The organism is Aeromonas sp. V90_14 (assembly GCF_029967615.1).
GTDB lineage: Bacteria > Pseudomonadota > Gammaproteobacteria > Enterobacterales > Aeromonadaceae > Aeromonas > Aeromonas hydrophila.
Genome location: NZ_JASCAS010000028.1, coordinates 1 through 94,849, shown reverse-complemented (window position 1 = coordinate 94,849; position 94,849 = coordinate 1). Strand labels below are relative to the sequence as shown.

84 protein-coding genes, 1 pseudogene and 1 riboswitch are annotated in these 94,849 nt (G+C 62.3%); of the genes and pseudogenes, 37 read left to right on the top strand and 48 right to left on the bottom strand.

Going from position 1 to position 94,849, the window contains the following annotated elements; translation table 11 throughout:
• Window positions 1-270: 270 nt before the first annotated feature.
• The gene (locus QLG02_RS10750) at window positions 271-1,125 is read left to right on the top strand and encodes a lytic transglycosylase domain-containing protein (RefSeq protein ID WP_282465149.1); all 855 of its coding nucleotides are present in this window, start codon (window positions 271-273) and stop codon (window positions 1,123-1,125) included.
• A gap of 108 nt (window positions 1,126-1,233) precedes the next feature.
• Window positions 1,234-2,070 carry a 5'-methylthioadenosine/S-adenosylhomocysteine nucleosidase gene (gene mtnN, locus QLG02_RS10745; RefSeq protein WP_282465148.1) on the top strand — a complete coding sequence of 279 codons (837 nt, stop codon included), beginning with the start codon at window positions 1,234-1,236 and terminating at the stop codon, window positions 2,068-2,070.
• Window positions 2,071-2,178: 108 nt separating this feature from the next.
• Here the strand turns inward: mtnN and QLG02_RS10740 are convergent, their stop codons facing one another.
• Together QLG02_RS10740 and QLG02_RS10735 are read right to left on the bottom strand one after the other, a co-directional pair.
• Window positions 2,179-2,688 carry a YgjV family protein gene (locus QLG02_RS10740; RefSeq protein ID WP_166463283.1) on the bottom strand — a complete coding sequence of 170 codons (510 nt, stop codon included), beginning with the start codon at window positions 2,686-2,688 and terminating at the stop codon, window positions 2,179-2,181.
• A gap of 57 nt (window positions 2,689-2,745) precedes the next feature.
• Window positions 2,746-3,321 carry a Crp/Fnr family transcriptional regulator gene (locus QLG02_RS10735; protein WP_171282226.1) on the bottom strand — a complete coding sequence of 192 codons (576 nt, stop codon included), beginning with the start codon at window positions 3,319-3,321 and terminating at the stop codon, window positions 2,746-2,748.
• 240 nt (window positions 3,322-3,561) lie between these two features.
• Here QLG02_RS10735 and ettA point away from each other — a divergent pair, with 240 nt between their 5' ends.
• The 3 genes from ettA to QLG02_RS10720 all read left to right on the top strand — a co-directional run bounded on the left by ettA (window position 3,562) and on the right by QLG02_RS10720 (window position 7,339).
• A complete protein-coding gene (gene ettA / locus QLG02_RS10730) occupies window positions 3,562-5,229 on the top strand; it encodes an energy-dependent translational throttle protein EttA (protein WP_268030140.1) in 1,668 nt (555 codons plus the stop codon).
• A 163-nt stretch (window positions 5,230-5,392) separates the two neighbouring features.
• On the top strand, window positions 5,393-5,728 hold the full coding sequence (locus tag QLG02_RS10725; protein WP_282465147.1) for a hypothetical protein: 336 nt from the start codon (window positions 5,393-5,395) through the stop codon (window positions 5,726-5,728).
• A 267-nt stretch (window positions 5,729-5,995) separates the two neighbouring features.
• Complete coding sequence (locus tag QLG02_RS10720; protein WP_005304142.1) at window positions 5,996-7,339, top strand: NCS2 family permease; 1,344 nt, start codon at window positions 5,996-5,998, stop codon at window positions 7,337-7,339.
• Window positions 7,340-7,405: 66 nt separating this feature from the next.
• Here the strand turns inward: QLG02_RS10720 and djlA are convergent, their stop codons facing one another.
• The 3 genes from djlA to QLG02_RS10705 are packed head-to-tail and all read right to left on the bottom strand — an operon-like array spanning window position 7,406 to window position 9,931.
• Window positions 7,406-8,236, bottom strand: a complete 831-nt coding sequence (gene djlA / locus QLG02_RS10715; RefSeq protein WP_011704885.1) for a co-chaperone DjlA — start codon at window positions 8,234-8,236, stop codon at window positions 7,406-7,408.
• A gap of 19 nt (window positions 8,237-8,255) precedes the next feature.
• Window positions 8,256-8,924: an N-acetylmuramate alpha-1-phosphate uridylyltransferase MurU gene (murU, locus tag QLG02_RS10710; protein ID WP_282465146.1), complete on the bottom strand. Its 669-nt coding sequence runs from the start codon at window positions 8,922-8,924 to the stop codon at window positions 8,256-8,258.
• Window positions 8,921-9,931, bottom strand: a complete 1,011-nt coding sequence (locus tag QLG02_RS10705) for a phosphotransferase (protein WP_282465145.1) — start codon at window positions 9,929-9,931, stop codon at window positions 8,921-8,923. Before QLG02_RS10705 ends, murU begins: the two co-directional genes overlap by 4 nt.
• Window positions 9,932-10,105: 174 nt before the next feature.
• Here QLG02_RS10705 and lptD point away from each other — a divergent pair, with 174 nt between their 5' ends.
• Genes lptD through QLG02_RS10675 form a run of 6 tightly spaced genes read left to right on the top strand, consistent with a single transcriptional unit; the run spans window position 10,106 to window position 16,874 of the window.
• Entirely contained in the window at window positions 10,106-12,538 is a 2,433-nt protein-coding gene (gene lptD, locus QLG02_RS10700; protein WP_282465144.1) for an LPS assembly protein LptD, read from the top strand.
• A gap of 30 nt (window positions 12,539-12,568) precedes the next feature.
• Window positions 12,569-13,867 carry a peptidylprolyl isomerase SurA gene (gene surA, locus QLG02_RS10695; RefSeq protein WP_011704881.1) on the top strand — a complete coding sequence of 433 codons (1,299 nt, stop codon included), beginning with the start codon at window positions 12,569-12,571 and terminating at the stop codon, window positions 13,865-13,867.
• Entirely contained in the window at window positions 13,867-14,862 is a 996-nt protein-coding gene (pdxA, locus tag QLG02_RS10690) for a 4-hydroxythreonine-4-phosphate dehydrogenase PdxA (protein WP_282465143.1), read from the top strand. Before surA ends, pdxA begins: the two co-directional genes overlap by 1 nt.
• Window positions 14,852-15,679: a 16S rRNA (adenine(1518)-N(6)/adenine(1519)-N(6))-dimethyltransferase RsmA gene (rsmA, locus tag QLG02_RS10685; RefSeq protein ID WP_044799293.1), complete on the top strand. Its 828-nt coding sequence runs from the start codon at window positions 14,852-14,854 to the stop codon at window positions 15,677-15,679. The genes pdxA and rsmA overlap by 11 nt, the downstream gene beginning before the upstream one ends.
• A gap of 4 nt (window positions 15,680-15,683) precedes the next feature.
• Complete coding sequence (gene apaG, locus QLG02_RS10680; RefSeq protein WP_282465142.1) at window positions 15,684-16,046, top strand: Co2+/Mg2+ efflux protein ApaG; 363 nt, start codon at window positions 15,684-15,686, stop codon at window positions 16,044-16,046.
• 6 nt (window positions 16,047-16,052) lie between these two features.
• Window positions 16,053-16,874, top strand: a complete 822-nt coding sequence (locus QLG02_RS10675) for a symmetrical bis(5'-nucleosyl)-tetraphosphatase (RefSeq protein ID WP_011704877.1) — start codon at window positions 16,053-16,055, stop codon at window positions 16,872-16,874.
• 151 nt (window positions 16,875-17,025) lie between these two features.
• On the opposite strand, the gene QLG02_RS10670 is transcribed toward QLG02_RS10675, so the two are convergent.
• Entirely contained in the window at window positions 17,026-17,526 is a 501-nt protein-coding gene (locus tag QLG02_RS10670; RefSeq protein WP_252376567.1) for a 2TM domain-containing protein, read from the bottom strand.
• 237 nt (window positions 17,527-17,763) lie between these two features.
• Complete coding sequence (locus QLG02_RS10665) at window positions 17,764-18,753, bottom strand: luciferase-like monooxygenase (RefSeq protein ID WP_016349616.1); 990 nt, start codon at window positions 18,751-18,753, stop codon at window positions 17,764-17,766.
• 136 nt (window positions 18,754-18,889) lie between these two features.
• Here QLG02_RS10665 and QLG02_RS10660 point away from each other — a divergent pair, with 136 nt between their 5' ends.
• The 3 genes from QLG02_RS10660 to QLG02_RS10650 all read left to right on the top strand — a co-directional run bounded on the left by QLG02_RS10660 (window position 18,890) and on the right by QLG02_RS10650 (window position 22,768).
• Window positions 18,890-21,862, top strand: coding sequence for an HD domain-containing phosphohydrolase (locus tag QLG02_RS10660; protein WP_282465141.1), 2,973 nt, complete (start codon window positions 18,890-18,892; stop codon window positions 21,860-21,862).
• Window positions 21,863-21,994: 132 nt separating this feature from the next.
• Window positions 21,995-22,345, top strand: coding sequence for a hypothetical protein (locus QLG02_RS10655; protein ID WP_024944334.1), 351 nt, complete (start codon window positions 21,995-21,997; stop codon window positions 22,343-22,345).
• 69 nt (window positions 22,346-22,414) lie between these two features.
• Entirely contained in the window at window positions 22,415-22,768 is a 354-nt protein-coding gene (locus tag QLG02_RS10650; protein WP_282465140.1) for a hypothetical protein, read from the top strand.
• Window positions 22,769-22,810: 42 nt separating this feature from the next.
• Here the strand turns inward: QLG02_RS10650 and QLG02_RS10645 are convergent, their stop codons facing one another.
• The 5 genes from QLG02_RS10645 to rplU all read right to left on the bottom strand — a co-directional run bounded on the left by QLG02_RS10645 (window position 22,811) and on the right by rplU (window position 28,419).
• The gene (locus QLG02_RS10645; RefSeq protein WP_282465139.1) at window positions 22,811-24,505 is read right to left on the bottom strand and encodes an AMP-binding protein; all 1,695 of its coding nucleotides are present in this window, start codon (window positions 24,503-24,505) and stop codon (window positions 22,811-22,813) included.
• A gap of 170 nt (window positions 24,506-24,675) precedes the next feature.
• Window positions 24,676-26,046 (bottom strand): YjiH family protein, encoded by a 1,371-nt coding sequence (locus QLG02_RS10640; RefSeq protein WP_282465138.1) that lies wholly within the window; start codon window positions 26,044-26,046, stop codon window positions 24,676-24,678.
• A gap of 393 nt (window positions 26,047-26,439) precedes the next feature.
• On the bottom strand, window positions 26,440-27,642 hold the full coding sequence (gene cgtA / locus QLG02_RS10635) for an Obg family GTPase CgtA (protein ID WP_011704870.1): 1,203 nt from the start codon (window positions 27,640-27,642) through the stop codon (window positions 26,440-26,442).
• Between the two features lie 190 nt (window positions 27,643-27,832).
• Entirely contained in the window at window positions 27,833-28,090 is a 258-nt protein-coding gene (gene rpmA / locus QLG02_RS10630) for a 50S ribosomal protein L27 (RefSeq protein ID WP_005339028.1), read from the bottom strand.
• Between the two features lie 17 nt (window positions 28,091-28,107).
• Window positions 28,108-28,419, bottom strand: a complete 312-nt coding sequence (rplU, locus tag QLG02_RS10625; RefSeq protein ID WP_005304210.1) for a 50S ribosomal protein L21 — start codon at window positions 28,417-28,419, stop codon at window positions 28,108-28,110.
• Between the two features lie 242 nt (window positions 28,420-28,661).
• Here rplU and ispB point away from each other — a divergent pair, with 242 nt between their 5' ends.
• Entirely contained in the window at window positions 28,662-29,633 is a 972-nt protein-coding gene (ispB, locus tag QLG02_RS10620) for an octaprenyl diphosphate synthase (protein ID WP_101149452.1), read from the top strand.
• 86 nt (window positions 29,634-29,719) lie between these two features.
• Here the strand turns inward: ispB and QLG02_RS10615 are convergent, their stop codons facing one another.
• The 10 genes from QLG02_RS10615 to QLG02_RS10570 all read right to left on the bottom strand — a co-directional run bounded on the left by QLG02_RS10615 (window position 29,720) and on the right by QLG02_RS10570 (window position 40,496).
• Window positions 29,720-29,908 (bottom strand): DUF2065 family protein, encoded by a 189-nt coding sequence (locus QLG02_RS10615; protein WP_011704868.1) that lies wholly within the window; start codon window positions 29,906-29,908, stop codon window positions 29,720-29,722.
• 111 nt (window positions 29,909-30,019) lie between these two features.
• Window positions 30,020-30,904, bottom strand: coding sequence for a protease modulator HflC (hflC, locus tag QLG02_RS10610; protein WP_011704867.1), 885 nt, complete (start codon window positions 30,902-30,904; stop codon window positions 30,020-30,022).
• A 3-nt stretch (window positions 30,905-30,907) separates the two neighbouring features.
• The gene (gene hflK / locus QLG02_RS10605) at window positions 30,908-32,059 is read right to left on the bottom strand and encodes an FtsH protease activity modulator HflK (protein ID WP_077097471.1); all 1,152 of its coding nucleotides are present in this window, start codon (window positions 32,057-32,059) and stop codon (window positions 30,908-30,910) included.
• 91 nt (window positions 32,060-32,150) lie between these two features.
• Entirely contained in the window at window positions 32,151-33,437 is a 1,287-nt protein-coding gene (gene hflX / locus QLG02_RS10600; RefSeq protein WP_011704865.1) for a ribosome rescue GTPase HflX, read from the bottom strand.
• Between the two features lie 63 nt (window positions 33,438-33,500).
• Complete coding sequence (gene hfq, locus QLG02_RS10595; protein ID WP_011704864.1) at window positions 33,501-33,764, bottom strand: RNA chaperone Hfq; 264 nt, start codon at window positions 33,762-33,764, stop codon at window positions 33,501-33,503.
• Between the two features lie 70 nt (window positions 33,765-33,834).
• Window positions 33,835-34,752: a tRNA (adenosine(37)-N6)-dimethylallyltransferase MiaA gene (miaA, locus tag QLG02_RS10590; protein WP_282465151.1), complete on the bottom strand. Its 918-nt coding sequence runs from the start codon at window positions 34,750-34,752 to the stop codon at window positions 33,835-33,837.
• A gap of 92 nt (window positions 34,753-34,844) precedes the next feature.
• Entirely contained in the window at window positions 34,845-36,716 is a 1,872-nt protein-coding gene (mutL, locus tag QLG02_RS10585) for a DNA mismatch repair endonuclease MutL (RefSeq protein WP_282465137.1), read from the bottom strand.
• Window positions 36,717-36,946: 230 nt separating this feature from the next.
• Window positions 36,947-38,512: an N-acetylmuramoyl-L-alanine amidase gene (locus QLG02_RS10580; protein WP_270800563.1), complete on the bottom strand. Its 1,566-nt coding sequence runs from the start codon at window positions 38,510-38,512 to the stop codon at window positions 36,947-36,949.
• On the bottom strand, window positions 38,503-38,976 hold the full coding sequence (gene tsaE / locus QLG02_RS10575) for a tRNA (adenosine(37)-N6)-threonylcarbamoyltransferase complex ATPase subunit type 1 TsaE (protein WP_011704860.1): 474 nt from the start codon (window positions 38,974-38,976) through the stop codon (window positions 38,503-38,505). The genes QLG02_RS10580 and tsaE overlap by 10 nt, the downstream gene beginning before the upstream one ends.
• A gap of 8 nt (window positions 38,977-38,984) precedes the next feature.
• A complete protein-coding gene (locus QLG02_RS10570) occupies window positions 38,985-40,496 on the bottom strand; it encodes an NAD(P)H-hydrate dehydratase (RefSeq protein ID WP_282465136.1) in 1,512 nt (503 codons plus the stop codon).
• Between the two features lie 174 nt (window positions 40,497-40,670).
• Between QLG02_RS10570 and queG the strand changes: the two genes are divergently transcribed.
• Both queG and ppgK read left to right on the top strand, forming a co-directional pair.
• Complete coding sequence (gene queG, locus QLG02_RS10565) at window positions 40,671-41,798, top strand: tRNA epoxyqueuosine(34) reductase QueG (protein ID WP_024944326.1); 1,128 nt, start codon at window positions 40,671-40,673, stop codon at window positions 41,796-41,798.
• An 83-nt stretch (window positions 41,799-41,881) separates the two neighbouring features.
• Window positions 41,882-42,628: a polyphosphate--glucose phosphotransferase gene (gene ppgK, locus QLG02_RS10560; protein ID WP_282465135.1), complete on the top strand. Its 747-nt coding sequence runs from the start codon at window positions 41,882-41,884 to the stop codon at window positions 42,626-42,628.
• A gap of 97 nt (window positions 42,629-42,725) precedes the next feature.
• On the opposite strand, the gene QLG02_RS10555 is transcribed toward ppgK, so the two are convergent.
• Window positions 42,726-43,181, bottom strand: a complete 456-nt coding sequence (locus QLG02_RS10555) for a hypothetical protein (RefSeq protein WP_026080396.1) — start codon at window positions 43,179-43,181, stop codon at window positions 42,726-42,728.
• A gap of 471 nt (window positions 43,182-43,652) precedes the next feature.
• On the opposite strand from QLG02_RS10555, the gene metN reads away from it, so the two are divergent.
• From metN to rfaH, 4 genes are all read left to right on the top strand, one after another.
• Window positions 43,653-44,696, top strand: a complete 1,044-nt coding sequence (gene metN, locus QLG02_RS10550; protein ID WP_024944324.1) for a methionine ABC transporter ATP-binding protein MetN — start codon at window positions 43,653-43,655, stop codon at window positions 44,694-44,696.
• A complete protein-coding gene (locus QLG02_RS10545) occupies window positions 44,677-45,330 on the top strand; it encodes a methionine ABC transporter permease (protein WP_011704854.1) in 654 nt (217 codons plus the stop codon). The genes metN and QLG02_RS10545 overlap by 20 nt, the downstream gene beginning before the upstream one ends.
• A gap of 25 nt (window positions 45,331-45,355) precedes the next feature.
• A complete protein-coding gene (gene metQ, locus QLG02_RS10540; protein ID WP_011704853.1) occupies window positions 45,356-46,156 on the top strand; it encodes a methionine ABC transporter substrate-binding lipoprotein MetQ in 801 nt (266 codons plus the stop codon).
• A 96-nt stretch (window positions 46,157-46,252) separates the two neighbouring features.
• The gene (gene rfaH, locus QLG02_RS10535; protein ID WP_016349600.1) at window positions 46,253-46,753 is read left to right on the top strand and encodes a transcription/translation regulatory transformer protein RfaH; all 501 of its coding nucleotides are present in this window, start codon (window positions 46,253-46,255) and stop codon (window positions 46,751-46,753) included.
• A 119-nt stretch (window positions 46,754-46,872) separates the two neighbouring features.
• On the opposite strand, the gene QLG02_RS10530 is transcribed toward rfaH, so the two are convergent.
• The 6 genes from QLG02_RS10530 to arcB form a co-directional block, all read right to left on the bottom strand.
• Complete coding sequence (locus QLG02_RS10530; RefSeq protein ID WP_282465134.1) at window positions 46,873-48,849, bottom strand: methyl-accepting chemotaxis protein; 1,977 nt, start codon at window positions 48,847-48,849, stop codon at window positions 46,873-46,875.
• A 38-nt stretch (window positions 48,850-48,887) separates the two neighbouring features.
• Window positions 48,888-50,099: an EAL domain-containing response regulator gene (locus tag QLG02_RS10525; RefSeq protein ID WP_029301722.1), complete on the bottom strand. Its 1,212-nt coding sequence runs from the start codon at window positions 50,097-50,099 to the stop codon at window positions 48,888-48,890.
• Window positions 50,080-54,357 (bottom strand): transporter substrate-binding domain-containing protein, encoded by a 4,278-nt coding sequence (locus QLG02_RS10520; RefSeq protein WP_282465133.1) that lies wholly within the window; start codon window positions 54,355-54,357, stop codon window positions 50,080-50,082. Before QLG02_RS10520 ends, QLG02_RS10525 begins: the two co-directional genes overlap by 20 nt.
• A gap of 148 nt (window positions 54,358-54,505) precedes the next feature.
• Window positions 54,506-54,709 carry a hypothetical protein gene (locus QLG02_RS10515; protein WP_011704847.1) on the bottom strand — a complete coding sequence of 68 codons (204 nt, stop codon included), beginning with the start codon at window positions 54,707-54,709 and terminating at the stop codon, window positions 54,506-54,508.
• Between the two features lie 322 nt (window positions 54,710-55,031).
• A complete protein-coding gene (dgt, locus tag QLG02_RS10510) occupies window positions 55,032-56,387 on the bottom strand; it encodes a dGTPase (protein WP_282465132.1) in 1,356 nt (451 codons plus the stop codon).
• A 28-nt stretch (window positions 56,388-56,415) separates the two neighbouring features.
• A complete protein-coding gene (gene arcB, locus QLG02_RS10505; protein ID WP_282465131.1) occupies window positions 56,416-58,728 on the bottom strand; it encodes an aerobic respiration two-component sensor histidine kinase ArcB in 2,313 nt (770 codons plus the stop codon).
• A 207-nt stretch (window positions 58,729-58,935) separates the two neighbouring features.
• Here arcB and QLG02_RS10500 point away from each other — a divergent pair, with 207 nt between their 5' ends.
• Window positions 58,936-59,934, top strand: a complete 999-nt coding sequence (locus tag QLG02_RS10500) for a DUF2860 family protein (protein ID WP_282465130.1) — start codon at window positions 58,936-58,938, stop codon at window positions 59,932-59,934.
• Between the two features lie 68 nt (window positions 59,935-60,002).
• Here QLG02_RS10500 and QLG02_RS10495 read toward each other — a convergent pair whose 3' ends face one another.
• From QLG02_RS10495 to QLG02_RS10480, 4 genes are all read right to left on the bottom strand, one after another.
• Window positions 60,003-60,701 (bottom strand): DUF3334 family protein, encoded by a 699-nt coding sequence (locus QLG02_RS10495; RefSeq protein ID WP_016349593.1) that lies wholly within the window; start codon window positions 60,699-60,701, stop codon window positions 60,003-60,005.
• A 98-nt stretch (window positions 60,702-60,799) separates the two neighbouring features.
• Window positions 60,800-61,237, bottom strand: a complete 438-nt coding sequence (locus QLG02_RS10490; RefSeq protein WP_282465129.1) for an HIT domain-containing protein — start codon at window positions 61,235-61,237, stop codon at window positions 60,800-60,802.
• 72 nt (window positions 61,238-61,309) lie between these two features.
• Window positions 61,310-61,951: a DUF2057 domain-containing protein gene (locus QLG02_RS10485; protein WP_282465128.1), complete on the bottom strand. Its 642-nt coding sequence runs from the start codon at window positions 61,949-61,951 to the stop codon at window positions 61,310-61,312.
• 72 nt (window positions 61,952-62,023) lie between these two features.
• The gene (locus QLG02_RS10480) at window positions 62,024-62,923 is read right to left on the bottom strand and encodes a LysR family transcriptional regulator (RefSeq protein WP_282465127.1); all 900 of its coding nucleotides are present in this window, start codon (window positions 62,921-62,923) and stop codon (window positions 62,024-62,026) included.
• Between the two features lie 98 nt (window positions 62,924-63,021).
• Here QLG02_RS10480 and QLG02_RS10475 point away from each other — a divergent pair, with 98 nt between their 5' ends.
• Window positions 63,022-63,624: a short chain dehydrogenase gene (locus QLG02_RS10475; protein ID WP_016349590.1), complete on the top strand. Its 603-nt coding sequence runs from the start codon at window positions 63,022-63,024 to the stop codon at window positions 63,622-63,624.
• A gap of 142 nt (window positions 63,625-63,766) precedes the next feature.
• Here QLG02_RS10475 and QLG02_RS10470 read toward each other — a convergent pair whose 3' ends face one another.
• The 3 genes from QLG02_RS10470 to dapA form a co-directional block, all read right to left on the bottom strand.
• On the bottom strand, window positions 63,767-64,870 hold the full coding sequence (locus QLG02_RS10470; protein WP_024944314.1) for a phosphoribosylaminoimidazolesuccinocarboxamide synthase: 1,104 nt from the start codon (window positions 64,868-64,870) through the stop codon (window positions 63,767-63,769).
• A 65-nt stretch (window positions 64,871-64,935) separates the two neighbouring features.
• Window positions 64,936-66,060, bottom strand: coding sequence for an outer membrane protein assembly factor BamC (gene bamC, locus QLG02_RS10465; RefSeq protein ID WP_011704837.1), 1,125 nt, complete (start codon window positions 66,058-66,060; stop codon window positions 64,936-64,938).
• Window positions 66,053-66,940 (bottom strand): 4-hydroxy-tetrahydrodipicolinate synthase, encoded by an 888-nt coding sequence (gene dapA / locus QLG02_RS10460; RefSeq protein ID WP_282465126.1) that lies wholly within the window; start codon window positions 66,938-66,940, stop codon window positions 66,053-66,055. The genes bamC and dapA overlap by 8 nt, the downstream gene beginning before the upstream one ends.
• 283 nt (window positions 66,941-67,223) lie before the next feature.
• Here dapA and QLG02_RS10455 point away from each other — a divergent pair, with 283 nt between their 5' ends.
• The 3 genes from QLG02_RS10455 (at window position 67,224) to QLG02_RS10445 (ending at window position 69,157) form a co-directional block, all read left to right on the top strand.
• The gene (locus QLG02_RS10455; RefSeq protein ID WP_219311814.1) at window positions 67,224-67,757 is read left to right on the top strand and encodes an ACT domain-containing protein; all 534 of its coding nucleotides are present in this window, start codon (window positions 67,224-67,226) and stop codon (window positions 67,755-67,757) included.
• A gap of 21 nt (window positions 67,758-67,778) precedes the next feature.
• Entirely contained in the window at window positions 67,779-68,243 is a 465-nt protein-coding gene (gene bcp, locus QLG02_RS10450) for a thioredoxin-dependent thiol peroxidase (protein ID WP_024944312.1), read from the top strand.
• Window positions 68,244-68,656: 413 nt separating this feature from the next.
• A complete protein-coding gene (locus QLG02_RS10445; RefSeq protein WP_011704833.1) occupies window positions 68,657-69,157 on the top strand; it encodes a YfbU family protein in 501 nt (166 codons plus the stop codon).
• 55 nt (window positions 69,158-69,212) lie between these two features.
• Here the strand turns inward: QLG02_RS10445 and yfbV are convergent, their stop codons facing one another.
• Window positions 69,213-69,653 (bottom strand): terminus macrodomain insulation protein YfbV, encoded by a 441-nt coding sequence (gene yfbV, locus QLG02_RS10440; RefSeq protein WP_011704832.1) that lies wholly within the window; start codon window positions 69,651-69,653, stop codon window positions 69,213-69,215.
• 302 nt (window positions 69,654-69,955) lie between these two features.
• Here yfbV and QLG02_RS10435 point away from each other — a divergent pair, with 302 nt between their 5' ends.
• Both QLG02_RS10435 and pta read left to right on the top strand, forming a co-directional pair.
• The gene (locus QLG02_RS10435) at window positions 69,956-71,158 is read left to right on the top strand and encodes an acetate kinase (RefSeq protein WP_011704831.1); all 1,203 of its coding nucleotides are present in this window, start codon (window positions 69,956-69,958) and stop codon (window positions 71,156-71,158) included.
• A 51-nt stretch (window positions 71,159-71,209) separates the two neighbouring features.
• A complete protein-coding gene (gene pta, locus QLG02_RS10430; protein WP_017410280.1) occupies window positions 71,210-73,381 on the top strand; it encodes a phosphate acetyltransferase in 2,172 nt (723 codons plus the stop codon).
• A gap of 404 nt (window positions 73,382-73,785) precedes the next feature.
• Here the strand turns inward: pta and ilvN are convergent, their stop codons facing one another.
• From ilvN to QLG02_RS10400, 6 genes are all read right to left on the bottom strand, one after another.
• Window positions 73,786-74,280, bottom strand: coding sequence for an acetolactate synthase small subunit (gene ilvN / locus QLG02_RS10425; protein WP_011704829.1), 495 nt, complete (start codon window positions 74,278-74,280; stop codon window positions 73,786-73,788).
• A gap of 91 nt (window positions 74,281-74,371) precedes the next feature.
• Entirely contained in the window at window positions 74,372-76,090 is a 1,719-nt protein-coding gene (locus QLG02_RS10420; protein WP_011704827.1) for an acetolactate synthase 3 large subunit, read from the bottom strand.
• 389 nt (window positions 76,091-76,479) lie between these two features.
• Window positions 76,480-76,632: a hypothetical protein gene (locus QLG02_RS10415; RefSeq protein WP_011704826.1), complete on the bottom strand. Its 153-nt coding sequence runs from the start codon at window positions 76,630-76,632 to the stop codon at window positions 76,480-76,482.
• Between the two features lie 36 nt (window positions 76,633-76,668).
• Window positions 76,669-77,778: an MJ1255/VC2487 family glycosyltransferase gene (locus QLG02_RS10410; RefSeq protein ID WP_282465125.1), complete on the bottom strand. Its 1,110-nt coding sequence runs from the start codon at window positions 77,776-77,778 to the stop codon at window positions 76,669-76,671.
• Window positions 77,778-78,278, bottom strand: a complete 501-nt coding sequence (locus QLG02_RS10405) for a phosphatase PAP2 family protein (RefSeq protein ID WP_024944309.1) — start codon at window positions 78,276-78,278, stop codon at window positions 77,778-77,780. Before QLG02_RS10405 ends, QLG02_RS10410 begins: the two co-directional genes overlap by 1 nt.
• A 125-nt stretch (window positions 78,279-78,403) precedes the next feature.
• Window positions 78,404-79,027, bottom strand: a complete 624-nt coding sequence (locus QLG02_RS10400) for a TetR/AcrR family transcriptional regulator (RefSeq protein ID WP_011704823.1) — start codon at window positions 79,025-79,027, stop codon at window positions 78,404-78,406.
• A gap of 407 nt (window positions 79,028-79,434) precedes the next feature.
• Here QLG02_RS10400 and leuA point away from each other — a divergent pair, with 407 nt between their 5' ends.
• From leuA to QLG02_RS10375, 5 genes are all read left to right on the top strand, one after another.
• Entirely contained in the window at window positions 79,435-81,009 is a 1,575-nt protein-coding gene (gene leuA / locus QLG02_RS10395) for a 2-isopropylmalate synthase (RefSeq protein WP_017410276.1), read from the top strand.
• A 2-nt stretch (window positions 81,010-81,011) separates the two neighbouring features.
• Window positions 81,012-82,097 (top strand): 3-isopropylmalate dehydrogenase, encoded by a 1,086-nt coding sequence (gene leuB / locus QLG02_RS10390; protein ID WP_282465124.1) that lies wholly within the window; start codon window positions 81,012-81,014, stop codon window positions 82,095-82,097.
• A gap of 32 nt (window positions 82,098-82,129) precedes the next feature.
• Window positions 82,130-83,527 (top strand): 3-isopropylmalate dehydratase large subunit, encoded by a 1,398-nt coding sequence (gene leuC / locus QLG02_RS10385; RefSeq protein WP_282465123.1) that lies wholly within the window; start codon window positions 82,130-82,132, stop codon window positions 83,525-83,527.
• 15 nt (window positions 83,528-83,542) lie between these two features.
• Complete coding sequence (gene leuD, locus QLG02_RS10380) at window positions 83,543-84,142, top strand: 3-isopropylmalate dehydratase small subunit (protein WP_282465122.1); 600 nt, start codon at window positions 83,543-83,545, stop codon at window positions 84,140-84,142.
• Between the two features lie 118 nt (window positions 84,143-84,260).
• Window positions 84,261-85,190 (top strand): transglutaminase domain-containing protein, encoded by a 930-nt coding sequence (locus QLG02_RS10375; RefSeq protein WP_282465121.1) that lies wholly within the window; start codon window positions 84,261-84,263, stop codon window positions 85,188-85,190.
• A 99-nt stretch (window positions 85,191-85,289) separates the two neighbouring features.
• On the opposite strand, the gene QLG02_RS10370 is transcribed toward QLG02_RS10375, so the two are convergent.
• The gene (locus tag QLG02_RS10370) at window positions 85,290-85,580 is read right to left on the bottom strand and encodes a PilZ domain-containing protein (protein WP_017410271.1); all 291 of its coding nucleotides are present in this window, start codon (window positions 85,578-85,580) and stop codon (window positions 85,290-85,292) included.
• A 91-nt stretch (window positions 85,581-85,671) separates the two neighbouring features.
• Window positions 85,672-85,762, top strand: a riboswitch (TPP riboswitch).
• A gap of 51 nt (window positions 85,763-85,813) precedes the next feature.
• Here QLG02_RS10370 and thiB point away from each other — a divergent pair.
• From thiB to QLG02_RS10350, 4 genes and pseudogenes are all read left to right on the top strand, one after another.
• Entirely contained in the window at window positions 85,814-86,794 is a 981-nt protein-coding gene (gene thiB, locus QLG02_RS10365) for a thiamine ABC transporter substrate binding subunit (protein WP_282465120.1), read from the top strand.
• Window positions 86,791-88,413, top strand: coding sequence for a thiamine/thiamine pyrophosphate ABC transporter permease (gene thiP, locus QLG02_RS10360; RefSeq protein WP_282465150.1), 1,623 nt, complete (start codon window positions 86,791-86,793; stop codon window positions 88,411-88,413). The genes thiB and thiP overlap by 4 nt, the downstream gene beginning before the upstream one ends.
• A 65-nt stretch (window positions 88,414-88,478) precedes the next feature.
• Window positions 88,479-89,186, top strand: coding sequence for a thiamine ABC transporter ATP-binding protein (thiQ, locus tag QLG02_RS10355; protein WP_085734595.1), 708 nt, complete (start codon window positions 88,479-88,481; stop codon window positions 89,184-89,186).
• Window positions 89,187-89,224: 38 nt separating this feature from the next.
• Window positions 89,225-89,367, top strand: a pseudogene (locus tag QLG02_RS10350) (thiamine ABC transporter ATP-binding protein); the annotation flags it as partial.
• A gap of 67 nt (window positions 89,368-89,434) precedes the next feature.
• Here QLG02_RS10350 and QLG02_RS10345 read toward each other — a convergent pair.
• From QLG02_RS10345 to QLG02_RS10330, 4 genes are all read right to left on the bottom strand, one after another.
• Window positions 89,435-90,805 (bottom strand): PhoH family protein, encoded by a 1,371-nt coding sequence (locus QLG02_RS10345; RefSeq protein ID WP_017410267.1) that lies wholly within the window; start codon window positions 90,803-90,805, stop codon window positions 89,435-89,437.
• 208 nt (window positions 90,806-91,013) lie between these two features.
• Window positions 91,014-91,694: an NrdJb gene (locus tag QLG02_RS10340; protein ID WP_282465119.1), complete on the bottom strand. Its 681-nt coding sequence runs from the start codon at window positions 91,692-91,694 to the stop codon at window positions 91,014-91,016.
• A gap of 10 nt (window positions 91,695-91,704) precedes the next feature.
• The gene (locus tag QLG02_RS10335) at window positions 91,705-93,852 is read right to left on the bottom strand and encodes an adenosylcobalamin-dependent ribonucleoside-diphosphate reductase (RefSeq protein ID WP_045528183.1); all 2,148 of its coding nucleotides are present in this window, start codon (window positions 93,850-93,852) and stop codon (window positions 91,705-91,707) included.
• A 207-nt stretch (window positions 93,853-94,059) separates the two neighbouring features.
• Window positions 94,060-94,512, bottom strand: coding sequence for a pullulanase (locus QLG02_RS10330; RefSeq protein WP_011704809.1), 453 nt, complete (start codon window positions 94,510-94,512; stop codon window positions 94,060-94,062).
• Window positions 94,513-94,849 lie beyond the last annotated feature (337 nt).

The following is a 94,849-nucleotide window of genomic DNA, read 5'->3' as shown; positions in this document are numbered from 1 at the left end:
GGGCCGATGGGGCCGATGGGGCCGATGGGGCCGATGGGGCCGATGGGGCCGATGGGGCCGATGGTGGCCAGGGGCAACTTATCTAGCAACCCCTTTGTTGGCGGCGACCCTTATGAGCCGTCGCCAACCCCTGCCGCATCAGCCTCGGCCATTGGTTCCATACCGTTTTGATCTCTGGATACCCGGATCCATAACAACAGGATCCACTAGATTAATGGCAGAAAAGGCCATGTTCCCCTATATCTTCTGTACCCCAACAGGAGAGAATCCATGTCGAGTTCCAGCGAAAACAGGCTGTTTTTGCTGCTTTTTTTATCGCTGTTGCTGGCCGGCACCGGGCTGGCAGCGGCGCAAAGCAGGGATTTCAGACAGGCACCCAAGGCGCTCAGCGCACTGAAGAAAGGTCAGCAGGCACAGAGTCAGGGCAACCTGACCCAAGCCATCCACTTCTACTGCGCCGCCGCCACCACGGGTAGCCCGGAAGGTTACTTTCGCATCGGCCGCCTGCTCGCCACCGGCCCCGGCTCGGTTCGCAACCCCCGCATGGCCAACGCCTACCTGGCCATGGCGATCCGCCTTGGCAACCAGCAGGCCGCCCGCTACTACAACAGCCGGGTCGGCAATGCCGTGATGGGGGATCAGTGCGGCAGCGGCGTCGGTGGATCCGGCGGCTACTTCGCCGCCATCCCCACCACCCCCTTCAATCTGGAGGCCTATCTGGCCCGCCAGTCGCCCGCCAAACAGAAGCTGGCATCCATGCTGCGCCACGCCGCCAAGCGCCACCGCATCGACGAGAGGCTGGTGCTGGCCATCGCCATCGCCGAGTCCAACCTCGACAGCCGCGCCGTCTCCCCCAAGAATGCCCAGGGGCTGATGCAGCTCATCCCCGAGACCCAGCAGCGCTTCGGGGTGACCCGCCCCTTCGATCCAGAGCAGAACATCAAGGGAGGCGTGGCCTACCTCAAGTGGCTGCACACCCATTTCGATGGCAACTGGACCCTGATGTCGGCGGCCTACAACGCCGGCGAAAAATCGGTGGAGCAGTATGGCGGCATCCCCCCCTATCAGGAGACCCAGCAGTATGTGCGGCGGGTGCTCTACTTCGCCGGCCACAAGCAGCCCTGAGCCCGGGCCTCTGCCGGCCCGCTATTGACAAAAATCACACCCGCATTTGCGCAATCGTTTGCCTTTCGGTAGGATCCGGCGCTTTCTCGCTCGTTCTACAGGTAATCCATGAATTTCATCAAACGCTGCTCGCGCATGCTCACCCTGTTTGCCCTCTTCTCCTCCGCCGTCGTGGCGGCCAACCCGGCCCCCGCCCCCATCCTGATCCAGGGGGCGATGGACGTCGAAGTCGAGACCCTGGTGGCCGCCCTCAAGGACAAGCAGGAGCTGACCGTCGGTTCCTGGACCTACTGGCAGGGTACCCTCTCGGGTTATCCGGTGGTCGTCTCCCGCACCGAGGTGGGACTGGCCAATGCCGCCGCGGCCACCACCCTCGCCATGGAGCGCTTCCAGCCACGCCTCGTCATCAATCAGGGCACGGCGGGCGGCCACGATCCGGCGCTGCACCGGGGTGACATCGTCATCGGCACCAAGAGCTTCAACATGGGGGCCTACCGCAGTGACCTAACACCCGCCGAGCAGGGCGTCGACCCGAGCAGATGGCACAACTTCGAGGTCACCATGCGCCTGCGCGACAACGGCAAGCTGGTGGAACACACCGCCTTTGCCGGCGATCCCGAGCTGGTCGGCCGCGCCCTCGGCATGGCTGACCGTTATCGTCACGGTCGGGTGGTCCCCGGCATCATAGGCACCGCCGACGAGTGGAACCGCCAGGTCGCCCGCATCAACTGGCTGCACCAGACCTACCAGACCGCCGCGGAAGAGATGGAAACCTCCTCCGCCGCCCTGGTGGCAGAGGCCTACAAGGTGCCCTTCGTCGGGATCCGGGTACTCTCCAACACCGATCTGCACGGCGAGGAGTTCGATCCGCAGACCGCCATCCACTGCCAGCAGTTCGTCATCGATTACGCAAAAGTGCTCATCAACGGCTTCAACAAAGCCTGATAAGCCTGATAAGCCTGATAAGCCAGAGAGGCCGTCACTATGGCGGCTTCTTTTCTTGGTAATCCCTATCAGGCGGGACTTGGCCCACGGTTTCTCCCGCAGCCGATATCAACTCCCCGGACATGCCCTGCGCCCATAGTGGCGGTAGTAACCCACCAGATTGCTGACCAGAAACAGCCCCTCCATCAGTGCCGCCACGGGCGACCCCACCAGCAGGTTGTTGGCCAGCCAGCAGAGGGTACCCAGCAGCATCCAGCGCCGCAGCAGGCGATCATCTAGGCAAAACGCAGCCCGGGTCTGCAGCAGGCTGGCCAGCAACCCCAGCAAGGCGAGCGGTCCCTGATAGGTGGCGAGCACCGCGAGGCAGGACAACCCCATAAAAAGCCACATCAAGAGGCGACGCGTGGCCAGCATGCTGACCACGAAGCGCAGACTCGCCAGCCAGAGCAGCAGGGCGGCCGACGCTTGTCCCAGCAGCGCGAAATGGGCGCCATTGAGGGCGCAGGAGAGCGCCAGGCAGGCCAGAATGGCCCGGCGCGTCCGCAGCTGAAACGACAGCAGATCCAGCAGCAGCGCCAGGCTCACCACCAGTTGTGACCACAAAAACAGCGACATCATCCCCACTCCAGGCTTGTTCGAGAGGCCCAGCATGGCGGGAATGGGCGCCGCGCGGCATTAACCCGTGTTAATGCGCCGGCGGATCCGCGACAGGGTGACCGGGCTGATGCCGATGTAGTTGGCGAGCTGCACCTGAGTGAGCCGCGCCGGCCAGTGGGGGAAGGTGCGGCAGAGCTCCCGGTAGCGCTCTTCGGGGGAGTGCAGCAGCAAGAAGGCCTCCTTGCGCTCCTTGTAGCACAGCTGCTGGCGCAACAGGGCCATGCAGACCGGCTGCCAGGCGGGCTCGTCCAGCAGGGCGAGCGGTACCCGCACCAGCTGCAGCGCCGTGACGGCCTCCAGCTGGTAGCGGGCAGGCGACCCGGTGAGCCAGCTGTCGTAGAGCAGACAGAGCTCCCCTTCGAAGTAGAACTCCTTGCAGCGCTCCTGCCCGTCCCAGGCGTAGTGACAGGCGCGGGCGATGCCTCGCTCGAGGTAGAAGGCCGACTCCTGCATCGCCCCCTGGGCCAGCAGCGGCTGACCCGGCTGCAAGGTCAAACGGGGCAGGCTGGCGGCAAGCGGCTCACCGATGACGGGTGACAGCCCCATGGCGGCGAGGGTGGCCGCCAGAGGCGGGGCTGAAGGCAGGCTGGTCATGCAAACTCCGGGGCAAACAGGGCCTTCATCATGCCAAGTTTGGCGCCCCGTTGCAGCAGGCTGTGATGGCCCCGGCAAAGGGAATGGCCGACCGGGTGCCACCTTTGCCCCCCCTCGCCCATTGGTTTACAATCGACGGGTTTTTTGGAACCCGGTTGACCTGCGTCGACCTGGCCCCACCACGACATCAGTCTGTTAGTGCCAAGACATTAACCTGCTGAAAAGGAAGAGAATTAGCCAATGGCTCAATTTATTTACACCATGAACAGGGTCGGCAAGGTAGTGCCGCCCAAGCGTCATATTCTCAAGAACATCTCCCTCTCCTTCTTCCCGGGCGCCAAGATCGGCGTGTTGGGTCTGAACGGCGCCGGTAAATCGACCCTGCTGCGTATCATGGCAGGGCTAGATACCGAGATCGAAGGGGAAGCCCGTCCGCAGCCCGGCATCAAGATCGGCTACCTGCCGCAGGAGCCGAAGCTGGATCCGGAGCAGACCGTGCGCGAAGCGGTCGAAGAGGCGGTCGGCGAGGTGAAACGCGCCATGGCCCGGCTGGATGAGGTCTATGCGGCCTACGCCGACCCGGATGCGGATTTCGACAAGCTGGCCCGCGAACAGGGCGAGCTGGAAGCCATCATCCAGGCCCAGGGCGGCCACAACATGGAAAACCAGCTGGAGCGCGCGGCCGACGCCCTGCGCCTGCCGGCCTGGGATGCCCAGATCAAGCACCTCTCCGGTGGTGAGCGCCGCCGGGTGGCGCTGTGCCGCCTGCTGCTGGAAAAACCGGACATGCTGCTGCTGGACGAACCGACCAACCACCTGGATGCAGAATCCGTGGCCTGGCTGGAGCGCTTCCTGCACGACTACGAGGGCACAGTCGTGGCCATCACCCACGACCGTTACTTCCTCGACAACGTGGCCGGCTGGATCCTGGAGCTGGACCGCGGCGAAGGGATCCCGTGGGAGGGCAACTACTCCTCCTGGCTGGAGCAAAAAGATGCCCGTCTGGCGCAAGAAGCCAGCACGGAAGCGGCTCGTCGCAAGTCCATCGAGAAAGAGCTGGAGTGGGTTCGCCAGAACCCGAAAGGCCGTCAGGCCAAATCCAAGGCCCGTATGGCGCGCTTCGAAGAGCTCAACACCAATGACTACCAGAAGCGCAACGAGACCAACGAGCTGTTCATTCCGCCCGGACCGCGCCTCGGCGACAAGGTGGTGGAGGTGGCAAACCTCTGCAAGTCCTACGGTGACCGCCAGCTGATCGACGATCTCTCCTTCTCCATTCCGAAGGGAGCCATCGTCGGCATCATCGGTCCGAACGGTGCCGGTAAATCGACCCTGTTCCGTATGATGTCGGGTCAGGAGCAGCCGGACTCCGGTTCCATCACCCTGGGTGAGACCGTGGTGCTTGCCTCGGTGGATCAGTTCCGCGACAGCATGAACGACAAGAAGACAGTGTTCGAGGAAGTCGCCGACGGCCAGGACATCCTGCGCATCGGCAATTACGAGTTCCCGAGCCGGGCCTACATAGGCCGCTTCAACTTCAAGGGTGCCGATCAGCAGAAGCGCGTCGGCGAGCTGTCGGGTGGTGAACGCGGCCGTCTGCACCTGGCCAAGCTGCTGCAGACCGGCGGCAACGTGCTGCTCTTGGATGAACCGACCAACGATCTGGACATCGAAACCCTGCGCGCCCTCGAGAACGCCCTGCTGGAGTTCCCGGGTTGCGCCATGGTCATCTCCCACGACCGCTGGTTCCTCGACCGCATCGCCACCCACATCCTGGACTACCAGGACGAGGGCAAGATCGCCTTCTTCGAGGGCAACTTCACCGAATACGAAGAGTGGAAGAAGAAGACCTACGGCGCCGAGGCCGTCCAGCCGCATCGCGCCAAGTACAAGCGCATCGCCAAGTAACAGGGCAAACAAGTGCGGCTGCTGCATCAGCCGCACCGTTCCCACCACGACAAGCGAATCGCCAAGTAAACCGGTACATGCGACAAGGGGAGCCCAGGCTCCCCTTTCTTGTGCCCGATCGCTTACAATCCAAGACGGATACCTCATGCATGGATGTAGCAAGATGACGACCCAGCCCACCACAGAGAAGAAACTGACCATCCAGATCCGGGTCGAGCCCGGTTGCCTCGGGCCGGACGGCAAGGCGCACATCGAGACCTTCTGCGCTGCCGCCGCCAAGATCTTCGCCGCCGTGGAGCCGGAGCTGGTGAACTGGACCCTGCTGCCCCGCTATGACAAGCAGTTGCCGGAGCAGGAGTTTTTCATCGACGGCCGCAAGCTGACCGAGAAGCAGGCCAGCCTGTTTCTGCGCCGCCTGGGGCGGGAGCTGGGGGAAGTGCAGGATACTCTCGACTCCGTGCTGGCCCAGCTGGTGGAGCGCTACTTCAAGACCCTCTGAGATTTGCCCTCTCTGCGCCAAAAAGGTTCTCCGACGAGAACCTTTTTTGTTGGCGAAAAAGCAAACGTTTGAATTTTTACTCTATTCATTGATCCGCCTCGCAGATCCGGGGTTTGTAAACGGCGCCGCCTGTGTAAAAATGTGCGCGCTGTCACGGTATCAGGACGAGTCTGGTTATTTAACCACCAGAAACAGGGCGTCACGCCCGCATGGATGGGACCGGCTCTTCGCCTGCTGCTTATTTCAAGTCACCTATTGGAATCCAACATGAATCAACCACACCAGGCCCCCGCACAGGCCGCCGGGCAAGGATTGCTTGAGCGTCTGTTTGCCCTGAAGGGCCATGGCACCAACGCCCGCACCGAAGTGATCGCCGGCATCACCACCTTCCTGACCATGGTCTACATCGTCTTCGTCAACCCGCAGATCCTCTCTGCGGCCGGCATGGACACCCAGGCCGTGTTCGTCACCACCTGCCTCATCGCCGGCATCGGCAGCATCCTGATGGGTCTGCTCGCCAACCTGCCCATCGCGCTGGCCCCGGCCATGGGCCTCAACGCCTTCTTCGCCTTCGTGGTGGTGGCCGGCATGGGCTACTCCTGGCAAGTGGGCATGGGCACCATCTTCTGGGGTGCCATGGGCCTGTTGATCCTCACCCTGCTGCGGGTACGCTACTGGCTCATCGCCAACATTCCGCTCACCCTGCGGGTCGGTATCACCGCCGGCATCGGTCTGCTGATCGCCCTGCTCGGCCTGCACAACGCCGGTATCGTGGTCGCCAGCCCCGCGACCATGGTGACGGTGGGCAACCTCACCTCCCTGCCCTGCCTGCTGGGGCTGCTCGGTTTCTTCCTGATCTGCATCTTCTCCGCCCGCGGCGTCCACTCCGCCGTGCTGATCGCCATCGTGGTGACCACCACCCTGGGCTGGCTGTTTGGCGACGTCACCTTCAAGGGCTTCGTCTCCATGCCCCCCAGCATAGAGCCGGTGTTCGGCCAGCTGGACCTGATGGGCTCGCTCGACATCAGCCTGGCCGGGATCATCTTCTCCTTCATGCTGGTCAACCTGTTCGACTCCTCCGGCACCCTGATCGGTGTCACCAATCGTGCCAAGCTGGCCGATGACAAGGGGCACTTCCCCCGCATGAAGCAGGCCCTGCTGGTGGATAGCGCCAGCTCGGTCGGCGGCGCCTTCATGGGCACCTCCTCGGTCACCGCCTTCATCGAGAGCAGCTCCGGCGTCGCCGTCGGCGGCCGTACCGGCCTCACCGCCATCGTGGTCGGCCTGCTGTTCCTGCTGGCGATCTTCTTCTCTCCGGTCGCCGCCATGGTGCCGGCCTACGCGGCGGCAGGGGCCCTCATCTACGTGGGCGTGCTGATGTGCTCCGAGCTGACCCGGGTGAAGTGGGAAGATCTGACCGAAGCGGTGCCGGCCTTCATGACCGCCGTCATGATGCCGTTCAGTTTCTCCATCACCGAGGGGATCGCCGTGGGCTTCATCTCCTACTGCGTGATGAAGGCGGGTACCGGCCGCTGGCGCGAGATCAACCCCTGCGTGCTGGTGGTGGCCCTGCTGTTCGTGCTCAAATTCGTCTGGGTCGACAGCCACTAAGCATCTACTGCACAAACAAAAATGCCCGTCAGCGACGGGTATTTTTTATGGCTGACGAAGGGGCGCTCAGCGAATGCCGCGCGCCTCGCGGATCCACTCCCAGGCCTGCTGGATCTCCTGGGTCTTCTCCTTGGCCATCTCCATCATCTCGGGCGGCAAGCCCTTGGCGGCCAGCTTGTCCGGGTGGTGCTTGCTCATCTCCTTGCGGTAGGCGCGCTTGATCTCCTGATCGCTGTCGCTCTCGCTCACCCCCAACAGCTGGTAGGCATCCTTGAGCCGGTCACGGGAGGGGGCCTCCTGCCGATACTGCTGCCCGCCGTGCCCGCCATCCTGATACTGGCCACCGTGCGCCCGGTTGAAGAAGTTCATCTGCGCCTCGGCCATCGCCAGAATGCGGGCCAGCTCGATGCGGCTGAAGCCCAGCTCGTCGGCGATGGTGTGCAGGATGGCGCGCTCGTTGGCCTCGACCTTGCCATCGGCGAAGGCGGCCTGCAGCTGCACCTCGAGGAAGAAACGCAGGATATCGCGCTGGCCCTGGCTGGCACGGCGAAACTCGGCCAGGGTCTCCCGCAGCGGGAAGTCCGCCTCCTTGCCCTGGCGAAACGACTCCTGGGCGCGAGCACGCTGCTCGCCTGCCAGCCGCATCCGATCCATCAGGTTGGAGGCGACCCGGATCTCCTGCTCGGTCACCTGGCCGCTCGCCTTGGCGATGTGACCCATGACGGCGAAGGTGGCGTGGAAGAAGACCGCCTGTTGCTGCTGGGTGGGCGCGCGGCGAAAATTCAAGCCCATGCCACGGTCGAAACGGTGACCGATCCAGAGGCCCAGCAGGGCACCGAAGATGTTGCCGAGCAGAAAACCGAAGAAGGCGCCAAGCACCTTACCCCAAATACGCATGGTTCAAGACCTCGTGAAATTAATGAGTGCGTCCTTGCAACTGTTCGTCCAGCGCCTGCAGCCGTGCCACCGTGCCGATGTCGCGCCACTCGCCGGCCAGCAGGCTGCCGCCCACCCGGCCTTGTGCCATCCACTCCCGCAGCAGCGGCGCCAGCTTGCGCGCCCCCGGCGTGAGTCCGGCAAAGGCGGCGGGATCATAGAGTCCGACTCCGCTGAAGGTCAGCGCCGGGCTATCGACCACCCTGCCCGCCTGCAGCGCAAAGTCCCCTGCCGGATGCTGCGGCGGGTTGGGTACCAGCCAGAGGTGGGCCAGATCCGTACCCAGCGACTGGGTCACCAGGGTGCGATAGTCCAGATCGAGCCAGGTATCGCCGTTGATCACCAGAAACGGCTCATCCCCCAGCAGTGGCAGCACCTGAATGATGCCGCCGGCGGTCTCCAGCGCGCTCTCCTCCGCCGACCATTGAATGTCGACTCCGAACTGACGGCCGTCGCCGAGGGCCTCTACCAGCTTGTGGCCGAGCCAGGCGTGGTTGATGACCAGGTCGGTCACACCGGCATCCCTGAGCTTGTCGATATGGTGCACGATGAGCGGCTTGCCCCCCACCGCCAGCAGCGGCTTGGGCAGACTGTCGGTGAGCGGGCGCATCCGCTCGCCGCGACCGGCGGCCAGGATCATCGCCTTCATGACGCCACTCCGGTGCGGGCCAGCCCGGGCAGCACCACCTGCGCCAGCCATTGGCCGAAGCGGGCCAGCACCGGGTAGCTCGCGCCATGGCTGTGGCAGACATCCACCACGTAGCCGAGGGTGCGGGGAATGTCCTTGAGGTAGCCGGACTTGCCATCGCGGTGGTAGAGACGGGTGAAGATGCCCGCCGCCTTGAGGTGGCGCTGCATGCCGGTGAGGTCGGCGGCGCGACGAAACGCGGCGTAATCGAGCTCGCCCAACAGCTTGGCCTGCTGCAGGGTGTCAAACCCGAGCCGCATACCCTGCTCGATCACCGCGTCCGGCCAGCGCACGTAACAGTCTTTCAGCAGCGAGACCAGGTCATAACTGAGCGGGCCTATGACCATGTCCTGGAAGTCGATGACCGCCAGCCGGCTGTCGGCCGGAGTCTCGCCGCCGCACACCATCAGGTTGCGGCTGTGAAAATCCCGGTGCATCACCCCCTGCGGCTGGGCCAGGTTGTTCTCGGTGAGGCAAGAAAAGGTCTCAGCCAGCAACTGCTGCTCTTCATCGCTCAGGGTCAGTTGCAGATGGTGACCCAGCAACCACTCGGGGAAAATGCTGTTCTCCCGCGCCATAAAGGCGGCATCAAAAGGCTCGAGGTCCAGTTCAACAGCGCCGAGACGGGGCAGCAGCGCAATGGCCTTGCCGTACCAGGCCAGCACGTTGTCTGCGTTCAGGCAGCTGATAAGCTGGGTATCCCCCAGATCCGTCACCGCCAGCAGCCCTTGCTCGTAGTCCACCGCCCGCACCTCGGGGGCCAGCAGACCACCGGCGTGCAGGGCCGAGGCATTGCGGACAAACTCATGATTCTTTTCGGTTTTAGGATTGGCATCCACCCAGATCAGGCCACCGCCACGGTGGTAGCGGCGAAAACTGGCGTCACCGGAAATGAGGGTCAACTGCAGGCTGGCATCACCGGAAATCCGGCGCGCCCAGTGCAACAAGAGGGAATCGCGATCGTGCATAAGTCGGGGACCAAATTGGAAAGCAGCACTTGGCTGTTAGCCCTGGCCGCAATAATGCTTTATCATTGCCGGCTAACATAAAGCAATGACATGCAATGTCAACTCGATGAATCCTGTCGTAAAATGCATGTCTTGAATCAGCCGTAGCTACCACGGATTGCGCGAGTCTTTCACATGACAAAACGGACACTGGGATACTCCTATCCCATCGCCCTGACCATCAGCCTTGTTCCAGCCCTGACCCCGGCCATCGTGCAGGCGGCGCCGCTGACGCCGCCGCCCGCCACCGGGATCCTGGACGGGCTCTGCTATGACTACGTCCCCAAGATTGAGAAGCTGGCGCCCGGCAAGGACGCCAACGCCCAACCCGTGGAAGTGGATGCCGATCGGCTCGAAGCCAAGCAGGGCGGCACCGCCGTCTACCAGGGCGACGTCAAGGTGCGCCAGGGCGTGCGCAAGTTCGATTCCGACTATGCCGAGCTCGATCAGAAGAGCCGGGACGTCATCGCCATCGGCAACATCTACTACAACGATGGCCAGATCACGGTCACCAGCGACAAGACCCTGAAATCCAACCTGGATACCAAGAACTCCGAGCTGGAAGAGGGCAAGTATCAGGTGCATGGCTCGCCGGTGCGCGGCTCCGCCGACCGGGTCACCATGACCAACAACAACCAGAACATCACCCTGGAAGGGGCCCAGTACACCACCTGCCCGCCGGGTCAGGAAGTCTGGACCCTGAAGGCGGGCAGCATCGACATCGATCAGACCGAGGTGTTCGGGGAGGCCTGGAACGCCAGTCTCTGGCTCTACGACTACCCGGTGTTCTACTTCCCGTACATCAACTTCCCGATCAAGGATGAACGCAAGACAGGCCTGCTCTACCCGGGTTATACCCAGAGCTCCAAGAACGGCATGGACATCACCCAGCCGTTCTACTGGAACATAGCCCCCAACTACGATGCCACCATCACCTCCCGCTTCATGGACAGACGGGGCTTGATGGAGCAGGTGCAGTTCCGCTACATGCCGGATCCGGCCCACGTCGGCAGCCTCTATTTCGAAAACCTGGCCAACGACAAGCAGTACGACGAGACCCCGAGCCTCAACCAGGCCATGTCCGACGGTCACCGCTACCTGCTCAACGCCAACCACACCTCGCTGTTTGCCGACAACGCCATGCGAGTGTCGCTCGACTACACCAAGGTGCGGGATCGGGATTACAACTACTTCAACGACTTCTCCCCCAAGGTGGGCACCCAGGTCGAGAACCAGTTGCAGCAGTCCCTGATGGCCGGTTACTTCCAGCCCAACTGGAACATCAACACCGAGGTGCGCACCTACCAGATCCTGCTGGCCAGCGCCCAGCAGCCCCACGAGCTGATGCCGCGCATCGACCACAACTATTACCAGCAAGGCAGCTGGTACGATCTGGCCTGGAACACCGAGATCACCAAGTTCGGCTACAACAACGCCCAGGCCATCGCCCAGAACCAAGGCGGAGCCTACACCGGCACCCGGGTCTACACGGCTCCGACCCTGACCATGCCGCTCATCAACGAGGCAGGCTACTACCTCGACAGCCAGTACAAGCTGATGTACACCCGTTACGATCAGGAAGTGCCGGACAACATGAGCCAGACCTTTGTCAGCCGCTTTACTCCTGAAAACGGCAACGGGGTCACCCTGGACGAAGGGATCATCACCCGCACCCTGCCCTCCTTCCGCCTCAAGGGCGGCATGACTTTCGAGCGCAACCAGAACTGGTTCGGCGGCGATGCCAACCAGACCCTGGAGCCGGAGTTCCAGTACCTCTATGTGCCCTACAAGAACCAGGACAACATAGGCGTCTATGACTCCACCGGCATGCGCCAGGACTACTACAGCCTGTTCAGCGACCGCCGCTACGCGGGCCTGGATCGCATCAGCGACTCCAACAGAGTCTCCATCGGTCTCACCAGCCGGGTATATGATGAGGCCGGTGATGAACGAATTCGGCTGGCCGTTGCCCAAGCTTTCGATTTTGTTGCGCCCAGGGTCAAGCTCTATCCCAGCGAGACCCTGACCACCAACACCCGCTCCCCGCTCTCCTTCGAGGGGGATGCCAAGATCAACGAGCAGTGGTTTGCCCATGCCGGCGCGCAATATGATGTGGACCAGAGCCGGCTCAGCTCCGCCAACAGCGCCATCGAGTATCGCCGCGAGAAGCTGATCAGCCAGCTGAACCATCGTTTCGTGCGCGATGCCAACTACGATCTTGAAAACAAGGGACAGGTAACCGACCTCAACCAGATCGGCCTACTGTTGACTACCCCGCTCAACGACCAGTGGCACCTGTACGGGGGTTACTATCAGGAGCTGAATCAGAGCGTTAAGTCTGATCGCAAGGTAGGCCTGAAGTACGACTCCTGCTGCTGGAGCATCAACTTCAACCTGGAGTGGGTCAACACTCCGGACAACGTGACCATGCGTCCGACCTCGGAGCGCAGTCTGGGCATTCAGTTTGAAATGAAAGGATTGGGTAGCGTGGGTACCGGCACCAAGGGCACCTCCCTGGACACCGAAGCACTGCCTTACATTCGTCCGTTTAACCTGCGAGACCAATAAGCGGTCTGGCAAACGCCTTGAGAGATGGATATGAAGAAGACGTTGATTTCCCTGCTGACTGCAGGCCTGTTCGGAGCCATGAGCCAGGGAGCCTTCGCCGCCCCCGAACTGATGGACAAGGTGCTTGCCGTGGTCAACAAGGACGTGGTGCTGGCCAGCCAGCAGGAAGCCCTGGTGCAGAAGGTGAAAGCCTCTGCCCAGGAGAGCGGCCAGTCCCTGCCCGATGACGCCACCCTGCGCAAACAGGCGCTGGATCGGCTGATCCAGGAGAGCCTGCAGCTGCAACTGGCGGATCGTCAGGGCCTCAAGATCAGCGATACCCAGCTGGAGCAGGCTATCCAGAGCATCGCCGCCGACAACAAGATGACCCTGGATCAGCTGCGAGCCCAGCTGGCCCGTGAAGGGCTGACCTATGCCCAGTATCGGGAAGAGGTGCGCCGCGAGATCCTGATGAACGAGGTGCGCCGCAACCAGGTGCGCCGCCGCATCAACATCTCCGAGCAGGAGGTGAAGCAGGTGGTCGACATCCTCGCCAAACAGGGTCAGCAACAGCAGCAATACCATGTCGGCCACATCCAGGTTGCCCTGCCGGACAACCCGAGCGCCGAGCAGCTCAACGCCGCCAAGAGCAAGATTGAACGCATCCTGGCCGCCCTCAAGCAGGGCGCCGACTTCCGCAAGATGGCCATTGCCGAGAGCAGCGGACCCAAGGCGCTGGAAGGGGGTGACTGGGGCTGGATGAGCCCGCAGGAGATGCCGACCCTGATGGCCGAGGCCGTGCAAGGCACCAAGAAGGGTGACATCGTCGGCCCGCTGCGTTCCGGTGCCGGCCTGCACATCATCAAGGTGTTCGACACCAAGGGCCAGCAGCAGGTCGTGCAGACCGAAGTGCGCGCCCGCCACATCCTGATCAAGCCCTCCATCATCCTGAGCGAAGAAAAAGCCAAGGGCATGCTGGACGGCATCCTGCACGACATCAAGAGCGGCAAGGCCAGCTTCGCCAGCCTGGCGGAGAAGTACTCCGAAGATCCGGGTTCTGCGGTGCAGGGTGGCGAACTGGGCTGGTCCGATCCCAACGTCTACGTGCCGGAGTTCCGCGACATGGTCAACCGCCTGCAACCGGGCCAGATCAGCGAACCCTTCCGCACCACCCACGGCTGGCACATCGTCCAGCTGGAAGAGCGCCGCAGCCAGGATGCCACCAACAAGGCCCAGGAGCAGCGCGCCTATCAGCTGATTTACAACCGTCGCTTCACCGAAGAGTCCCAGGCCTGGCTGGACGAGCTGCGTGACGAGGCCTACATCCAGATCGAAGGCGCCGGCAGCTGATGAGTTGTCGTCGTCTCGCCATCACCCCGGGTGAACCGGCCGGGATCGGCCCGGATCTGGTGCTGCAGATTGCCCAGCAGGAGTGGCCGCACCAGTTGGTGGTGATCGCCGATCCGGCGCTGCTGCGCGAGCGGGCCGCCCTGCTGGGGCTGCCCGTCGAGTTGCAGCCCTATGATGCCGACCAGCCTGCCCGCCCGCAGCAGGCCGGTACCCTGACCGTCTGTCCGGTTCCCCTCGGCGCCGCCGTGGTGCCGGGCATGCTCGACGAGGGCAATGGGGCCTACGTGCTGGCCACCCTGCAGCGCGCCTGCGATGGCAATATGAGCGGCGAATTTGCCGCCGTGGTAACCGGGCCGGTCCACAAGGGGATCATCAACCAGGCTGGCGTCTCGTTCAGCGGTCACACCGAGTTCTTCGCCCAGCAGTCGGGCACCGCCGACGTGGTGATGCTGTTGGCAACCGAGGGACTGCGGGTCGCGCTGGCGACTACCCACATTCCGCTGGCCTATGTGGCGATGGCTATCACCGAGGATCGGCTCGGCAAGGTGATCCGCATCCTGGATGCGGATCTCAAGAGCAAATTCGGCATCGCCAAGCCCCGCATTTACGTCTGCGGCCTCAATCCCCACGCCGGGGAAGGCGGCCATCTCGGCCGTGAAGAGATTGACGTGATCGAACCCGCCCTGGCAGGCCTTCGCCAGGAGGGGATCGATCTGGTCGGCCCGTTGCCGGCCGATACCCTGTTCCAGGACAAATACCTCAAGGATGCGGATGCGGTACTCGCCATGTACCACGACCAGGGGCTGCCCGTGCTCAAATACAAGGGCTTCGGCAGTTCGGTCAATATCACCCTTGGACTTCCTTTCATCCGCACTTCGGTGGATCACGGCACCGCACTGGATCTGGCAGGCAAGGGCCTCGCCGACTCGGGCAGCCTGATCACCGCGATCAACCACGCCATCAAGATGGTAGAGAAAAAAAGATATGAGCAGTAAGGTGCAGAGCAACAAGGTGCACATGGGCCACACCGCCCGTAAGCGTTTCGGTCAGAACTTCTTGCACGATCGCTACGTGATCGATCAGATCGTGGCCGCCATCAATCCGCAGCCGGGTCAGAACCTGGTGGAGATCGGCCCGGGTCTGGCCGCGCTGACCGAACCGGTCGCCTCCCAGATGGACAAGATGACCGTGGTCGAGCTGGACCGGGATCTGGCGGCACGCCTGCGCGAGCATCCGACCCTGAAGGACAAGCTGACCGTCATCGAGGCCGATGCCATGCGCTTCGACTTCGGCACCCTGATGGGGGAAGGCAAGGGGCCGCTGCGCATCTTCGGCAACCTGCCCTACAACATCTCCACTCCGCTCATCTTCCACCTGTGCGAGTTCGCCGACCGGGTGGAGGACATGCACTTCATGCTGCAAAAGGAAGTGGTCCTGCGTCTGGCCGCCGGCCCCGGCAGCAAGGCCTATGGCCGACTGAGCGTGATGACCCAGTACTACTGTCAGGTAGTGCCTGTGCTGGAAGTAGGCCCTGGCGCCTTCAAGCCGGCGCCGAAGGTGGATTCCGCCGTGGTGCGTCTGATCCCGCACAAGAACCCGACCATAGTCGCGAAAGACATTCGTTGCCTGAACCGGGTCTGCACCGAGGGCTTCGGCCAGCGTCGCAAGACCATTCGCAACAGCTTCTCCAACTTCATCACGGACGCCCAGCTGACCGAGCTTGGTATCGATGGCAACCTGCGCCCGGAGAATCTCTCCCTCGAGCAGTTCGTCATGATCGCCAACTGGCTGGCGGATCAGCAACAGGCCTGATCCCGTGGCAACTCCGCACATCGTGATCCGCCCGTACCCCCGTTATGTGGTGGATTCCAAAGACCCTTACCAGTTCCACTATCTCATCGAGATCGAGAACCTGGGGCCGGGCCCGGCGCAGCTGCTGCACCGGCGCTGGCTCATCACCGATGCCAATGGCAAGATGCTGGAAGTCGAAGGCCCCGGCGTGGTCGGCGAGCAGCCGGTAATCGCAGAGGGAGAGACCTTCCGCTATCAGAGCGGCGTGCCGCTGGCCACCCCGCTTGGGGTGATGGAAGGGAGTTATACCCTGCAAGACGAGTCGGGGCAGCAATTCGAGGCGCCCATCGCGCCCTTTACGCTGGCCGTCCCCCACATTATCAACTGAGGTTTCATGGCGAACTGTTTTGTTGGCGATATCCAGGGCTGTTACGACGACTTGCGCCGTCTGCTGGATCTGGCCGAGTTCGATCCCGCTAACGACGTGCTCTGGCTGTGCGGCGATCTGGTCGCCCGCGGCCCGGACTCTCTCAATACCCTGCGCTTCGTCAAGGGGCTGGGCAACCGGGCCGTCACCGTGCTCGGCAACCACGACCTGCACCTGCTGGCGGTCGCCGATGGCGTCGCCCCGCTCAAGAAGAAGGACAAGCTGCAGGAGCTGATGGAGGCACCGGATCGGGACGAACTGCTGGAGTGGCTGCGCCACCGTCCGCTGCTGGCGGAGCACCCGGACCTGCCCATCATGATGGTGCATGCCGGCATCTCCCCGGCGTGGGACGCCCGCACCGCCCGCAATTGCGCCCGCGAGGTGGAGAGCCTGCTGCGCGGCGATCAGTACCAGTGGCTGCTGCACAACATGTATGGCGATCAGCCGGATGGCTGGCAGGACGATCTGGTCGGGATCGAGCGCTACCGCTACATCATCAACACCTTTACCCGGATGCGCTTTTGCTATTTCGACGGCCGGCTCGACTTCAAATGCAAGAAGGGCCCCAAGGAGTCGACCCCTGGCCTGCGCCCCTGGTTCGAGCAGCGCGAGCACCATGTGGACGACCCCATCCTGGTGTTCGGCCACTGGGCTGCCCTGATGGGCAACACCGGCAAGCAGGACATCAAGGCACTGGACACCGGCTGTGTCTGGGGCAACAGCCTCACCCTGTGGCGCTATGAAGATGATGCCCTGATCGCTACACCCTGTCCCACTTACGCCAAGTGACGATAAGAGGCCGGGTCTGAGTGATCAGCACTTCACTATAAAGATGGCGCCCAGATCACTCCCCTCTCCCACCACACCAAGCAGGTGGCAGGCAATAAAACAAAACGGGCCCGGCATTGCCGGGCCCGTTTTTTATGGTGCATCGCTCACCCTAGAGCTTGCGCCCCAACCGCTTCTCGATCTGCTGCCGCTCCCACTCGGGGCCGAACAGCTTGAACGGCTGGAACAGGTTGATGGCATGGGAGATCAATCCCAGCCCCCAGCCCAGCGCCGGCCACCAGGCCCAGATATAGCCCGGGTTGCTCAGGTAGTTGATGACAAACAGCCCGCAAATCACCAGCAGGTAGCTGGCGGTGTGGTAATAGAAGCCCTTGAGCCCCTCCACATAGCGCATGGCGGCCCGCTCCTCTACCGATACCCGTATCTCATCCCGTTCCATCGTGTCACTCCCTCTCATCTCATGCTCCTGTTGGCTTGTACCGTCAAGTTGCGCCACTTCGAGCTCAAAGACGGCGGCCAGGGCCTTGAGGGATTCCAGTCCGGGCTGCTGGCCCTGCTCGATCCGCTGAATGGTGCGAACGCTCAGGCCGGTAAAGGCGGCCAACTGCTCCTGTGACCAGCCCCGCTGCAATCTCAACTTCCTGACGATCATCTCGAACTCCTTGTGGTTGATTGACGGGGCCAGCATAGGGGCCGGCGGGTGCCATGGGCCACGACAGCGCCCTGACACCAACCTGACTTTCCTTTGGATTCAGTGCATTAGATAAAAGAGCGTGCTCAAAAACTCAGCTATTCCTCCCCACGACGCCCCCCCTTTCGATCACCTGACAGCAGGGCGACAGAGGTGGCGCTTTGTGCAACATAGCGCCTTGGTCTCGGGCAGGCGAGCTTATAGCGCCTGCATCAACTCGGCGGCAATCTCGAAAGAGCGCAGACGAGCCTGATGATCGACGATAGGACCGTTGAACATCAGCTCGTCGGCCCGGGTTTCCGCCAGCAGCGCCTTGAGGCCGTGCCGTATCTGATCCGGATTGCCCACCAGCGAACGGGCCAGGGTCTGCTCCATGGCCAGCAGCTCGCGCTCCGACCACTCCTCTCCCAGTTCGATGACGGGGGCCGGCAGCTTGCCTGCGTTGCCGCGATGCAGACGCAGGAACTGCTGCTGCAGGGTGGTGAACTGGAAGCGCGCCTCCCGCTCGCTGTCGGCGGCGATCATGTTGATGCAGACCACCGCATGGGGCTTGGGCCAGCGGGCGGAGGGGCGATACTGGGCGCGGTAGATCTCCAGCGCCTGCAGCAGCATGGCGGGAGCGAAGTGGGAGGCAAAGCCGAACGGCAGCCCCATGGCCGCCGCCAGCTGGGCGCTGTAGAGGCTGGAGCCCAGCAGCCAGATGGGCAGATGCAGCCCCTGCCCAGGTACCGCCTGCACCGCCCCTACTTCATCGCCAAAGTAATCCATCAGCTCGCGCACATCGGCCGGGAAGTCATCCACCTCGCCGCTGCGCTGGCGTCTGAGCGCCCGCATGGTGCGCTGATCGGTGCCCGGCGCACGGCCAAGCCCGAGATCGATGCGATCCGGATAGAGCGACGCCAGGGTACCGAACTGTTCGGCGATGACCAGCGGCGAGTGGTTGGGCAGCATGATGCCACCGGCCCCGATGCGCAGGGTATTGGTACCGCCGGCCAGATGACCGATCAGCACCGAGGTGGCGGCGCTGGCGATGCCCGGCATGTTGTGGTGCTCGGCCAGCCAGTAGCGGCAATAGCCCAGGCGTTCGGCATGACGGGCCAGGTCCAGCGAGCGGCGAAACGACTCGGCCGGCTGGGAGCCTTCGGCCACGGGCACCAGATCGAGTACGGAATAGGGGATGGCAGACATGGGTCACTCCATTGATTCGCAGACCAGTAACAAGTGGGGCAATGTAGCACGGGATACCTGAATGAATCACGTGATCAGCCGGCAAAATTGGCCAGAGCAGGCGCCGTTTCCGTCGGCCACATCCCGATATCCATGAATGGGTTATTGTGTTTTCTGTCATCCTGTTGGCACACTGCAAGCTGATCGTCTCTGCAATCGCCCGTGTGACAAGGATGTGTCCATGACAACTGCCAGGCCAGGTCGTAAACCCTTCTACGTGCATATCGCCACCCTCTTCATCCTGCTGTTCACCCTGCTCGGCAGCGCCCTCATCGCCTTGCAGTTCCAGCAAGGGGCGCGCCAGGGACTGGAGCACGAGCGACAGAACTTCCTGCAGTATCGCCAGCAGCTGGCCCTCGCCCTGCAACTGAACGAGCGGCCAGCCCGCATGTCGCTCAGCCTGTTGCGCAGCGGCCAGCTGGCCGCCATGACCACGCTGACCGAACGCCTGGCCTATCTGCCGCAACTGGCGGAGGTGCTGGCCAACAGCCCCAGCTATGGGGCCGTCTACGCCGGCTACGAGGATGGCGACTTCTTTCTGGTGCGCAAGCTGACCGAGCGGGCCAGAGCCCAGCTGGGGGGCGTACCGACCGCCAGTACCCTGCTGGTGCAGAGCCTCAGCCAGGGCAAGGGGGAATTTCTCTATTTTGATCAACGGCTGACCCTGCTCGAGCGCCGTGCCATGCCGAACTACCGCTACGATCCCCGCAGCCGCGACTGGTACAAGCAGGCCCGCTGGCGTGCGGGGATCGCCACCACCAGCCCCTATCTGTTCTTCACCACCAAGGAGCCGGGCATGACGCTGGCGGTGGAGAGCGACGACCGGCGCGCCGTGATCGGGCTCGACACCAGCGTCGAGGGGCTGTCGGCCCTGATCGGCAAGCTGCAGCTGCCCGCCCAGAGCCAGGTGATCCTGTTCGACGAGTACGCTACCCTGCTGGCCGCCGACCCCAGACACCTGCCCAGCTTCGAGCAGCTGAGCCAGCTGCCCATGCTGGCGACCCTGCCCCACCCGGCCCTGCCGGATCTGCAGCAGCGGATCATCAGCCAGCCCACCCTGCTGAGCGAGCCGGCGGAGCTCAACCTGACCGCCGCCGATGGCAGCGACTGGCTGGTCAACCTCGCCCCCCTCGGGACCGACTCCCCCTTCCACATCGCCCTGCTGGTCTCGGCCGACCTGCTCTATCAGCAGGCCCGAGACGAAGCCCTGGTCAACCTGGGCTGGGCACTGGCGGGCCTGCTGCTGCTGCTGCCGGTGATCTGGCTGGTCTCGCGGCGCACCGCCACCCCGCTGCTGGCGCTCACCAAGGAGGCGGAGCGGATCCAGCACTTCGATTTTGGCGAGAGCCGGGTCCCCGAGTCGGCCATCCGCGAGATCGACGATCTGGCCCGCACCATGTCTGGCATGCGGCTGACCCTCGGCAACTTCATGAACATGGGGCGGGCGCTGGCGGCCGAACACCGCTTCGACTCCCTGCTCAGCCGCATCCTGCACGAGACCATCGCCGCGGTGCAGGCCGAAGGGGGGTGCCTCTATCTGGCCCAGGAGCGGGGCATGGTGGCGGTACAGGCACTGTGGCGCCAAGCTCCGCTGCCGGCCGGGCAGATCCGCTGGCAACAGGCCCTGTTTGGCGAGCTGGCCCGGGGCGAGCGGCTCAGCCTCGCCATCGACCAGGGTGGCTGGCAGCAGTATCTGGCCGACTGGGGCCCCTTCCCCGGCCCCTGCCAGCTGGTGGCCGAGCCGCTGCGCAACCATCGCCAGGAGCTGAGCGGCTGCCTGCTGCTGATCCTGCCTGACTGCCCGGCCCGCGAGCTGGCCTCGCGCATCAGCCTGATCGAGGCGCTGGCAGGCACCTCGGCCTCCGCCATCGAGAACCAGCGCCTGCTGGAGGAGCAGAAACAGCTGCTGGAATCCTTCATCGAGCTGATGGCTGGCGCCATCGACGCCAAGAGCCCCTACACCGGCGGCCACTGCCAGCGGGTGCCGGAGTTGACCCGGATGCTGACCGAAGCCGCCTGCGCCCAGCAGCAGGGGCCGTTCGCCGAGTTTCGGCTCAACGAGGAGGAGTGGGAGGCCATCCATATCGCCAGCTGGCTGCACGACTGTGGCAAGGTGACCACCCCCGAGTTCGTGGTGGACAAGGCCACCAAGCTGGAGACCCTCTACGACCGGATCCACGAGATCCGCACCCGCTTCGAGGTGCTCAAACGCGACGGCTACATCGAAGCGCTGGCGGCCCGCCTGCCGGCGTCCGAACGGGAAGCAGCCAGGAGCGAGGTAGCTCCGCTCTGGAGCACCCTGGATCAGGAGTTCGCCTTCGTCGCCGAGTGCAACCTGGGCGGTGAGTGGATGGCGCCGGAGAAGCTGGCCAGGCTGGATGCCATCGCCAGCCGCACCTGGCTGCGCACCCTGGACGATCGGCTCGGCATCAGCCGGGAGGAGCTCAAGCTGCGCCAGAACGAGCCGGCCGCGCCACTGCCCTGCGTCGAACCCCTGCTGGCGGACAAGGCCGCCCACCTCATCCCCCGCCCCGCCCACGATCAGCTGGACGAGCGCAACCCCTGGGGCTTCAAGGTGCGAGTGCCCACTCACCTCTACAACCGCGGCGAGCGCTACAACCTCGCCATCAGTCGCGGCACCCTCACCGAGGAGGAGCGCTACAAGATCAACGAACACATCATCCAGACCATTCGCATGCTTGAACGCCTCCCCTTCCCTCGCCATCTGCGCAGCGTGCCCGAGATTGCCGGCGGCCACCACGAGCGAATGGACGGCAAGGGCTATCCGCGCCAGCTGCTGGGCAGCCAGATGAGCATCCCCGCCCGCATCATGGCCATCGCCGACATCTTCGAGGCACTGACCGCCAGCGATCGCCCCTACAAATCGGGCAAGACGGTCTCCCAGTCGCTGGCCATCATGCAGAGCATGGTGCGCGAGCAGCACATCGATCCCGCCCTGTTTGCCCTGTTTGTCAGCAGCGGCATCTGGCGCGACTATGCCGTGCGCTTCCTCGCCCCCGAACAGCTGGATCCCGTGGATGAAACCGCCCTGCTGGCCGCGCTGGCCTAGAGCGGGTCATATTTTCTTACATTTGCGGGCTGGCCTGAGCGTCCCCGGCTGGTTATAACGGTGCCCCTATAGCGAAGGGGGAGCAATAGACTCCCCCTCACTCTTTGTCACACCACACTGTTCAGGTTATCTATGTCAAAGCATCTCATTGTGCTGGGCGCGCTGACGCTGTCCGGCTGCTCCCTGCTGTCTCCCCCCGCCCCCACCGTCACCCCGGTGCACCTGGCCGATGCCAGCCAGCGCGGCTTCTACATCGAGTGCAGCAGCATGACGGCCTGCTTCCAGCAGGCCAACCAGACCTGCCCGCAGGGCTACAAGGAGACCGATCGCCGCCAGCAGACGCTCTACAGCACCCAGTATCTAGGGGGCAGCTACGACGAAGACAAGAAGGTCTACAAGGCGGCCAAGCCCTATCGCGTCGCCAACACGGTCCACTCCCTGACCATCCAGTGTCCGGTCGACATGGGCATCACCCCGCGCTGATCCGCGCCTCGCGGCCGGCGCGGGAGTCCCAGCCGGCCCTTCTCTTGTCTCACCGAGAACGAGCCTCTTATGTCACCCAGAATATGGCTGCTGGGCAGCATCTTGCTGTCCGGCTGCGCCCTGCTGCCGGCGCCCGCCACCGTCAGTGAACTCCCCTCCGCCAATCCCGCCCAGCAACGCTTCCAGATCGAGTGCGGCGCGCCAGAGGAGTGCCAGCAACAGGCGCTCTTGAGCTGCCCCCACGGCTATCAGCAAGTCGATCGAAGCAAGCGCACCATCACCACTCACCAGATGAGCATGGGGGTCGCCGAGCCGGTGACGGGATTTAGCCCAAGCTTCCCCCAGACCAGCACCTTCACCACCCACATGCTGCTGGTGCAGTGCCCCCGCACACCGCCACAACCACATCCGCTTGGACGCTGACGAAAAAGGGCCCACAGGCCCTTTTTCCGTTGTCACCGCCCCTCAGCCCGTCGCCTCGGCGTGCTGGCGGGCCAGCTCGTCGCTCATCAGCTCCCGCATCCTGAATTTTTGCAGCTTGCCGGTCACCGTCATGGGGTACTCCTCCACGAACCGGATGTACCTGGGCACCTTGAAATAGGCGATGCGGGCCGCCAGAAACTGTTTCAGCTCCTCCTCGCTGGCCTCCTGACGGGGTCTGAGCTTGACCCAGGCGCACACCTCTTCGCCATAGCGCTCGCTGTCGACCCCGAACACCGCCGCATCCTGCACCGCCGGATGATCGTAAAGACGCTCTTCGATCTCGCGCGGATAGATGTTCTCGCCACCGCGGATGATCAGCTCCTTGCTGCGCCCGACGATCCGCACATAGCCCTCTTCATCCATGATGCCGATGTCCCCCGAGTGCAGCCACCCCTCTTGGTCGATGGTTTCCGCCGTCTTGACCGGATCCTCCCAGTACCCCTGCATCACCCCGTTGCTGCGACAGCAGATCTCGCCCCGCTCACCGATGGCGACTATCTCTCCGCTGGGGTCGACCAGCTTGATCTCGGTGTGGCCGATGGCGCGGCCGACCGTGGTGACCCGCTTGTCCAGCGGCGCATCGATGGCGGTCATGTGATTGATGGGGCTGCACTCGGTCTGGCCGTAGGCGATGGTCACCTCGGTCATGTGCATCAGGGTCTGCACCTTGCGCATCAAGGGCTCTGGGCAGATGGCGCCGGCCATGATGCCGGTGCGCAGGGAGGAGAGATCGAACTGGTCAAACTCCGCCAGCTCCAGCTCGGCGATGAACATGGTCGGCACCCCGTGCAGGGCGGTGCAGCGCTCCTCGCTCACCATCCGCAAGGTGGCAGCCGGATCGAAGGCTTCGGCCGGAAACAGGGCGCAGGCCCCCACGCTGATGCTGGCCAGGTTGCCGAGCACCATGCCGAAACAGTGGTAGAGCGGCACCGGGATGCAGAGCCGGTCCTGCTCGCTGAACGCCATGCCTTGCGCCACCTGGCGGCCGTTGTTGAGAATGTTGCTGTGGCTGAGGGTGGCCCCCTTGGGGTTGCCCGTGGTGCCCGAGGTGAACTGGATGTTGATGGCGTCATCGGGGTTGAGGGTGGCCGCCACCCGGGCCAGCCAGGCCGGGTTCTGCTGGTCGCCCAGTGTCAGCACCTCGGGGAAGTTGAGCATGCCGGCGCTTTGCTCCTCCCCGAGCCGGATCACCATCTCCAAGCTCGGCAGCCGGGATGATGCGAGACGGCCGGGTGGGCAGTTCGCCAGCTCGGGGGCCAGCTCCCCCAGCATGGCGAGGTAATCGCAGCCCTTGAACGCACTGGCACAGATGAGGGCCCGACAGCCCACGTTGTTGATGGCAAAGGCCAGCTCGTAACTGCGGTAGGCGGGGTTGATGCAGACCATGATGGCCCCGATGCGGGCCGTGGCAAATTGCACCAGGCACCACTCGATGTTGTTCGGCGACCAGATGCCGACCCGATCCCCCGGCCGGATCCCGAGCGCCAGCAGGCCCAGCGCCAACCTGTCTATCTGGGTCAGGTATTCACGGTAGTTCCAGCGGATCTGCTGGTGGCGCACCACCACTGCTGGCCGGTCGGGGAAACGTTCCGCCACCTGTTGCAGGTAGGCGCCTATGGTCTGATGAAGCAGCGGCTGATCGCAGGGACCGGCCCGGTAGCTGAGCAGTGAGGTCATGGGGTGACTCCTGGCCACATAGGTTGGACGTGCCTACTGCTCGGCTGGCGTGTTTTTGCAGCCTGTTACATTAATGTAAAAACAAGGCCTGTAAAAGACTCACTTTGGTCTAATGTCGGCCATAAAAAACGGCCAACCGAAGTTGACCGTGTGACAGGGTGCGAGCCGGATCAGAACAGCAGGTGCGCCACCCCGGCGATGACCGGCAGGGTGATCAGGGTACGCAGCAGGAAGATCACGAACAGCTCCCACAACTTGACCGGGATCTTGCTGCCCAGCAACAGGGCGCCTACTTCCGACATATAGATGAGCTGGGTGACCGACATGGCTGCGATCACGAAGCGGGTGATGTCGCTCTCGATGGTGGAGGCCAGCACCGCCGGGATGAACATGTCGGCGAAGCCGACCATGATGGTCTTGGAGGCCGCTTCTGCCTCCGGCAGTTGCAGCAGCTCCAGCAAGGGCACGAAAGGGGCCCCCAGCCAGTTGAAGATGGAGGTGTGCTCGGCCAGCATCAGGGCGCAGGTGCCGATGGCCATCACCACAGGCAGCACGCCGAAGATCATGTCCAGCGCGTTCTTCACCCCTTCCCGTGCCACTGCCCCCATGTCGGTCATGCCCTCGGCCTTGGTCAGGGCTCGCTCATAACCGTAGCTCAGCATGCTGTGCTGGTGCGGCACCGACTCCTGCTTGCGACACAGGGGAGTTCCGTCGCTGTAGACATCCTTCTTCCAGCAGAGCGGCGGCAGGCGCGGCACCACGATGGCGGCCACCACCCCGGCCAGACAGACGGTCAGGTAGAAGGGCACGAACATGTGCTCCAGCCGAACCTGGGAGATCACCACCAGGCAGAAGGTAATGGAGACGGCAGAGAAGGTGGTGCCGATGACGGCCGCTTCCCGCTGGGTGTAGAACTTGCCTTCGTACTGTTTGCTGGTCAGCAGGATGCCGACGCTGCCATCCCCCAGCCAGGAGGCGAAACAGTCCACCGCGGATCGACCGGGCAGACGGAACACCGGGCGCATGATGCGGGTCATCATGGTGCCGACAAACTCCAGCAGACCGAAATCGAGCAGCAAGGGCAGCAGCAGGCCGGCGAAGATGAAGACGGAGAACAGCACCGGTAGCAGATCATGCAGCACCAGGCCGCCGGTCGCATCGGAACGCAAGGCCGCCGGGCCTGCCTCGAAGAAGGTCAGCAGCACGAAGATACCGCCCAGTACCCGCACGCAGGCCCAGAAGGGGGAGACGTTAAACAGGCTGTTGAGGAAGGGGCGTCTGACCAGGATCGCCGGCTTGAACAGCCAGGCTACCAGCGTCATCAGCATGGTGGTGGTGATGATGGCGCTGACCATGGCCACCAGATAATCGGCAAACACCGTTTGTACCAGCTTCGCCAGCACGGCCACGGGAATGGTGACGTTTCCGTCATAGATGACGGGGGTCATGAACAGCAGGATCCCGATGAGTGACGGGACCAGGAACATCAGCACGTTGCGGCGGGTATTGAGAGCAGGTGCTTGCAGAGTCTTTTCCAGCATGGTCTACAGCCTTAATGTTACTTTTCCTTAGCCAGGCAAACCTGCATATCCATGCTCTCGCCCGGCAAAACGGGCGCAAGAATACACCAATAAAATGCACAAACAAGCTTTTAATGGATCATTTCAAGCATAAATATTTACACAGGCAAACCTTCCATAAGAATGCACGCAAGCAGATACGCATATCAATTCATTGCAATTGGTTAGCATATTGTTTCGACAAGGTTACATTCAGGTGCGCAGTATAATCAGTTGCGGTTGGCAGGCAATAAGTGACATAAGAAATATATCTATTTGGTGATCCGGTCGATCCCCATAAAAAAACCGGAGCCTGGGAAGGCTCCGGTTTCTCAGCACCGGGTGGCGGCGCCATGACCGCGCACGGGAACTGGGTCAGTCACGCACGTAGATGACTTCCACGCCATCATCGTCTTCGTCGTCCCACTCGTCGTCGTCCAGCGATTCATCAAACGCCTTGGAGGCGGCCAGCGCATCGGCTTCAGCCTTGGCCAGCTGGTTCTTGTGGTAGTCGTCCCACTTGAACTCCACCTTCTCGATGGCGTCTTTGGCATCTTCCGCCAGCTGACGGGGCATGGTGTCCAGCAGGTCCAGGATGTCGTAGCAGACCTTCTTGGTCCCTTCCTTGCTGATGGCGGTGATGGCGTAGACAGGGCCTTCATGATTGAGGGCAGTCTTGACGCGATCCATCACTTCCTGCGCCTCTTCTTCCAGGATCAGGTCCATCTTGTTGAACACCAGCCAGCGCGGCTTGCTCGCCAGTTCCGGGCTGTACTTTTCCAGCTCCCGGACAATGGTCACCGCATTTTCGGCCGGATCAGAACCATCGACCGGGCAGATGTCCACCAGATGGATCAGCACGCGGCAGCGCTCGAGGTGCTTGAGGAAGCGGATACCGAGGCCAGCGCCTTCGGCGGCACCTTCGATCAGACCGGGAATGTCGGCGATGACGAAGGAGCGGGAGTTCTCACCACGCACCACGCCCAAGTTCGGAACCAGGGTGGTGAAGGGGTAGTCGGCCACTTTCGGACGGGCCGCAGAGACGGCGCGGATAAAGGTGGACTTGCCGGCGTTGGGCAGACCCAGCATGCCGACGTCGGCCAGTAGCAACAGCTCCAGCTTCAGGGTACGCACTTCACCCGGGGTACCGTTGCTCTTCTGGCGCGGTGCCCGGTTGACGGAGCTCTTGAAACGGGTGTTGCCCAGACCGTGGAAGCCGCCCTTGGCAACCAGCAGCTTCTGCTCGTGGTGGGTCAGGTCACCCAGCAGTTCGCCGGTGTCTTCATCGCTGGCGCGGGTGCCGACCGGTACGCGCAGGATCCTGTCCTTGCCACGACGGCCGGTACAGTTGGCGCTCTGGCCATTCTCGCCACGTTCGGCGGCGTGAAAACGCTCGAAACGGTAGTCGATTAGGGTATTCAGGTTTTCATCGGCAACCAGATATACGTCGCCACCGTCACCGCCGTCACCGCCGTCCGGGCCGCCGTTCGGAATGTACTTCTCACGACGAAAGCTCACACAACCGTTACCACCGTCACCGGCATCGACTCGAATCTGGACTTCATCAACAAACTTCATAGGTAACCGTCACCTTAATTCGAAAAACCGATACGCAATTATAGTGGTACAGACCCCTGCGGGCGATACGCATCTTGCCAAGCATGCCCTTTCAGAGCCAGGGTCAGCTGCGTGCCGTTTTTTCGTAAACTGCTGCAGAAAAACAAAAGCCCCGCCTGTTGGCGGGGCTTCGGATCCTTGCGGTCCGTAATTACTCAGCAACGATGCTAACGTACTTACGGTTCAGCGGACCTTTAACTTCGAACAGGATTTTACCAGTCGCAGTAGCGAACAGGGTGTGATCCTTGCCCAGACCAACGTTGGTACCGGCGTGGAACTTGGTGCCACGCTGACGAACGATGATGCTGCCAGCCAGAACTGTTTCGCCGCCGAAACGCTTCACGCCCAGGCGTTTAGCTTCTGAATCGCGGCCGTTGCGGGATGAACCGCCAGCTTTTTTGTGTGCCATCTATCGTACTCCTCTAATTAAGCGCTGATGCCAGTGATTTTGACTTCAGTGAACCACTGACGGTGGCCCGCTTGCTTACGGTGGTGCTTACGACGACGGAACTTGACGATAGTCACTTTCTCGCCACGGCCGTGAGCCACAACTTCAGCTACAACCTTGCCACCTTCAACGAAAGGAGCACCTACTTTAAAAGTGTCGCCTGCAGCAACCATCAGCACTTCGTTGAAGTCGATGGTAGCGCCAGTCTCAACGTTCAGCTTTTCCAGACGAACGATTTGACCTTCGGCCACACGGTGTTGTTTTCCGCCGCTTTGGAATACCGCGTACATTTGATTAACTCCGTAAAGGCGTGTCTTTTGCTCAAGGCCAGACACGCGCAAAAACCTATAACAATGGGCCGGCATTCTACGCAAATCGATTTGCTCAGGCAAGGCCAATTTAGCAAAAAGTTTATTTTGTGCGCATATCTGCCGCCGTGAACAAACGCTTAACTGTAACCCATTGTGAAATCGTGTAGAATCCCCGCCATTGCTAAAATCGCAGTCATCACTGCCGTCACGTTACGAGACTTATGGACCAACAGACTATCCGTGCGCTCTGTGCCGCCGACATGACGGCGGTCAATGAACTGATCTTGGCGAGACTCCAGTCCGATGTCAGCCTGATCAACCAGCTGGGTTTCTATATTGTCAGTGCAGGCGGGAAACGGATGCGCCCCATGCTGACCGTCATGGCCGCCCGCGCACTGGGATACGAAGGTGAAGATCACCTGAAACTGGCTGCCATCATCGAATTCATTCATACCTCCACCCTGCTGCACGACGACGTGGTCGACGAATCCGACCTGCGCCGCGGCCGGGAAACCGCAAACGCCCTGTTTGGCAATGCCGCCAGCGTGCTGGTCGGTGACTATCTCTACAGCCGCTCCTTCCAGATGATGAGCGAGCTCTCCAACCTGCGGGTGATGGAGATCCTCTCCGATGCCACCAATACCATCGCCGAAGGGGAAGTGTTGCAGCTGATGAACTGCAACGATCCGGATACCACCGAAGAGAGCTACATGACGGTCATCTACTGCAAGACCGCCAAGCTGTTCGAGGCGGCCACCCGCCTCGCCGCCGTGCTGACCCATCAGCCCGCGCCCGTCGAGCAGGCCATGACCGACTACGGCAAGTATCTGGGCACCGCCTTCCAGATCATCGACGATGTGATGGACTACTGCTCCCAGAGCGACGAGATGGGCAAGAACGTCGGCGACGATCTGGCCGAAGGCAAACCCACCCTGCCGCTGCTGCGAGCCATGGAAGTGGGTAGCCCGGATGAGCGCCAGCTGGTGCGCGATGCCATCGAGCACCGCAACGGCATGGAGCACCTCGACCGGATCCTGGCCATCCTCGACCGTACCGGCGCGCTGGAATACTCCCGCATGCGGGCCCGGGAAGAGGCCGACAAGGCCATCGCGGCCCTCGCCATCCTGCCGGACTCCCAGCACAAACAGGCATTGGCAACACTGGCCCACATGGCGGTGCAGCGCAGCGCCTGATGCCAGTCAGAGCACAATAAAAAAGAGGCCCTTTGGCCTCTTTTTTATTGTCTGGCAAACACAGTCTGGCTCACTCAGACCATCCTCTAACGTGCCAGCGCCCACAGAATCACGGCCCCGGCCACCACCAGACAGCCGCCGATGCGGCGCAGCTGCTCGGTGGGCTGCTCGCTCAGCAGCCGCAACATCTGTTGCCAGGCGCGCGGCATCAGCAGCGGTCCCAGCCCCTCGAACAGCAACAGCAAGCCCAGTCCCATCAAGATGGATGTCAGCATCACCTCTCCTCTCAACCACAATGTCCACAAGCTGCCGGAGCACCGGCAACCCCCTGACCGCCAAACAAAAGGGCCTGAATCATCAGGCCCTTGGGTATCATTGCGACTCGCTTACTGCTTGCTGCCGTGCGGCGACTTGAGGTAGCGGAAGAACTCGCTGTCCGGCTTGAGGACCATCAGGTCATTGCCACCGGCAAAGCTCTTGCGATAGGCCTCCATGCTGCGCACGAAGCTGAAAAACTCGGGGTCTTTCTTGTAGCTGTCGGCATAGATCTTAGCGGCCTCGGCATCCCCTTCACCACGCAGCTGACGGGCGTTACTCTCGGCGTCGGCGATCATCACTGTCACCTTGCGGTCGATGTCGGCGCGCAGGATCTCGGCCTGCTCGCGGCCCTGGGAGCGATGCTCACGGGCTACCGCAGTCCGCTCGGCACGCATCCGCTGATAGATGGAGCTGGAAACTTCCACCGGCAGGTTGATCTGCTTGATGCGCACATCAACCACCTTGATGCCGAGCTCGGAGGAGCGCGCCATCTTCATCAGGGCATCTTCCATCACGGTACTGCGCTCACCGGAGACGATGTCCTTGATGGTGCGGTTACCGATCTCGGAACGCAGACCGTTGTTGATCTTGCGCTTGAGCAGGTCTTCGGCCTGGATCTTGTTGCCACCACCGGTCGCCAGGTAGTACTTGGAGAAGTCCTCGATCTTCCACTTCACGTAGGAGTCGATGATGAGATCTTTCTTCTCGGACGTAACGAAGCGATCCGCCTGGCCTTCCAGGGTCTGGATGCGGGCATCCATCTTGCGAACCTGGTCGATGAGCGGCACTTTGAAGTGCAGGCCCGGCTCGTACAGGCGCGGTTCACCGGAGTCGACCCGCTTCACCTTGCCGAACTGCACCACAATGCCCTTCTGGCCTTCATCGACGATGAAGACCGACGAGAAGCAGACCATGGCGGCCACAGCGATGACACCAATAGCTATCTTTTTCATCTATTAGTTTCTCCCTGAGCTGAAACGGTCACCGCTACGCAGCGGAGTCGGAGTGGAGTTGGCCCCTTCGTTGGACGGCGGGGTCTGTTCCACCACCGGCGCACCTGCCGGACGGGTCGGTTGCACTGCGGTCGCCTTGCCGGAAAGCTTGTCGAGCGGCAGATAGATCATGCTGTTGTTGCCAGCCGGCATGTCGACCACCACCTTGTTGGCCTGCTGATACAGCTCTTCCATGGTCTCCAGGTAGATACGATCGCGGGTCAGCTCGGGCGCAGCCTGATACTGGGGCAGCAACTCGTTGAAGCGAGCGACTTCACCCTTGGCCTTCAGCACGATCTGGGACTTGTAGGCTTCGGCCTCCTGCTCCAGACGCTTGACCTGACCACGGGCCTTCGGCTCCACTTCACGGGCATAGGCTTCGGCTTCACGAATGAAGCGCTGTTCATCTTCCTGGGCGGAGATGGCGTCATCGAAGGCGTCTTTCACCTCTTCCGGCGGACGTGCCGGCAGGAAGTTGACGTCGACGATCTGCAGACCCATGTGATACGGCTCGATGATGCTGTCGATCACCTGCCAGGTCTCCTGGCGCACCTTCTCACGACCGGTGGTCAGCACGTCATCCATCCGGGTGTGACCCACCACGTAACGCAGGGCGCTGTCGGTGGCCTGGCTCAGACTCTCGTCGGCGTTGGTGACGCTGAACAGATACTGCTCCGGGTCGACCACGCGATACTGCACGTCCATCTCGACCCGCACCACGTTCTCGTCCTGGGTCAGCATGAAACCGGAAGCCGGCAGGGAGCGAACCGATTCCACGTCCACCGGGATCACCCGGTCGATGAAGGTTGGCTTCCAGCGCAGGCCGGGATCCACGTTGTGGGAGTATTCGCCAAAGCGCAGCACCACGCCCCGCTCGGCTTCACGAATGGTATAGAAGCCGCTGACGACCCACACCACTACCGCCACCACCAGGGCGATGGAGAGGCCAAACTTGCCTACATCGCCACCACCAGACTTGCCGCCACCGAGCAGACCACCAAAACGGCGGCTCACCTTGCGCAGCATCTCGTCCAAATCAGGGGGTCCCTGATTCTTGCCGTTGTTCCCCCAGGGGTCACGGTCTTTGCCGTTGTTACCAGGCTCATTCCAAGCCATCAGCGTCTCCATTAATACATGCGGATGGATATCATCTCTATCGGGCCATCAACCGTTGATGAAGCCAGCAAACATTCATCTCATCGACAAATCAATGCCTGATAAAGCGTTGTAAACTCTCACCTTCTTGTTTCATGAGGCGGTTCCAGTCAGCCAGTTGCAGGCGGACTTCCAACACAAAATCCCCCTCCTCGCTGAAACCTTCCTGCTCGATGCCCTTGAGGCGATAGAGCGCACTGCGCAATCTGGCGGCCGAAGGCGGCAACTGCAGGGTGTGGTGCACCATGGATCCGGCCAGCAATTCAGTCAGTGCCGTAAACAGGTCCGCACACCCTTCCCCGGTCTGGGCTGACAGCCAGACCCGTACCGGGCGCCCCTCTTCGTCACGCTCCAGCCCGACCGGATGTTCACCCAGCTTGTCGATCTTGTTGCAGATCATCAGCTGGGGTCGGTCATCGGCTTCGATCTCGGCCAGCACCTGCTGCACCGACTCGATATTTTCCTGCATCTGCTCATCGGCACAGTCCACCACGTGCAGCAGCAGGTCCGCTTCGCGGGTCTCCTGCAGCGTCGCCTTGAAGGCCGCGACCAGATCATGGGGCAAGTGTCGAATAAATCCAACTGTATCCGCCAGAATCACATCACCCACATCCTGGATCACCAATTTGCGCAGGGTCGGATCCAAGGTTGCGAACAATTGGTCGGCAGCATACACGCTGGCAGCTGTAAGTTGGTTGAACAAAGTGGACTTTCCGGCGTTGGTGTAACCCACCAGGGAAACGGTCGGCACCTCGTTGCGGTTGCGGGCACGACGCCCCTGCTCCCGCTGTTTGGCCACCTTGTCGAGCCGACGCAAAATCGCCTTGATGCGCTCACGCAACAGGCGACGGTCGGTTTCCAGCTGAGTTTCACCCGGGCCGCGCAGGCCGATCCCGCCCTTCTGACGTTCAAGGTGGGTCCAGCCTCGCACCAGGCGAGTAGAAAGATGGCGTAACTGGGCCAGTTCGACCTGCAACTTGCCTTCGTGGGTACGGGCGCGCTGGGCAAAGATATCGAGGATCAGGCCGGTCCTGTCCACTACCCGGCACTGGAACAGACGCTCCAGGTTGCGCTCCTGGGCAGGGGTCAGGGCATGGTTGAAGATGACGACGTCGGCATCCAGCATCTGGACCTGGGACGCTATCTCTTCAGCCTTGCCGCTGCCGACAAAAAATTTGGCGCTGGGCGCACTGCGGCTGGTGGTGATCACCCCCAGCGCATTGACCCCGGCCGAGCTCACCAGCATCTTGAGCTCTTCCAGATCCTCCCGCTCACCCTCATCACTGAAGTTGACATGTACCAGAACGGCCTGTTCGCCGGCTTCATAACGGTCAAACAAGCGCTTGCTCCTTGACAGGAATCATGATGAATCTGGGTTGACGAGTCGCCTCGTCCCGGGATATCACGCCTCGGCTTCACCCTGCTCTTCGCCAGCCGCGCCCGGCGCATGCTGGTGGTGGTTGACGGCACGGGCCGGCACCACGGTAGAGATGGCGTGCTTGTAGACCATCTGGCTCACGGTGTTCTTCAGCAAAATGACAAACTGGTCAAACGATTCGATCTGACCCTGCAGTTTGATGCCGTTCACCAAATAGATAGAAACAGGAATCCGCTCACGGCGCAGCGCATTCAAAAACGGGTCTTGGAGAGATTGCCCCTTAGCCATCTTCTTTTCCTTATAGTTTGTTGTTTTTAAACACCGGATATCAATATAACAACCTGATTATACAGGAGTGTCAAGCCACTCCGGCACGGGCGACGACCCTTGCCAGATTGCCAGACTCACCAGATTCCAACCAGGTCACATCAGACCAACCGCGCAACCAGGTCATTTGACGCTTGGCCAACTGGCGGGTGGCAACAATTCCGCGATAGCGCATCTCATCATACTCCACTTCCCCCGCCAGGTAGTCCCACATTTGGCGGTATCCCACGCAGCGGATGGAGGGAAGATCCGGGGTGAGATCGCCCCGTTGATAGAGCGCCCTGACTTCCTGTTCAAAGCCGCCCTGCAGCATCTTGTCAAAGCGCAGCTCGATGCGCTGGTGCAGCACGGCGCGATCGCTCGGTGCGATGGCAAACTGCAGCACCCGATAGGGCAGCCCCTCCCCCTGCACTTGGGTCAGCTCGGTGAGCGTCTTGCCGCTGATGCGGTAGACCTCGAGCGCCCGGCTGAGCCGTTGCGGGTCATTGGGATGGATGCGGGCACCGGCCACCGGGTCGATGCGCACCAGTTCATCGTGCAGTGCCTGCCAGCCCAGACGGGCGGCCTCCTCCTCGATGCCGGCCCGAATGACGGGGTCGGCGGAGGGCAACGGAGAGAGCCCTTCCTGCAGCGCCTTGAAATAGAGCATGGTGCCGCCCACCAGCAGCGGAATGCGGCCGCGCTCGGCAATCTCTTTCATCTCCCGCAGCGCATCGCGGCAAAAATCGGCCGCCGAATAGCTCATGGCGGGGTCCAGGATATCGATCAGCCGGTGCGGGGCTCTTGCCAGTTCATCGGCGGTCGGCTTGGCCGTGCCGATATCCATGCCGCGATAGATGAGCGCGGAATCCACGCTGATAATGTCGCAGGGCAGCGCCTGGCACAGTTCGATGGCGAGATCCGTCTTGCCGGAGGCCGTCGGCCCCATCAGAAAAATTGCAGTCGGCAAGTCAGCCACGTAAAAAACTCCCCTTGCATGGTCGCCGCCTGTGCGGCGCACCTGCAAAAAACTGGTTTATGGGTTCAAGAGGGACATTCCCCTCAATGGCCATCGGCAAACTCGGCCAGCACGCTCGCCAGCGCCAGCGCCAGCGGGCGCACCATGCGAACGTCTGCCAGTTGGTCACTGAAATCGGCAACAAGTTCCGTCAGCAGGCGGTTGGCCGTGGCAAAATCGTATACTTTTTCGCGACTTATCCCCTGCTCCACCAGCCATTGGCATAGTACTTCAGCCTGCTGGCCGGCATCACTGTCAGATCCGCTCTCGATCAGTTGCAGCAATTCGGGTAATAAGCGCACCAGATCGGTCTGGCGCAGCAACGCCGGCACCCGAGTCAGGATCATGGTGTCGCGCCCGCCGCTTTTCAACTCCAGCCCCATCCGTTTGAGCAAACGATCCTGCTCTTCGACCAGCGCGACCAGGTTTTTCGGCAGCTTGAAGGAGACCGGCAGCAGCAGTGGCTGGGCCGCCAGCCCCTGGCCCCAGGTTTCCAGCAGCCAGTGGCGCAGCAGCAGGCGCTCGGCCCGCACCAGCGACAGCAGGGCCAGCCGGTTGTCCCGCTCCAGCAACAGATAGGCCTGTTCCACCAGGGTCAATGCCCGCCACGTCCCCGCTTTGGCGGGCACGGCAGCAACAGGCGCGGTTTCTGCCTCTGCCAGCGGCGTACCCTGCACCGCCGGCAGGGTGGTGAGCAGCGATCCCATGCCGCGCATCGCCTCCCGGCTGGGGGGCTCGGGCGGCTGGTAGTTGCCGGCCCGCCCGGTACTACTGCCTTCCCGCACTTCCCGAGCCGGCGCCCGGTAGTTGTGCTCGGCGCCATACCACTCGGCTCTGGGAGCCTGACCCGGATACTCGATGGGGGCACTGACCGGCAGCTCGACCAGGGTCTCGGCCAGGGGCTCGTCGCTGGCCGCTCCTTGCTGGCGCAGGGCAGTAAACAGCGCCTGAAAGATAAAGTCGTGAATGAGGCGTGCCTGATGAAAACGCACCTCATGCTTGGCCGGATGGACGTTGACGTCCACCTGACGCGGATCCAGCTCGATGTAGAGCACGTAGGCCGCGAACCGGTCGGCCGGCAGCAGCTCGTCATAGGCCTGACGAATGGCATGATTGATGAGCTTGTCGCGCATCATGCGGCCGTTGACATAGGTGTATTGCAGATCGTTCTGCGGTCTGGCGCCCTCGGGGGTCGCCAGCCAGCCCCACAGCCGCACGTCGCTGTGCTCGCTCTCCACCGCCAGCGCGTGGTGCATGAAGGGAGAGCCGCACACCGCGACGAGCCGGCGCTCCTGCTCCGCCACCGTATTGGCGGCCTTGTACTGACGCACCACCTTGCCGTTGTGGCGCAGGATCAGGGTGACGTCGAAGCGGGAGAGCGCGATGCGGCGCACCAGCTCGTCGATGTGGGCGAACTCGGTCTTTTCGCTACGCATGAACTTGCGCCGCGCCGGGGTGTTGAAGAAGAGGTCCACCACCTCCACCGTGGTGCCCACCGGGTGGGCCGCCGGCTTGACGGTGACGCTCATCTCGCGCCCTTCAGCCTGCGCCTGCCAGGCCTCGCTCTGCTCCGCCGTGCGGGAGGTGAAAGTGAGCCGGGAGACCGAACTGATGGAGGCAAGCGCCTCGCCGCGAAAGCCCAGGCTGTTGATCCCTTCCAGATCGTCGAGAGTCGCCACCTTGGAGGTGGCGTGGCGCGACAACGCCAGCACCAGCTCGTCCTTGGCGACACCACCGCCATTGTCGCGAATGCGAATGAGCTTGGCACCGCCCTTGTCGATATCGATCTCGACCCGGTCGGCGCCCGCATCCAGGCTGTTTTCCACCAGCTCCTTGACCACGGAGGAGGGCCGCTCCACCACCTCACCGGCAGCAATCTGGTTGGCCAGAATCGGCGGCAATATACGGATTGGCATCGCTTACTCCTGCTGGTTGAACGGGGTGGCTGTGGCAATCGCCCCGGATGAGAGCCACGCCGCCGTACCACAGCCCACGCTCGTCTGGCTGGCCAGCACAGGGGACAAGATACGGATCGGCATCACTGACTCCTGATGATTAAAGGCGCGGGTAATCGGCGGGATTCGATGACGGCTCACCGGACCCGTCCCTGTCAGTGGCAGGGACGGGTCCTGCGGCTCATCCTGCGCTATTTTTGCGGAATATAGAGCACCTGCCCTATCTGGATGTCCCGCGACTTGAGCTTGTTGATCTCCACCAACCGCGCCTGGCTGACCCCGTATTTCTCGGCGAGCCGGGAGAGGCTCTGCCCGCGGGTGACCACATGACGGAGCATGTTGGCCTTGTCGTTGCTCTGCACGCTGGCGACCGGGGCACTGGGCTCCTTGGCCGCCACCACGTAGGGCTTGATCACCCCGGCGCCGGACGAGGATCCGCCGACGCTGCTGACCGGTGCCCCGCCATCACTGCTACGATTCGGCTCGGTGGCCGGCATCCGGTTGGTCACCACCTGCTGCACCGGTTGCGCCGCCGGCTTGCTGACGGCGACCGGCTTGCTGGCGGGGGCGGGTCGGCTGACCGCCGCCTGCTTGTTGCTACCCTGCCCCTTGCCGGTGAGCATGGCCCCCTTGGTCGGATGGGCACGGTAGTAGTTGCGGATGCCTTCGAAGATGGCGCGGGCCAGCTGATCCTGATAGCTGGCGGTGGCCAGCAGCTGCTCTTCGGCGTGGTTGGAGATAAAGCCCGTCTCCACCAGCACGGAGGGGATATCCGGCGCCTTCAGCACCGCCAGACTGGCGTGCTCCGGTGCCTTCTTGTGCAACCTGGCAACCCGGCCCAGCGAGCGCAGGATCTGGCGGCTGACGTCATAGCCCTCGGCACGGGACTTGTCCATGGAGAGGTCGAGGAAGGTCTGCGCCAGATAGGGGTTCGGGTCCGATTCGGCCAACACCTTGCCGACGCCCCCCAGCAGCTCGCCCTGCTTCTCCTGTTTCTCCAGCCAGCTGCCCATCTCGCGGTTGGCGCGGTTGGTCGACAGTACCCAGACGGAGGCACCACGCGGGGTCGAATTGTGGAAGCTGTCGGCGTGCACCGACACCAGCAGGTCGGCCTTGGCCTTGCGGGCAATTTCGGAGCGTTTGTTCAGATCGACGAAATAGTCGCCGCGCCGGGTCAGCACGGCACGCATGCCGGGCTCGCGGTCGATGAGGGCGGCCAGCTTCTGGGAGACCGCCAGGGTCACCCGCTTCTCGTAAGTGCGACGCGGGCCGATGGAGCCAGGGTCTTCGCCGCCGTGGCCCGGGTCGATGGCGATCACCACCCCCTTGCCCTTGCCACCCACCGGCGTGGCTTGCACCGTGGCGGAGGCCTTCTCTTCGTACGGCAGGTCGATCACCAGACGGTGGCCGTAGGGCCCCGCCGGTGCCAGCGGGAACACCACCGGCTTGATGGTGGAGCTGAGATCCAGCACCAGCCGCAGACCGCCCTTCTCCAGCGGCGAGCTCTCGCGGATCTTGCGCACCAGCTCGCTCTTGTTCTCGATGCGGGCCAGATTGGTGACGTTGCTCGCCCCTTTGAGGTCGATCACCAGCCGGTCGGGGCCGGTCAGGGTGAAGTAGTTGTAATTGGGGGCGCTGCTCATGTCGAGCACCACCCGGGTGTTGTCCGGCGACGGCCACACCCGCACGCTTTTGAGCTGATTCGCCCAGGAGGGTAAGGCCAGCAGGGAGAGGGCAATAACAAGGATCAAGCGCACGTAGATGACAACCGTTCCAGAATGGCTTCGCCAATAGCGGTGCGGGCCTCTATCAGGACCTCGCGCTGCTCGTTTGCATAACTCAGGGTAATGTCGAGATCGGGGGCGGGCAGCCAGCCTTCCCCTTTCTCCGGCCACTCCACCAGACAGAGGGTATTGGCGCCGAAGTAGTCACGGATCCCCATGAACTCCAGCTCCTCCGGGTCGGCCAATCGATAGAGATCGAAGTGGTAGAGCTGCCAGTCGGCCAGCTCATAGGGCTCGACCAGGGTATAGGTCGGGCTCTTGACCTTGCCCTCATGCCCCAACCCCTGAACCCAGCCCCGGGTCAGGGTAGTTTTGCCGGCCCCGAGAGAGCCGTGCAAGAACACCGTGGTTGCCTGCTGGCAGGCGTGGGCCAGTCGGCCACCCAGTGCCACTGTTGCTGCCTCGTCCGGCAGTGTCATCATCAACTGTTTTGCCATGTTCTTCTTTAGCTTGTTATGGTGTCGGGATTTACCAGTCGACGGATAAAGGGCAGCAGGTCCGATGCCAGCATGCCCCGCTCTCCGTCTGCAGCGGCCAGATCGGCCGCTTCCCCGTGGATCACGGCGCCCAGTCGGGTTGCCTCGGCGGCAGACCAGCCCTGGGCCAAAAGGGCGGCGATTATACCAGATAACAGGTCGCCCATGCCGCCACTGGCCATGCCGGGATTGCCCTCGTCGCAGAGCGCCATCCCCTTGCCGTCGTGGATCAGCGTCCCCGCCCCCTTGAGCAGCACCACACCGCCGAAACGCTGCTGCAGACGCTGCACCGCGGCAAAACGATCCGCGGCAATCTCGGCAATGGTGCAGCCCAGCAGGCGGGCTGCCTCGCCCGGATGGGGCGTGAGCACCCAATTATCCTGATGACGGGGACATTGCGCCAGCCAATTCAATCCATCGGCATCCAATACCAGCGGCACCTGCTCGTTAACAAATGACTCAAAATGGCGCCGACCCCATTCGTCCTGACCGAGTCCCGGCCCCACCAGCCGCACCGAGGCCCAGTGCTCATCCGCATCGGCCTGCGTATTCATCAACTCGGCTTGATAAAGGCTGACGGAACCATGACTCGGGTGCTGACATACCCGCACCAGACCGGCACCAGCCCGCAGGCAGGCACGAGCGGCCAGCACGATGGCCCCCTGCATCCCCGCATTGCCCCCCACCAGCAGCACCTTGCCGTGGGAGCCCTTGTGGGACGAGCGCTGGCGCGGCGTCAGCCGGGGGTGCAGGGAGGGGTAATCGATGCGCTCGGCCGCCGCCTGCCACCCGGGCGGGACACTGACGCCGAGGGGGTCGCAGTCGAGCCGACCGACGCAATCCACCCCGTCGGCGGTGAGCATGCCCTGCTTGATACCGATGAAGGTGAGGGTGCGGCTGGCACGCACCACGGCCCCCATGGCGCAGCCGGTGTCGGCATTGAGGCCGGAGGGGAGATCCACCGATAGCACAGGCACCTGCAAACCATTGATTGTTGCGACGATCTTTGTCATAAGCGGTGACAGCCGGGTATGGACACCGGTGCCGAGCAGTGCGTCGACCACCAGGTCCGGCGCTGGCAGCCGGTCGAGCTCGCCCGCCTCGGCCGACACCACTGTGCCCCCCGTCGCCAGCCACTCGTCGGCGGCCCGCCTGGCGTCTCCCGTCAGTTCGGCGGGATCCCTCAGCGCTATCACCTGGGGCTCCAGCCCCAACTGCCTCGCAAGGCGGGCCAATACATAACCGTCGCCACCGTTGTTGCCGGGACCGGTGAAGATCCACCAGCATCTGCTGTGCGACCAGTGGTGGGTCGCGTAGGTGCGCAGTGCCGCCCCGGCCCGCTCCATCAGGATGTAGAGTGCCAGCCCTTCGCGCTCGGCCCACTCCCGCTCCAGGGCACGGATCTGTTCAGCCCGCCACAGTGATTGTGGTAAACTGCGCACCTCTTTCCCGCTGATAGCATCCCCGATGATCTGTACCATGACGGCTCCTGACTCTCATTCATTTATCCGGGCCAGCTGGCACCGGGCACATGATGCAGTATGACGGCAACCGCCATGCCCGTCGGTCAACCTCGGCAACAAGACCCCAGAGATGCGATACAGCATGACAGTACACCTCCATCCCGGTCAGCACCCGGGCAGGCAGACGGCCCCATGACTACCACCGAACTCCATCAACTGGCCCAAGATATCAAGCTCTGGGCGAGCGAGCTAGGATTCGACCAGGCCGGTATCACCGACACGGATCTCACCCTCGAGGAGCCCAGACTGCAGGCCTGGCTCGATGCGGGCCATCACGGCAGCATGGATTACATGGCGCGCCACGGCATGATGCGGGCCCGCCCCCACGAACTGCTGCCGGGCACCTTGCGGGTGCTGTCGGTGCGGATGAACTATCTGCCGTTCGAGGCGGGCTTTGCCGCCACCCTGCGCGACCCCACCCTCGGCTACATCAGCCGCTATGCCCTGGGGCGCGACTACCACAAGCTGCTGCGCAACCGGCTCAAGCAGCTGGGGGAGCGCATCGAGCAGCGCTGCGAGGCGCTGGGCTGGCGCCCCTTCGTCGACTCGGCCCCCATTCTGGAGCGGCCGCTGGCGGCCAAGGCCGGCCTCGGCTGGGTGGGCAAGCACTCGCTGCTGCTCAACGAGTCGGCGGGCTCCTTCTTCTTTCTGGGGGAGCTGCTGCTCAGCCTGCCGCTACCGCTGGATGCGCCGGTGGAGAAAGAGCAGTGCGGCAAGTGCGTGGCCTGCATCAACATCTGCCCCACCGGCGCCATCATAGCCCCCTACGTGGTGGACGGCCGTCGCTGCATCTCCTATCTCACCATCGAGAACGACGGCCCCATCCCCGAAGAGTTCCGACCGCTGATGGGCAATCGCATCTATGGCTGTGACGACTGCCAGCTCATCTGCCCCTGGAACCGCTATGCCAACGCCAGCCCGGAGCCCGACTTCAGCCCGCGCCCCAATCTGCATCGCCCGCCGCTGTTGACCTTGTGGGGCTGGAGCGAGAGCGAGTTTCTCAAACACACTGAAGGCAGCCCCATCCGTCGCATCGGCTATCAGCGCTGGCGCCGCAACCTGGCGGTGGCCCTTGGCAACGGCCCGGCCAGCCCGCAGGTCATGACGGCCCTGCAGCAGGCGCTGGCAGCAGCCGAGCCCATGGTGGCCGAACATATCGAATGGGCGCTGGCCACCCTGGCCAAACGCCAGCAGGATGACAACAAAAAGACGCGCTTGCTGATCCGCTGCATCGAAAAAGGTCTGCCGGATCACGCATAGACGATCTGCCCCTTGCCGGATCGAAGCCATTTTTTCATGCTCTGCCGACGGTCGATCGTCGGCACTATAAAAGGAACAAGCTGATGCAGATGTTGGGAGTGGATATCGGTGGCTCGGGGATCAAGGGATGCCTGGTCGACACCGCAACGGGCGAGCTGATTGGCGAACGTCACCGGCTGGTGACGCCGCAGCCGGCCACCCCGGCCGCCGTGGCTCATACCCTCAAGGCGCTGGTGGAACACTTCGACTGGAAAGGCCCGGTGGGCTGCGGCTTTCCCGCCACCATCCACAACGGCATCGCCAAGAGCGCGGCCAACATCGACAAGAGCTGGATTGAGACCGACGTCGCCCACCTGTTCGCCGACGTGACCGGCCAACCCTGCCACGTGCTGAACGACGCCGATGCGGCCGGCCTGGCCGAGATGCGCTTCGGGACCGGCAAGGATCGCAGCAAGGGGGTCATCATCCTCATCACGGTCGGCACCGGCATCGGCACCGCCGTGTTCGTCAACGGCCAGCTGCTGCCCAACACCGAGCTGGGTCATCTGATGCTGGAAGGGATGGTGGCGGAGCACTACTGCTCGGATGCGGTGCGCAAGCGCGAGGATCTCTCCTGGGGCCGCTGGGGCAAGCGCTTCAACAAGTACCTGGCTCGCCTCGAGTTTCTGTTCTCCCCCGACCTCTTCATCCTGGGCGGCGGCAGCGCCGCCAAGCTCGACAAGTTCATCGACAAGATTGAGACCCGGGCCCCGCTGGTGGCGGCCGCCAACCTCAATCAGGCCGGCATCATAGGCGCCGCCCTGCACGCCGCCGCCCGTCAGTCGGCATGACGCCGTCGTGAACAAACAGCAGAGGCCCGGCATTGCCGGGCCTCTGCTGTTTTCAGCGCCCGTTTTTCACCCTACTTGTCGCCCGGCCGGCTATTTCCTATAAGTCGTCGAGGCGATGAGCGCCGTGCACCAGCCGGGTCAGGCGGGTCTGCTCCTGCTCGGCCAGGCCGCCGAGCAGCCGCACCGTCTCTTCGGTCGGACACTCCCTGGCCAGATGGCTGAGCTCACCGATAAGCTTCTCCTCCTGGCGGCACACCAGCTGCACTATGTCCTGGGTCTGGGCCGTGGCGGGCAGGCTCAGGCGCCGGATCCCGGGCAGCAGATCCTCGCTGAAGCCTCGCTCCAGCCAGGTCTCCTTCACCCCTTCGCCAAGTTCACTCAGGTAGTCATCCAGCTGGCTCTTTGCCGCCTCCTCGCGCTGCTGCAGATAGGCCAGCAGCAGCCGGCTGCGCTCGCCATCCACCTGTGCCATGAGACGCCCGTAACCGAGCCCAAGCTGGTGATGCACCTGCTCCAGATAGAGCAGCAAGTCTTTGATTTGTTGAAATCGCATCAGGTTGCCCTCCTGTATATCGTGCCCTTTAAGTATAAAAAACAGGCAATTGCAATCCAAGCCAAAGCGCGGCCCTTGTTGTGCTGCATCAAGCCAGTGGCCAAGAAAGCAGCGATCGATACAAAGTGGAATGATTTGTGCCGGCCCGGAGGCAATAAAAGGATGAGCAGGTGAATCCGGTTGGCGGCTAATAAAGGAGGTTGTAAGCGGATATTTACCATGTGATATTCGGTGATCATGCCATACCACCAAATACAATATTGATGTGAGCGAGATCACCGTCGGCGTTAGTCGGCAGGCGGGAATCCTTAGCACTTTTTTAGACGTCTAGATGTATAAACACGCGTTGACACGGCCATCCAGACATCTTAGCATCATCCTCCATGATGGCAGAGCAACCCAGTGAAACCTCTGCCCAATTCACCCGCCTGTAGCGCCCTGTGCTTTAAGGCTGTTAGCACGGAAGAATCCATGATTAAGTTGATCGGTCTCAACAAAGTCTACGGTAAAGGCAGTGATGCCGTGCACGCCCTGCGTGACGTGAGCCTGCATGTGCCGCAAGGCAAAATTTTCGGGGTGATCGGCGCCTCCGGTGCCGGCAAGAGCACCCTCATCCGCTGCGTCAACCTGCTGGAGCGCCCGACGGAAGGTCAGGTCATCGTCGACGGCCAGGATCTGGTCGCCCTGAGCGAACGGGATCTGACCCAGGCTCGCCGCCAGATCGGGATGATTTTCCAGCACTTCAACCTGCTCGCCTCCCGTACCGTCTCCGCCAACATCGCCTTTCCGCTGGAGCTGGCGGGCTGGAGCAAAGAGAAGATCCAGCAACGGGTCGAAGAGCTGCTGGCACTGGTCGGGCTGGAAGCCCGTGCCCACGCCTATCCGTCCGAGCTCTCCGGTGGCCAGAAACAGCGGGTCGCCATCGCCCGGGCGCTGGCGCCGGCCCCCAAGGTACTGCTGTGCGACGAGGCCACCTCGGCCCTAGACCCGCAGACCACCCGCTCGATCCTGACCCTGCTCAAGGAGATCAACGTCAAGCTGGGGCTCACCATCCTGCTCATCACCCACGAGATGGACGTGGTGAAGGGGATCTGTGACGAAGTGGCCATCATCAGCGACGGCCGGCTGATCGAACAGGGTGAAGTGGCCTGGTTCTTCAGCAATGCCAAGACCCAGCTGGCGCGGGATTTCATCCACTCCACCATCCATCTGGAAGTGCCCCAGGAGTATCAGGATCGGATGAGTGCGGAGCGGGTCCCCGGCAGCTATCCGCTGGTGAAGCTCGGCTTTACCGGCAGCACGGTCGACACGCCGCTCATCTCCGAGGCGAGCCGCCGTTTCAACATCGACATCAGCATCCTGAGCGCCGACATCGAATACGCCGGCGGGGTCAAGTTCGGCTTCCTGCTGGCAGAACTGTTCGGGGATGAAGCCCAGTGCGAGGCGACCCAGCAGTTCCTCATCGACAACCATATTCAGCTGGAGGTAATGGGTTATGTCCGAAGCCATGATTAATCTGCTGTTCACGGCCCTGGGCGACACCCTCATCATGGTGTTTGCCTCCGCCCTGTTCGGCTGCCTGCTCGGTCTGCCGCTCGGTGTGGCACTGCACGTGACCAAGGCCGGCCAGATCCTGGCCAACCCGCTGCTCAACCGTACCTTGGGCATGGTGGTCAACGTGGGTCGCTCGGTGCCCTTCATCATCCTGCTGGTCGCCATCATCCCGCTGACCCGGCTGATCGTCGGCACCAGCATCGGCACCATCGCCGCCATCGTGCCGCTGACCGTCGGTTGCATTCCCTTCATCGCCCGTCTGGTGGAAGGGGCCCTGATGGAGGTGCCGGACGGCCTGCTGGAAGCGGCCAAGGCCATGGGCGCCAAGCCCCTGCAAATCATCACCAAGGTGCTGCTGCCCGAGGCCCTGCCCGGCATCCTCAACAGCGTCACCATCACCCTCGTCACGCTGGTGAACTACTCCGCCATGGCCGGTGCCATCGGGGGCGGTGGTCTGGGCGATGTGGGTATTCGTTACGGCTATCAGCGCTTCGACCCGACCGTCATGCTGGTGACCGTGGTTATTCTGGTCGTACTGGTTCAACTCATCCAGAGCGCGGGTGAGCGCCTGGTCAACAAATGTGATCATCGTTAATCGTCGATTTCTGACAGGAGGTTTTATGAAATTTGGCATCAAATCCGTTGCGGCAGCCCTGCTGGCCACTCTGGTACTGGCCGGTTGCGGTCAAAAAGAAGAGAACAAGACCCTGAAAGTAGGCGCCATCGCCGGCCCCGAAACCGAACTGGTTGAAGTGGCCGCCAAAGTGGCCAAGGAGAAATACGGCCTGACCGTCGAGGTGGTCAACTTCTCCGACTACGTCACCCCGAACGTGGCGCTGAACGATGGCAGCATCGACGTCAACGCCTTCCAGCACAAGCCCTATCTGGATGCCCAGATCCGTGATCGTGGCTTCAAGCTGGTGCCGGTCGGCAACACCTTCGTCTACCCGATCGCCGGTTACTCCAAGAAGATCAAGGCGCTGAGCGAGCTGAAAGATGGCGCCCAGATCGCGGTGCCGAACGATCCGACCAACCTGGGCCGCTCCCTGATCCTGCTGGAGAAGCAAGGTCTGCTGAAGCTGAAGGAAGGCGCCGGTCTGGAAGCGACCGTACTGGACATCGCCAGCAACCCGCGCAACTTCAAGATCGTCGAGCTGGAAGCTGCCCAGCTGCCGCGCTCGCTGGAAGACGTGGACTTGGCCATCATCAACAACACCTTCGCCGGTCAGATTGGCCTGACCCCGACCGAGAACGGTCTGTTTGTTGAGGATAAAGAATCCCCCTACGTCAACCTGATCGTCGCCCGTGACAACAACAAGGACGACGAGAAGGTCAAACAGTTCGTACAGGCTTTCCAGACCGACGACGTCTACAAGAAAGGGCTGGAACTGTTCAAGGGCGGCCTGGTGAAAGGTTGGTAATCACTCACTCGGCAAAAAAGGCCACGCAATGCGTGGCCTTTTTTTTTGCTGCCGTTATCATATCGGCGAGCACGGCAACACGAACATATTCAGCACATGAAAAAATGGTATCTGGCCTACTGCAAGCCAAAAGAAGAGGCCCGCGCCCGCGCCCATCTCGAAGCCCAGGGGATCGAGTCCTACTACCCCATGGTGGAAATTGAAAAACTGCGGCGGGGCAAGCGTGTCCCGGTGCGGGAGCCCATGTTCCCCAACTATCTGTTCATCTACGTGGATCTGGAAGAGGTCACCCCGGTCACCCTGAAGTCGACCCGCGGTATCAGCCGCATCATCCACTTCGGTCGGGAGTGGACCTCCATCAGCAGCCAGCTGGTCTATCAGCTGATGAGCCGGGACGACAGCGACGAGGCGCGCGCCAGCTACGCCAGCCTGCCGACCCAGGGCGACAAGGTGCTGATAGAATCCGGTCCGCTGGCCGGCTTCGAGGCCATCTATCTGGAGCCGGACGGCGACAAGCGGGCGATCCTGCTGGTGAGCCTGCTCAACCAGGAAACCAGCAGCAGCTTCGACAACCAGTCTTTCCGCCGGCTGGACTGACCCGGCAATCAACGTCGAACTCCCGCTGGCTGGCCCGAGCAACCATCTCTTGCGCCAGCGAGGCTAAAAAAACGGGGCAGGCCCAGCGGCCTGCCCCGTTTTCATGGTCCTCGTCCGCCTCAGGCATCCAGTTCGAAGCGGCTGATCACTGCCGTCAAGCGGCCGGTATCCTGCGCCAGCCTGGCCACTATCTCCTCCCCCTGCTGGCTGCGCTGGCTCGACTGCCGGCTGAGCCCGGCGATCTCCTCCACCGTTCCCGCCACCTCCTGGGCCACCCGTGACTGCTGCTCGGTCGCGGTGGCGATGGCCCCCAGCTGGCCCGACAGATCCTGCACCAGCTGCAACATGGCATTCAGGGTACCGGTCACCGAGTCGACGGCGCCACGCCCCTCTTCCACCAAGCGGGTACCGCTGCCGACCGTGTTGACGGTCTGGCGGGTCTGCTGCTGGATGCTGGCGATGGTCTGGCTGATCTCCTCGGTGGACTGGCTGGTGCGGCTCGCCAGCAGCCGCACCTCGTCGGCCACCACGGCAAACCCGCGCCCCTGCTCGCCGGCCCACGCCGCCTCGATGGCGGCATTGAGCGCCAGCAGATTGGTCTGCTCGGCGATGGTGGCGATCACCTCGGTGACGCGTCCCACCTGCTCGCTCTGGCTGCTGAGCTGGCCCATCGCCTCGTTCGCCTCGGCAATCATGGCGGCAATCTGCTGCATGGTGGCGGTCATGCGGGCCAGCTCGTGGCCGCCCTGGCGAGTCTGCTGTTCTGCCTGCTGAGCGGCCCGCGCCGCTTCGGCGATATTGCCCGCCACATCCCGGGTACTGACCGACATCTGCTCGATGGCCGCCGCCACCGTATCGACCCGCTGATTCTGGCTGGCCAGATCGGTGACGATGGCGCGGGTGGTGCTGCCCACCTCGCCGCAGGCCCCGTCCACCTGCCCCACCGCCCCCTGGATCTCCCCCACCAGCTGACGCAGCTGGCCGGACATCTGGTTGATGGAGCCCGTCAGCCCGCCCAGCTCATCCTGGCTCTGCACCGGCAGGGGACGGGCCGGCAGCCGACCGTTGGCCACCAGATCGGCCCGCAGCACCAGGCTGGCGATGTCCCGGGTCAGGCGGCGACTGAACAGCAGCGCCACCAGGGTACCCAGCACGATCACGGTCAGGGTGGCCAGCAGCAGGGTGCGATTGATGGCCTGACCGGCGCTGGTCATCTTCTGGCCCATGCTTTCCACCTCGGCGCGGGTCTGGGTCACCTGGCCGGCCAGCTGGGTCGCCAGCTGACCGAGAGCCGGTTCAATCTCGGTCGCCATCAGATGGTTGGCCTGATCCCAGTCGGGTGCCTGCCGCTTGCTGATCACCTGCCCTACCAGCTCGGCGAAGGGGGCCGACATCTCCTCGAACAGCGACCAGATCCCCTTCTGTGCCTCGGTAAAGTTGGCCTCCTGCTGTTTCAGCTCGGCCACCCGCTGCTGGTGGAACTGGTAATAATCCTGGTATTTGGTGCGATAGTCCGGATCGCCGGAGATGAGGAAGTCGCGCAGGGCGGAGAGCGCATTGGAGAGACCGTTGTAGGCATCCCCCACCTGCTTGAGCAGCAGGCGGCGATCGCCGGGCAGCTGATCCTGCGGGGTGGCCACCTCTTCGTTGGCAAAGGACTGCAGCTGATCGAGGGCCGACTCCGCCAGCGGCCCGGCCTCCTGCAGCATCAGGGTATGGGCGGGCAGGTTCTCGTCGGTATGGGCGATGTCCCACACCTTCTGCTGGCTGGTCTTGAAGGCCTTGAGCGAGCGGGCCAGCTCGGCGGTGAACTGCTGATGCTCGATCACCTGCCAGGCCCCCTCCCACTCCTGTTTGAGGCGGGCGGCCTGCGCCGGATCCTTGCCCAGGATGAGATAGGCCCGCAGAGAGGAGATGGTCGCCACCAGCGCCTTCTGGCTGGCCTCATCCCGTTGCAGGGCGGGCAGAGCCTGCTCCAGCAGGGCGCTGCCGGCCTGTCCGATGCGACCGAGCTGGTGGTAGACGAGGCTGGAAGAGAGGATCACCAGCAGATTGATAAAACAGAAGCTGAGCAGCAACTTGCTTGAAATTTTCATGAACATCCTTGTTTCGTTGCGGGCATCCTGCCCGACATTCACTCCCCGAGCAGCGCCGGTAGCCGTTCACGCCAGGAGTCATGCCATCCCATCAACTCCTCGCGCGGCATGGGCCGGGCCGAGAAGAAGCCCTGGCACACGTCGCACCCCAGCCGCGCCAGCAGCCGCCAGGTGAGTTCATCCTCCACCCCTTCGGCGACGGACTTGAGCCCCAGTTTGCGAGCCAGCTCGATGCTTGACTCTATTATGGCCAAGCGGGAGGGGTCCTCAAAGCAGCGATCGACGAAAGAGCGATCCAGCTTGAGCTCGGTGAAGGGCAGCAGAGCCAGCTGCTGCATGGAGGAGTAGCCGGTACCGAAGTCGTCGATGGAGAGGCCGAAGCCGTGCATGCGCAGGCGGGTCAGCACTTCCAGCGACTTGCCCAGATCCTTCACGAACGAGCTCTCGGTCACCTCCAGGGTGATGAGCTCCGGGTTGATGCTCCAGCGCTGGCACTGGTTGATCAGGGTATTGCACAGATCCCCCTCGATGAGGGAGGTGGTGGAGAGGTTCATCGACAGGTTGAGGGAGAGCCCGGTCTGCTCCCACAGATGGCCATCGCGCAGCGACTTGCTGATGATCACCTCGGTCAGCTGATCGATGAGGCCGTTGTGTTCCGCCAGCGGAATGAAGCGGGCCGGCGAGATGAGGCCGTACTCCGGGTGCTGCCAGCGCGCCAGCGCCTCCATGCCGACCCACTGGCCGGAGCCGAAGCTCACCTTGGGCTGATACCAGGGCAGCAGCTGATCCTGCTCCAGCGCCAGGCTCAGCTCATCCAGGGTCAGACGGTGGCCATCCTCCTCCTGGGCTCGCTCCTGCTGCGGGCGCCAGGCGCCGATGAGCTGGCTGATTTGCTGCTGGCTGGAAGGCTTCTCGATGCGCCCCAGCACTTGCAGACCATAGGCGGCACTCATGCGCAGCACGGCCTCGACCACGTCATCCTCCAGCGCGCTGGAGAGGATGATGCCGCCGCGAAAACCACCCAGCGAGAGGCGACGCAGCAGCGCCATGCCATCCATGCCCGGCATGCGCAGATCGCAAAACAGGATGTCGACCTGATGACGCTGACACATGGCCAGCGCCTCCACCCCGTCCTGCGCCTCCAGCAGGGAGCCGTAACCGAGCCCGCGGATCTGGTGCATCAACGCCTTGCGCTGGAACGCGTGGTCTTCCACCACCATGATCACCAACTCATGCTGTGTCTTGTTCATCGAGCCATAATCCAATTTCGCATGTAATAGAGTTCATCAGCGCCAGTACCGTCTGACTCAACTCGGTAAGTTCGTCCAGCTGTTTGAGGCGGGCCGCCGCTTCGAGCCGGGCCGCCTCCTCCGCCAGAGCCTGCTGCCCCACCATGCGGGCAGCCCCCTTGATGCGGTGCGCCGTCTCCACCAGGGCATAGGTGTCCTGCCTGGCCAGTGCCTGCATCATGTCATCGCCATCCTGGCGATTGGAATCCAGATACTCCCGTGCCATGCTGCGCGCCACCGCCTCATCGCCAAACAGCGAGATCCAGCACTCCCCCTGCTCGCTGGCCGACGGAGCGGGCTGGTCCGGCTCCTGGGTCTGAGGGCTCACCGGCAACCAGCGCATCAGCATCTGATGCAGCGTCTCCAGGGTATAGGGTTTGAACAGCATGTCGTTCATGCCGGCTTCCTGCATCTGCAGGCTGGCCTCTTCGGATGTATCGGCCGTCACCCCGATGACGGGAGCCGACTCCCCCTGTGCCCGCAGGGCCCGGGTCAGACTGTAGCCATCCATCACCGGCATGTGGCAGTCGGTCAGCAGCAGGGCGAATGCCTGCCCCTGCCAGGTGCGCAAGGCCTTGTCACCGTCGTCCACCACCTCGGCATCCACCCCGAGGATCGCCAGCTGGCGAGCCAGCAGCGCACGGTTGATGGGGTGATCGTCGGCCACCAGCACCCGTCCCTGCAATTTGGGGGCATTGGCTTCGACCGGGCTGATCGCCGCCTCTCCCAGCAGCTGGTGACAGGTCTCCAGCAGCAGATCGGGATAGAGCGGAGACTGCCCCAGCCGCCACCAGGCCCCCGACCCCATGCGGCCGCGCAGGGCCTCCTGCGGGGAGAGCACTATGCCCTTGAGGGCCGAGCGCTGCAAATGTGTCAGCCACTCGCTGCCCAGGGCCTGCTCGAGCCAGCTCTCCTCCGCTAATAACAAACCACTCACCGGCTGCTGCCACTGCTGCGGATCCAGACGATGCAGCCTGGCCCCCAGCCGCTGCATCGCGCTCTGCAGGGCCGCATCCTCGCCAAACAGCCACCAATCGTGGCCTGCCAGCGGCGGGGCATCCCACTGACACGCCGCCAGCGGGAAGTCGAAGGTGAGCCGGGTACCGTGCCCCGGCTTGCTCTCGAGCACCAGCGTGCCCCCCATTTTCTGGGCCAGCTGGTGGCAGATGGCAAGGCCGAGCCCGGTACCACCGAAGCGTCGGGTTATGTCGGACTCCACCTGCTCGAACGGGGTGAACAGGCGATCCTGCTTGTCCTCGGCAATGCCGATGCCGGTGTCGCTGACCGCGATGGCAAGCCGCTCCTTCTCAAAGCTGACCTGGATACGGATCTCGCCCCGCTCGGTAAACTTGACCGCATTGTTGAGCAGGTTGGAGAGCACCTGCCCCACCCGCACCGCATCGATGCGGGCCTGATCCGGCACTTCCGGCGCCCAATCCAGCGTCACCTTGAGCCCCTTGCCATGGGCCAGAGTCGCGTGACCGCGGATCACGTCGCAGATGACGGAGGCGAGGCGGCAATCCTGATAGTGCAACTGCAGCTGGCCCGCCTCTATCTTGGAGAAATCGAGCACGTCGTTGACCAGATAGAGCAGGTTGTTGGTGGAGGTCACCACGTTGCGCAGCAGATAGCGCTGGTCGTCGTTCAGCTCGCTCATCTGCAGCAGCTCCAGCATGCCGTGCATGCCGGAGATGGGGGTCCTCAGCTCGTGGCTCATGGTGGCCAGGAAGCGGCTGCGCACCTGCATCGCCTGCTCGGCATAGGCGCGCGCCTCCCTCAGGTCGTGCTCCTGATGCTTGAGGGCCGTGATGTCCTGGATCACCCCGTTGAGGATCAGGTGCCCCTCCTCCTGCGGCACGAAACTGCCGCGCACCTGCAGATAACGGGCCCCCTCCGGCCGCTCCACCCGCACTTCCAGATCGAGCGGGGCCAGGGTCTCGGCATGATTGGCCACCTTGCTGACGAAATCCTGCAGTGCCTCCTCGGTAAAGCCGAACACCTCGCCGCCCGACTCGGCCGACAATATCTCCTGCCGGCTGGCACCCAGGATCTCGCTCGCCCCCTGCGAGGCATAGAGGAAACGCCCCTTGCCGGGGCCGAGCCAGAGATATTGATAGACGATGCCCGGCATGCTGTCGGTGATCTGGGTGAGCCGGGTCTCCGCCTTGCGGGCCCGCGCCTCGGCCTCCTTGATGCGGGTCACGTCGGTCAGCACCGTCAGTACCCCCAGCATGTCGCCCTTTGGCGAGCGATAGGGGCGCTTGGTGTAGATGACGTGGAACATGGCGCCATCCTGACGGCGGCTGTTGCCCGCCCCTTCCAGCTGCTCGCCGCTTTGCCATACCCCCAACTCTTCGCGCAGCACCCGCTCCCGCTCTCTGGCCGGCATGCGGTCCAGATCGTCGCCATCATCCTGGGTCAGATTACCGATGAAGGCATCCCGATAGGCCTGGTTGCAGAGGGTAATGCGCTGCTCGCGATCCCGCAGCACCACCATGTTGGGCAGGGAGTTGAGCAGGGTCTGCACGAAGGTCAGCTGCTCGTTCAACTTGTGCTCGGCCAGCTTGCGCTGCACTATCTGGCGGCGCAGGGTCCGGTTCCAGCCCATGAACAACAGCACGCAGAGCAGGAAGGCGCCCACGCCGACCGCAGACCAGAGCGCCACAGTGGCAGGGTTGATGCCGGTCTGGATGGTCAGCGCCAGCCACTTGTGCTCCAGCTTGGTCATCTCCTCCGGGCGGATGGAGAGCAGCACCTTGGTGAGAATCTGCTGCAGCATGGGGTCCTGCTGGTGCACCGCCATGGCGACCGGCACCCGCAGCTCGTTGCCGGAGAACACCACCTGATAGCGATTGTTGAACCCCTTTTGCAACGCCTGCTCCAGAGTGGTCATGCTCATCAACACGTAGTCGACCTGATGCCCGTCCAGCAGCGGCAACAGCTTGGTATCGCTGCTCACCGTCAGCGGATGGGCACCCACCTCGTTGAGTACCAGCTCCTCCACCGAGCCGCCGACGATCCCCACCCGCCGCCCCTTGAGCTCGTTGAGGCTGTCCAGCTCCTCGCTCCCCTGTCTGGCGGCGATCACCCGGTGGATGAAGGCGTAGTCGGGAGTAAACAGGGAATACTGTCGCCGCTCCGCGGTCGGAGTGATGGCAGGCAGAAAGTCCAGCTTGCGCGCCTGAAACAGCGCCTGGGTCTCGGCCCAGCTGCTGGTGGGCACCAGGGTAAACTGCAGGCCGGAGCGCAGGCTCACCAGCTTGAGCATGTCGGCGATGAACCCCTTGAGCTGGCCATTGCCGTCGATCTCGCTCACCGCCGGCCAGTCCGGCGCCACCCCGAAACGCAGGGTCGGATGGCGGGACAGCCAGTCGAGCTCGCTCTGGTTGAACACGATCTGGCGGGGACCGTTGGCCAGCTCGTAATCGACGATCCCGCCGGTTTCCAGAATGCGGCGCCGCTCATCCAGCGGAATGTCGTTGAGGGCCAGCTCCAGCAAACCGAGCAGCCCCTGGTTGTCGGGACCCACCGCCATGGCCAGCGAGGTGTCCGTCACCCACTCCGGGGTAATCACCTTGAGCCCGGCCTGCTGCTGCAGGCGCTGCAGGCGAACCAGAGAGGGCAGATCGGAGAGATAGGCATCCGCCATCCCCTTCTTCACCATGAAAACCGCTTCGTCACTGCTGTCCGCCTCGGTGAGCTGGGTCATGCCGAGCTCCGCCAGCTCTTCACAGGAGCTGAAGCCATGTTCACACACCCAGCGCAGCTGACGCGCCGTCGCCAGAGTCGGCTCCCCTTCCTCTCGCGCCAGCAGCACGCCGCGCGGCAGGGTCATCAGATCCGAGGTAAAGCGCATCTTCTGCTGACGCGACTGGCTCGGCGTCACCCCGATCAGCATGTCCACCTCGCCATCGAGCAAAGCCTGCTGGGCACCGGCATAGTAGGGGTAAGTCTTGTAGCGCACGGTCAGCCCCAGCCGGCCGGCAATCAGGGTGGCAAAATCGTCGAGCGGGCCGCTGAAGCCACCCCGGCTATTGGCATAGATGTAGGGTGGCCAGGCCACCGATGGCATGCCGACCACCAGGTCGCTGCGCGAGGCGAGCCAGAGCCGCTCAGGCAATCCAAGCTGATCCTTGTCCAGAGAGGTTGCTGCCGCAGCCACCAGGCTCCAGCAGGTAAACCAGCACAACAAAATGGCGCGATAGCATAGGCGCAGCATGGATGACTCCTGAACGGCTTGGAGAGCGATCATAGGGATTTTGGCAAAATGTGCGAATAGAAATTCGTAACAGAACTCGTCCGGATACGAAAAACGGCAGGCTCACGCCTGCCGTTTTCTAGCAAGAAGGGGGCCAAGCCCCACATCATCAGGTTATTCGGTTCCCGAGTCGGAAGCCGGTTTGATATTCCCGCTCACGGATGTGGGCGATCTGCACATTTTGCCCTTCCAGACCGATGTCCTTGAGCAGAGCAGGCGACAGATGCAGGTAGCTGACACGACGCTCCAGCCGGGTAATCCGTTTCTGGACCAGGGTTTCGACGGTGCGCAGCAGGGTCAGTTCGATAGACATAATATTCTCCAGTTGAACGTGCGGTTCCCCCGGAGAGAAGAGATCACCCTGCGGGACAACCGCGGGTGATGAAAAAGCAGGTGTTACCTGTTTCCTCCACGCGGCAGAAAAAGAGCACGAGTCTTCGCGCTGCTGATGCAGCGGTCGAACGCAACGTTTAGCATTGAATGTTGCATATCCGTCTCCTTACCGAGTGAAAGTTGAACAAGTTGCCACAGTCTAAAAAAAGACCGAATTTTATACAAGAACCTCACCCCCCATATGGGGAGGTGAGTCATCTATCAATACTCATCCGGCACAGGCAGACCCGTGCCGCTCCGGCTCAGATCCCGGACAACAGCCGGAACTCCTCCAGCGCATAGGTATCCGTCATGCCGCTCACGTAGTCGAGCAGCAGCCGCACCCGGAAGTACCACTCCTGTTCTGCCCCGTCACTGAAGCGCGGATCCCGGCTGGCCACCGCCAGCCGGTATGCCTTGAGATGACGGGCCGACAGTCGATGAAACAGCCGGCGGGCGAAGAACAGCTCGCTGCCCCCCTGCCCGGCCAGCAGCCGCTCGAACTGCGCGGCCGGCAATGCCAGCAGGCAGGCATAGGTGGATAGCACGCCGCGCAGGGCGGCATAACCCTCCAGCTCCAGCGCCTCCACCTCTGGGCGCATGAACACCAGCTCGCGAGCCACTTGCTTGAGGGTATCGAGCACCCGCGCCGCCGGTGCCTGACCGTGCAGCAGGGCCTGGGGATAGGCGCCGCTCAGGATCTGCGGGTGCTCGCTCACATAGGTGTGAGCGGCCAGTTCCACCAGATCCCGGGTCAGCTGCTGGCGAAAGTGGGGGAAGAAGCCCCTGCCCGAGGCGGTCGCCTCCGCCAGCAAGCCGGCCATGTAGGCGCCGTCATCGGCCAGTCGCAGCGCCTGTTGCAGCTCGCTCAGACTGAGGATGCGCCGGTCCACCGCATCTTCGAGGTCGGCGATGCAGTAGGAGATGTCGTCGGCCGCTTCCATGATGTAGACCAGCGGATGACGGCAGCCGGGCGCCAATCCCAGGCTCTGGCCGAGGGCGCGGTAGAGGGGTTGTTCGCTGAAGAAGATGCCGCGCTTGCTGGCCCAGCCGTGATGTTGACCGCCGTGCAGGGGCTGCTGCGGGTATTTGCACAGCGCCGCCAGCTGTCCCAGGGTCAGATTCAGCTCGTGCAGGCTGTGCACCAGCCGCAGGCTCTGGGCATTGCCGTCGAACACCAGCAGATCCTGGCGCAGTTCGGCCCACTGCGGGCTGGGCGCCTGGCCAAGGGCAGCGGCAAACAGATCATCCAGCGCCTGTGCCAGCCACTGGCTCATCACCTGCTCGCCGAAGTGGCCGAACGGCGGGTTGCCGACGTCGTGCAGCAGGCAGGACATCTCCACCAGATTGATGAAGGCCCCCTCGCACACCGAGCCCGCCGGCAGCGCCGCCAGAATGCGGCGGCTGATCTGGCGGCCGGTCTCCTGCACCTCCAGCGAATGGGTGAGACGGCTGCGCACCGAGGCCTTCACGTCGAGTGGAAAGACCTGGGTCTTCTGCTGCAGCCGACGCACCGGCGCCGCCTGCACGATGCGGGCGCGGTCCTGCTCGGTCGCCTCCAGCAGATCTTCGTCACCCCAGCGATGGATGCGCTCGGGGGTAATCAAACGGCTATACATGTTGCGGCTCCTTGCCTGCGGCTCGCGTCTATGAGAGCAGCCAGCGCTTCAATCTGGCGATGTCACCCGGACACTCGCGGCGCAGCGACTCTATCCAGTCCTCCACGTTCTCCCACCAGGCGGGGTGATCCGGGCTCTGGATCAACTGGGCCAGCTGCTGCAACCGGCGCAGACCGATGGAGCCGGCCGCCCCCTTGATCTTGTGCGCCTCCTCCACCACGCCGGTCTGATCGCGGGCGATCATGTTGGAGTCGAGCACCGCCATGTAGTCCGGCATCATCTTCTCGAACAGCTCGACGCTGGAGAGCAGCACCGGCTTGCCCACCGTATCGGCGTAGTCGGTGAGGAAGGGCAAGTCCAGCAGCGCATCCTGGCTGCCCGCATCGGCCTGCTCATCCGCCTCATCCTCGGCCAGATCCGCAAACAGGTGGCCAATCACCTCCCGCACCGCCCTGGAGCCCAGCGGCTTGTTGATCACATCCTGCATGCCGTGATCCCGATAGTACTGGCGATCGCCGGTGGCGTTGGCGGTGAGTGCCACCATGGGCGGCAAACTGTCGCCGTAGCGCTCAAGCAACTGGGCCGCCACGTCGAAGCCGGTCATGTCCGGCAGCTGGATATCCAGCAGGATCAGATCAAAATCGTCGGGATTGGCCATGGCCAGCGCCTGGGCGCCATCCCGCGCCACCTTGACCTCATGACCCAGCTTGTTGAGCAGGGCGCAGGCCACGGTCACGTTGAGCTCGACGTCCTCCACCAGCAGGATATCGAGGCAGGGCATCTCGGGCTCGGCCGCGGGCGTCTGGGCGGCGACGCAGTCCACCTCCAGCTCGGCGGTGAAGCAGGCGCCCTCGCCCGGGTCGCTGTCCACGTAGAGCTGGCCGCCCATCGCCTGCACCAGCTGGCGGGATACCGCCAGCCCGATGCCGGTGCCGGTGGCGTGCTTCTTGCCCTGCACCTGATAGTACATGGCGAAGATCTTCTCCTGCTGGGCGCGGGGAATGCCGACCCCGGTGTCTTCCACCTCGAAGTGCAGCGCCAGCTTGCCCGGCTCATCGGCCGCGTGGGAGAGGCAACGTACCGTCACCCCCCCCTCATCGGTAAACTTGACCGCATTGCCCACCAGGTTCCACAACACCTGGCGCAACCGGGTGCCATCGGCCATCACGAATTGCGGCATGTCGCCATCCCGGTCGAAATGCAGATAGAGCCCTTTCTGCTCCGCCTGGATGCGCGACAGCGTCTCCAGCTCGTCGAGGAAGGCAGGCAGGTCGATGGGGGTCGGTGCAATTTCCAGCCGGCGCCGGTCCAGCTTGTCGAGATCGATGATGTCATTGAAGATGTTGCCGAGCGTCACCGCGCTCAGGTGAATGGTCTTGAGCTGCTGATGCTGCTTGGGATCGAGCGGCGTATCCATCAGCATCCGGCTCAAGCCGACGATGCCGTTGAGCGGGGTGCGCAGCTCGTGGCTGATGGTGGAGATGAAGGTGGTCTTGTCACGGCTCGCCTTCTCCAGCTTGTCCTGATACTGCTTGCGCTCGGTGATGTCGCGGCCAAACCCGAGCAGGCCGAGCCGCTTGCCGAAACGATCGAAGAAGGGCACCTTGCGCAGCTCGAAGTAGGCCTTGCGACCGTCTGGGTACTCCAGCCACTGCTCATAGGTGAGCGGCTCGTTCTGGGCGAAGACCTGCTTGTCGGTCTCCACCACCTTGCTGGCGATGTCGTGCTTGTAGACATCGAACGGGGTCAAGCCGATGAGCTCCGCCTCCACCTTGCCGGTGAGCTCCTCCATGGCGCGATTGCAGCCGGAGAACTGCTCGTCTTCGTTGCGGTAGTAGACCAGATCGGGGGAGCAGTCGATGAAGGAGCGCAGCAGGGCGGTGCGCTCCCCCAGATGCAGCTGGGCCTTCTCGCGCTGGAACACCTCGTTCTCCAGATCCTCGATGGCCTGCTGGCGCAGGGTCTCGGCCCGGTTGGTCTCGGCGATCTGGGCGTTGAGGCGGCTGATGTTCTCCTGCAGCTGGCTGTTGAGCTCGAGATCCCGCTCGCGCATGTCCTGCAGCTTGCGCACCATGCGGGTCAGCCGCTGGCGGGAGTCCTCCAGCTGATCCACCACGATGGAGAGAAAATAGACGGCCCAGGGGGTGACCAGCAGGCCGAAGAAGACCGAGCGCACCAGGTCGACGATGTCCACGGTGCCGCGCAGGAACAGGGTGACCCCCATCTGGATCGAAACGGCCAGCACTATGATGGCGGTGGCCAGGAACATGCTGAAGCGGACCAGTCCCAGCTTGGTCATCAGGTCGACGTAATATTGCGCCCAGGATTTGATTTGTTTCATCTTATTGTTTTCTCCCCGATATTCGCCGAACAGAATACCAGCACGGCGCGCCGAACTCTTGTGCCGTCGCACGATAAATTATCGGTTAACCTCCTCCGCCCGCTGGGGTAGCATGCCGGAGTCAATTCGGTCAGCCCGGGTTAAGCCTGGCTGGCTATAATGTTCGGCCGTTCAATTCAACCAACTGATATTTCAGGAGTCTCATCGATGCGTAATCTCACCCTGCTGAGTCTTGGCCTGCTGGCAGCCAATGCCGCCCACGCCGATCTGGGCGAGATCCCCAAGCAGTCCGGCTGGTCCGGTTTCCTGCTGGGCGGGGTCAACGCCGTCAGCTACAAGTCCAACTTCTATGCCGGCGATGACAACCACAGTCGCATCAATGACCTCGGCTCGCCCGACAGCGAGAGTGGCCTGACGCCGCTGCTCAACGCCGATATCCGCTACACCTTTGCCGATACCCGTACCCAGATCTTCCTCGGCAACCTGATCCAGGACGCGGTGCGCTTCGACTTCACCCAGCAGCTCGGCCTGCGCCAGGAGATGGGTGACAAGGGCATAGTCGCCACCTCGCTGGTGTTCAACGTCATGCCGGTCGAGCTGTGGAGCGATCCCTTCGCCACCGGAGTGGATCGCAGCTCCACCGATGTGAAATCGAAAGGGGCGCGTTTTGCCTGGGACAAGATCTGGGGCAGCAACTTCTACGGCAACCTGACCACCCGGGAGGTGGACATGGATGAGGAGCACAGCGGCCAGCAGTATGACCAGAGCCACGGCACCCACTACGCCGACATGCTGGATCGCAACGGCAAGATGCACGACATGGAGCTCTCCTACCAGTGGCACTTTGGCGGCAACCAGCTGCTGGAGCCAGCCATCGTCTACAAGCAGGCCCGCCTTGACGGCAGCGCCGAGAGTTTCAAGAACACCGGCCTGAAGCTGACCTATGCCAAGCGCGGCCCCCAGTGGTCCTTCGTCAGCAACCTTTATACCGGCAAGCGCAAGTATGACGAGGCGAACCCCATCTTCGGCCAGCGTGCCGATGCCGACGAATTCGCCATCAACGGCACCTTCTTCTGGCACAACCTGTTTGGCGTCAACGCCCTCGCCGCCACCTTAACCGCCGCCTATGCCAGCGCCGACTCGGACATCAACTTCTACGACAGCCAGTCCACCCGTTTCAGCACGGGTCTGCTCTACAACTTCTAAACCCGACCCGCATCAACAAACGAGGCCACCCCATGGGTGGCCTCGTCATTTGCAACGGCCTGCGGCCATCAGATCCCGAGCGAGTCGAGCAGATCGTCGTGATCGTTGGCCACCGGGGCGGCGGCCGGAGCAGGCTGGGCAGCCTCGCGCTTGGTCTGGGCGATCAGGGCATCCGGATCCAGCTCCTCCTGATCCATGCCGTCGTTGTGGATGCGGATGAACTCGGTCTTGTCCATCGCCAGCTCCAGATAGAAGATGTTGTTGCGGGCGGTGAAGAAGGTGACCCGGCGCGACTCCGGGCTGTCGAGGTTGGTATCGACGCTCAGCATCACCTGCTTGTTGAGGGCCAGCATCTTCGGCTGGTTCTGGGTGATGTGGGTCTGCAGATCGCGACCGACCTTGACGGTGAAGCTGCCGACGATCTGGTTCATCAGCTCGCCCATGACGTTGCTCACCTCGTCCGAGGTATGGGAGATGGCGAGATCTTCCTTGGAGAGCCCCATGCTGAGCATGTAGCTCTCGTACAGCTCCATGGCGGCGGAGGCGGAGAAGTTGATCACCACCAGGCCGGAGAAGCCGCCGTCAAACAGCACGAAGCAGCCGATATCCGGCTTGAGGCAGGTCTTGCTGATCCGCTGCACCATGCCGGAGAAACGCACCTGACTCTGGGTTGCCGCACTCAATACATCCGTGACCGAATGGCACAGGCTCAGCAGCACGTCCTCTGTGGTCAATACGGTATCGTTGTCGGCTCTTGTCACTATCATGGGACCTTCCTGAACATCGAAAATGGGCTTATCTATACCATAACTCTAACAGATAGCGCGGCTTGGGCTTCGAAATAGCGAGCCGCCTCTCAGTTGATTCAATTGTCAGTGCCAAGCGGGCTGAATCCGGCCAGATTGGCCAGCTTCAGACGCCAGCTGGCCGCCTCTGCCAGCAATGCAGCTTCCTCATAGGGCACGGAGGGATGAGCACCCCAGATGGGACCGGGCCAGGCCTTGTCGGTACTGAAACGGGCGACATGATGCAGATGCAGCTGGGGTACCAGATTGCCGAGCGCCGCCACGTTGATCTTGTCCGGCCGCAGCGCCTGCTCCATCAGGGTGGCGACCGCGCAGGACTCCTCCATCAGCTGCTGTTGCTGCTCCGGTGCCAGGTGGTGAATTTCCCGCAGATTGGCCACTCTCGGCACCAGGATGAGCCAGGGATACTGGCTGTCCTTGGCCAGCAGGACACGGCAAAGGGGCAGATCGCCGAGCAGGCGGGTATCTGCCTGCAGGCGGCTGTGCAGTTCAAACATGAAGACCTCGTTGACGTAAGGTGGGCGCGATGCACGATGAGAGCCCCCACGTTACTGCAACGGGCCGCAAACTTAAAGTCGCGGCACGGCCCAGCTGACAAAGCGCTTGCGAAGCGCGGGGTCGGCCTTGAGGAAGAGTTGCTGCAACTGGCCCTCCAGCGCGCTGGCCGCCACCGGTTCAACCGCAGCGGCGGTTGCTGTCACGGGCACGACCGTGCTCAATGCCGCCTTGCCGCCGCTCTGGTTGTATTCGGCGAGTTTGGCCCGCCAATCCATGCCAATCAGCATGCCGCTGGTGACCAGCACATCCTGCTGGCTGGCAAGGCTCTGGCCACCGGCCTGCAGACCCATGACCGGAGACTCGGCATACTGCGCCATGCCCCGTTCATCGCTCGGCAAGTTGGCGACCAGCCGCATCTGCTGCTGACTGGCTTGATAACGCAGCACCTGCGGCGCGGAGCGCAGCTGGCGGTCATTCTCGCTGCTGCTGCGACTCGGGATCACCCCTTCATAACGCACCAGCAACTGCTGTTCCCCATCCGGCAGAGTGGCGTGCTGCTCGTCGTGCAGCGTGCCCGCACTCACCGCCAGGATCTGGAAATCCGCCGGCACCCTCACCTCGACGGCCGCCCACGCCGCACTGCCCAGCACCATCTTCATGCCCAGCGCTGCCCACAGCAGCGATACCCCACGCCCGTACCGATAACCCTTCATGTTTGCTCATCTTCCTGTTCGCGTTGATGGGCGCAGGCTAGCAGCCGAAGATGACAGAAAAATAACGAGGGCTCAGAGTAGGTAGTGGGGGCGCTCGGCAAACCACTGGGCCAACACCTGCTTGAACAGCCGGATCTTGCGCGGTACCCGCCGCTGCTGGGCGTGCAGGACGTGCAGCGGATGCAACCCGGTCTGCCACTCCGCCAGCACGGTGACCAGCGCCCCCTGCGCCAGCCAGGGTTCCACCAGCATCAGCGGGCACTTGGCGTACCCCATGCCGGCCCGAGCCAGCTGCAGCACGGTACTGTAGTGGTTGGCCCGCACCTTGCCCTGCACCAGGATGTGCGCCTCCTCCTCTCCCTTGCGAAAGTGCCACTGCTCCCAGGCCGGGTTGTGACCCTGCAGCAGACAGGACCGTCCTCCCAGCTCATAAGGAGTGACGGGGATCCCCTCCCGCGCCAGCAGGGCCGGGCTTGCCACCACCACATCCTTGAGCCTGCCGAGCGGCAGGGCCACCAGGTTGTCGGGAATGCTGCTCATGGCGCGCAGGGCGATGTCGTGCTCCCCCTGGCTCATGTCGATCATGGCGTTGGTGAAGTTCAGTTCGACCTGAACGCCGGGGCAGAGCTCGGCAAAGCGGGCCAGCAGATCGTTCACCATGCGATCGCCGGTACTGACCGGGCAGGTGAAACGCAGCCGGCCGCCATCCTCCTCGGTCAGCGCCTGGATATCCTGCTCCGCCTGGCGCGCCAGCGCGAAGATCTCGCCGGCCTGCTGATAGAGGGTCCGGCCCGCCTCGGTGAGGCTGAGTCGGCGAGTGGTACGCTGCAGCAGCTGGGCATTGAGAGTCGATTCCAGTGCGCTGACGTGACGGCTCAGCATCCCCTTGCTCACCCCCAGGCTGTCGGCCGCGGCCGAGAAACTGCCCTTTTGCACCACCTCGTAAAAGCTGGCCAGGTGGGAGATGTCCATTCATTAGCTCCAATATGGAAACAATGCGTTTATTTTACGCGCTTTTTCTCCCTTTTCATCGCGCTAGAATCAACACATCCCAACCAGGAGTGAAACAGATGAAGATTGTGATTGTGGGTGCCTCCGGCACCGTCGGCTCCGCCGTCAGCGAGTTGCTTGCCAAAGACCACCAGGTGATCCGGGTCGGTCACAGCCAGGGGGACGCCACGGTCGACATGCGCGATCCCGCCTCCATCAAGGCGCTGTTCGCCAAGCTGGGGCAGTTCGATGCGCTGGTGGTGGCCAGCGGCAGCGTGGCCTTCAACGCCCTCACCGAGATGACCGACGAGCAGTGGCAGGTGGGGCTTCAGAGCAAGCTGATGGGCCAGATCAACCTGACCCGGGCCGCCATCCCCCACCTGAACGACAAGGGATCCATCACCCTGATCAGCGGCATCCTGAGCGAGGAACCCATCAACTGGGGGGCGAGCGCGACCACCATCAACGGCGCCATCGATCACTTCGTCAAGGCGGCGGCCTGCGAGCTGCCACGGGGTCTGCGCATCAACGTGGTGAGCCCGACCGTGCTGACGGAGTCGATGGATAAATACGCCAGCTTCTTCCCGGGCTTCGTCCCAGTGCCCGCCGCCAGGGTGGCGCAGGCCTACCAGAAGTCGGTACTGGGGGTGCAGACCGGCCAGGTGTTCAGGGTCAACGGCTGATCGCCGCCCTGCTGCCGCCCAGCCGGCACGGCAACAAAAACGGGCCCCGTGATGGGGCCCGTTCCATTGCAGCCAGCATGCCGACTTGCAGTTGGCTGATGGCAAACGTTTGTTTTTACGGCAACAAAAAAGGCGATGTGCCTCAGTCGATCAGCCCGTACTGCGCGCGCAGCACTTCGATGATCTCCTGCTTCGGATTGGCGCTGCGTACCAGCGGCTGACCGATGATCTTCTCGGCAATCCCCACATAGGTGTTGGAGATGTCCATCATCACTTCGGTCGGCAACTTGTTGTCGCGGGCCAGGGCGAAGCGCTCGGGCATGCGGTGCTTGTTGAGCAGGATGTCCGGATCCGGGAAGTGATTGAGCAGCCACTGGCGGAAGCCCTCTTTCGATTTCTCGACGATCTGGCCGTCGCGCAGGGCGGCGCCATCCCAGATGCGGGAGCTGTCGGGGGTGCCCACTTCATCCATGTAGATCAGCTTCTCGTTGCCGGCGGCGTCATTGACGTAGCCAAACTCGAACTTGGTGTCGACGAAGATCTGATCCAGCTCGGCCAGCGCGTCACTGATGACGTTGAAGCCTTCCTTGAGCAGCACTTCGTAGCGGTCGATGTCGGCCGGCTTGCTGAAGTTGAAGCCCCGGTAGTGGCGTTCGATGTCGGCACGGGAAACGTTGACGTCGTCGGCTTCCGGCACGCCGTCCAGCCCGGTCAGCACGCCCTTGGTGGAGGGGGTGATGAGGATCTCGGGCAGCTTCTGATCCTTCTTCAGTCCTTCCGGCAGGGTGATGCCGCAGAACTCGCGCTCGCCATCCTTATAGGCACGCCACATGGAGCCGGTGATGTACTGGCGGGCAATCGCCTCGATCATCACGGGGCGGGCTTTTTGCACGATCCAGACGAAGGGATGGGGGATGTCCAGGATGTGGCTGTCGGCCAGCCCCTTCTCCTTGAACAGCTTGAACCAGTGGCTGGAGATGGCGTTGAGCGCAGCCCCTTTGCCCGGCACGCCGTTGAGCCCGTCCACGCCCTGCCAGATGCAGTCGAAGGCCGAGATCCGGTCACTGATCACCATGATGGCGAGCGGCGCATCTGCCGGCACGTCGTAACCCTTCTCGCGGATGAGGCGGGCACTGTCTGCGGCGGTCAGCCAGTAGACGCTGCGCACCTTGCCGGAATGGACGGGTTTATCGGTACGGATCGGCAAATCGTCGTTCACCGCCAATACTTGATCTGCAAGACTCATGGTAAGTAACACTTCCTGTTTGTGGGGGGTTTACATAACAAAACAGGGGCACAAGGCCCCTGTTTCTATTCTGTTTTTGCAGCTTGGTCAGCCAGACCCTTGGCGAATGCCTCGGACAGACTGATGTACATCTGGGAGATGACACCGGACGACACGGGCTTCTTGTCCTTGTCGAACAGGGTGATGGAGGTCTTGCCCCCCGCCATCTCGCCAAGCTGGAAGCGATACTTGTCTTCGTCCAGCTTGAACGGCTCGCTGCCCTTGGCCTTCCAGAATTCGCTGCCCGGCTCGTCGTACTCCACGTCGATCCAGCCCAGCGACTGCTGGGTATCCTTGATGGTGAAACCGTAGGCCGGCAGCACCTGATTGAGACGACGCCACACCTGATCAAACGAGCCATCGACGATCCAGGCGCTCAGCTCGTTGTTGTCCAGACCCAGTTCCAGCCCCATGCCGTCGTTGGCCTTGTGCTGTTCGCGGGACTTGAGCTGCTTGTCGTAGTAGAGCGAGAACTGGTTGAGGGCCCGGGTCGCGTAGCGCTGGGCATCCGCCGGGGTCAGCTCCTTGCTGGTCTCGCCATCGACGGTCTCTTCATGATCCAGTACCCGTACCGACATGTTGACGGCGTGGCGCTGGGGATCGTTGCGCAGGGTGAACTGGTAGCGCTGGCGAATGACGAAGTCATCGTCCTCTTCACTCCAGCCGTCGAGCGCCTTGGTGTTGTCAAACCAGCCGGTCTGCAGCACGCCGGCCTGCTGGTCCAGCTTCTCGGTGGTGACCTTGTACTGGGCGAGGAAGTTCATCAGGAAGGCCCAGGTATCGCGCTCCACACTCTGGGAGGTGCTGAGAGCGTAGAAGGCCATGGTGGGTTCGCCAGCATTGGCCACCACCTGGCTGCCCGGTACCACGGTCAGCAGCTGGGCGGGTGGACGCACGTCAACCTTGGCACCCAGCGCACCGTCACGGCTGCTCTCTGGCAGGGCCGGAATGTCGAAACTGCTGTTAAAGGCGGGGGTATTCAACCCGGCCGGCACCAGAAACGCACGGCCTTCAAGGCGGGCATCCTCGTACTCGAAACCACGGTTGGCCATCTTGCGTTCCTGGGGTGAGCTACAGGCTGCCAGCACGGCAACGGTCGCCACACTCAGCACCAGGCGCACTGCATTTCCCTTTCCATTTGCTTTAAACACTCGCCATCAACTCCGCAGTCGTCAGTGCTTGCGCCATCGCCTGTTCGCCCTCGGGGGTGAGGTCGGTGAGCGGCAGACGCAAGGTGGCCGTCGCAATCAATCCCAGCTGGGCACAGGCCCACTTCACCGGGATGGGACTCGGTTCGCAGAACAGAGTCTGATGCAACGGCATCAATCGATTGTTGATGTCGTGCGCTCGACCGGCATCACCGGCCAGCGCAGCACGACACATGTCGGCCATCTGGGCCGCTGCAATATTGGTGGTGACCGAAATGACTCCGTCCCCGCCTTGCAGCATGAAATCACATCCACTGGCATCATCGCCACTATAAAGCGCGAATTGTGCGCCGCACAGCTCGCGCAGCAGCGGCGTACGGCCCAGATCCCCGGTCGCCTCTTTCAGGCCTATGATGCCGGGCACCTTGGCCAGTCGGGCTACCGTCTCCGGTTTGAGATCGCAACCGGTACGACCGGGCACATTATAAAGAATTTGGGGCAGACCACTAGCCTCGGCGATCGCACAATAGTGACGATAGAGGCCTTCCTGGGTGGGTTTGTTGTAATAGGGGGTGACCGAGAGACCCGCCACCACGCCGGTTTCGGCGAAGCGCTTGGCCAGGTCGATGGCATGGGCGGTATTGTTGGAGCCGCAGCCGGCAATGACCGGAATGCGTCCGGCGGCCAGCGCCACGGTTTTCTCCACGACGGCGATGTGCTCCTGCTCGCTCAGGGTCACCGACTCCCCCGTGGTCCCGACCGCCACGATGGCGCTGGTCCCGGCGCTGACATGATAGTCGACCAGAGTGGCCAGACTGGCCCAATCGACTTCACCTGAAGCCAGCATGGGGGTAACGAGGGCAACAATACTACCGCGCAACATGGATATTTCTCCCGATTTTCAGGGGCGTTATGGTAAAGCTGCCCCCTTGGAAAAACAAGGGAGGCCAGGGGCAAGCCGTGTTACCATCCGGCAAAAACCGCACTGCGCGAGCCGCGGTGGAACACGCCGGACGCTGGTCGTGACACCCCGATACCGTGCTCGTTGCAACGAGATTCTCAACAAGGTTGCCATGCAGGATCGCTGGCAGTGGCCCATGGCCAGCCCCTTCGGGCCATGCCACTGCATCCACATTCGCAACCCGCTAATGGACGAGAGAAGATTTATGACTCATTTCCTGGTCGTAACGGCCATCGGCACGGACAGGCCTGGCATCGTCAATGAGGTCACCCGCCACGTCAGTGGGTGTGGCTGCAACATTGTCGACAGCCGTCTTGGCATCTTCGGCAATGAATTCACCTTCATCATGCTGCTGTCCGGTGACTGGAACAGCCTGATGCAGCTCGAGATAAGCCTGCCCCTGCGCAGCCAGGAGTGGGACCTCATCACCATGATGAAGCGCACCGAACGCCATCAGTCGCTGCAATACGACATCAGCGCCAACGCCGAGATCCTGATCCGGGACCAGCCGGGCATCGTAAGCCAGTGCACCCAGTTCTTCAGCGATCACGGCTGGGACATCCAGGCCATGCAGACCATCACCCTGGAACAGCAGCCGTTCAACCTGCTCAAGGCCAGCTTTCAGCTCAATCTGGCCAAGCAGGGAGAGGCGGCCGGCTCGCAGACGGCCTTCGCCGGATTCTGTCGTGAACTGGGCGCAGAATCGTTCGAATTCATCGTCAATCACAAACACGCCTGACGACTCATCCAAGGAGATCCCATGCAACCTTTATCTGCTGGCAGCCTGGCCCCCGATTTTTCCCTGTCCGATCAGGACGGCAACCAGGTACGCCTTGCCGACCTGCGCGGCAAGAAAGTGCTCGTCTACTTCTATCCCAAGGCGATGACCCCGGGTTGCACCACCCAGGCTTGCGGCCTGCGCGACGTCAACGCCGAGCTGGCCGCCCTCAATGTGGTGGTGCTCGGCATCAGCCCGGATCCGGCCAAGCGGCTGAAAAAATTCGAGGAGCGCGACAACCTGAACTTCCGCCTGCTGGCCGATGAAGACCATGCAGTGGCCGATGCGTTTGGCGTCTGGGGCCCGAAGAAGTTCATGGGCAAGGAGTATGACGGTATCCACCGGCTGAGCTTCCTCATCGACGAAGAGGGCAAAATTAGCCATCGCTTCGACAAGTTCAAGACCAGCGATCACCATCAGGTGGTGCTCGACCTGCTCAAGGGCTGAGCCCCAGATACCGGTACTGCCCATATGGAAAGGGCCTGCAAGCGCAGGCCCTTTTTTTATTCGCATGTCGTTGCCTGCCTCGCGTTGCGGGCAGGAGGCTCGATGCCCGGTCCTTCGGCTCGCCTGCCAGGCAAGTGACTGGCGGCAACATTCTCGTTTGTCATGAAGGCGCCGGCTTGCATCCACGATGGGATGCCTTGGTGACGGGTCTTTCGGCACAGGCCAAATGACGCCCTTATTGTTGCGCCAGCGAGCCAGAAAGCAAGCCGCCGGCCGTTACATTTAATTAACCAGCTGGGGCCGACGTTGATTTCCCGCCCCGCTATCTCGCCAACCTCCCCTGCCAGATCAAAAAATTCATCTTATATATGGGTTAACGTGGCCCCAGTTTCATTTTCCAGTGAGAAAAGCCCATGAACATGAGCCACACCGAACGTCTGATCCTGAGCAACCAGTACGAGATCCTGGCCAAACTCAATCCGGAGAAGGCGGCGTTTTACCAACGGGCCAGCACCATCATCGAGCGCGGCTACTGCCTGCAGATCCTCGAACTGGAGAAGAGCTTCGGCCATCTGGATCTGGCCACCTGCCAGGAGGTGATCGACACCCTGGAACTGCACCACGCGCTGGCCATCTCCTGGGGCAACCTGGAAGCGGCCGATCAGGGCGAAATCAATGCCAGCCGGCTGGAGTTCAACGGCTACAGCCGCAGCCAGGAGCGGGAGCTGGCCGACTATGTCTGCTTCCTGCTGGAGGTGGACAAGCGCTTCCCCGAGCTCAAATGCCCGTGCGACGAGCTCTCCAGCGACATCGCCATGCGCGACAAGTACCAGCGCATGTTGACGGTCTGGCGCCAGTGCCCGCGTCAGTACAAGCTCTCCATCCAGGAGATCCGCAAGGTCCTGGCGGCCTGATAGATATGAAAAAGGCGCCGCGAGGCGCCTTGGTCCGAGTCATGGCCCACAGGCCTCACTCGTAGAGGAAGGATTTGTCCAGCTGCTTGAAGGCAGCGTTGAGGGTATCGGCCAGCTCTTCGTATCTGGGCTGGGCCACCAGTTGGCGACGACCGCCCTGCTCGTTCATCTTGCCGTTGATCTCGCGATACCAGCTGGCAAGGGAGGGCGGCAGCCGGGTATCGGCGCGCTGACCGAGCCAATAGTAGCCCTGCAGCGGCAGGCTGAGCAGAAACAGCACCGAGGTCATAACAGAAGGCCAGTAGTGCAGCTCGCCGAACTGGAACTGCAGCATAACGCTGAGCACCGCCAGTGCCGGAATGACCTTGAGGGCGAACTCGGTGGCCTTGATCACCCTATTCTCCGGGAACATGGAATTAAGCTCGGGACGGCGGGGCCAAAGGGTCATATAATGACGGCCTTGCTGTAACTTAGTTCCAAAAATGTTCATGCTCATGCTACCTCCGAGCTCTTTTTGAACGTATTAACGGCAAAACCACGACAATATTTGATGCGCAATAACAAAGGTTGAGGATGACTTTGTTATTTTTCAACAATCGGGTTATCCTTTGTACGCCCAATTTTTGCGCCAACGGCCTGCCGTTGCGCTGTCAGGGACGTCTGGATTTCGGGTCTTGTATCACTATACAAGGGGCAAGCAACAGATTGCCAACCCTCATAAGGATAAGTTGAAAGTTTTTGGACACGGCTCGTCCAACGCATCCTCCTACACAACCCAATCTGCGATAGGATTTATTCATGAGTAAGCTGGTTCTTGTTCTTAACTGTGGCAGCTCGTCCCTGAAGTTTGCTGTCATTGACGCAACCACCGGTGATGACCTGCTGTCCGGCCTGGCCGAGTGCTTCAACCTCGACGACGCCCGCATCAAGTGGAAACTGAACGGTGAGAAAGGCAGTGCCGATCTGGGCGCCGGTGCCGCTCACCAGGAAGCGCTGGACTACATCGTCAACAAGATCCTGCCGCTCAACCCGGAGCTGTCCAAGAACCTGATCGCCATCGGCCACCGTGTGGTACACGGCGGTGAGCGCTTCACCTCTTCCGTGCGCATCTGCGACGACGTCATCGCCGGCATCGAAGCCGCCGTACCGTACGCGCCGCTGCACAACCCGGCTCACCTGATCGGTATCCGTGAAGCCCGTCGCGTGTTCCCGGCGCTGGCCGAGAAGAACGTTGCCGTGTTCGACACAGCATTCCACCAGAGCATGCCGGAAGAAGCCTTCCTGTACGCCCTGCCGTACAAGCTCTACAAAGAGAACGGCATCCGTCGCTACGGCGCCCACGGCACCAGCCACTACTACATCAGCCTGGAAGCCGCCAAGCAGCTGAACAAGCCGGTGGAAGAGCTGAACATCATCAACTGCCACCTGGGCAACGGCGGTTCCGTCTGCGCCATCAAGAACGGCAAATCCGTCGACACCTCCATGGGCCTGACCCCGCTGGAAGGCCTGGTGATGGGTACCCGTTCCGGTGACATCGATCCGGCCATCATCTTCTTCCTGCACGACAAGCTGGGCATGAGCGTGGCCGACATCAACACCATGCTGACCAAAGAGTCCGGCCTGCAGGGTCTGACCGAAGTGACTTCCGACTGCCGTTTCGTTGAAGACAACTACGACAGCAAAGAAGAAGCCAAGCGTGCCATGGACGTTTACTGCTATCGCCTGGCCAAGTACATCGGCGCCTACGCCGCCGCCATGGACGGTCGTCTGGACGCCGTGGTCTTCACCGGTGGTATCGGTGAAAACTCCGCCCCGATCCGTGAAATCACCCTGAACAAGCTGGGTCTGCTGGGCTTCGACGTCGATCACGACGCCAACCTGAAGGCTCGTTTCGGCAAGGGTGGCGAGATCACCAAGGCTGGTTCCACCAAAGCCCTGGTTATCCCGACCAACGAAGAGTGGGTCATCGCCCACGACGCGCTGGAACTGGTTGGCGCATAATTTCGCTGTAGAGCAAGGCCGCCCAAGGGCGGCCTTTTCCTGATCCCAAAAATGAACAAGGGGTATAAAGTGGCACGCACTATTATGCTTATCCCGGTCGGCACTGGTGTCGGCGTAACTTCCGTGAGCCTTGGCGTTGTTCGCGCCATGGAGCGTCACGGTGTCAATGTCAGCTTCTTCAAACCGGTCGCTCAGCCGCGTCCGGGTGAAACCGGTACCGAGCGCTCCACCGCCGTGATCCGCGCCGCTGCCAACATCAACCCGCCCGAGCCGTTCGCCCTCTCCTACGCCGAGAACATGATCACCTCCAGCAACACCGACATCCTGCTGGAAGAGATCGTGGCCCGCTTCGAAGAGCACGTGAAGGCCAGCGGTGCCGAAGTGCTGGTCATCGAAGGCATGGTGCCGACCGACAAGCAGCCGTTTGCCAACAAGCTGAACTACGACGTCGCCAAGGCGCTGGACGCCGACATGGTGTTCGTGACCCATCCGGGCAACGACTCCAGCCAGAAGCTGAAAGAGCGCATCGAGCTGGCCTGCTCCAACTTCGGTGGCGTCAACAACCCCCGTATCGTTGGTTGCGTCATCAACAAGGTGGGTGCACCGGTTGACGAGCATGGCGTGACCCGCCCTGACCTGACCGAGATGTTCGAGGCCCACCACCACACCTCCGACGCCGCCCATAACCTGGAAGTGCTGCAGGTATTCGGCAAGAGCCCGCTGCGCATCCTCGGCTGCATCCCCTGGAATACCCAGCTGATCGCCCCGCGCGCCAAGGATCTCGCCAAGCACCTGGCCGCCAAGATCCTGCACAAGGGTGAGCTGGACAGCCGTCGTCTGCAGACCGTGACCTTCTGTGCCCGCTCCATCCACAACATGATCGAGCACTTCCGTCCGGGCAGCCTGCTGGTCACTTCCGGCGACCGCTCCGACGTCATCGTCTCCGCCTGCCTGTCCGCCATGAACGGCGTCAAGCTGGGTGCCCTGCTGCTGACCGGCAACTACCACCCGGAACCGCAGGTGATGGCGCTGTGCCAACAGGCCATGGCCACCGGCCTGCCGATCATGATCACCGGCACCAACACCTGGCAGACTGCCGTCAGCCTGCAGAACTTCAACGTCGACATTCCGGAAGATGACCGCGAGCGGATCGAACTGGTGCAGGACTATGTGGCCGGCCACATCGACAAGCACTGGATCGAGTCTCTCTCCGCCAAGTCCACCCGTTCCCGTCGCCTGAGCCCACCGGCTTTCCGCTACCAGCTGACCGAACTGGCCCGTCAGGCCAACAAGCGCGTCGTGCTGCCGGAAGGGGAAGAGCCGCGGACCATCAAGGCTGCCGCCATCTGTGCCGAGCGTGGCATCGCCCGTCCGGTCCTGCTGGGCAACCCGGAAGAGATCCGTCGCGTTGCCGAACAGCAGGGCGTGGTACTGACCGACCGCGTCGAGATCATCGATCCGGTTGCCGTGCGCGAGCGCTATGTGGCCCGTCTGGTCGAGCTGCGCAAGAACAAGGGCATGACCGAAGTGGTTGCCCGCGAGCAGCTGGAAGACAACGTGGTACTGGGTACCATGATGCTGGAACGCAATGAAGTTGACGGCCTGGTATCCGGTGCGGTGCACACCACTGCCAACACCATCCGTCCGCCGATGCAGATCATCAAGACCGCCCCGGGTTCTTCCCTGATCTCCTCCATCTTCTTCATGCTGCTGCCGGACCAGGTACTGGTCTACGGTGACTGCGCGATCAACCCGGATCCCACTGCCGAGCAACTGGCCGAGATAGCCATCCAGTCCGCTGACTCCGCTGCCGCCTTCGGCATCGAGCCGCGCGTCGCCATGATCTCCTACTCCACCGGCACCTCCGGCGCCGGCGCCGATGTAGAGAAAGTGCGTGAAGCCACCGAGCTGGCCAAAGCCAAGCGCCCCGACCTCATCATCGATGGCCCGCTGCAGTACGATGCGGCCATCATGGAGAACGTGGCCAAGTCCAAGGCACCGAACTCACCGGTTGCCGGTAAAGCCACCGTGTTCGTGTTCCCGGACCTGAACACCGGCAACACCACCTACAAGGCGGTACAGCGCTCTGCGGATCTGGTCTCCATCGGCCCGATGCTGCAAGGCATGCGCAAGCCGGTCAACGACCTGTCCCGTGGCGCCCTGGTGGACGACATCGTCTACACCATCGCCCTGACCGGTATCCAGGCAGCCCAGGCCGAGTAATCGACCGAGCTTATCCCTGTTGAAAAACCCGCCGCAAGGCGGGTTTTTTTATGGCTGACGGGCAGATGTTGATCCGCGAGATCAAATCAGGATCCAGTTCGGATCCCGTCTTCTCGTTCAGAGGCCAGCCCGGCAAGGGCAGCGGGATAAGCAAACGCTCACACCCGCCAGAGGCGATTGCACAATTGCACCCCAGCCGAGATCAGATCCAAATACTTCTTTAAGATCAGCACACTAACGTCAGACACACCGCTAATCTACAGACTTTTCCACAGCTTTTGTGGATAGTTTACCGATCATTTGAAAGAAAATGACAGACTCGTCCACTCCCCTACACAGCTTTGCGTCCATGAAAAAGGGGCTCCGAAGAGCCCCTTTGAACAACAAACCCGCTGGCCACCGGCTCAGGGGCGCAGCGCCTTGTCGGCACGGGAGATACCGCAGACGCCGGAGCGCACCACTTCGATGATCTCGTTGGTCTGGGCGGCCGTCTTGATGAAGGCGTCCAGCTTGTCGCTGGTACCCACCAGCTGCACCGTGTAGAGCTCGGGGGTGACGTCGACGATCTGGCCGCGGAAGATATCCGCCAGCCGTTTCAGCTCGTCACGGCCACCACCGGCGGCGCGCGCCTTGACCAGCGCGATCTCCCGCTCGATGTGTTCACCCTCGCTCAAGTCGCATACCTTGAGCACGTCCACCAGTTTGTGCAACTGCTTCTGGATCTGCTCCAGCACCCGCTCGTCACCCATGGTGACGATGGTCATGCGCGACAGGGTGGGATCCTCGGTGGGGGCCACCGTCAGGGTCTCGATGTTGTAGCCGCGCTGGGAGAAGAGGCCCACCACCCGGCTCAGGGCGCCGGATTCGTTCTCCAGCAGAACGGAAATTATATGTCTCATGATGTTTCCCCCGCCTTGCTCAGCCACATCTCGTTCTTGATGGAACCAAACCTGAGTTCCTTGAGCACGACCGAAATAATATGTTCCATCGTCAGGTTCTCTCCGTCTTGCTCAGCCACATCTCGTCCATGGCACCGAACTTTATCTGCATCGGATAGACGTGCTCATCCGGGTCGACCGAGATGTCCATGAACACCAGCCGATCCTTCATGGCGAAGGCCTTCTCCATGGCGCTCTCCAGCTCGGCCGGATCGCTCACCGCAATGCCGACGTGGCCGTAGGCTTCCGCCAGTTTGACGAAGTCCGGCAGCGACTCCATGTAGGAGTGGCTGTGGCGACCACCGTAGAACATCTTCTGCCACTGCTTGACCATGCCCAGCGCCCGGTTGTTGATGGAGATGATCTTGATGGGCACCCCGTACTGCATGCAGGTGGAGAGCTCCTGAATGTTCATCTGCACCGAACCGTCGCCGGTCACGCAGCAGACCACCGCATCCGGGTTGGCAAACTGGGCGCCCATGGCGGCCGGAATGCCGAACCCCATGGTGCCGAGGCCGCCGGAGTTGATCCACTGGCGCGGTTTGGCAAACGGGTAGTAGAGGGCGGCAAACATCTGGTGCTGGCCCACGTCGGAGGCCACGAACGCCTCCCCCTTGGTCACCTTGTAGAGAGTCTCGATCACCTGCTGTGGCTTGATCAGGGTGGGGTGGGTCTCGTAGGCCAGGCAGTTGCGCGAGCGCCACTGGCCGATCTGGCTCCACCAGTCCGCCAATACCTGCTTGTCGTTGTCGAAACCACACTCGCGGATCACTTCCAGCATCTGCTCCAGCACGGTTTCCACCGAGCCGACGATGGGCACATGGGCCTGCACCGTCTTGGAGATGGAGGTGGGATCGATGTCGATGTGAACTATGGTGGCGTTGGGGCAGAACTTGGCCACGTTGTTGGTGACGCGGTCATCGAAACGGGCACCCACGGCGAAGATCAGATCCGCGTTGTGCATGGTCTTGTTCGCTTCGAAGGTGCCGTGCATCCCCAGCATGCCGATAAATTGCGGATGGGTGCCAGAGAAGGCCCCCAACCCCATCAGGGTGGTGGTCACCGGCAGGTTCAACAGCTCCGCCAGCTTGGTCACCAGGTGATCCGCATTGGCATTGATGGCGCCGCCGCCGACGTACATCACCGGACGCTCGGCCTCCACCAGCAGCTTGGCGGCGCGCTTGATCTGCCCCTTGTGGCCCGACTTGGTCGGATTGTAGGAGCGCAGGGACACCGTCTCGGGATACTGATAGGGAAACTTCTCTTTCGGGTTCTGCACGTCTTTGGGCAGATCCACCACCACCGGCCCCGGGCGGCCACTGGCAGCAATGTAATAGGCCTTCTTGATGGCGTCGGGAATGTCGCTGGCCTTCTTGCACAGGAAACTGTGCTTCACCACCGGGCGGGAGATGCCGATCATGTCGGTCTCCTGGAATGCATCCTCCCCGATCATGCTGGTCGGCACCTGGCCGGACAGGATCACCAGGGGGATGGAGTCCATGTAGGCGGTCGCGATCCCCGTAATGCAGTTGGTGGCGCCGGGACCCGAGGTCACCAGCACAGTGCCCACCTTGCCGGTGGAGCGGGCGTAACCGTCCGCCATGTGCACCGCGGCCTGTTCGTGCCGCACCAGGACATGCTCCATCTTGCCGTTTTCAAAGAGAGCGTCATAGATGTCGAGCACTGAGCCACCAGGGTAGCCGAAAACGTGCTCAACTCCCTGATCTTCCAGCGCTCTAACCACCATCTGGGCGCCTGATAACATCTCCATGATAAAGCCCTCCAGGCTTTGCTCCGTTAAGCGAAAGCTATCGGCAGTCCGCTGCTTCCCGGCACCGCCAGTCCGTGCATTGTTGTTGTCTGAATACGGACCCGGCGAGTTCGGCGCTGTCGATAGTAGAAAAATAGGTTTTTTCCATCATTCACCCGAAAAGCGGGTGAAAAACCAACTTAACCCGCTTGTGAACGCTTGTCCACGGCTTTGTCTGACCAGAACAGTCATAAATTTCAAACAGCTATTAACATTCAGTGACTTGAGAAAAAGGGCGGGGACAATGCGAGGAAGTTGGGGGAATGACCAGCGGATCATGCTGCCACAGCAGCCCTGAATGGAAAAAAATAAGCCCACCGCCAGGGTGGGCCCGCAAGCCTGGCAGGGGATCAGTGATCCTCTTCCGGCTCCGCCAGCCAGATCTGCTGATCCGGATCCGTCTCCTCGCAGACCGAGATACTGACCCCCATGTCCAGCAGCTCGTGCAGGGTGAGATTGTCCGCCAGATTCATGGTGTCGCCGTTTTCATTGGTAAAGCGCATGGTGTCCGTCCTCTCCTTGGTGGGATCTCTCTCAGTCTAGTCAAAGGCGCTCACTTGCGATAACCAACTGCTGTTTAGCGGGCTGCCCCCCTCCAGTTCGCTCAGCCGATCGCACACCTCTTCCGGGAACAAGGTGCGAGCCCACAGCCGGCGGGAAAGCGCCGGCACGCTCTCCTGCGCTCCGTCCGCCAGCCAGCCCGCCAGCTCGCTGGCCACATCGGGGTAGATAATCTGGCCTGGGGCGGCGGCATCCAGCCAGGCCCGCACCGCGTTGGCATCGAGTGCATCCATCAGCCGGGCCAGCCCCATCAGCTCCAGGGTCTTGCTGTTGGTCAGCTGCTCGAACTGGCCCCCCAGCGGCTTGACCAGCAGCTTCTTGCCAAGGGAGAGCGCCTCCGAGGCGAGTTCGAAGCCACCGTTGGTGATGACCCCGCGACAGCCGGCCAGTATCTGCTTGAACCCCTCCCTGGCCTGCGGCTCGAAGGCTATGTTGCGCCACTGGCTGGCGCTGCGAATGGCCGGATGAAAGCAGACGAAGCGCTGCTGGTTGAAGCGCGACAGCAGGGCAGCGATCGCCTCGGTCTGCTCAAATGGCAGGTAGACCAGGATCTGCTGATTGTCGGGCGCAGGCGGGATGGCGTCTATGATGGGCGGCAGCAAGGGCTGACCGAAGTGGAACCAGTGCAACCCAAGCGCCTGGCGTACCGGCGCAAAGTGGCGCATCAGCTGACGGTTGAAGCCGCTCTCCCCCCAACGCGGAATGGGCCAGTCGAAGCTCGCCTGGTGGCTGATGGTGAGACTCGGCTTGCCCCAGCGGCGGGCGGCGTGGGCGCTGATCGGCTCGAAATCGCTGATGACGAGATCGTAGTCGCGGCAGTCGAGCGCCCGCATGTCGCGCCAGAAGCGCAGCGGCGAGAGCCCCTTGAGGGTTCGCCAGCCCGAGATGGCCCCCTCATGGCTGACGAAGGTGATGCCGGGAAAGGCACGATAATCGCCGAACTCGGCCATCTCGAAGTAGCCGTCCGCGGGGCGACCGCTGAACAGATAGTCCACCTCCAGACCACGGGCTCGCAGCGCCCGCGCCAGGGTGCGACTGCGGCTGATGTGACCGTTGCCGGTGCCCTGTACCCCGAACAGGATCCTCATCATTGGCCCCAGCCGAGCGCCAGCAGGGCGCAGCCGCCGCCGAGCAGGGCGCCGGCCACCAGATCGCTCAGATAGTGCACCCCGAGCAGCAGACGGGACGCCCCCACCAACGCGGCCCAGACAAACAGCAAGGGAGCCCAGAGCGGGAAGCTGGCGGCCAGCACGGTTGCCATCAGAAAAGCGGCGGCGGTGTGGCCGGAGGGCAGGCTGTAGCGATCGGAAGGGGTAATGAAGACCGGCAGCCCCGCCGGGCGCTGGCGCTTGAGCAGGTTCTTCAGCAGCAGGTAGAGCGGCAGCTCGAAGGCGAAGGCGAGCAGCGCCAGCTTCACCAGCTCGCGCTCGGCCTCCCCCTGCCACCAGAGCAGGGCCGCCAGTACGGCGTAGAGCGGGCCATCACCGGTACGGGAGATGAGCCGACTGATCCTGGCCTGTGGCCGGTTGTAGGCGTGGAGCAGGCAGATGCGGCACACCTGCAGGTCCCATTGCTGGATCTTGTTCATAACCCCTCCTTCCCTGAAGTCTTGGAGCAGACTAGGGCGACGGGGTGACACTTGGTTGAACGTGGGATAACAGATTTATGAAAAAAGGGCCGAATGGCCCTTTTTGCTGTCTAGGTGGCAAATGATCAGTTCAGGGTGCCGCGCAGACCGTTTTCCATCAGACGGCAGTTGTGATCCGCCAGGCGGGCCATGAAGTGTTCATCCACGGTCAGGCCGAACACCTGCTCGTAGAGATCCTTCATCACGAACGGCTGCCACATCATGCTGAGGAAGGAGATCTTCAGCATCTCGGGATCCAGGTTGTCACCCAGCTCGCCGTTGTTTTTCATGGACTCCAGCAAGGCATCGAACTGGGGCAGCTGGCGTTCCAGCAGGCGGTTCAGCACAAAATCCCGGCCTGGGCTCTTCTCGGTCGATAATGCGCTGGAGATGGCGGAGGTCAGCTCGCTGTTTGGCGCCATCACCTGATAGTAGGTGTTGAGCAGGTCGTTAAGGCTGCGGTTGCCGGCCTCATCGTGCCAGGCTTGATCCAGCGGCTCGGCCACATCGCCCAGCACCGCCTTGTAGAGACCCTCTTTGCTGCCGAAGTAGTAGTGGATCATCGCCAGATTGGAGCCAGCCAGCTCGGCGATCTCACGGGTCGTCACCTTGCTGTAGGGGGTGTTGAGAAAACGCTCACGGGCGGCAGAGAGCAACTTGTCACGAATGTCAGAACGTCCGACCGGACGACCAGGTCTACGTTTTTCCATTTAATACCTCGGATAATTCAGCAAAAACTGACAAGTCGATCTGATTGCACAGATGATCGAGTACAGCAGGAATGACCAGATAATCGTGCAAGGGCCGAATATGGGACAAGTAAATTTGCACTCCTTTACAATCCGATTAAATAAACCAGCGAAATGAACCGGGTCTGCGCGGTTGACACAGCATAAAAATCTCGATATTGGTAAAAGCGTTATCGACTGGAAGGATTGATTCATCATGCGTATTGCCGCTCCGCTACTACTAATCTCCCTAATCGCGACCAGTCGCGCGGGATCCTTGTAGCCGGGCTCAGGCATAGCCGGAATTTACAAAAACCCGTGCACCCTGCACGGGTTTTTTTATGCCAACGCAGGATGCACGTCACCGAACTTAGGAAGAGGGAAGTCACATGTCAGATCGGGTCATCATATTCGACACCACCCTGCGCGATGGTGAGCAGGCTCTGGCGGCCAGCTTGACGGTCAAGGAGAAGCTGCAGATCGCCCAGGCACTGGAGCGGCTCGGTGTCGACGTCATGGAGGTGGGGTTCCCGGTCTCCTCCCCCGGCGACTTTCAATCGGTGCAGACCATCGCCCGCCACATCAAGCAGAGCCGGGTCTGTGCCCTCGCCCGCGCCCTGCCCAAGGACATTGACGCCGCCGGCGAAGCCCTGCGGGTCGCCGAAGCGTTTCGCATCCACACCTTCATCTCCACCTCCTCCATCCACGTCGAGAGCAAGCTGAAGAAGAGCTTCGAAGACGTGCTGGAGATGGGGGTCAGCGCCATCAAGCATGCCCGCCGCTACACCGACGACGTGGAGTTTTCCTGCGAGGATGCGGGCCGCACCCCGATAGACAACCTGTGCCGCATGGTGGAAGCCGCCATCAAGGCCGGTGCCCGCACCATCAATATTCCCGATACCGTCGGCTACACGGTACCGACCGAGTTCTCCGGCATCATCCACACCCTGTTCAACCGGGTACCCAACATCGATCAGGCCATCATCTCGGTGCACTGCCACGATGATCTGGGCCTCTCGGTGGCCAACTCCATCGGCGCCGTGCAGATGGGGGCCCGCCAGATCGAGTGCACCATCAACGGCATCGGCGAGCGGGCGGGCAACTGCTCGCTGGAAGAGGTGGCGATGATCCTGAAGACCCGCGCCGACCTGCTCGGGGTACACACCAACATCCGCCACAGCGAAATTCATCGCACCAGCGCCCTGGTCAGCCAGCTCTGCAACATGCCGGTGCAGCCCAACAAGGCCATTGTCGGTGCCAACGCCTTCTCCCACAGCTCCGGCATCCACCAGGACGGCGTGCTCAAGGCGAAAAACACCTACGAAATCATCACCCCGGAGAGCATCGGCCTCACCCAGAACAACCTCAACATGACTTCCCGCTCCGGCCGCCACGTCATCAAGCACCGGATGGAGTCCATGGGCTACGCCGAGAGCAGTTACGACCTCGACGATCTCTACGGCAAGTTCCTCACCCTGGCCGACAAGAAGGGGCAGGTGTTCGATTACGATCTGGAGGCCCTCGCCTTCTTCAGCCAGATCCACGAAGAGCCGGAGCACTTCAAGCTGGAGTACCTCGGCGTGCAGAGCGGCAGCTCGGTGATGGCCACCGCCTCGGTGAAATTGAAGGTGGGCCAGGAGATCGTCAGCGAAGCCGCCACCGGCAACGGCCCGGTGGACGCGGTCTATCAGTGCATCAACCGCATCACCGGCTACGAGATCAGCATCGACAAGTACGAACTCAAGGGCAAGGGGGAAGGCAAGAACGCCCTCGGCCAGGTCGACATAGTCGCACAGTACAAGGGCCGCAAATTCCATGGCATGGGCCTGGCCACCGACATCATAGAGTCTTCCGCCCAGGCGTTGATCCACGTGATCAACAGCATCTGGCGCGCCGATCAGGTGGCCGAACAGATGGAACGCAACGTCGCAAAAACAGACAAGATCAATACGGAGAGCGTGTGAGTATGAGCAGTTATCGGATCGCAGTATTGCCGGGTGACGGCATTGGCCCGGAAGTGATGGCCGAGGCCGTCAAGGTGCTGGAAAAGGTGCAGGCCAGATTCGGCTTCGCCCTCGACTACGAGCGCCATGACGTGGGCGGTATCGCCATCGACAACCACGGCACCCCGCTGCCCCAGAGCACCATTGCAGGCTGCGAGGCGGCCGACGCCGTGCTGTTCGGCTCGGTGGGCGGCCCCAAGTGGGAGCACCTGCCCCCCAACGATCAGCCGGAGCGCGGCGCCCTGCTGCCCCTGCGCGCCCACTTCAAGCTGTTCTGCAACCTGCGTCCGGCCCGCATCTACACAGGTCTGGAGCAGTTCTCGCCGCTGCGGGCCGACATCTCGGATCGCGGTTTTGACATCGCCTGCGTGCGCGAGCTGACTGGCGGCATCTACTTCGGTCAGCCCAAGGGGCGTGAAGGGGAAGGCCCCACCGAGAAGGCATTCGACACCGAGGTGTACCATCGCTTCGAGATCGAGCGCATCGCCAAGATAGCGTTCGAGTCGGCTCGTGTTCGCCGTGGCAAAGTCACCTCCATCGACAAGGCCAACGTGCTCGCCTCCTCCATTCTGTGGCGCGAGGTGGTGACCAAAGTCGCCAAGTCCTATCCGGACGTGGCGCTCAATCACATGTACATCGACAACGCCACCATGCAGCTCATCAAGGATCCGTCCCAGTTCGACGTGCTGCTCTGCTCCAACCTGTTCGGTGACATCCTCTCCGACGAGTGCGCCATGATCACCGGCTCCATGGGTCTGCTCCCCTCCGCCAGCCTCAACGAATCGGGCTTCGGTCTGTTCGAACCAGCCGGTGGCTCGGCCCCGGATATCGCCGGCAAGGGCATCGCCAACCCCATCGCCCAGATCCTCTCCGCCGCCCTGATGCTGCGCTACAGCTTAGGGATGGAAGCCGCCGCCCAGGCCATCGAGCAGGCCGTGGCCCAGACCCTGGCCGAGGGTTACTTCACCGCCGACCTGCATCAGGCCAGCGCCCATCACCCGGTGCAGAGCACGGCCGAGATGGGCAGCCAGATCGCCGCGCGCATCTGACCCCACGGCATCGATAACAAGGAAACCGAGCAATGGCCAAGACCCTCTATCAGAAAGTATTCGACGCCCACGTGGTACGGGAAGTGGAAGGGGAAACCCCCCTCATCTACATAGACCGTCACCTGGTGCATGAAGTGACCAGCCCGCAGGCATTCGACGGCCTGCGCGCCATGAACCGCCAGCTGCGCCGCCCGGATCTGACCTGGGCCACCATGGATCACAACGTCTCCACCACCACCAAGGACATCGCCGCCTCCGGCGAGATGGCCCGCATCCAGATGGAGACGCTGGCCGCCAACTGCAAGGAGTTCGGAGTCCGTCTGTATGACCTGAACCACAAATATCAGGGTATCGTCCACGTGATGGGCCCCGAGCTCGGCATCACCCTGCCCGGCACCACCATCGTCTGCGGCGACTCCCACACCGCCACCCACGGCGCCTTCGGCTCGCTGGCATTCGGCATCGGCACTTCCGAGGTGGAACATGTGATGGCCACCCAGACCCTGAAACAGGGCCGGGCCAAGACCATGCGCATTTCGGTCAACGGCAAACTGGCCGCAGGCATCAGCGCCAAAGACGTGGTGCTGGCCATTATCGGCAAGGTCGGCCATGCCGGCGGTACCGGCTATGTGGTAGAGTTCGCTGGCGAGGCCATCGAAGGGCTCACCATGGAAGGGCGCATGACTGTGTGCAACATGGCCATCGAGCTCGGCGCCAAGGCCGGCATGATCGCCCCCGACCAGACCACCATCGACTACATCCGTGGCAAGGAGTTCGCTCCCAAAGGCGAGGCGCTGGAACAGGCCATCGCCTACTGGCAGAGCCTCAAGAGCGACGAAGGTGCCCACTTCGATGCCGAAGTGGTGCTCGACGCCGCCGACATCGCCCCGCAGGTCACCTGGGGCACCAACCCGGGCCAGGTGATCGCCGTCAATGACCCCATTCCGGCGCCGGAATCCTTCAGCGATCTGATGGAGCAGCAGTCCGCCCGCAAGGCGCTCGCCTACATGGACCTGCAACCGGGTCAGAAGCTCTCCGACGTGGCCATCGACAAGGTGTTCATCGGCTCGTGCACCAACAGCCGCATCGAGGATCTGCGCGCCGCCGCCGCCATCGCTCGCGGTCGCAAGGTCGCCGCAGGGGTACAGGCCCTGGTGGTGCCGGGCTCCGAGCAGGTGAAGGCCCAGGCCGAAGCCGAGGGTCTGGACAAGATCTTCATCGAGGCTGGCTTTGAGTGGCGTCTGCCCGGCTGCTCCATGTGCCTGGCCATGAACAACGACCGGCTGCAACCGGGGGAGCGCTGCGCCTCCACCAGCAACCGCAACTTCGAAGGGCGTCAGGGCCGCGCCGGCCGCACCCATCTGGTGAGCCCGGCCATGGCCGCCGCCGCCGCCGTCACCGGCCGCTTCGCCGATATTCGTGCGCTGTAATTGGAGAGCAACAAGATGACAGGATTCAAACAGCATACAGGGATCGTCGTCCCCCTCGACAGCGCCAACGTCGACACCGACGCCATCATTCCCAAGCAGTTTCTGCAGAAGGTCAACCGCATCGGTTTTGGCAAGCACCTGTTCCACGACTGGCGCTTCCTGGACGATGCCGGTCAGCAGCCCAACCCCGAGTTCGTGCTCAATCAGCCGCAGTTCGCCGGTGCCAGCATTCTGCTGGCCCGCGAGAACTTCGGCTGCGGCTCGAGCCGCGAGCATGCCCCCTGGGCGCTGGCGGACTACGGCTTCAAGACCATCATTGCCCCGAGCTTTGCCGACATCTTCTACGGCAACGCCATCAACAACGGCATGGTGCCGGTGCGCCTGAAGGAGGAGGAGGTCGAGGCCCTGTTCCAGCTGGTTGCCACCCAGCCGGGCATCGAGATCGAAGTGGATCTGGAGGCCAATCAGGTGCGCGCAGGTCGCCTCCGTTTCGGTTTCGAGATCGACGAGTTCCGCCGTTACTGCCTGCTCAACGGTCTGGACGCCATCGGCCTGACCCTGCAGCACGAAGCCGCCATCAGCGCCTTCGAGGCGAAGCAGCCCAGCTGGATTTGACCCATCAGGTGCCATAAAACGAGTAGAATCAACAGGGAGCCGCGGCTCCCTGTTTTATTGTCAGGCCAGCCTATACACCATGGCTGGCCACCTCTTGTATGCCCGACGGGACACTCGAATGAAGATGACGATCGCCCTCCCCCTGCTCTGCGGCCTCTGGCTGGCGCTGCCGGTCTGTGCCGGGCAGACCTATTTCAACAGCAGCGGCGGGCAGCTCAACGTCGGCTGGCAGGACAAGGACGGCAAGGCACAGCAGCTAACCTATCGGCTGGAGGCGGGCAAGCTGCCGCCACTCATCGCCTATCGGCCGGCCCGCATGCAGGAGGACGTGCTGCAGAGCCTGCTGCAACAGGGGATGGCCGAGTTTCCTACCGTGCAGTTTTCCCTCTCTCGCCCCCAGATGGAGCTCAAGATCAAGGGGCGCCAGCCCGAGCAGGTCAACAAGGCCATGGGCTGGCTCACCCAGCAACGGGACAAGCTGGAAGCCAAGTGGCTCAAGCAGCACTATTTCCAACCCTTCACCGCCCCCGATGGCGCCGCCGCCATCAAGCAGGACCATGTGCGCATCGCGCTGGAGAGCCGCAGCGAGCTGGCACCACTGGCCGAGCAGCTCAAGCAGCAGGGCAGCACCGAGACCGAAGCCCGCCAGAAGACGGTGGCCCATATGCTCGACTTCGTGCAGTCCATCCCCTATCAGCTGCTCGACAGCCAGTCTGGGCGCCAGGGGAAGGGCTTTTTAAGCCCGCGCCAGGTGCTGGAGCAGAACCAGGGCGACTGCGACAGCAAGGTGACCCTGATGGCCGCCATGCTGGCCCAGCTTTTTCCCGAATTGAAACAGGCCATGGTGTTCGTGCCGGGTCATGCCCTGCTGGGAGTGGCGCTGCCAGCCAAGCCGGGTGAGGCCACCCTGAACCAGGAAGGGGAAACCTATCTGCTGATGGAGCCCACCGGCCCGGCCCAGTTGGCAATGGGCCAGCTGGCGCCAACCAACAAGACCCTCATCGACAGCAAGCAGCTGAGCGTGCAGCCGGTTCGCGCGGACAAGTAGCGCTGCTCGCCGGAGTTGTCGTAAACATGAGGGAGCACGCCAGAATGAAATCGACCAGCGCGGGGCTGGTCGATGCATGACGAAGGGTGTGACGGCCGGTCAGGCGAGGGCCTGGAACTCGATGGCCAGCAGCAGTCCATCCTCTTCTTCCAGCACCCGGATGATGCGGGCCTGCGCCTCGAAGGGGGGCAGCAGGTTGTTGTTGGTGGCCAGGCTCACCCGGATGGGTTGGCTCACATCGAGCTGATGCTCGGCGACGGCGATCCCCATGCCGTTGGCGCTGAGATCCCGGCAGACCCCTTCCAGTACCTGCTGTTGCTGAAAGATGGTGACGGGGGCATTGATTATCATGCGCTGGAAGGCGCGTCTTTCCTTGGTGCTGGTGATCACGCGAACATCCTCTGTTGTCTGACGCCGTCTCGCTGGCCCGCAGGAACAATTGTGCTGGCCTCCCCCCAAGAACGTTAATACAATGCGGTTCGTTTCTCAAACGGGGTGCGGTTTACCGCTGAGATTATACCCGTGAACCTGATCCAGATAATGCTGGCGGAGGAATTTGAGGCATGGCGCTCATTTTTTGCGCCCTCATCCGCTGGCACCTCATTGCTAAGGGAGTGCCGCTCATGAAAACCCTGCTGCTGGTCGCCACCAGCCTGCTCAGTGCCCAGGCCTTCGCGGCCGACACCCTCACCGTCTACACCTACAACTCCTTCACCGCCGAATGGGGACCCGGTCCCAAGATCAAGCAGGCCTTCGAGAAAGAGTGCGGCTGCACCCTCAAACTGGTGCCGCTTGAAGATGGCGTGGCCATCCTCAACCGGCTGCGGCTGGAGGGCAAACACAGCAAGGCCGATCTGGTGCTGGGGCTGGACGATGCGCTCGTCAGCGAAGCCAAGCAGAGCGGTCTGTTTGCCCCCCACGGCAGCAAGCTGGACGGGGTCAAGGTACCGGGCGGCTGGCAGGACGATACTTTCGTCCCCTACGACTACGGCTACTTCGCCTTCGTCTACGACCAGAGCAAGCTCAAGAACCCGCCCAAGAGCCTGAAAGAGCTGGTAGAGCGCCCCGATCTCAAGGTGATCTATCAGGATCCGCGCACCTCCACCCCGGGTCAGGGGCTGATGCTGTGGATGAAGTCGGTCTACGGGGATGAAGCGCCCGCCGCCTGGGCGCAACTGGCCAAGAAGACGGTCACCGTCACCAAGGGCTGGTCCGAGGCCTACGGCATGTTCCTCGACGGCGAGGCGGACATGGTGCTCTCCTACACGACCTCCCCCGCTTACCACCTGATTGCCGAGAACAAGCCCCAGTATCAGGCCGCGACGTTTGAGGAGGGTCACTACCGCCAGGTGGAAGTAGCCGCCAAGCTCAGCAGCGCCACCCAGGGCAAGCTGGCGGATAAGTTCCTGCAGTTCATGACAAGCCCCGCGTTCCAGAACGAGATGGCGACCGGCAACTGGATGTATCCGGTGATCGACACGCCGCTGCCCAAGGGCTTCGAGCAGATGATCACCGTAGCTAAGCCGCTCGCCTTCAGCAGCGATGAGGTGGCCGCCAACCGCAAGAACTGGATCCGCGAGTGGCTGCAAGCCGTCACCCAGTGAGCCCTATCTTCGCCAGAGTGCAGGCTCGCCCCCTCTGGTGGCTGCCGGGCAGTGCCGCCACCCTGATCATCCTGCTGCTCTCCCTGGGGCCGCTGGCGGCCCTGTTGTGGCAGGCCGGGGCGCTGGCGCCCCGTACCCTGCTGGCCGACCCCTACCTGCGCCACGTGCTGGGCTTCAGCCTCTGGCAGGCGCTGCTCTCCACCCTGCTGAGCCTGGGGCTGGCCATTCCGGTGGCCCGCGCGCTGGCGCGGCGCCGCTTTCCGGGGCGCACCCTGCTTATCAAGCTGTTCGGCCTTTCGCTGGTATTGCCGGTCATCATTGCCGTCTTCGGCATCGTCGCGGTACACGGCAAACAGGGCTGGTTGCCACAGCTGCTGCACGGGCTGGGGCTCGCCCCCGGCAATTATCTTTATGGTCTGTTCGGCATCCTGCTGGCCCACATCTTCTTCAACATGCCGCTGGCGGCACGCCTGTTGCTGCAGAGCCTAGAGGGCATCCCCGAGTCCTCCTGGCGCCTCGCCAGCCAGCTCGGCATGCGCTCCTCTCACATCTTCCGGCTGCTGGAGTGGCCGTTGATCCGGGCCCAGTTGCCAGGCTTGGCCAGCCTCATCTTCATGCTCTGCTTTACCAGCTTCGCCACCGTGCTGGCGCTCGGGGGTGGCCCCAAATCCACCACCCTGGAGGTGGCCGTCTATCAGGCGCTGCGCTTTGACTTCGATCTCGCCACCGCCGGCGGACTGGCGCTGGTGCAGCTCATCCTGACCGCCGCCCTGCTGATGCTGCAGCACAAGCTGCAGAGCAGCCCGCCCAGCCGGATCACCTCTCATCGCCCCTGTCTGCGCCCGGACCGCCATCAGCCGGGAACCGGTCTGGTGGACGCCCTCGCCCTCAGTATCGGGCTGGCGGTATTCCTGCCCCCCTTGCTGGCCATCGTGGTAGCCGGCCTCAACCCTGGCCTGCCAGATGCACTGACCTCAAGCAAGTTGTGGCTGGCCAGCGGCCAGTCGCTGCTGATCGCGCTGGCGGCGGGCAGCCTGGCCACTCTGCTCGGCAGTGCGCTGCTGCTCACCAGCCGTCACCTGCGCGTGCGGGATCGCAAGCGGCGGGCCGCCGCCCTGTGGGAGGCCAGCGGCTCGGTGATCCTGATGATCCCGGCGGTGGTCCTCTCCACCGGCCTGTTCATCCTGTTCATGCCGTTCGCCGACGTGTTCGCCCTCGGTCCCTGGCTGGTGGTACTGGTCAACGCCCTGATGGCGCTGCCCTATGTGTTGCGTACCCTCTCCGCCCCCATGCAATTGGTGGTTCGCCAGTACGACAGGCTGGCCGACAGCCTGGGGGTACGCGGACTGCATCGACTGCGGCTGGTGGAGTGGCCCCTGCTGCGCCGCCCGCTGGCCCAGGCGGCCGCGCTCTCGATGATCCTGTCGCTGGGAGATCTCGGCGCCATCGCCATGTTTGGCAGCCAGGAGCTCACCACCCTGCCCTGGCTGCTCTATCAACAGCTCGGCAGCTATCGGCTGACCGAGGCGGCCGCCACCGCCCTGCTGCTGCTGATCCTCTGTTTCTCGCTGTTCTGGCTGATTGAACGTGGCCTGGGAGGCAAGCATGCCGATCACTGAAGCGCACGCCCCAACCGTTTATTCGGCCGCTCCGGCCGGTCGAACAGCCCCTTGGAGAAGAGCACATGCTGAATATTGATCAGCTGGTCACCAGCTACCCGGACTGGCGCGTCAGCTTCAGCGCCACCCTGCCCAAGGGGGAGATCACCGCGCTGATCGGCCCGAGCGGCGCTGGCAAGTCGACCCTGCTCGGCATGATCGCCGGTTTCGTGCCGGTAGAGTCCGGCGCCCTCGACTTCGATGGCGAGGATCTGTTGCCGCTGGGCCCGGCCGCGCGGCCGGTCACCACCCTGTTTCAGGATCACAACCTGTTCCTGCACCTGTCGGTGTTCGACAACATCGCCATCGGCCTGCACCCCGGTCTGCGCCTGAACGCGGCCCAACGGGCCCAGGTGAAGGATGCCGCGAGCCGGGTCGGTCTCGGCGAGATGCTCACCCGGCTGCCGGAACAACTCTCCGGCGGCCAGCAACAGCGAGTCGGGCTGGCCCGCGCCCTGGTGCGGGGCAAGCCGCTGTTGCTGCTGGATGAACCCTTCTCGGCGCTCGATCCGGCCCTGCGCCGGGAGATGCTGGCGGAAGTGGCGAGGCTTGCCTGCGAGCAGGGCATTACCGTGCTGATGGTGTCTCACAACCCGGAAGATGCCCAGCTCATCGCCGATCAAGTGTTGTTCGTGGACGAGGGGCGCATCGCCCTGCAGGGTACGCCGGACATCCTGCACAACAGCGACCACCCCGGGCTGCTGCGCTATCTTGGCCGCGCGCTAGCGCCATAGTGAATGGCTAACGAGCTGATGGTATCCCCCTGTCATTGCCGGAGGATGCCCAGCTGATTGCGCCGACCAGGTGTTGTTCGTGGATGAGGGGCGCATCGCCCTGCAGGGTACGCCGGACATCCTGCACAACAGCGATCACCCCGGGCTGCTGCGCTACCTTGGCCGCACGCAGGAGCAATAACCGGCGACGGGATCAAAAAAGGGAAGCCAAGTGGCTTCCCTTTTTCATACGAAGATAGTCAATCAAATCAGAGGTTTTCCTCGGCGAAGGAGGCGAGCTTGCTGCGCACCACCCCGTTCAGGAAGATGTTGGCACTGCCGTCGAAATCTTTGAAACGCTCGACGATATAGGTCAGACCCGAAGTCACCGGGCTCAGGTAGTTGGAGTCGATCTGGGCCAGGTTGCCGGAGCAGACGATCTTGGTGCCCTCGCCACAGCGGGTGATGATGGTCTTGATCTGGGACGCGGTCAGGTTCTGACACTCGTCCAGCAGCACGAAGGTGTTCTGGATGCTGCGCCCGCGCATGAAGTTGACCGATTTGAACTGGATGTTGGCCTTCTCCATGATGTAGCTGAGGGACCCGCTCATGTTCTCGTCCTGCTTGTGCAGCACCTCCAGGGTGTCGGTCACCGCCGCCAGCCAGGGCATCATTTTCTCTTCTTCGGTGCCAGGCAGGAAGCCAATGCTCTCGGCGATTTCCGGGGTATTTCGGGTGACGATCACCTTCTCGTAGATCCCCTTCTCGATCACCAGCTCCAGTGCGGCGGCCATGGCCAGCAGGGTCTTGCCGCAACCCGCCGGGCCGGTCAGGATCACCAGGTCGATGTGCGGATCGAGCAGCGCATCGAGCGCCATCCCCTGATAGACGTTCTTGGGATGTACCCCCCACGCCTTGCGTGACATCAGCCGCTCGCGCCCCAGATCCTTGATGCGGATCTTCTGGTTGTCGTGGCTGAGCACCCGAGCGGCGAAGAAGTTCTCTTCATCGATCAGGTACTGGTTGACGTGAATGCCCTCCAGCAGGTTGGCATCGATGACGTGAACGGTATCGCGGCCATGGGTCTCGCTGTCGCACTCGCCGACCCGCTCCCAGAAGCTGCCTGGCACCACCTGGAAGCCCTTGGCCAGCAGGCGGATGTCGTCGATCAGCTGGTCGCTGCGGTAATCCTCGACGTGGGCAAGCCCGGCGCCCTTGGCCTTGAGCCGCATGTTGATGTCTTTGGTGACCAGCACCACCTGACGTTTCAACTCGTGCTTTTGCAGGTAGAGGGCCGCGTTGATGATGCGGTTGTCGGCCTCCTTGTCGGTGAACACCTCGGCATCCTGCGGCAGATGATGGTCACTGAAGATGGAGATGTGACCGCTCGCCTCACCGGCCAGCGCTACCCCTTGCGCAATCTGTTCCGGCGTTGCATCGCGGAATACATCCTCCAGCGCCCGGATGGCCACCCGCGCATCACGGCTGACGTCCTTGTGGCGATCCTTGATGTTGTCGAGCTCTTCCAGCACCGTCATGGGGATGAGCACGTCGTGCTCTTTGAAGGAGTAGATGGCAAGGGGTTCGTGAAGCAGAACGTTGGTATCCAGGATAAACAGCTTTCGGTCCGTGTTGTCCATAAGCATCCTCCTTGGCACTGAAGGTGCCACGTGTGTGAATCTCAGATGTCATTGAAACCACACGGCCGTGACAGTTTTATTACCCCCAACGCTACGCCCGATTTTACTATCGCGCAACAAATCGCGTGTACCGCCGGTGCGTTCGAACAGAAAAGCAGCAATGAAAAAGGCCGGCACCAAGGCCGGCCTGTTGTCTGCGCTCAATCACTCAACCGCACTTGGAATCGCCACAGCTGAGGCAGGTCATGCAGCCATCCTTCTGCACCAGCGCCTTGCTGTGGCACTTGTAGCAAAGCGCCGCACCGGGTGGAAAACCGCTGCCGGCCTGCTGCTCTTCGGCCTGTTGCCGGACTTGCAGCTCGGCCTGCTTGTCGGCCAGGAACGCCTGCTGGTGTTCATCCAGCCCGGCCACCTTGAGCATGCCGATCTCGGTGAGATGGGTTTCGATCACATTGCCAATTTCGGCGATAAGCGAGGGTACATACTTGCCCTTGTTCCAGTAGCCACCCTTGGGATCGAACACCGAACGCAGCTCCTCCACCAGGAAGGTGACGTCCCCCCCCTTGCGAAACACCGCCGAGATGATGCGGGTCAGCGCCACTATCCACTGATAGTGCTCCAGGCTTTTCGAATTGATGAAGATCTCGAACGGGCGGCGAGTCTCGTGCACCGTCCCCTCGTTGAGAATGATGTCGTTGATGGTGATGAACAGCGAGTGCTCGGAGACATGCTCCGGCGTCTTCAGCTTGTAGGTGGTGCCCATCAACCGCTCCGGCCGCAGCACCGTCTCGTGCATGTGAACCACGTCATCCTGCACAGGGGGTTGCTGCGGTTCATCCCGGGTTTTCACCTGGTAGGCGACGATTTTCCTGTCTATTTTCTTGACCATGCGCTCGTCCTCAGAATTTACCGTAATAGCCTTCTTTCAAGGCATCGTAGAGGTTGGCAGCGGTATGCAGCTCGCCGTCGTATTCGATCTCTTCGTTCCCTTTCGCCGTGACGACCGAGCCATCCTCCAGGGTGAACTCGTACAGGGTGTTCTCCAGATCCTGCTCCTTCACCAGCACCCCCTGGAAGGCTGCCGGGTTGAAGCGGAAGGTGGTGCAACCCTTGAGCCCCGAATCCGACGCATAGAGGTAGATGTCCTTGAACTGCTCGAACGGAAAATCGGTCGGCACGTTGGCCGTCTTGGAGATGGAGGAGTCGATCCAGCGCTGGGCCGCCGCTTGAATGTCTACGTGCTGGGCCGGGCTGATGTCGTCGGCGGTGATGAAGTAATCCGGCAAGCGGGTCGCCTCATCCTCGGCATAGGGCATGGCAGCCGGATTGACCAGCTCGCGGTAGGCCAGCAGCTCATAGGAGTAGACATCCACGCTCTCCTTGCTCTTCTTGCCCGGCTTGATGACGTTGCGACTGTAGTGATGGGCAAAGCTCGGCTCGATGCCATTGCTGGCGTTGTTGGCCAGCGACAGCGAGATGGTGCCGGTCGGTGCAATGCTGCTGTGGTGGGTGAAACGCCCACCCACCTCGGCCAGCTCGGCAACCAGGGCGGGATCCACCTCGGCCACCTGTTGCATGTAGCGGCTGTAGCGGGCGTGCAACACCTTGCCCTTCACCTTGTCACCGAGCTTGATGCCGTCTGCCGCCATCTCGGGGCGTAGCCTCAGCAGCTTGCCGGTCACTTCGAACTCCAGCTCCATGATGGGGGCCGGGCCCTTCTCCTTCGCCAAGGCCAGGGACTCGCGCCAGCCGGTCATGGCCAGCTCCTGAGATACCTGCTCGGTAAAGGCGACGGCGGCGGCAGAGCCGTATTTTATCCGCAGCATGGTGAGGGCCGAGCCGAGGCCGAGGAAGCCCATGCCATGACGGCGTTTGCTGATGATCTCTTCGCGCTGCTTGGCAAGCGGTAGCTGGTTGATCTCCACCACGTTGTCCAGCATACGGGTGAAGATGGCCACAACCTTGCGAAACGCGGACCAGTCGAAGGCGGCCTGTTCGGTGAAAGGGTCGCGCACGAACCGGGTCAGGTTGACCGAGCCCAGCAGGCAGGCGCCATAGGGGGGAAGAGGCTGCTCACCACAGGGATTGGTGGCGCGGATCTCCTCGCAGAACCAGTTGTTGTTCATCTGGTTGACCTTGTCGATCAGGATGAAACCGGGCTCGGCATAGTCATAGGTGGAGCTCATGATGACGTTCCACATCTTGCGTGCGGGGAGCGTCTTGTAACGCTTGCAGGCAACCAGCCCCAACTCGTTGATGACCACCCCTTCCTTGTTCGGCCAATCGGCCCAGATCACCTGCTCGGGATCGTCCAGCACGATGCTGTCCTGCTCCACCTCCTTGGCGGTGTAGGGGAAGATCAGCGTCCAGGGGGCATCCTCCTTCACCGCCTTGACGAACTCCTCGGTGATGAGCAGGGAGAGGTTGAACTGGCGCAGCCGCCCATCTTCCCGCTTGGCCTGAATGAACTCGACAACATCGGGATGACGGATATCCATGGTGCCCATCTGGGCGCCACGACGACCACCGGCGGACGAGACGGTGAAACACATCTTGTCGTAGATATCCATGAAGGAGAGCGGGCCCGAGGTGTAGGCTCCCGCGCCGGAGACGAAGGCGCCACGGGGACGCAGGGTCGAGAAGTCATAGCCGATGCCGCAGCCCGCCTTCAGGGTCAACCCCGCCTCGTGCACCTTACTGAGGATGTCGTCCATTGAATCCTCGATGGTACCGGAGACGGTGCAGTTGATGGTCGAGGTCGCCGGCTTGTGCTCGAAGGCTCCCGCATTGGACGTGATGCGTCCCGCCGGGATGGCGCCGTTGCGTAGCGCCCACAGGAAGGGCTCATACCAGACGTCTGGCTCCGACTCCTGGCCAGCCAGGGCAAGGGCGACCCGCTGGTAGGTTTCATCGATCGTGCCATCAATGGGGACGCCATCCTTGCTCTTGAGACGATACTTGCTGTCCCAGATCTCGAAGGACGTTTCCTGCAAGGGGATCAGGCGAGAGGCGCTCTCACTCTCCTGCACCGGGTTGGATTTAGCCATGTTCAATCAACCTCATGTGAATGGAACAACGTCACGACAGTAGCAACAAACACAACCAATAGCGAACAAACAAAATAAAAACACTATATGTAGTATTTTTAATGACGAGACATCCTGTTCCATCCTAAAAAAACGCCCCGGCCAGCAGTGGGCTGGGCCGGGGCATTGACCGATTCATCGCCCGGGAAACTTGCTTCCCGGTCCAGATCAGGGTTTCTTGACGTACACGGTCGGGGTATCGCCCGCCATGTTCAGATAGAACTCATAGACGCCATCCGCATCCGGCGAGAACTTCATGTCTTCATACTTGGAGCAGGGGTTGACCGGCACGGCTTCACCACCCAGCACGGCAACACCGTCACTCGGGCTCTTGTAGCCGAAGTTGGTACCACAGCTCCAGCCGGAGTCGGCGAACTTGAACTTGTAGGGAGCCCACTCTTTCTTGAGCGTTCCCTTGGCCATGTAGAGCTTGTCGGCCACCTTGACCACCTTGCTCGCGTCGGTTGCCATCCAGTCGTTCATCTCCCCACGCAGGTAGATGGACTTGCCACCGAAATCGCTGTTGTCCGCAGCCGCTTGTTCAGCGCCACCGTGAGATGCGCAACCGCCTAATACCAGGGTTCCCGCCGCCAGCATCATCGTTACTGTTCTTTTGAACATGTGTCCATTCCTCAGATTATTGTGATTCCTTGGCCCATCGAACGTGGGCAGACGAATTAAAGCAGAGCGGGCATCACAAGAAAGGTAGAGACATCACATTCTGTGCTTTTTCTGTTCAGCAATTGAATTGATGGACAAATATCAGCCAGACAAAAGGTGGACCATATAAGGAGCGAGGTCAGAGAAGATGATCTTGGACTATCAAATAAACGGGGTTCAGAGAGGAAAAGACTGAATTTCAGGCAATAAAAAACCCCGCTCAGATGAGCGGGGTTTCTCGTGTTGGGTGCCTGGCAGTGTCCTACTCTCGCATGGCGAATGCCACACTACCATCGGC

Bases quoted from the DNA above. Each gene is read 5' to 3' on its own strand.
- QLG02_RS10570 (WP_282465136.1), bottom strand. From the start codon at position 40,496: ATGGTACAGATCATCGGGGATGCTATCAGCGGGAAAGAGGTGCGCAGT.
- QLG02_RS10740 (WP_166463283.1), bottom strand. From the start codon at position 2,688: ATGATGTCGCTGTTTTTGTGGTCACAACTGGTGGTGAGCCTGGCGCTG.
- lptD (WP_282465144.1), top strand. From the start codon at position 10,106: ATGACAAAACGGACACTGGGATACTCCTATCCCATCGCCCTGACCATC.
- QLG02_RS10660 (WP_282465141.1), top strand. From the start codon at position 18,890: ATGGGTTATTGTGTTTTCTGTCATCCTGTTGGCACACTGCAAGCTGAT.
- QLG02_RS10415 (WP_011704826.1), bottom strand. From the start codon at position 76,632: ATGCGCTTTACCAATGAAAACGGCGACACCATGAATCTGGCGGACAAT.
- mutL (WP_282465137.1), bottom strand. From the start codon at position 36,716: ATGCCAATCCGTATATTGCCGCCGATTCTGGCCAACCAGATTGCTGCC.
- metN (WP_024944324.1), top strand. From the start codon at position 43,653: ATGATTAAGTTGATCGGTCTCAACAAAGTCTACGGTAAAGGCAGTGAT.
- ppgK (WP_282465135.1), top strand. From the start codon at position 41,882: ATGCAGATGTTGGGAGTGGATATCGGTGGCTCGGGGATCAAGGGATGC.
- QLG02_RS10735 (WP_171282226.1), bottom strand. From the start codon at position 3,321: ATGACCAGCCTGCCTTCAGCCCCGCCTCTGGCGGCCACCCTCGCCGCC.
- tsaE (WP_011704860.1), bottom strand. From the start codon at position 38,976: ATGGCAAAACAGTTGATGATGACACTGCCGGACGAGGCAGCAACAGTG.
- QLG02_RS10335 (WP_045528183.1), bottom strand. From the start codon at position 93,852: ATGGCTAAATCCAACCCGGTGCAGGAGAGTGAGAGCGCCTCTCGCCTG.
- QLG02_RS10495 (WP_016349593.1), bottom strand. From the start codon at position 60,701: ATGATAGTGACAAGAGCCGACAACGATACCGTATTGACCACAGAGGAC.
- QLG02_RS10500 (WP_282465130.1), top strand. From the start codon at position 58,936: ATGCGTAATCTCACCCTGCTGAGTCTTGGCCTGCTGGCAGCCAATGCC.
- murU (WP_282465146.1), bottom strand. From the start codon at position 8,924: ATGAAGGCGATGATCCTGGCCGCCGGTCGCGGCGAGCGGATGCGCCCG.
- cgtA (WP_011704870.1), bottom strand. From the start codon at position 27,642: ATGAAGTTTGTTGATGAAGTCCAGATTCGAGTCGATGCCGGTGACGGT.
- QLG02_RS10470 (WP_024944314.1), bottom strand. From the start codon at position 64,870: ATGAGTCTTGCAGATCAAGTATTGGCGGTGAACGACGATTTGCCGATC.
- QLG02_RS10555 (WP_026080396.1), bottom strand. From the start codon at position 43,181: ATGCGATTTCAACAAATCAAAGACTTGCTGCTCTATCTGGAGCAGGTG.
- QLG02_RS10615 (WP_011704868.1), bottom strand. From the start codon at position 29,908: ATGCTGACATCCATCTTGATGGGACTGGGCTTGCTGTTGCTGTTCGAG.
- metQ (WP_011704853.1), top strand. From the start codon at position 45,356: ATGAAATTTGGCATCAAATCCGTTGCGGCAGCCCTGCTGGCCACTCTG.
- QLG02_RS10340 (WP_282465119.1), bottom strand. From the start codon at position 91,694: ATGGTCAAGAAAATAGACAGGAAAATCGTCGCCTACCAGGTGAAAACC.
- QLG02_RS10525 (WP_029301722.1), bottom strand. From the start codon at position 50,099: ATGAACAAGACACAGCATGAGTTGGTGATCATGGTGGTGGAAGACCAC.
- QLG02_RS10650 (WP_282465140.1), top strand. From the start codon at position 22,415: ATGTCACCCAGAATATGGCTGCTGGGCAGCATCTTGCTGTCCGGCTGC.
- QLG02_RS10345 (WP_017410267.1), bottom strand. From the start codon at position 90,805: ATGGACAACACGGACCGAAAGCTGTTTATCCTGGATACCAACGTTCTG.
- pdxA (WP_282465143.1), top strand. From the start codon at position 13,867: ATGAGTTGTCGTCGTCTCGCCATCACCCCGGGTGAACCGGCCGGGATC.
- ilvN (WP_011704829.1), bottom strand. From the start codon at position 74,280: ATGAGACATATAATTTCCGTTCTGCTGGAGAACGAATCCGGCGCCCTG.
- QLG02_RS10455 (WP_219311814.1), top strand. From the start codon at position 67,224: ATGACTCATTTCCTGGTCGTAACGGCCATCGGCACGGACAGGCCTGGC.
- QLG02_RS10545 (WP_011704854.1), top strand. From the start codon at position 44,677: ATGTCCGAAGCCATGATTAATCTGCTGTTCACGGCCCTGGGCGACACC.
- QLG02_RS10485 (WP_282465128.1), bottom strand. From the start codon at position 61,951: ATGAAGGGTTATCGGTACGGGCGTGGGGTATCGCTGCTGTGGGCAGCG.
- leuD (WP_282465122.1), top strand. From the start codon at position 83,543: ATGACAGGATTCAAACAGCATACAGGGATCGTCGTCCCCCTCGACAGC.
- yfbV (WP_011704832.1), bottom strand. From the start codon at position 69,653: ATGAGCATGAACATTTTTGGAACTAAGTTACAGCAAGGCCGTCATTAT.
- hflK (WP_077097471.1), bottom strand. From the start codon at position 32,059: ATGGCTTGGAATGAGCCTGGTAACAACGGCAAAGACCGTGACCCCTGG.
- QLG02_RS10410 (WP_282465125.1), bottom strand. From the start codon at position 77,778: ATGAGGATCCTGTTCGGGGTACAGGGCACCGGCAACGGTCACATCAGC.
- rfaH (WP_016349600.1), top strand. From the start codon at position 46,253: ATGAAAAAATGGTATCTGGCCTACTGCAAGCCAAAAGAAGAGGCCCGC.
- QLG02_RS10480 (WP_282465127.1), bottom strand. From the start codon at position 62,923: ATGGACATCTCCCACCTGGCCAGCTTTTACGAGGTGGTGCAAAAGGGC.
- rpmA (WP_005339028.1), bottom strand. From the start codon at position 28,090: ATGGCACACAAAAAAGCTGGCGGTTCATCCCGCAACGGCCGCGATTCA.
- ispB (WP_101149452.1), top strand. From the start codon at position 28,662: ATGGACCAACAGACTATCCGTGCGCTCTGTGCCGCCGACATGACGGCG.
- arcB (WP_282465131.1), bottom strand. From the start codon at position 58,728: ATGAAACAAATCAAATCCTGGGCGCAATATTACGTCGACCTGATGACC.
- leuB (WP_282465124.1), top strand. From the start codon at position 81,012: ATGAGCAGTTATCGGATCGCAGTATTGCCGGGTGACGGCATTGGCCCG.
- leuA (WP_017410276.1), top strand. From the start codon at position 79,435: ATGTCAGATCGGGTCATCATATTCGACACCACCCTGCGCGATGGTGAG.
- QLG02_RS10375 (WP_282465121.1), top strand. From the start codon at position 84,261: ATGAAGATGACGATCGCCCTCCCCCTGCTCTGCGGCCTCTGGCTGGCG.
- QLG02_RS10645 (WP_282465139.1), bottom strand. From the start codon at position 24,505: ATGACCTCACTGCTCAGCTACCGGGCCGGTCCCTGCGATCAGCCGCTG.
- mtnN (WP_282465148.1), top strand. From the start codon at position 1,234: ATGAATTTCATCAAACGCTGCTCGCGCATGCTCACCCTGTTTGCCCTC.
- QLG02_RS10420 (WP_011704827.1), bottom strand. From the start codon at position 76,090: ATGGAGATGTTATCAGGCGCCCAGATGGTGGTTAGAGCGCTGGAAGAT.
- QLG02_RS10445 (WP_011704833.1), top strand. From the start codon at position 68,657: ATGAACATGAGCCACACCGAACGTCTGATCCTGAGCAACCAGTACGAG.
- hfq (WP_011704864.1), bottom strand. From the start codon at position 33,764: ATGGCTAAGGGGCAATCTCTCCAAGACCCGTTTTTGAATGCGCTGCGC.
- QLG02_RS10405 (WP_024944309.1), bottom strand. From the start codon at position 78,278: ATGAACAAGATCCAGCAATGGGACCTGCAGGTGTGCCGCATCTGCCTG.
- QLG02_RS10750 (WP_282465149.1), top strand. From the start codon at position 271: ATGTCGAGTTCCAGCGAAAACAGGCTGTTTTTGCTGCTTTTTTTATCG.
- QLG02_RS10490 (WP_282465129.1), bottom strand. From the start codon at position 61,237: ATGTTTGAACTGCACAGCCGCCTGCAGGCAGATACCCGCCTGCTCGGC.
- QLG02_RS10515 (WP_011704847.1), bottom strand. From the start codon at position 54,709: ATGTCTATCGAACTGACCCTGCTGCGCACCGTCGAAACCCTGGTCCAG.
- djlA (WP_011704885.1), bottom strand. From the start codon at position 8,236: ATGCGTATTTGGGGTAAGGTGCTTGGCGCCTTCTTCGGTTTTCTGCTC.
- surA (WP_011704881.1), top strand. From the start codon at position 12,569: ATGAAGAAGACGTTGATTTCCCTGCTGACTGCAGGCCTGTTCGGAGCC.
- QLG02_RS10435 (WP_011704831.1), top strand. From the start codon at position 69,956: ATGAGTAAGCTGGTTCTTGTTCTTAACTGTGGCAGCTCGTCCCTGAAG.
- ettA (WP_268030140.1), top strand. From the start codon at position 3,562: ATGGCTCAATTTATTTACACCATGAACAGGGTCGGCAAGGTAGTGCCG.
- QLG02_RS10670 (WP_252376567.1), bottom strand. From the start codon at position 17,526: ATGATCGTCAGGAAGTTGAGATTGCAGCGGGGCTGGTCACAGGAGCAG.
- dapA (WP_282465126.1), bottom strand. From the start codon at position 66,940: ATGTTGCGCGGTAGTATTGTTGCCCTCGTTACCCCCATGCTGGCTTCA.
- queG (WP_024944326.1), top strand. From the start codon at position 40,671: ATGACTACCACCGAACTCCATCAACTGGCCCAAGATATCAAGCTCTGG.
- bcp (WP_024944312.1), top strand. From the start codon at position 67,779: ATGCAACCTTTATCTGCTGGCAGCCTGGCCCCCGATTTTTCCCTGTCC.
- QLG02_RS10675 (WP_011704877.1), top strand. From the start codon at position 16,053: ATGGCGAACTGTTTTGTTGGCGATATCCAGGGCTGTTACGACGACTTG.
- QLG02_RS10725 (WP_282465147.1), top strand. From the start codon at position 5,393: ATGACGACCCAGCCCACCACAGAGAAGAAACTGACCATCCAGATCCGG.
- QLG02_RS10720 (WP_005304142.1), top strand. From the start codon at position 5,996: ATGAATCAACCACACCAGGCCCCCGCACAGGCCGCCGGGCAAGGATTG.
- rsmA (WP_044799293.1), top strand. From the start codon at position 14,852: ATGAGCAGTAAGGTGCAGAGCAACAAGGTGCACATGGGCCACACCGCC.
- QLG02_RS10665 (WP_016349616.1), bottom strand. From the start codon at position 18,753: ATGTCTGCCATCCCCTATTCCGTACTCGATCTGGTGCCCGTGGCCGAA.
- hflC (WP_011704867.1), bottom strand. From the start codon at position 30,904: ATGAAAAAGATAGCTATTGGTGTCATCGCTGTGGCCGCCATGGTCTGC.
- QLG02_RS10330 (WP_011704809.1), bottom strand. From the start codon at position 94,512: ATGTTCAAAAGAACAGTAACGATGATGCTGGCGGCGGGAACCCTGGTA.
- QLG02_RS10475 (WP_016349590.1), top strand. From the start codon at position 63,022: ATGAAGATTGTGATTGTGGGTGCCTCCGGCACCGTCGGCTCCGCCGTC.
- thiB (WP_282465120.1), top strand. From the start codon at position 85,814: ATGAAAACCCTGCTGCTGGTCGCCACCAGCCTGCTCAGTGCCCAGGCC.
- dgt (WP_282465132.1), bottom strand. From the start codon at position 56,387: ATGTATAGCCGTTTGATTACCCCCGAGCGCATCCATCGCTGGGGTGAC.
- leuC (WP_282465123.1), top strand. From the start codon at position 82,130: ATGGCCAAGACCCTCTATCAGAAAGTATTCGACGCCCACGTGGTACGG.
- QLG02_RS10530 (WP_282465134.1), bottom strand. From the start codon at position 48,849: ATGAAAATTTCAAGCAAGTTGCTGCTCAGCTTCTGTTTTATCAATCTG.
- QLG02_RS10705 (WP_282465145.1), bottom strand. From the start codon at position 9,931: ATGCACGATCGCGATTCCCTCTTGTTGCACTGGGCGCGCCGGATTTCC.
- pta (WP_017410280.1), top strand. From the start codon at position 71,210: ATGAACAAGGGGTATAAAGTGGCACGCACTATTATGCTTATCCCGGTC.
- QLG02_RS10655 (WP_024944334.1), top strand. From the start codon at position 21,995: ATGTCAAAGCATCTCATTGTGCTGGGCGCGCTGACGCTGTCCGGCTGC.
- QLG02_RS10520 (WP_282465133.1), bottom strand. From the start codon at position 54,357: ATGCTGCGCCTATGCTATCGCGCCATTTTGTTGTGCTGGTTTACCTGC.
- QLG02_RS10640 (WP_282465138.1), bottom strand. From the start codon at position 26,046: ATGCTGGAAAAGACTCTGCAAGCACCTGCTCTCAATACCCGCCGCAAC.
- QLG02_RS10400 (WP_011704823.1), bottom strand. From the start codon at position 79,027: ATGGAAAAACGTAGACCTGGTCGTCCGGTCGGACGTTCTGACATTCGT.
- rplU (WP_005304210.1), bottom strand. From the start codon at position 28,419: ATGTACGCGGTATTCCAAAGCGGCGGAAAACAACACCGTGTGGCCGAA.
- thiQ (WP_085734595.1), top strand. From the start codon at position 88,479: ATGCTGAATATTGATCAGCTGGTCACCAGCTACCCGGACTGGCGCGTC.